Raw genomic sequence first — 107,234 nt, forward strand, 5'->3', positions numbered from 1 at the left:
GCCGGACTACTCTTGGCCACCATGAGCGTGGTCTACGACTGCAGCAAGCGGGAGTCCCGGGCCGACGGACTGGCGGCGGCCGCGGGCGCGGTGCGGTCGAGCAGGCTGGTCGTCCTGCCGACCGACACGGTCTACGGCATCGGTGCCGACGCCTTCGACGCGGGCGCCGTGCAAGCCCTGCTGCGCGCGAAGAACCGCGGCCCGGACATGCCGGTCGGCGTGCTCGTCGGGTCCTGGTCCACTGTGGACGGCCTGGTGCTCGGCGTGCCCCCGCAGGCGCGTGCGCTCATCGAAGCCTTCTGGCCGGGCGATCTGTCCATCGTGCTCCCGCACGCGCCGAGTCTGCAGTGGAACCTCGGCGACGCCCGCGGCACCGTCATGCTGCGGATGCCGCTGCACCCGGTGGCCCTGGAACTGCTGCGCGACGTCGGCCCGATGGCCGTCTCGAGCGCGAACGTCTCCGGCCGGCCGCCGGCCAGCACCGCGCAGGAAGCGCAGGAACAGCTCGGCGACTCGGTCGCGGTGTACCTCGACGGCGGGTCGAGCGGCGAGCCCGTCGCGTCCAGCATCGTGGACCTCACCGGCACCGAACCGGTGGTGCTGCGCGAGGGGGCCGTGCGCAAGGACGCCATCGCGGAGGTGCTCGGTGTACCCGCGGAATCGTTGGCCTGAAGCCGGATCGAGCGGGAATCCGCGGCACGATAGCGTGTCGCGGGTGACCCCGACCCCGCGAGCGTGACGCACCCGTGCCGCCCACATCCGGTCTCCTCCCCATCCGGGAATACATCCTCGTCGCGCTGACCGCGACGGCCGTGACCTACCTGCTCACCGGCGTCGTGCGCCGGATCGCGATCCGCGTCGGCGCGATCGCCAACCCCCGGGCCCGCGACGTCCACGTGGCACCGATCCCGCGGATGGGCGGGATCGGCATCTTCCTCGGCGTCGCCGGCGCGATGGGCCTGGCCCACCAGCTGCCCGCGCTGTCGCACGGCTTCGACGCGTCGTTCGACTCGGTCGGCGTGCTGCTCGCCGCCGGGGTCATCTCGCTCATCGGCGCGCTCGACGACCGGTTCGAGCTGGACGCCTGGACGAAGCTGGCCGGCCAGGTCATGTGCGCCGGGATCCTGGTCATCTTCGGCGTGCAGTGGGTGTCGTTCTGGGTGCCGTGGGGCGGCCAGGGCGATTCGTTCGGCTCGGTGCTGGTGCTCGACAAGAACCAGGGCGCGCTGCTCACCGTCGTGATGGTCGTCGTGATGGTCAACGCGATGAACTTCGTCGACGGCCTCGACGGGCTGGCCGGCGGCCTCGGGTTCATCGCCGCCACGGCGACGTGCGCGTTCTCCCTCGGCCTGCTCGACAGCTCCGGCGGCGACGTCGGCACGTACCCGCCGGCGCTGATCGCGGCCACGCTCGCCGGCGCGTGCCTGGGGTTCCTCCCGTACAACTTCCAGCCCGCCAAGATATTCATGGGCGACTCCGGGTCGATGATGATCGGCCTGATGCTCGCGGCCGCGACGACCTCGGCGTCCGGGCGCGTGCCGTACCCGCAGTTCAGCGGCAAGGACGCGATCGCGCTGCTCTCGCCGCTGGTGGTCGTCGCCGCAGTGCTGTTCGTGCCGCTGCTGGACCTGATCATGGCGGTCGTCCGCCGCACGCGCCGCGGCGAAAGCCCGTTCGCGGCCGACAAGATGCACCTGCACCACCGCCTGCTGGAGATCGGCCACTCCCAGCGCCGCGCGGTGCTGCTCATCTACTTGTGGGCGGGCATCCTGGCGTTCGGCGCGGTCTCGGTGACGCTGTTCGACGACGCCGCGGCGCTCTGGATCATCGGGGCCGGGCTCGTGTTCGCGGTGGTGGTCTCGATCGTCCCGCGGCTGCGCTCGCGCAACCAGCCCGGAACCTGACCGGCCGGGTTCTCTACACTCGGTGGCTGAACCGAGCAGGGAGCCAGCCGTGAGCGAGACCGAAACCGAAGCGCAGGAGAACCCGCACGCCAAGGTGGTGCTGCAGGCCGCCCGCGCGATGACGAAGGCTTCGCTGCTCGTCACCCCGCCCGCGGTGCTGGTCTGCATCGTGCTCTTCAGCATCCTCAACGGGATGCCCGGCTTCCTCGGCTCTCTCGTCGGCGCGGTCCTCGCGATGCTCGCGTCGCTGTCGACGCTGGGCCTGATGCGCTTCAGCGCCGGCCAGGACCCGATGTTCGTCATGGTCATCGCGCTCGGCGGGTACGTCGTGAAGGTCGTCCTGCTGTTCGGCGCCCTGACGCTGCTGAAGGGCGTCACCGCGCTGCACCCGATGTCGCTCGGCATCACCATGATCGTCGCCATCCTGGTGGCCGCGGCGGCCGAGTTCGCCGCCTTCCGCAAGACCAAGATCCCGACGATCATCCCCTCTTGACGTCCGTCCGGTTCGTCCGGAACCTTCGTAACGGAGAGTGAACCGGCCTGCGGCCGCCCGAGTGTGACCGGCGCCACAAAAGTGCGCTTTCGTGCGGGCCGGAAAACCGGCCCGGGACCTGTCGCCTGCACCGTTGCGAACCCGGTCCCGCCCGGTCCCGGACCTCGGTCCCGGATCGACCCGGGACTTAGGTCCTGGGCTGATCGGTGGGTATGGAGTACGCGTGTACGGCACTGATTGACCTGCTGGTATGGTCCGCGTCAAGGGTGGCGGCCTCGACCGCGCACTCCCCAAGACGAACCGCGATCAGCAGTGTGGCGACCGTGTAGTTCCGCCTCTTCCGCCGCTGGTCCGAAGTAGACAGCAGGGCAGTGTTCACGCGAGACAACCCCGTGTGCAGAACGTGAAGGTGTGTTCTGCGGACCGTGGGGTAGCCGCCTCCGACGTCCCGATACGTATCGGGTACGTTAAGTCCAGATCGTGACGATTCCCCCGGCGGAGTGAACGCCGGCCGGGAGAACCGGAAGGAGCCCAGTGGGCGCGCTGGTTTTGGCCGAGGGTGCGGTATTCGCGCCGCCCGGCGCCGAAAGCTTCGAGTTGCCGCCGTTGTTCGGCTCGGTCACCAAGCCGATGCTGCTCGTAGTGCTTTCGGTGGTCATCATCGCGACGTACTTCCTGCTGGCGACCCGCAAGCTTCAGGTCGTCCCGAGCAAGGGGCAGTTCGTGGCGGAGTCGATCTACGACTTCAGCCGCAACAACATCGCGCGCGAGCAGATCGGCTCGAAGGACTTCAAGCCGTTCGTACCCCTCGTTTTCGCGTTGTTCACCTTCGTGCTGGTGAACAACCTCTACGGGATCATTCCCGTCCTGCAGTTCCCGACCATGGCGCGCTTCGGTTTCCCGGTCGCCCTGTCGGTCCTCGTCGTGTACCCGGTCTACCACTTCGTCGGGTTCAAGCGGCACGGTTTCGCCGGCTACTTCAAGAAGGAACTCGCCCCGCCGGGCGTTCCCAAGGCGGTGCTGCCGCTCTTCTCGCTGATCGAGTTCGCGGAGAAGTTCTTCCTCAACCCGCTGACGCTCGCCATCCGTGTTTTCGCCGCCATGTTCGCGGGTCACCTGATCCTGGCGGTGTTCACCCTCGGCGGCACCTTCCTGCTGACCGAGACGTCGAGCTGGGCCCTGAAGCCGGTCTCGCTGGTGGCGTGGATCTTCGCCATCGGGATGACGTTCCTCGAGGCCTTCATCCAGGTGCTGCAGGCCTACATCTTCGCCCTGCTGTCGGCTGGGTACATCGGCGCCGCGCTGGCGTCGGAGCACTGAGAACACAAGCCCCCGATCCACGCGAGCGCGTGGACCGAAGTGAAGGGAAATGCACGTGAGCAACATCGTTCTGGCCCAGGCCGCCGAGCAGGCCGCCAACATCAACCCCGGCCTCGCCGCGATCGGCTACGGCCTGGGCGCGATCGGCCCGGGCATCGGTGTGGGTCTGATCTTCGCCGCCGTCATCAACGGCACCGCGCGTCAGCCGGAGGCGCAGGGCAAGCTGCAGGGCATCGGCTTCTCGACCTTCGTTCTGACCGAGGTGCTCGCCCTGATCGGCATCGTCATCTACTTCATCGCCTCCGCCGCCTGAGTCCTCGGCTCATCGCTTTAAGGAGACGCCGTGCTGAACAGTGCCTTGGTCCTCGCCGCAGAGGGCGAAACGCACAACCCGATCATCCCCGACATCTCGGAGCTGATCCTCGGCATCGTCGCCTTCCTCATCCTGCTGTTCATCCTCAAGAAGTACGTCGTCCCTCGCTTCGAGGCCGCGTACGAAGAGCGTGCGCAGAAGATCGAGGGTGGCATCGAGAAGGCCGAGAAGGCCCAGGCCGAGGCCGAAGAGGCGCTGGCCAAGTACAAGGCCCAGCTGCAGGAAGCCCGCAGCGAAGCCGCGAAGATCCGTGACGACGCGCGGCTCGAAGCCGAGCAGATCAAGGCGGAGCTGCGGGCCGAGGCCGAGGCCGAGTCCCAGCGCATCGTCGCCCAGGGGCAGGCCCAGCTGCAGGCCCAGAAGGCGCAGATCATCGCCGAGCTGCGGGCCGACATGGGCCGCAACGCCGTGGAGCTGGCCAGCCGCATCGTCGGTGAGTCGCTCGAAGACGAGGCGCGCCGTCGTGGCACCGTCGACCGGTTCCTCGCGGAGCTGGAGACCGCCGGTGCCGCTGGTGGAGCGGGGAAGTAGCCAGAAATGACGCTGCATGCTGCGAGCCGTGAAGCGCTCGGCCTCGCCGAGGAACGCCTCGGCGAGGTTCTGGCCGACGCGGGAGCCGACGCCGCCACGGTCGGCGACGAGCTGCTCTCGGTCGTCGACCTGCTGGACCGGGAGATCGGCCTGCGCCGGGCGGTGAGCGACGCGTCGACGACGCCGGAGGCGCGCACCGAGCTGGTGCGCCGGCTGTTCGACGGCAAGCTGTCCGAACCGGCCCTGAAGGTGCTCGACGCCGTGGCCGGCAGCCGCTGGTCCAGCCCCCGCGAGCTGACCGACGGGCTCGAGGAGCTCGGCCGCTCGGCGCTGCTCACCGCGGCCGAGAAGACCGGGAACGTCGACACCGTCGAGTCCCAGCTGTTCCAGGTCGCGCGGATCGTGGCCGGCGCCCCGGAACTGGAGGCCGCGCTCTCCGACCTGGCCGGTCCCGCCGACGCCAAGCGCACCCTGGTGCGCGGGCTGTTCGCCGACAAGGTGGACGTGGTCACCGAGACCCTCGTCGAGCAGGTGGTGCGCCGGGCCAAGGGCCGCGGCGTCGGCATCGGGCTCGACAAGCTGGTCAAGCTGGCCGCGGAACGCCGTCAGCGCTCGGTCGCCTACGTGACCAGCGCGAACGCCCTGTCCGACGAGCAGACCGCCCAGCTGGGCGCGAAGCTCGACGCCCTCTACGGGCGGCCGATCGCGCTGCACGTCGAGGTCGACCCCCGGCTCGGCGGCGGGCTCGTCGTCCGCGTCGGCGACGAGGTCATCGACGGGAGCGCGGCGGGTCAGCTGGCGGCGCTGCGCAGGCGGCTGGCCCGGGCATAGCGCCGGGTCACACAAGACTTTGCATACTGGCAAGAACGAAGCGAGAGCGGGAAAGACATGGCCGAGCTGACGATCTCCTCGGATGAGATCCGTAGCGCGATCGAGAACTACGTCTCGAGTTACGCCCCGGACGTGAGCCGGGAAGAAGTTGGCATCGTGGTGGACGCCGGTGACGGCATCGCCCACGTCGAGGGCCTGCCCTCGGCCATGGCCAACGAGCTGCTCGAGTTCCCCGGCGGCATCCTGGGCGTCGCCCTGAACCTGGACGCGCGCTCCATCGGTGCCGCGATCCTCGGTGACTTCGAGACCATCGAAGAAGGCCAGCAGGTCAAGCGCACCGGCCAGGTCCTGTCGGTGCCGGTCGGCGACGGCTACCTCGGCCGCGTCGTCAACCCGCTGGGCCAGGCGATCGACGGCCTCGGCGACATCGAGACCACCGAGCGCCGCGCGCTGGAGCTCAAGGCCGCTTCGGTGGTCGAGCGCCAGCCGGTGTCGGAGCCGCTGCAGACCGGCATCACCGCCATCGACGCGATGACCCCGATCGGCCGCGGCCAGCGCCAGCTGATCATCGGTGACCGCAAGACGGGCAAGACCGCCGTCGCCGTGGACACGATCATCAACCAGAAGGCCAACTGGGAGACCGGCGACCCGAAGAAGCAGGTTCGCTGCATCTACGTCGCGGTCGGCCAGAAGGGCTCCACGATCGCCGCCGTGAAGAAGTCCCTCGAGGACGCCGGCGCGCTGGAGTACACCACCATCGTCGCGGCCCCCGCGTCCGACTCGGCCGGCTTCAAGTGGATCGCGCCGTACACCGGCTCGGCCATCGGCCAGCACTGGATGTACGAGGGCAAGCACGTCCTCATCGTGTTCGACGACCTGACCAAGCAGGCCGACGCCTACCGCGCGATCTCGCTGCTGCTGCGCCGCCCGCCGGGCCGTGAGGCCTTCCCTGGCGACGTCTTCTACTTGCACTCCCGCCTGCTGGAGCGTTGCGCGAAGCTGTCGGACGAGCTGGGTGCCGGCTCGCTGACCGGGCTGCCGATCATCGAGACGAAGGCCAACGACGTGTCGGCCTACATCCCGACGAACGTCATCTCGATCACCGACGGCCAGTGCTTCTTCCAGTCGGACCTGTTCAACGCCGGCCAGCGCCCGGCCATCGACGTGGGTATCTCGGTCTCCCGCGTGGGTGGTGCCGCGCAGGTCAAGGCGATGAAGGACGTCGCGGGCTCGCTCCGGATCGACCTGTCCCAGTACCGCGAGCTGGAGGCCTTCGCGGCCTTCGCCTCCGACCTCGACGACGCCTCCAAGGCGCAGCTCGAGCGCGGTGCCCGGCTGTACGAGGTGCTCAAGCAGCCGCAGTACTCGCCGATCCCGGTCGAGGAGCAGGTCCTCACGGTGTACCTGGGCACGAACGGCCACTACGACTCGGTCCCGGTCGAGGACGTCCGCCGCTTCAACCACGAGTTCATCGACTCGGCCCGCCGCAAGCACGCCGACCTCATCAAGGGCATCCGCGAGTCGGGCAAGTTCCCGCAGGAGACCCGCGAGGCCGTCGTCGAAGCGGTGAACGAGTTCAAGAAGGAGTTCACCACCTCCGAGGGCAAGCCCCTGGTCGAGGCGGACGCCGACGCGATGGACGCCGACAAGGTCGGGCACGAGACCGTCAAGGTCAACAAGCCCGCCCCGAAGAAGTGAGCTGATAGCTCATGGCCGCACAACTCCGGGAACTCCGGTCGCGCATCAAGGCGACCAAGTCGATCGGCAAGATCACCAAGGCGATGGAGCTCATCGCCACCGCGCGCATCACCAAGGCGCGGGCGAAGGTCGCCGCTTCCCGGCCGTACGCGGACGAGATCACCAAGGTGCTCTCGGCGCTGGCCGGTGCGGCGGCCAACCTCGACCACCCCATGCTGGTCGAGCGCCCGAACCCGACGCGGGCCGCCGTCCTGGTCGTGACCAGTGACAAGGGCCAGTGCGGTGGCTACAACTCCAACGTGCTGCGCGCGACCGAAGAGCTGCTCGCCCTCCTGCGTTCGGAGGGCAAGGAGCCCGAGGTCTACGTCACCGGCAACAAGGGCCTGAACTACTACCGGTTCCGCGACCGCGAGGTCGTGAACAGCTGGACGGGCTTCTCCGACCAGCCCGCCTACGCCAACGCGGTCGCCGCCGGCGAGGCGCTGGTCGAGTCGTTCATGCTCGGTGCCGACGACGCGCACGGCAATGCCGACGGCATCACGGGTGTCGACGAGATCCACATCGTCTACACCGAGTTCGTGTCGATGCTGACCCAGCGGCCGGTCGCCAAGCGCGTCGCGCCGCTCGAGGTCGAGTACACCGACGGCGAGGAGGAGCAGCAGCCGAAGCAGGGCGAGCTGCTCCCCAGCTACGAGTTCGAGCCGAGTGCCGACACGCTGCTGGACGCCCTGCTGCCGAAGTACATCAACACGCGGCTCTACGCGGCGCTGCTCGAGTCGGCGGCGTCCGAGCTGGCCGCCCGCCGGACGGCGATGAAGGCTGCGTCGGACAACGCGAACGAGCTGGTGGGCAACCTGACGCGGGAGATGAACCAGGCCCGCCAGGCGCAGATCACCCAGGAGATCTCCGAAATCGTCGGTGGCGCGAACGCGCTCACCGCAGCAGGAAGTGATGATTGATGACCAGTACTGAAGCCCCGCGCGCCAAGGGGCGCATCGTCTCGGTGACCGGGCCGGTCGTCGACGTCGAGTTCCCGCGCGGTTCCGTGCCCGACCAGTTCAACGCGCTCAAGGTCGAAATCGAGTTCGAGCAGCTGCGCAAGACCGTCACCCTCGAGGTCGCCTCCCACCTGGGTGACAACCTCGTCCGCACCATCTCGCTCCAGCCGCAGGACGGCCTGGTCCGGGGCGCCGAGGTCACCGACACCGGCAAGCCGATCACCGTGCCGGTGGGCGACAAGGTCAAGGGTCACGTCTACAACGCGCTCGGCGAGTGCCTCGACGAGCCCGGCTACGGCGACGACCTCGAGCGCTGGGGCATCCACCGCAACCCGCCGTCCTTCGACCAGCTCGAGGGCAAGACGGAGATGCTGGAGACCGGCCTGAAGGTCGTCGACCTGCTCACCCCGTACGTCCAGGGTGGCAAGATCGGCCTGTTCGGCGGCGCCGGCGTCGGCAAGACGGTGCTCATCAAGGAGATGATCACCCGCGTCGCCCGCAACTTCGGTGGTACGTCGGTGTTCGCCGGGGTCGGCGAGCGCACCCGTGAGGGCAACGACCTCTTCCTGGAGATGTCCGAGGACGGCGTCATCAACGACACCGCCCTCGTGTTCGGCCAGATGGACGAGCCGCCGGGCACGCGTATGCGCGTCGCCCTGTCCGCGCTGACCATGGCGGAGTACTTCCGCGACGTCCAGAACCAGGACGTGCTGCTGTTCATCGACAACATCTTCCGGTTCACCCAGGCCGGCTCGGAGGTGTCGACCCTGCTGGGCCGCATGCCGTCGGCCGTGGGTTACCAGCCGACGCTGGCCGACGAGATGGGTCAGCTGCAGGAGCGGATCACCTCGACCCGGGGTCGCTCGATCACCTCGATGCAGGCGATCTACGTCCCCGCGGACGACTACACCGACCCGGCCCCGGCCGCGACGTTCGCCCACCTGGACGCCACCACCGAGCTCTCCCGGTCGGTGTTCCAGAAGGGCATCTTCCCGGCGGTGGACCCGCTGGCGTCGACGTCGACGATCCTCGACCCGGCCATCGTCGGTGAGGACCACTACCGGGTGGCTTCCGAGGTCATCCGGATCCTGCAGAAGTACAAGGAGCTGCAGGACATCATCGCGATCCTCGGTATGGACGAGCTGTCGGAAGAGGACAAGCTGACCGTTCAGCGCGCGCGCCGCATCGAGCGGTTCCTGTCGCAGAACATGCTGGTCGCCGAGGCGTTCACGCAGATCCCGGGCTCGACGGTGCCGCTGTCGGAGACGATCGAGTCGTTCGACCGCATCACCAAGGGTGACTTCGACCACTACCCGGAGCAGGCGTTCCTGGGTATCGGTGGCCTCGAAGACCTCGAGAAGAAGTACAAGGAAATCACCAAGAAGTGATCTCGTGAGCTCGGCGGGGGCTGTGTCCTATGTGGACTCGGGCCCCCGCCGTTCTCATAGCAGGAGACAGACCTATTACACTCGGTGGCAACACCCCGAGTTAAGGAGTGCTACGTGGCTGAGATGTCCGTGGAGCTGGTGGCCGTCGAGCGCCGTCTCTGGTCGGGTACCGCCACTTTCGTGGTGGCGCAGACCACCGAGGGCGAGATCGGCATCATGGCCGGTCACGAGCCCGTGCTCGGGCAGCTCGTCGAGGGTGGCGTGGTCAAGGTGACGACCACCGACGGCGAGACGGTCTGCGCGGCCGTGCACGGCGGATTCCTCTCCGTGACCGGCACCGGGGTGAGCATCCTCGCCGAGAGCGCCGAGCTCTCCGACGAAATCGACGTCGACGCGGCGAAGGCGGCATTGAGCGCCGACGACGAAACCGAGCGGGCGAGGGCCTCGGCCCAGCTCCGCGCGGCAGGCAAGTCGGTCTGAGCGCGAGACGGGCAGGAGCCGGGCCGTGAAGATCACCGTGGTGGTAGTCGGGCTCCTGATCGTGCTCGCCGTGCTGGCCGCCTGGTACGGCCAGCGGTGGATCCGGATGCGCCGCGGTGGGGGCGTGAGCGTCGCGCTGCGGTGGCGTCCGGACGCCGCGCGGTCCAGCTGGCACCTGGGGCTGGGCCGCTACGAGGGCGACGAGTTCGTCTGGTACCGGGTGTGGAGCCTGCGCACCGGCCCCGACCGCGTCTTCCAGCGCGAAAGCATGCAGATCGCCGACCGGCGCGACCCGTCCGGGACCGAGGCCTACGCCGTTCCCGAGGGCTCGACCGTGCTGCGCTGCGAGTCCGAGACCCAGGAGGCGATCGAGATCGCCATGGGGCCGGGCGCGCTGACCGGGTTCCTCTCCTGGCTCGAATCCGCCCCGCCCGGGCGGCGTCTCCCGCGCGCCTCCTGACCCTGGCTGTCTCAAACTGGGACAGCCGGAACCCCGCTCCAGGCCTTAGGGTTGGGGCCATGATCTTCATCGTGGTCAAGTTCCCGGTCAAGCCCGAACACGCCGAAGAGTGGCCGGAAATCGTCGCCGACTACACCCGGAACACCCGCGCCGAAGACGGCAACCGGTTCTTCGAGTGGTCCCGCAGCCTCGAGGACAAGAACACCTACGTGCTGGTCGAAGGCTTCGACGGCCAGGACGCGGCCGTCGCGCACGTCGGGTCCGACCACTTCAAGTGGGCGGTCGCGAACCTGGGTGCCTACATCAGCGACAACCCGCAGATCATCAACGTCCAGGACGCCTCCGACTGGGGCCCGATGGCGGAGATCCAGCCCCACTAAACTGGGGTTCGTGACCCTCGTCGAGATCCCCGGTTCCAAGTCCGTCACCGCCCGCGGCCTGTTCCTGGCCGCCGCCGCGCACGGCACCACGACCCTCGGCCGCCCGCTGCACTCGGACGACACCGAGGGCTTCGCCGAGGGCCTGGTCAAGCTCGGCTACCGCGTCGACCGGCAGCCGGGCGCGTGGACCATCGAGGGCCGCCCGGCCGGCCCGGGCGTCGCCGAGGCGGACGTCTTCTGCCGCGACGGCGCCACGACGGCCCGGTTCCTGCCCGCGCTGGCCGCGGCCGGCACCGGCACGTTCCACTTCGACGCGTCCGACCAGATGCGCCGGCGTCCGCTCGGCCCGCTGACCGACGCGCTGCGCGAGCTGGGCGTCGACCTGACGTTCCACGGCGAGCCGGGGCACCACCCGGTGACGGTCCGCGCGAACGGCGTCAAGGGCGGTGACCTGACCCTCGACGCGGGGCTGTCGTCGCAGTTCCTGACGGCGTTGCTGCTGCTCGGGCCGCTGACCGCGGAGGGGCTGCGGATCACGGTGACCGACCTGGTGTCGGTGCCGTACGTCGAGATCACCCTCGAGATGATGCGCCGCTTCGGCGTCGACGTCCGTCGCGAGGGCCAGACGTTCGTCGTGCCGCCGCAGCCGTACCAGGCGTGCGAGTACCCGGTGGAGCCGGACGCGTCGACGGCCAGCTACTTCCTCGCCGCGGCGGCCGTCACGGGCCGCACGGTGACCATCCCGGGCCTCGGCTCGTCGGCCCTGCAGGGTGACGTGAAGTTCGCCGACGTGCTGCGTGAGATGGGCGCGCACGTGGACCTCGCCGAAGACTCGGTGACGGTCGCCGGCCCGTCCGACGGCCTGCGCGGCGTCACGGTGAACATGCGCGACATCTCCGACACCGTCCCGACGCTGGCGGCGATCGCGCCCTTCGCGTCCGGGCCGGTGCGCATCGAGGACGTCTACAACACGCGCATCAAGGAGTGCGACCGGCTCGACGCGTGCGAGGAGAACCTGCGCGCGCTGGGCATCGAGGTCGAGACGGGCCGCGACTGGATCGAAATCCAGCCCGGCACGCCCACGGGCGCGCTGGTCAAGTGCCGCCGCGACCACCGGATCGCGATGGCGTTCAGCATCACGGGCCTGCGCACGCCGGGCATCACGCTGGACGACCCGGAGTGCGTGAAGAAGACGTTCCCCGGCTTCCACCAGGCGCTGGGGTCGCTGCGGGAGAGCTGGGGGATCTAGGAGGGCTGCCCGCCCGGCTGCCAGAGCACGTCACCCTCGGGGTTGGCCAGCCGGGCGAGGATGAACAGCAGGTCCGACAGCCGGTTCAGGTACTTGAGCGCCACCGGGTTCGTCGTCTCCGGCTCCGCTTCGTACAGCTCCCACGCCGACCGCTCCGCGCGCCGGGACACCGTCCGCGCCTGGTGCAGGAACGCCGCGCCCGGCGTGCCGCCCGGCAGGATGAACGACGTCAGCTTCGGCAGCCGCTCGTTGAACTCGTCGCACCAGCCTTCGAGGCGTTCGACGTACTTCTCGGTGATCCGCAGCGGCGGGTACGGCGGGTCGTCGGAAATCGGCAGGCACAGGTCGGCGCCGACGTCGAAGAGATCGTTCTGCACCGTACGCAGCACGTCCGTGATTTCGCCGGGCAGCTGCCCGACCGCGATCGCCAGGCCCAGCACCGAGTTCGTCTCGTCGGTGTCCGCGTACGCGCCCAGCCGCGGGGACGTCTTCGGCACGCGGGACCCGTCGCCGAGCGCGGTCGTGCCGTTGTCGCCGACCTTCGTGTAGACGCGGTTGATGCGAACGACCATGAACCCACCATAGCGGCCCCCGCCCGGGCCGAATCCGGGCGAGAGGGCATGATTGGCGGCCATGAGCGAGCACTTCGACGTGCATGGCGGAGCCCGGCTGGTCGGCGAGGTCGACGTGGTCGGCGCCAAGAACAGCGTGCTGAAGCTGATGGCCGCCGCCCTCCTCGCGGAGGGGACCACGACCATCACGAACTGCCCGCAGATCCTGGACGTCCCGCTGATGGGCGACGTGCTGCGGAGCGTCGGCTGCGAGGTCGTCATCGAGGGCGACACCGCCACCATCACGACGCCGGCCGAGCTGTCGCACCGCGCGGACTCGGCCGCGATGGGCAAGCTGCGCGCGTCCGTCTGCGTGCTGGGGCCGCTGGTCGGGCGGCTGAAGCAGGCTGTCGTGGCGCTGCCGGGCGGCGACGCGATCGGCTCGCGCCCGCTGGACATGCACCAGAACGGCCTGCGCAAGCTGGGCGCGACGAGCACGATCGAGCACGGCTGCGTCGTCGCGAAGGCCGAGACGCTGGTCGGCGCGCAGATCTGGCTGGACTTCCCGAGCGTCGGCGCGACCGAGAACATCCTGATGGCGGCCGTGCTGGCCGAGGGCACCACGGTCATCGACAACTGCGCGCGCGAGCCCGAGATCGTCGACATCTGCACGATGCTGACCGAGATGGGCGCGAAGATCGAAGGCGCCGGGACGTCGACGCTGACCGTGCACGGCGTGGAGCAGCTGCACCCCACGACGCACAGCGTGATCGGCGACCGGATCGTCGGCGCGACCTGGGCGTTCGCCGCCTCGATGACCCGCGGCGACATCACGGTCCGCGGCGTCAACCCGCACCACCTCGACCTGGTGCTGAACAAGCTGCAGCTGGCCGGCGCCGAGGTGGAGACCTACGACGACAAGGGCTTCCGCGTGGTCCAGCCCGAGCGCCCGAAGGCGGTCGACTGGGTGACGCTGCCGTACCCCGGCTTCGCGACCGACCTGCAGCCGTTCGCGGTGGCGCTGTCGGCGGTGTCCGAAGGCACGTCGATGATCACGGAGAACGTCTACGAGGCGCGGTTCCGGTTCATCGAGGAGATGGTCAGGTTGTCGGGCGACGCGCGGACCGACGGCCACCACGCGGTGGTGCGGGGGGTCGAGACGCTGTCGAGCGCGCCGGTCTGGGCGTCCGACATCCGCGCGGGCGCCGGCCTGGTGCTGGCCGGCCTGTGCGCGGACGGCGTCACCGAGGTCTGGGACGTCTTCCACATCGACCGCGGCTACCCGCACTTCGTGGAGAACCTGAACCGCCTCGGCGCGAACATCAAGCGCGTCAGTGGCGAGCCGGACCGGGCGTGAGTCACGCGCCCTGCGCGCCCAGTGCGCGCAGGGCGAATTCGGTCAGCCGGTCCAGGTAGTCGGGTTCCGCCGGTGCCTGCCGGACCACCAGCCGCCAGTAGATCGGTGCGGCCAGGACGTCCATCGCCATTTCCAGGTCGAGGTCCGCGGGCAGCTCGCCGCGCGTGATGGCCCGGCGCAGCATCACCTCGGCGACCTCGCGCCGCGGCCCGCCGATGTTCTCGCGGGTGGCGCGGCCGCGGTCCGGGTTCCGCGCGTCCTCCGCGACCAGGTCCGGCAGGATCCGCGAAAACAGCGGGTGGGTCAGCCAGTCGAGCACCGCCTGCAGCGTCGCGCGCAGGTCGCCGCGCAGTGAGCCGGTGTCTTCGAGCACCGCGCGCGACACGCTGAACTCCGTGACCACCGCGGCGATCATCTCGTCCTTCGACTTCCAGCGCCGGTAGAGCGCGCTCTTGCCGACGCCGGCGCGTTTCGCGACGGCCTCCATCGACAGCCGCCCGTAGCCCTGCTCGGCCAGCTCGTGCAGGACCGCGTCGGTGATCGCCTGCGTGACCTCGGGCTGGAGGACCGCCGCGCCGGTGGGGGTGCGTGCCATGGGGGCAGTCTAGCGGGTGGACGAGACGGTACCGTCCCGGCTAACCTTGCGTCGGGACGGTACCGTCTCGTCCAACCGCACAAGGAGTGTTCATGCGACCAAGCGACCTCGTCGAGCAGGCGCTGGACCTGCTGCTGAAGCACGACATGGCCGGGTTCGCCGACCTCTGGGCGCCGGACGGCGTCCTGGAGTTCCCGTTCGCCGGCCCCGGTTACCCGCCGCGCGTCGACGGCCGCGACGCGATCCGCGAGTACCTGCGCGACTACCCGAACCTGCTCGACGTCCGCGCGGTCGTCGCGAAGACCGTGCACGAGACGACCGACCCGGCCGTGATCGTCGCCGAGTTCACGGTCGCCGGGGTCGTGGTGGCTACCGGGAAGCCGTACGAGCTGTCGTACATCGCCGTGCTCACCGTCGAGGACGGCGAAATCCGGCACTACCGCGACTACTGGAGCCCGCTGGCCGCGGCCGAGGTCCTCGGCGGCGCCGACGAGCTGACGGCGGCCTTCGGTGGGTGACGTCCTCGTCCTCGTCCTCGGCGGCACCGGCACCACCGGCCGCCGGGTCGTCGCGGGCCTGCGGGCCGCCGGGTTCGCCGCGCGGGCCGCCACGCGCAAGCCGGGCGAGCCCGGTCAGGTCCGGTTCGACTGGACCGACCGCTCGACCCACGCCGCCGCACTGCGCGACGTCTCCGCGGTGTACCTGCTCGCGCCGATCGGTGAAGCCGCGCCGGCCGGTCTCGTCGAGCCGTTCCTGGACGACGCACTCGCGGCCGGCGTCCGCCGGGTCGTGCTGCTCAGCTCGTCGGCCGTCACGGCGGACACGCCCGGGCTCGGCGATCTCCAGCGGCTGGTGCGCGCGTTCCCGGAGTGGGCCGTGCTGCGGCCGTCCTGGTTCATGCAGAACTTCACCGGCGAGCACCTGGTGGCTCAAGGCGTGCGGGACGGCGAGATCGTCACGGCCACCGGTGACGCGCGGGTCGCGTTCGTCGACGCCGGTGACATCGCGGCGGTCGCCGTCCGCGCCCTGACCGACCGCGAACCGCACAACACCGAACACGTCCTCACCGGTCCCGGTGCGGTGAGCTACGCCGAAGCCGCGTCGATCATCACCGCGCACACCGGACGCCCGGTGCGCCACCGCGCGGTGAGCACCACCGAATTCGCGGCGCGCGTGACCGCGTCCGGGATCCCGGCGGAGTTCGCCGCGGTGCTCGCCGCGCTCGACGAGGACATCCGCCGCGGCGCCGAAGACCGCGTCACCACGGCCGTCGAAGAGGTCACCGGCCGGCCCGCCCGCTCGTTCGAAACCTTTGTGGAGGAAGAGATCCGATGAAGCAGATCCTGTTCGAAGAAGACCCGCAGTTCTGGTTCGAGACGCTGCGCCTGTTCGGCCACACGACCTACGGCGGCTCGGACTTCGGCGAGGTGCTCGCCGCCGCGTCGACCGTGACGGCCGGCGACTACGACAGCTGGCACGACGCTTACCGCGCCCTGGCCGACCGGCTGTACGCCGAAGCGGCCGAGGCCGGCCCGGTCACCGCGCGCGACCTGCTGCTGCGCGCGTCGACGTACTACTTCTCGGCGGAGTTCTTCCTGCACGGTGACCCGGCGGACCCGCGCATCGCGTCGGCGTACGACCGCAGCGTCGAGTGCTTCCGGCGGGCGGGTGTCGCGGAGCCGGTCGAAATCCCTTACGAGGGAACGGTTCTGCAGGGGTACTTCTACCGCGCGCCGGGCGAAGGGCCCAAGCCGTTGCTGCTGATCCACAGCGGGTTCGACGGCAGCGCCGAGGAATGCCACTTCATGGGCGCGGCGGCGGGTGCTTCGCGTGGTTACCACGTCCTGACGTTCGACGGTCCGGGCCAGCCGAGCGCGATCCGGCGCGACAAGCTCGTGTTCCGCCCGGACTGGGAGCACGTCGTGACGCCGGTGGTGGACTTCGCGCTGGGGCTCGACGGGGTCGACCCGGCGCGGATCGCGTTGCTGGGCATCAGCTTGGGCGGCGTGCTGGCGCCGCGCGCGGCGGCGTTCGAGCACCGCCTGGCGGCGGTGGTCGCGGTCGACGGGGTGTACGACGCGGGTTCCGCGGTGACGCAGATGCTGCCGTGGCCGCGCGAGGAGATCGTCCGCCGGGCGCGCGCCGCGGAGGACGCGGAGTTCGACGCGATCCTCGCCGTCGGCCGCGAAGCCAGTCCGACGCTGCGCTGGGCGTGCGACCACGGCCGGTACGTGCTGGGCGCGGCGACGGACCGCGAGTTCGTCGCGAAGTACCTCGAGTACACGCTCGAAGGCGGCATCGCGGAGCAGATCGAGTGCCCGACGCTGGTGTGCGAAGCGGCGGACGACTTGTTCTTCGGCGGCGAGACGGAGACCGAGCCGCGACGGCTGTACGCGCACCTGAAGGCGCCGAAGACGCTGATGACGTTCACGGCGGAGGAGGGCGCGGACGCGCACTGCCACGTCGGCGCCCAGCGGCTCGCGGCCGGCCGGATCTACGACTGGCTGGACCGGACGCTCTAGCCTTCGAAGGCGAGGGCAGCACCGAAGCCGACGAGAGCCGCGCCCGTCGCGCCGTCCATGGCGCGGCGGACGCGGCGGCGCCGCAGCCACCCGCGTACCCGGTGCACGAACAACAGCAGCAACACCTGCCACACCACGCCGAGCGCCGCGACCGTGTACGCCAGCAGCAGCGAGTCGGTGAAGGTCGACGCCGGGGTGAGGAACTGCGGCAGCACCGACAGGTACAGCACGATCACCTTCGGGTTGGTGATGTTCGACAGGAACCCCTCACGGAACCGCCGTCCCGGCGTCGCGCGCGCTCGCCGTACGTCGTCCAGCGCTTCGTAGTTTCCGCGCCACGCGCCGCGCAGGGCCTGGATCCCGAGGAACACCAGGTAGGCCGCGCCGAGCCACTTCACCGTCTCGAACAGCGGCTGGTACCTCGTGAGCACCGCGCCCAGCCCGAGCGCGGCCGCCGTGCCCTGCAGGAAGTTCGCCACGCTGATGCCCGCGCACGCCCAGCCGCCGCCGCGAGCGCCGCCGGTCAGGGCGTTCTTCAGGACCACCATCGTGTCCGGACCCGGCATCATCGCCAGGAACGCCATCATCCCGGCGAACGCCAGGTAGGTGCTCAAGGTCATCAAGACTCCAGGGCGAGGGCGGCCCCGAACCCGAGCAGCGCGGTGCCGGTCACGCCGTCCAGCGTACGACGGACCCGGCGCCGGCCCAGCCACTCGCGCACGCGGTGCACGAACAGCAGCAGCACCAGCAGCCACAGCCCGCCGAGCACCGCGACCGTGTAGGCCAGCACGAGCGAGTCGCCGACCGTCGAGGACGGCGTCAGGAACTGCGGCAGCACGGACAGGTACAGCACCAGTACCTTCGGGTTCGTGACGTTGGAGAGGAACCCTTCGCGGAACCGCCGGAATCCGCCACCGCGGCGGCGTTGCGCCTCGCCGACGACGTCGTAGCTGCCGCGGAACGCGCCGCGCAGCGCCTGGAACCCGAGGAAGACGAGGTAGGCCGCACCGGCCCACTTGAGCGCGAGGAACACCGGCTGCGACCGCGCGATCAGCACGCCCAGCCCGAGCGCGGCGGCGCTGCCCTGGACGGCGTTGCCGGCGAAGATGCCCAGCGAGGCGAGCAGCCCGCCGCGGAACCCGCCGGACAGCGCGTTCTTCAGCATCACCATCGTGTCGGGACCGGGCGCCAGCACGATCAGGACGACGATGACCAGGTAACTCCCGTAAGCACTCCACGTCACGGCTGCCCACGCTAATCGAGGAGCATCGGCCGGGTCTCGCGGATTTCCGTCACACCGCTCGGACCCGGGGTACGGGAGGGCACAGAGGGTGCACGAACACGTGCGGCGCGCGCGGGACTCGGCGTGCGGAGCGTCCACAGAGTAGTGTTCGGCCATGTCAGCAGGGGAAATCGATCTTCTACCCGGTGAGCGCGTGCTCTGGGCGGGAGAGCCGGTCCAGCGCCCGCTCTACGTCGCCGCGGACGGGGTGATCGCCCCTGCCGGACTCATCCTCGCCGTCGCCGCCCTCTGGTTCCTGCTCGTGAAGCAGCCCAGCGGCGGCGCGATGGCCGGCGCCGTCGTCGTGCTGGTGCTCGGGCTCTACGGTGCCGTCGGCCGGCAAGCCGTCCGGTACCTCGCGCTCGGCCGCACGACCTACGCCGTGACGGACAGCCGGATCATCGCTCGCTCGGGTCTGTTCCGCCAGAAGGAACGCTCGAGCGAGCTCGCCGGCCTGTCGGCGCCGGTGCTGAAGCCCGGCCGGTCGAGCACCGGCACGATCGGCTTCGGCGAGCCCGGCTCGGTGACGCTGATGGGCGTCGGCGAGCCCAAGCGCGTCCGCGACCTGCTCACCAAGGCCATCGACGAGGCCAAGGCCCGCCAAGCCCCGCCCGAAGCGGACAATTCGGCGGCCTGAAGGCAACCGGCGCGGCCCTCCGGAGCGTCAGCCCGGCAACGAGCACTGGGGGAACGATGGACTTGCCGGGGAACGTCCTGCAGCCGGGTGAGCGGCTGCTCTGGTCCGGGCGGCCGCAGCGGTTCGCGCTCGAGGCTCCGGACTGGCTCCGCGTGGCCTTGGGGCTGCTCTGGCTCGCCCTGGCCTTCGGCGTTCCGTGGCTCGGCGGCGCGGGAATCTCGATCGTCCCGCTGGTCGTCGGCCCGCTCGGGCTCCTGGTCGCCTGGGGCGGCGTGGCCGTGCGCCTGCGTACCCGGCGCCGCTCCGCATACGCGGTGACCGACCGCCGGATCGTCGTGGCCGACCGCCGGTCGGGCGCGGTCATCGCCTCGGAGCGCCTGAGCCGGCTGCCCGCGCCGAGCGCCAAGGTGGGCCGCGACGGCCTCGGTGACGTCACCTTCGGCACGGGCGGACCGAAGGCGCCCAACCCCGCTTCGCCCCGGCTGCTCGGGGTGCCCGACGCCGAACGGGTCCGCGACCTGATCGCGGCGGCCCAGACCGCGGCCTGAGTCACCCGGACGTGTTCCATTGCACTGCCACCTTAAGTTACCGGTCGGTACACTCGACGAAACGTCCACCGCCGGAGGTGCCCTGTGCCGTACCCAACGGACCGCGAGCGAGACCGACCGTGGGTGATGCGGACCTACGCGGGCCACTCCTCCGCGGCCGCGTCGAACGAGCTCTACCGGCGGAACCTCGCGAAGGGGCAGACCGGCCTCTCGGTGGCCTTCGACCTCCCGACGCAGACCGGCTACGACCCGGACCACCAGCTCTCGCGCGGTGAGGTCGGCAAGGTCGGCGTACCGGTGTCGCACATCGGCGACATGCGCCGGCTCTTCGACGGCATCCCGCTCGCCGAGGCCAACACGTCGATGACCATCAACGCGCCGGCCATGTGGCTGCTCGCGCTGTACGTCTCCGTGGCGCGCGAGCAGGCCGAGGCCGAGGGGCGCGACGTCGACGAAGTCCTCGCGAAGCTCACCGGCACCACGCAGAACGACATCATCAAGGAGTACCTGTCCCGCGGGACCTACATCTTCCCGCCGGGGCCGAGCCTGCGGCTGATCACCGACATGATCGCGTGGACCGTGCACCACGTGCCGAAGTGGAACCCGATCAACATCTGCAGCTACCACCTGCAGGAAGCCGGCGCGACGCCGACGCAGGAGGTCGCCTACGCGCTGTGCACCGCGATCGCCGTGCTCGACGCCGTCCGCGACTCCGGGCAGGTCGACGAAGCCGACATGGCGAAGGTCGTCGCGCGGATCTCGTTCTTCGTCAACGCCGGCGTCCGGTTCGTCGAGGAGATGTCCAAGATGCGCGCGTTCACCGCGCTCTGGGACGAGCTCACGCGGGATCGTTACGGCGTAACGGATCCGAAGGCGCGCCGCCTGCGCTACGGCGTCCAGGTCAACTCGCTCGGGCTCACCGAAGCCCAGCCGGAGAACAACGTCCAGCGGATCGTGCTGGAGATGCTCGCGGTGTCGCTGTCGCGCGGCGCGCGTGCCCGCGCGATCCAGCTGCCCGCCTGGAACGAGGCCCTCGGCCTGCCGCGGCCGTGGGACCAGCAGTGGGCGCTGCGGATGCAGCAGGTGCTCGCGTTCGAGACGGACCTGCTGGAGTACGAGGACATCTTCGACGGCTCGCACGTCATCCAGGCCAAGGTCGACGAGATCATGACCGGTGCGCGCGAGGAGATCGCCCGCGTGCAGGACCTCGGTGGCGCGGTCGCCGCGGTCGAGAGCGGCTACATGAAGTCGCAGCTCGTCGCGTCGCTGGCCGAGTACCGCCGCGGGATGGAGAACGGCGAGCGGATCCTGGTCGGCGTCAACAAGTTCGAGACGACCGAGCCGTCGCCGCTGCAGGCCGAGGGCGCGAAGGCGATCGAGACGATCGACCCGGCCGTCGAAAAGGCGGCCGTCACGGCGATCGAGGAGTGGCGCACCCACCGCGACAACGACGCCGTCGAACGGTCGCTGGCCGCGCTCAAGGAACGCGCGCGGACCACGGAAAACCTCTTCGAGGCCACTGTGGACTGTGCGCGGGCCGGCGTGACGACCGGCGAGTGGTCCGGCGCGCTGCGCGAGGTGTTCGGCGAATACCGCGCGCCCACCGGGGTTTCCGCGGCCGCCGCGGGTGGTGGCGACCCGGGCGTCGAGCGGGTGCGCGAACGCGTCCGCGCCACCGAAGCGGAACTCGGCGAGCGGCTGCGCATCCTGGTCGGCAAGCCGGGGCTCGACGGCCACTCCAACGGCGCCGAGCAGGTCGCCGTGCGGGCTCGTGACGTCGGTTTCGAGGTCGTCTATCAGGGCATTCGGCTGACGCCCGAGCAGATCGTCGCGGCCGCCGTGCAGGAGGGCGTGCACGTCGTCGGGCTGTCCGTGCTGTCCGGGTCGCACCTGGAGGTCGTCCCGAACGTCGTCGACGGCCTGCGTGCCGCGGGCGCCGGTGACGTACCGGTGATCGTCGGCGGGATCATTCCGCCGGACGACGCCGCGCTCCTGACCGAACGCGGCATCGCCCGGGTGTTCACGCCCAAGGACTACGAGCTGACCGAGATCATGGACGGCATCGTCTCGCTGGTCCGGGAGCGCAACGGGCTCAGCTGAGCCCGGCCAGGATGTCCTTTGTGGACTTCACGGTGGCGAACTGGTTCGCCAGGTTCGCCGCCGTGACGCGGTACAGCTCGTCCGCGGTCACCTCCGGGAGGTCGAACGTGAACGTGGCGTCGAGGGCGAAAGTCACGTCGTAGCCGAGGTTCCCGCCCATCCGCGCGGTGGTTTCGCAGCAGAAGTTCGTCTGGATCCCCGCCAGGACGAAGCTCGTGATGCCGCGCTTGCGCAGCCACGCGTCGAGGTCGACGTCGCCGATGAAGGCCGAGTTGACCTTCTTGCCGAACACGAGGTCCGGCCGCGCGCCGTCGAGTTCGGGCTTGAAGTCGTTGCCCGGCTGGCCGGGCCGCAGCGGCGAGTCCGGCTTCACGGAGTCGTGGTGCACGAGCACGACGGGCAGCCGCCGCTCCTGCCACGCGTCGAGCAGTGCCTTCATGTTCGCCTCGGCGCCGGGGTTGTTGCGCGGTCCCCAGAAGTCCGCCTCGTCGAACCCGCGCTGGACGTCGATCAGGATGAGTGCCGTTTCGGTCATGACGTCGAGTTTCGCGGGCTTTTCGCGCTCAGGGGAGTGGCAGAAGACGCGCGATGCGGTACTTTCCTGCCATGCGCACCATCGGCGTTCTGCTGCTGCCGGGCACCCGGATGTTCGACCTCGCGGTGATCGGCGAGGTCTGGGGCCAGGACCGCACCGACAGCGGGATCGGCCCGTTCACCGTGCGGCTGTGCAGCCCGGGCCGGGCGCGCACGGCCGTGTCGCCGTTCGGGGACGTCGCGGCGACGCACGGGCTCGCCGGGCTGGCCGGCTGCGACCTCGTGCTGGCCCCGGGCCGCGACGACCCGCTCGCGCCGGTGCCGGCTTCGGCCGCCGCCGCGCTGCGCCGGGCGCACCGGGACGGCCGGACCGTCGCGGGGCTGTGCTCCGGCGCGTTCACGCTGGCCGCCGCCGGTCTGCTCGACGGCCGCCCGGCCACCACGCACTGGCGCGACCTCGACGCGTTGGCCCGCTTCGCACCGCGGGCGGACCTCCAGCGAGACGTGCTCTACACCGACGACGGCGGTGTCCTGACGTCCGCGGGGGTCGTCGGCGGCCTCGACCTGTGCCTGTACCTGGTCCGGCGCGACCACGGCGCGGAGGTCGCCGCTCGGCTCGCCCGGCGCTTGGTGATGCCGCCGGCCCGCGAGGGCGGGCAGCGGCAGTACGTCGACAGCCCGGTGCCGTCCGCCACGCAGCCGGGCCTCTCGTCCACAATGGACTGGGCGCTCGCGCGGCTCGGTTCCGGGATCGGTGTGGACGATTTGGTCGGGCACGCGCGGATGAGCGAGCGGACGTTCCACCGCGAGTTCGCGGCCGCCACCGGCGTCACGCCGGGGCGCTGGCTTCGCGTGCAACGCGTCCGGCTCGCACAACAGCTCCTGGAGACGACGTCGCTGCCGGTCGACCGCGTGGCGGAGCGGTCCGGGCTGGGTACCGCGGCGAACCTGCGCCGCCGGATGCGCGCCGAAGTCGGCGTCGGTCCGGACAGCTATCGGCGCACGTTCCGAAGAGTTACGGTCGGGGCATGACCGAGTACGAACACATCCTGGTCAAGCGCGACGGCGACACGGTCACGATCACGATGAACCGGGCGGCGCGCCGCAATTCGCTGTCGGCGGACCACTTGGCCGAGCTGCTCGCCGCGTTCCACGAAGCGGGGACCTCCGACGCGACGGGCATCGTGCTGGCCGGCGCGGGTCCGGTGTTCTCCGCCGGCCACGACTTCGGCGACGTCGCCGCGCGCGACCTGATGGGCGTGCGCGAGCTGCTCACGCTGTGCACGGACCTGATGAAGACCATGGAGTCGGTGCCGCAGGTCGTCATCGCGCGGGTGCACGGCCTGGCCACGGCGGCGGGCTGCCAGCTCGTGGCGTCGTGCGACCTCGCGATCGCCGCCGAGTCCGCGGGCTTCGCGCTGCCCGGCGGCAAGGGCGGCTGGTTCTGCCACACCCCGGCGGTGCCGGTGGCGCGCTCGATCGGCCGCAAGCGCCTGATGGAGCTGGCGCTGACCGGCGACGTCATCGACGCGCCGACCGCGCTCGAGTGGGGCCTGGTCAACCGGGTCGTGCCCGACGAGCAGCTCGACGACGCCGTCGCGGAGCTGCTGGCCCGGGCGACGCGCGGCAGCCGCGCGAGCAAGACGATGGGCAAGGTGACCCTGTACGCCCAGCTCGACCGGCCCGAGGCCGACGCCTACGCGATCGCGCTGGAGGTCATGGCCGCGGCGTCGCAGCTGCCCGGCGCCCGCGAAGGCATGGCCGCGTTCCTGGAGAAGCGCAAGCCCTCCTGGCCCGACTGAGCCCGCCCGCTTCCGGGCGGACTTTCGTCGTGGCCGCCAGCCGTACCATACGGTATGGTACGGCCATGGCGGGCAAACGGGACTGGCTGGACGCGGGGCTGGTGCTGCTGGCGGAGCACGGCGCGCCGTCGGTCACCATCGAGCGGCTGACCGAGCGGCTCGGCCTGTCGAAGGGCTCCTTCTACCACCACTTCAAGGGCATGAGCGGCTTCCGCACGGCCCTGCTGGCGCACTTCGAGGCCGAGCGCACGACGCGGTTCGTGGAGCAGGCCGACGCGGCGGGTGAAGACCGGCTGGGCGCGCTGCTGAAGCTCGTGCTCGCGCCCGGACCCGGGCCGGAGCTGGAGATCGCCGTCCGGGCGTGGGCCCTGCAGGACGCCGAAGCGAGGGCGGTCCAGGAGCGCGTCGACCGGACCCGCGTCGCCTACCTGACCGAGGTCAGCGGCGACCCGGAGCTCGCGCGGGCGCTGTACCTGATCGTCGTCGGCGCCGGGCAGGTCGTGCCGCCGCTGTCCGGCCGGCAGCTGAAGAACGCGTTGGAACTCGTACTGGGGAGACGGAAATGACCGAACCTTTCGCCGACGGCGCGGACTACGTCGAGTTCAAGGAGATCGAGAGCGAGAACAGCCTGCGCGAATTCGTCGCGGGCGTGTTCGGCTGGTCGCCGGCCTGGGTGAAGGCCCTCTTCGGCGTCCGGTACCTGCTCGCGAAGGCGCTGCGGCTGGACACGGCGGCCGTGCCGCGCTCGGGCCGCCTCCGGCCCGAAGACGTCGGGTTCGCGCCCGGCGACCGGGTCGCGTTCTTCACGGTCCGGGCCGGCGATCCGGAGCGCTACCTCGTCGCGGGTGTCGACGACAGCCACCTGACCGGGTACCTGACGGTCGAAGCGGTGCCCCGCGGCTTCCGGCTCGGCACGCTCGTGCACTTCCACAACCGCGTCGGCCCGGCCTACTTCGCGCTCATCAAGCCGTTCCATCACCTGGTGATCCGCGGGATGCTCAAGGCCGGTGCCGCTCGAAGAGCATGAGCTGCGCCCACGCGGCGATCGACTGCGCGTCGGTGATCTCGCCGGCCAGGATCATCTTCTCGAGGTCCGCCCGGGAGAACCACGCGCTGCGCATGTCCTGCTCCTCGAGCTCGCGTTCGGGCTCGCCTTCGGTGATGTCGGTGGCGAGGAACACCCAGCCGCGCTGGCTGCTCATGCCGGCGGCGACGTCGAGCTTGCCGAGCGGCGTCATCGAGCCGGCGCGCAGGCCCGTCTCCTCGCGCAGCTCACGCGCGGCGAGCTCGGCGGGCGGCACGTCGGCGAGGTCGGGCGCGGTGCCCTGCGGGAACTCCCAGCGCCGTTCGCCCAGCGGGTAGCGGAACTGCTCGACCAGCCGGAACCGGTCGCCGTCCTGCGCGATGACGAGGGCGTAGTCCGGCTTGTCGATCACGCCGTAGATGCCGGCCGAGCCGTCGGGGCGGCGGATGTCGTCCTCGCGCACGGTCATCCAGTTGTTCCGGTAAACCTCGCGGGACGCGACACGCTGAATGGGGTCCACGCGCCCAGTATCACCGACCCTGTCCTACCCTCCTCGGGTGCGTCTCGTGATCGCGCGGTGCCAGGTCGACTACGCCGGCCGGCTCACCGCCCACCTGCCGATGGCCACCCGCCTGCTGCTCGTGAAGTCCGACGGCTCGGTGTCGGTCCACTCCGACGACCGTGCGTACAAGCCGTTGAACTGGATGAGCCCGCCCTGCTGGCTGATCGAGGACGGCAAGCTCTGGATCGTCGAGAACAAGCAGGGCGAAAAGCTGGTGATCTCGATCGAAGAGGTCTTCCACGACTATTCGCAGGCGCTGGGAGCGGAGCCGGGCCTGCAGAAGGACGGCGTGGAGGCCCACCTGCAGGAGCTGCTGGCCGAGCACATCAAGACCCTGGGCGACGGCTACACGCTGGTCCGCCGCGAGTTCCCGACGGCGATCGGCCCGGTCGACATCATGGCCCGCGACGCGGACGGCAAGTCGGTGGCGGTGGAGATCAAGCGCCGAGGCGAGATCGACGGCGTCGAGCAGCTGACGCGGTACCTGGAGCTGCTGAACCGCGACCCGCTGCTGGCGCCGGTCCAGGGGGTGTTCGCGGCCCAGATCATCAAGCCGCAGGCCCGGACGCTGGCGGAGGACCGCGGGATCCGGTGTCTGACGCTGGATTACGACGAGCTGCGCGGCATCGAGTCCGACGAGTTCCGGCTGTTCTGAGGTGGAGCCGGGCCGGTACGTCCACTACAAGGGCGGCCAGTACGAGGTCATCGGGGTGGCGCGCCACAGCGAGACCGAGGAGCGGTTGGTGGTGTACCGGGCGCTTTACGGTTCGCGGGGGTTGTGGGTGCGTCCGGAGGCGATGTTCGCGGAGGCCGTCGAGACGGCTTCGGGGCCGGTGCCGCGGTTCCGTCGGGTGGCGGACTGAGGGCCGCCTGAAACACCGATACCGAATCGATGCCTGATTCCGGTATCTCGATTCCCACGTGATTACTCCGCAAGGAAATCGTTGACCCGATAGGCCGCCGAGGAGTTACCCGTCCCTTTCTGACCTGGCTTTATGCGCTGTTCGGGTGAGTTCGGGATCCTTTTCCGCGTCCGGGTGGCACACTATATTCCGAGGGGTTCCGCCGGTGCGTCCGGCGTGGCCGGAGGGTGGTGCGCTCGGCCGTCTTTCTTTGTCGTGCCTATGGTTCAGTCCGCCTTCGAGCTCGGTGTGCGCCACTTCTTCCGGCCGGTGTGCGCGCTTTTTCGCCCGCACGGAGGAGGAAGTCATGCGTTATCGCCCACTCGGTTCCGATCCGGCCGACCCGCGGCTGGGCCGGTTCATTCCGGACGACTGGCGGCACGTCGAACGGTATCCGCTCACCGCGCTCTCCGAGGACGACCGGCCCAGTCAGGCGCCCGTCGTCATCGGGGTCAACTGGTACTCCGCCTTCGACACCCCGGTGCAGGACGAGACCTCCGGTGAGTTCTTCATCGCCAAGGCCGGCGTCAAGAAGCTCGGCCGGATCCGCGGTGGGCACTGCGTCTGCCTCGAACCGGGCGGCACGCCGGACACCGATGCCTGGTACGCGTTCTACGACCAGGGCAAGGAAGGCGCCTGCGTCGGGTTCGGCTGGTCGCGGTGCATGTCGCTCTTCAACGGCAGCGAGTACGCCGCCCGCTGGCTCTGGGACTCGGCCAAGAAGCGCGACGAATGGCCCGAAACCAACCCCGGCGACGACAACGGCACGTCGGTGCGGGCCGCCGCCGAGGTGCTCAAGGAAGCCGGGCACGTCCTCTGGGACGACTCCTACCGCAGCGACGACTGGGAGGCGCGCGAGAAGTACGCGCCCGAGGTCAAGCAGGGCATCAAGGCCTTCCGCTGGGCCAAGTCGGTCGACGACGTGCACTCCGTGCTCGCCAACCCGCGGGCCGACGAGCTCGGCGCCGTGCCGCTGCTCAACTCGTGGGGGCCGGGCTACCCGCACCGCACCTACCTGCCCGACGAAGTGCTCGCCAAGCTGATCGACGAAGAGGGCGAGATCGGGGTCCCGACCGACCGGTGATCCACCACCGCTCCCGCGGCACCCGAAAGAGGGCGCGTTTCCCCAGGTCGCAGCCGGGGCGACGCGCCCTCTGACCATTTTGGACACGTCAGCGTGCCGACCCTGAATCCATGCAGTACTGTCCGGATCCGACAGGACAGTGGTGATTCCTGTGGGTTGTTGTCCAGTTGGGAAATGAGGTGGGTCGGGTGCTCGTCCTAGCCGATGCGAACCTGCGACTCGACGCGAGCGCGATCGACTACATCGAGTTGGCGTTCTACTTCGCCCTCGTGCTCGGCATCGGGTACCTGGCGCGCCGGCAGGTGTCGAGCAGTCTCGACTTCTTCCTGTCCGGCCGGTCGCTGCCCGCCTGGGTCACCGGCCTGGCGTTCATCTCGGCGAACCTCGGCGCGGTCGAGGTCATGGGCATGTCGGCCAACGGCGCCCAGTACGGCCTGCCGACCGTCCACTACTTCTGGATCGGCGCGATCCCGGCGATGCTGTTCCTCGGCATCGTGATGATGCCGTTCTACTACGGCTCGAAGGTCCGCAGCGTCCCCGAGTTCATGCGCCGCCGCTTCGGCAAGCCGGCGCACCTGCTCAACGGCATCAGCTTCGCCGCGGCCCAGATCCTGATCGCGGGCGCGAACCTGTTCCTGCTGGCCAGCGTGGTGAACCTGCTGCTCGGCTGGCCGCTGTGGGTGTCGATCATCGTCGCTGCCGCGATCGTGCTCTCCTACACCGCGCTCGGCGGCCTCTCCGCGGCGATCTACAACGAGGTGCTGCAGTTCTTCGTGATCGTCATCGCGCTGGTGCCGCTGACGATCATCGGCCTGGTCAAGGTCGGCGGCTGGCAGGGCCTGGTCGACAAGGTGACCAACAGCCCGGGCGGCACCGCGCAGCTGCACTCGTGGCCCGGTGACAACCTGACCGGCTTCGGCAACAACATCCTCTCGATCCTCGGCATCGTGTTCGGTCTGGGCTTCGTGCTGTCCTTCGGCTACTGGACGACGAACTTCGTCGAGGTCCAGCGCGCGATGGCGTCGAAGAGCATGTCGGCGGCGCGCCGGACGCCGATCATCGGCGCCTTCCCGAAGATGCTGGTGCCGTTCATCGTGATCATCCCCGGCATGATCGCCGCGGTCAGCGTGTCCGAGTACGTCAAGGACAAGCAGGTGCTGCTCGACGGCGGCAAGGCCGAGAGCGGCGTCACGTTCAACAACGCGCTCCTGCTGCTGATGCGCGACCTGTTGCCGAACGGCATGCTCGGCATCGCGATCGCCGGCCTGCTGGCCTCGTTCATGGCCGGCATGGCGGCCAACCTGAGCTCGTTCAACACGGTCTTCACGTACGACATCTGGCAGACCTACATCAAGAAGGACCGGCCGGACGGCTACTACCTGCGCCTCGGCCGCGTGGTGACGTCGGTCGGCACGATCCTCGCCATCGGCACCGCGTTCATCGCGTCGAACTCCGGGAACATCCTCAACTACCTGCAGGACCTGTTCTCGTTCTTCAACGCGCCGCTGTTCGCGACCTTCATCCTCGGCATGTTCTGGAAGCGGATGACCCCGCACGCCGGCTGGAGCGGCCTGCTCCTCGGCACCGCGTCGGCGATCACCGTCTGGGGCCTCGCGCAGAGCGGGGTGATCGGCCTCGAAGGCCAGGGCACCAGCTTCGTGGCCGCCGGGACCGCGTTCGTCGTCGACATCGTGGTCAGCGTCGTCGTGTCGCTGGCGACCAAACCGAAGCCGGACGAGGAACTGGTCGGGCTGGTCTACTCGCTCACCCCGCGCGACTCGCTCAAGCACGACGACACCGGCGAGAATGCGGGCTGGTACCGCAAGCCGGGCCTGCTCGCGGGCATCGTGCTCGTCGTGACCATCGCCCTCAACGTGATCTTCTGAGGAGGCCGCAATGGCTACCGAATCCGGAGCGCGGCCGCACAAGGCCGGCGCCTTCGACATCCGGCTGATCATCGCCCTGCTGATCGGCGTGTACGGGATCATCCTGACGGTCATGGGCATCGGCTTCACCTCCGACGAGGAGATCGCCAAGGCCGCCGGCGTCAACATCAACCTCTGGGCCGGCATCGGCATGCTGGTCGTGGCCGCGCTGTTCGTCATCTGGGCCAAGGTCCGGCCGCTGGTCGTGCCGGCCGAGCCCGAGAGCGACGACACACCCGCGGCCAAGGCCGAATAGCCGGGTTGTCCGGACAGGGGCGCGAGGTTCCCGCTACCGTGCACCGCGTGCTCCTTGACGCTCGACGCCGCCGTCTCCCGAAGCTGTTCCTGCTGGTCACCGCCCTCGCGCTGCCGCTGACCGCGTGCGGGCAGGACCTCGGCAAGTCCAACTTCGCGCGGACGACGGTGCCCGCGGCGGGCGGGACCGGCCAGTCCTCCGACGGCCCGATCACCGACGCCGCCGTGGCGGCGAACGCGCTGCGCACGATCAAGCCGTGCCAGTTCCTGACCAAGGAGGCCCTCGGCTCGCTGGGGCTCGGCACGGTCGACGAGGACCCGTCGCCGTCGTCGATCGCCTTCGACCGGTGCAGCAACAAGGTGAAGGACCCGGGCGGCAAGGAGATCCGGCTCGAGTTCGAGATCGGCAACACCCTGCTGCCGCGCGCGGACAAGACGACCGGCCAGGTGGGCGGGCTGCCCCTGCGCGTGAACAAGACCGACGAGACCAGCTGCACGGTCGCGGCGATGACGGCGCTCAACCCGGACCAGGCCCTGACGCTGTCGGTCACCTACGCCGGCGACCCGTGCCGTCCCGGCCAGACGGTGCTGGAAGCCGCGGTCCAGAAGGTGCACAGCGGGCCGGAGAAGTATTCGACGCCGACCGGCACCCTGCTGACGGCCGACCCCTGCACGGCGGCCGACACCGCGGCGGTGACCCCCGTCGTGCCGTCGCCGAAGGCCGCGCCCACGGGCCTGCACTCCTGCGAATGGAAGAGCAACGGCACCGACCCGACCATCGCCGTCGAGTTCCTGCCCGGCCTCCCGCCGCTCGAAGGCGACGGGTACGCCAAGGTGGACCTCGGCGGCGGGGTCACCGGCTACCAGAAGAAGGGGTCGACGAGCTCGTCGCAGTGCCAGGTCGAGTGGCAGCACCGGCCGTGGCAGGGCGACGACGTCGAACTGGCCCAAGTGGACTACCGGAGCTACGCCGCCCAACCGGACGCCGACGATCCGTGCGGCAAAGCGGTCACCGTCGCGAAGAACGTCGTCACAAAGCTGCCGAAACCCTGATCTGGCGGTCGGCCGCGCGGCGAGGTAGGAAGGGGACACCCCACCCGCCGATGCGCCGGAGGCTGCCGTGAAGAAGATCATCAACGATCCGGCGAACGTCGTCGCGGAGTCGCTGCGGGGCCTCGCCGCCGCGCACGCCGACATCCTCCGCGTCCAGTACGACCCCGATGTCGTGGTGCGCGCCGACGCGCCCGTCGCGGGCAAGGTCGCCGTGATCTCCGGCGGCGGGTCCGGGCACGAGCCGCTGCACGGCGGGTTCGTCGGGGAGGGCATGCTCGCCGCCGCCGTGCCCGGCGCGGTGTTCACCTCGCCGACGCCGGACGCCGTGCAGGCCGCCGTCACCGCGACCACCGGCGACGCGGGCGCCCTGCTCATCGTGAAGAACTACACCGGCGACGTGCTGAACTTCGAGACGGCCGCCGAGCTGGCCGCCGCCGAGGGGATCGAGGTGCGCAGCGTCGTGATCGACGACGACGTCGCGGTCAAGGACTCGACGTACACCGCGGGCCGCCGCGGGGTCGGCGGCACGGTGCTGCTGGAAAAGATCACCGGCGCGGCCGCCGAGCGAGGCGACTCGCTCGACGCCGTGACGGCGCTGGCGCAGAAGGTGATCGGCCAGGTGCGTTCGATCGGCGTCGCGCTGACCGCGCCGACCGTGCCGCACGCCGGCACCCCCAGCTTCGACCTCGGCGACGGCGAGATCGAGTTCGGCATCGGCATCCACGGTGAGCCCGGCCGCGAGCGGATCCCGCTCGAACCGGCCGACGCGCTGGTGGCGCGGCTGGTCGAGGCGGTCGTGTCCGATCTACCGTTCGAGTCCGGCGACCGCGTGCTGCTGTTCACCAACTCGATGGGCGCCACCCCGCTGGTCGAGCTGTACCTGGCCCACGGCATCGCCGAGCGCTTGCTCGCCGAGCGTGGGATCGTGGTCGAACGCCGGCTGGTCGGGCCCTACATCACCAGCCTCGAGATGCAGGGGATGAGTCTGACGTTGCTCAAACTGGACGACGAGCTGACCGAGCTCTGGGACGCCCCGGTCAACACCGCGGCCCTGCGGTGGGGGCGCTGATGACCTGCAAGGCCGACGGGGTCGCGGCCGCCGTGCGCGCCGCCGCGGCCGTGGTCGCCGAGCACCGCGCCGAGCTGATCGACCTCGACCGCGCGATCGGCGACGGCGACCACGGCGAGAACATGAACCGCGGGTTCACGGCCGTCGTCGCGGCCCTCGACGCGGGTGCTCCCGAGACGCCGGGCGCGGTGCTGAAGCTCGTCGCGACGACGTTGATCTCCAAGGTCGGCGGGGCCGCGGGACCGTTGTACGGCACGGCTTTCCTGCGGGCGTCGACCAAGCTCGGGACCGCTGAGGACCTCGACGTCGCGGGCCTGCTCGACGCGCTGCGTGCCGCGCTCGAAGGCGTCCAGGCCCGGGGCAAGGCCGTGGGCGGCGACGCGACCATGGTCGACGCCCTGATCCCGGCGGTGTCGGCCGCGGAGAAGGCGGCCGAGGACGGCGGGGACGTCGCCGCGGTGCTGACCGCGGCGGCCGACGCGGCCGACCGCGGCGCGGAGTCCACAGTGGACCTGGTGCCGCGCAAGGGGCGCGCGTCCTACCTGGGCGAGCGGGCGGTCGGGCACCTGGACCCCGGCGCCCGGTCGTCGGCGCTGCTGCTGCGGGCGTTCGCGGAGGCCGCCCGGTGAGCGTCGGCATCGTGCTCGTTTCGCACAGCTCGAAGCTCGCGGAAGGCCTGGCCGAGCTGGCCGCCCAGATGGCCCCGGACGTCACCATCCTGCCCGCCGGCGGCCTCTCCGACGGCTCGATCGGCACGGACTACGACGAGGTCGTCGCGGCCACCCAGCGCGCCGACTCCGGGGACGGCGTCGTGCTGCTCTACGACCTCGGCAGCGCGCAGATGACCGCCGAGCTCGCCGTCGAATCACTGGCCGACCCGTCGACCGCCCTCGTCGCGGACGGCCCGCTGGTCGAAGGCGCGATCGCGGCGGCGGTCGCGGCGCAGTCGGGCAAGGACCGCAAGGCGGTGGCGGAGGCCGCCGCCGCGGCCGGGCTGCCCGAGGACCTCGAGCCCGCCGAACCCGCCGCCGGTGGTGGCGACGAGGTCGAGCTGGTGCTGCGCAACGAGGTCGGGCTGCACGCGCGCCCGGCCGCGGTGCTGGTGCGCGCGCTGAGCGCGTTCGACGCCGAGGTCGCCGTCTCACTCGGCGACCAGGAGGCCGACGGGCACAGCGTGCTGGCGCTGATGTCGCTCGGCGCCCGCCAGGGTGACCGGATCCGCGTGCGGGCGCGCGGCCCGCAGGCCGCCGCCGCGCTGGACAAGGCGAAAGAGCTGGTGGACGGCAATTTCGGCGAGTGATCCCGGGTCGCCGACCGGGTGACTTGCGCGGTACTGACTCGATTCCGTCTGGGCTTCGGGTGGTGCCGTGTGGCAGAGTCAGGGGCCAATTACCAGCGAGTAACATCTCTGGAGGCCTCGATGGCGCGGGACATCTCGACGGTCGGAGTGGTCGGCCTGGGCACGATGGGGGCCGGGATCGCCGAAGTGCTCGCGCGCAGCGGGCTCGACGTCGTCACGGTCGAGCTCGACGAGGCCGGCGTCGCCCGCGGCCGCGGGCACCTGGAGCACTCGACCGAGCGCGCCCTCTCCGGCGGGAAGCTCGACGCGGCCGGCCGTGAGGCGCTGCTGGGCCGGATCCGGTACGGCACCTCGCTCTCCGATCTGTCCGAAGTGGACTTGGTGATCGAGGCGATCCCGGAAAGCCTGGGGCTGAAGGCCGACGTCTTCGCCGAACTGGACAAGATCACCCGGCCCGAGGTCGTCTTCGCGTCCAACACCTCGTCGCTGTCGATCACCGAGATCGGCGTGCACACCGCGCGTCCCGGCAAGGTCGTCGGGATGCACTTCTTCAACCCGGCGCCGGTGCAGAAGCTCGTCGAGATCGTCAAGACGGTGGTGACCGAGCCGGAGGTGGTCACCGAGGCGGTCGCGTTCGCCGAACGGCTCGGCAAGGTGCCGGTGGTGATCGGCGACCGGGCCGGGTTCATCGCGAACGCGCTGCTGTTCGGCTACCTCAACCACGCGGTGCGGATGTACGAGCAGCGGTACGCGACGCGCGAGGACCTCGACGCGGCGATGCGCTTCGGCTGCGGCTACCCGATGGGGCCGCTGGCGCTGCTCGACCTGATCGGGCTGGACACCGCGTACGAAATCCTCGACACGATGTACCACCAGTCCCGCAACCGGCTGCACGCGCCGGCGCCGCTGCTCAAGCAGATGATCACGGCGAACCTGCTCGGCCGCAAGACCGGCCGCGGCTTCTACACCTACGACGCACCGGATTCGCCCAACGTGGTCGCATCCGAAGTGGTGTCCACTGTGGACTCGATGCCGCCGCGGCCGGTGTCACGGGTCGGGGTCGTCGGCACCGGGACGATGGCCACCGGCATCGCGGAGGTCTTCGCCAAGCGCGGCCTCGACGTCGTACTGCGCGCCCGGAGCCTGGAGAAGGCCCAGGCGTCCGTGGCTCGTGTCAAGAAGTCGCTCGACAAGGCCGTGGTCCGCGGCAAGCTGTCCGAAGAGGACGCTGCTTCGGCCTTGGCGCGGATCACCCCGGTGACGGACTTCGAGGCGCTGGCCGACGTCGACCTGGTCGTCGAGGCGGTGGCCGAAGAGCTTTCGGTGAAACAGGCGGTGTTCGCGGCGCTCGACGAGGTCGTCCGCCCGGGCGCGGTCCTGGCGACGACGACGTCCTCGCTCCCGGTGATCGAGTGCGCGGCGGCGACGTCCCGGCCCGCCGACGTGCTCGGCCTCCACTTCTTCAACCCGGCCCCGGTGATGAAGCTGGTCGAGGTGGTCTCGACGATCGCGACGGCCCCAGACGTCGTCGCGACGGCGAGCGCGGTGTGCACGGCGGTGGGCAAGCACGCGGTCCACTGTGGAGACCGCGCGGGCTTCATCGTCAACGCGCTGCTGTTCCCGTACCTGAACGACGCGGTGAAGATGCTGGAGGCCCACTACGCGGGCGCGGACGACATCGACACGGCGATGAAGGTGGGCTGCGGCCTGCCGATGGGCCCGTTCGAGCTGCTCGACGTCGTCGGGCTGGACGTGTCGCTGGCGATCCAGCGGACGCTGTACAACGAGTTCCGCGAGGAGGGCTTCGCACCGGCGCCACTGCTGGAGCACCTTGTGACCGCCGGGCGGCTGGGGCGGAAGACCGGGAAGGGCTTCAAGGACTACTGATCAGCGCTCGGCGACCTCGCCCAAAACCGGCTTCACGTCCAGGACCGGCGTGCCGTCGATCGCTTCCAGGCCCGTCACCGTCAGCACGCCGTTCTCCGCTGCCGTCACCGTCACCGTGTGGAGGCCGATCGGGTTCGGGCGGTCCGGGGAGCGCGTCGAGAACACCCCCTCGCGGGGGCGATCCGGGTCGCCGCGGGGGTGCACCGCCTGGACCTCGCGGTCGGCCTCGTGCAGCCACGTCAGCAGGACCAGGCGGTCGCCCGGGCGGAGGTCGGCCGCCGCCGGGTGGTACTCCTCGGCGAACACCACCCGGGCCGGTGGGGCGCCCTCGTCGGCCTGTCTCGGGGCCGCCGCGCGGTCCGTCAACGGCGACTCGACGCGCGCCACCGGGCGCACCTCGTAGCTCGTCACTTGTAGTAGCCCTCGACCGGTACGCGAGCTTCGTCGAACAGCGCCGGGCCTTCCGTCTTGTAACCCCACTTCACCGGCGGGCGCAGTGTGAGGAACTGCTCCGACGACAGCGCGTAGACGACCCGGCCGAGCCCGGACCGCTCGATCGCGCCCGTGCACATCCCGCACGGCTGCGTGCTCGTGAACATCGTGGTCGCCGCCGCGGTTTCCGGGTCCAGGTTCTGCGCCGCCCAGCGGGCGAGCTTCAGCTCCGGGTGCGCCGTGATGTCGTTGTCGGTCAACGACGTGTTGCGGTCCTCGGCGAGGACGTTGCCGTCGGCGTCGGCCAGCAGCGAGCCGAACGGCGGGTTGCCGTGTTCCTCGCGCGCCTCGCGGGCGAGCTCGATCGCGCGGCGCAACAGGGCTTCTTCGGTGTCCTTCACCGGTTCTCCTTCCAGGACGCGGCGAGCGCCGCGAGGTCTCGCCAAGCGACCTCCGGGTGGAGGGTCTCGGCGGGGTCCGCATCGAACGGGTCGAGCACGACGGTGTCCGCGCCCAGCGCCCGCAGCTGCGCCAGGTCGTCGACGACCTGGTCGAGCGTTCCTTCCCCGGCGCGCCGGTCCGGCCCGGTCACCGGGAACTCGGTCACCCGCAGCAGGATCCGCGGCGCGAAGGCCGGTACCGGCCGCTCGCCGGCCAGGGTTTCCAAACGTGCCAAGCCTTCCCGGAAGCCGGCCATCGTCATCCGCAGCGGGTGCCACGCGTCGCCCAGCTCGAGCGCGCGGCGCAGCCCGGCGTCGCTGTGGCCGCCCAGCCACAGCGGGATCGGGCCGGCGCGGTAGTCGTCGTGGTCGGCCCAGGCCGCGCGGATCGCCCGCAGGTACTCGCTGGTGAGCTTCCCGCGCTGCTCGAACGGCACGCCGAGCGCGGCGAACTCCTGCTTCGCCCAGCCGATGCCGGCGCCGAGCACCAGCCGGCCGCCGCTGAGCGCGTCGAGGTTCGCCGCCATCCGGGCCACCAGCAGGGGATGCCGGTACGGCACGACCAGCACGGTGGTGCCGAGCCGCACCCGCTCGGTGACGCCCGCGAGCCACGACAGCGTCGTGAACGGCTCGTAGAACGGCGCCGGGTACTGGCCGGCGACGTCGGGCGTGATCGCGACGTGGTCGGACACCATCAGCAGGTCGAAGCCGAGGCCCTCCACCGTCCGCGCCCACGCGCGCAGCACGCCGGGGTCCGTGCCGGGGCCGAAGTTGGGGACGTTCACGCCGATCTTCACCGGGAAAGGCTATCGAGGCCGAAGCCGTGATCGGAAGGGAATGATCACGGTGTTCGACGGCTTCGGCCGTGGATCTCGCGGTACATTCGGCCGATGACCGAGAGTCTCGACCAGACGGACTGGGCCATCCTGGTCGAGCTGCAGCGCGACGCCCGGCTGCCGCTCACCGAGCTGGGCCGCCGGGTGAACCTCAGCGCGTCGGCCACCACCGAACGGCTCCGGCGGCTCGAAGCGACGGGCGTGATCACCGGCTACCGCGCCGACATCGACCTCGGCAAGGTCGGCTACCCGGTGCTCGCCGTCGTCCGCCTCAAGTACCCCGGCAGCCGGCACGAGGCCCTGCACAAACTGCTCGGTGAGCGCTTCGAGATCCTCGAATGCCTGCGCACCACCGGGGACGACTGCTACACGCTCAAGGTCGCCGCGGCCTCGATGGCCCACCTCGAGCACACGATGGACGAGCTGGCCCAGTTCGGCGGCACGACCACGAACGTCGTCTACAGCCAGACCCTGCCCTACCGCGGACCGCGGGAGCCCGCCCGTGACCTCGACGCCTGAGCGCATCGTCGTCTACGGCGTGACCGGCTCGGGCAAGTCGACGCTCGCGGCCCGGATCGCCGAGCGCGCCGGCCTGCCCTACGTCTCGGCCGACGACCTCACCTGGGAGCCGGGCTGGGTCGCGGTCCCGGACGACGAGCAGCGCCGCCGCATCGCCGAGGTGTGCGCGGGGGAGCGCTGGGTGCTCGACGCCGCGTACGGCAAGTGGAAGGACGTCGTGCTGCCTCGCACCCAGCTGCTCGTCGGCCTCGACTACCCGCGCTGGCTTTCGCTGGGCCGCCTGGTGCGCCGGACCGCCGTGCGCTCGGTGACCCGGGAGCGGATCTGCAACGGCAACGTGGAGTCGTTCCGCCAGATGTTCTCGGCGGACTCGATCATCCGCTGGCACTTCCGGTCGTTCGCGCGGAAGCGGGCGACCATCCGGGAATGGGCGTCGTCATCGCCGGGCCCCGCGGTCGTCCGGCTGACGTCGCCGCGCGAGACCCGCCGCTGGCTCTCGACGTTCTGAGCTCAGGCCGGCGGGAGCAGCGGGCCGCCGCTCCAGTGCTGGAAGACGAGGTTCGTGTGCACGCGGGCGACCTCGTCGCGGGCGGTCAGCTCGTCGAGGACCAGGCGCTGCAGCTCGCCGGCGGAGCTGGTCGCGACGTGCGCGAGGAAGTCGTCCGGCCCGGTCAGGTGGTAGACCGCGCGCACCTCGGGCAGCGACAGCAGGTGCTCGACGAACGGGTCCACCAGCGGCCGCCGGTGCGGGCGGACCTGGACGAAGAGGAACGCCTCCAGCGGGCGGCCCAGCTTCGCCGCGTCGACCGACGCGTGCTGCCCGGTGATGACGCCGGTGTCCCGCAGCCGGGCCACGCGGTCCAGGCACGTCGACGGCGCGATCCCGACCGCGGCCGCCAGGTCCTTGTTGGTGATCCGGGCATCGTTCTGGAGCAGGCGCAGGATCTCCAGATCGACCGGACTCAGTTCGACAGAATCTGACATCGCCGAATGATATCCGAGACTGTTGCCCTCGATCCGGCGAAAGCTCGACCATGCTGGCATGACTTCCTCGCTGCGCACCCGCGCCGTCCACGCCGGCCGTGACGACCTCACGGACCTCGGCGTGCACGCGGCGCCGCTGGACCTGTCCACGACGTACCCGTCCCGCGACAGTGCCGCCGAAGCCGCCCGGATCGACGCCTTCGCCGCCGGCGGCGAGCTCGACGGACCGCCGATCTACGGCCGGGTGGGCAACCCGACCGTGGAGCGGTTCGAGCGGGCCCTCGCCGAGCTCGAAGGCTTCGAGCACGGCGTCGCGTTCGCCAGTGGCATGGCCGCCGTCTCGGCGTGCCTGCTTTCCGCGGTGGCGCAGGGAAAGCGGCACGTCGTGGCGGTGCGTCCGCTGTACGGCTGCAGCGACCACCTGCTCGAGTCCGGGCTGCTCGGCACCGAGGTCACCTGGGCCGCGCCGGACGGGGTCGCCGCCGCGCTGCGGCCCGACACCGGGCTGGTGTTCGTCGAGACGCCGGCGAACCCGACCCTCGCCGAGGCCGACATCGCCGCGCTGACCGTTGCTTGCGGCGACGTGCCTTTGCTGGTGGACAACACTTTCGCCACGCCGGTGCTCCAGCGCCCGGGCCGCCACGGGGCGCGGATCGTGCTGCACAGCGCGACGAAGTTCCTCGGCGGCCACGGCGACGTGATGGGCGGGATCGTCGCGTGTGACGCCGCGGAAGCCGCGCGGCTGCGGCAGATCCGCTTCGCCACCGGCGGCGTGCTGCACCCGCTCGCCGGATACCTGTTGCTGCGCGGGCTTTCCACGCTGCCGCTGCGCGTCAACGCGGCGTCGGCCACCGCGGCGACACTGGCCGCCCGGCTCGGCGACCACCCGGCCGTGACGGCGGTGCACTACCCGCGGATCGGCGGGCCGCTGGTGGCGTTCGAGGTCGCCGGCGACCCGCACGCCCTGATCGGCGCGGTCCGGCTGATCACGCCGGCCGTGAGCCTCGGCAGCGTCGACACGCTGATCCAGCACCCGGGATCGATCAGCCACCGGATCGTCGACGAGGGCGACCGGCACGACGCCGGTGTGTCCGATCAGCTGATCCGGCTCTCCGCGGGGTTGGAGGACGTCGAGGATCTCTGGGCTGATCTGGAGCAGGCTCTGAAGGCGGTTTAGCCGCAGCAGCCGCCGCCACAGCAGCCACCGCCGCCGGCCGGGGCCGCGGGGCCGCTCGCGGCCCCGGTGAGGGCGACGGTGGTGAGCAGCTTGACGGTGTCGGCGTGGCCTTCCGGACAGGCCGCCGGCGCGCCGGATTCGCTCATCGGGCGCAGGAGCTCGAAGGTCTCGGTGCACTCGCGGCAGCGGTAGGCGTAGGTCGGCATGCCGCGATTATCGCCGGAAACGGGTTGGTGGGACAGCCCGGGTCTCCGCGGCGGACTGGGGTTGCGTCGCGTGGGCTTGCGGGGTTGTGGCTCCCGTGGCAGGGATAGGTCGCTTTGGGCTGCGGGATCGCCGGGCTGCGGCCTACGGGACCTTTGCGCGGTCGGGGATGGGCGGGGGTGTCGGGCGGTGGTGGCCTGCGCCGGGCGGGTGATTGGCGGAGGTGGCGAGCGGTGGTGGCCCGCGCCGGGCAGGGATGGGCGGAGGTGCCGAGCGGTCGCGCCTCACGCCGGGCGGGTGATTGGCGGAGGTGGCGAGCGGTGGTGGCCCGCGCCGGGCAGGGATGGGCGGAGGTGCCGAGCGGTCGCGCCTCACGCCGGGCGGGTGATTGGCGGAGGTGCCGAGCGGTGGTGGCCCGCGCCGGGCAGGGATGGGCGGAGATGCCGAGCGGTCGCGCCTCACGCCGGGCGGGTGATTGGCGGAGGTGCCGAGCGGTGGTGGCCCGCGCCGGGCAGGGATGGGCGGAGATGCCGAGCGGTCGTGGCCTGCGCCGGGCGGGGGATTGGCGAAGAGCCGAGCGATGGCGTTCCGCGCTGGGCGAGGGGCGGGGTGGGCCGAGCGGTGGCATCCGGACCTCGGCGCCTGGGGCGGGAACGGCGGAAGTACCGAGTGGTGGCTGCGCGCTAGGGCGGGAATCGGCGGTGTGCCGAGCGGTGGCATCCGGGACTTCAGCCGCTGGGAGGACTTCTCGAACCGCTGGGCGGTGGCCCGGCGCTGCCGCTCGGCCGTCGGGACTCGCCGGTGGGAAGCTGGGCGCGTGCAGCCGCCTTTGCTTGCCGATGTTCCTCATCTCGGCCAGGTCGTCCCTTCCCTGCTCGCCGCCCTGGGGGTGCCCGGCTGCGGGAACACCCTCGCCCTGCCGGAGGCGCGCAGTGCCGGCGTGCTGCTCGTCGATGGGCTCGGCCGGGAGCTGCTCGCCGAGCACGCCGCGGATGCTCCCGTCCTCACCGAGCTCGTCCAGGAGTCGTTGCGCGTCGGGTTCCCGTCCACGACCGCCGCCGGGGTGGCCGCGATCGGGACCGGGCTCGCGTCCGGTGAACACGGCATGGTCGGCTACACCTTCGAGATGCCGGGCACCGGCGTGCTCAACGCGTTGCGCTGGTGCAGCCACGAGGACGGCAGTGATCTCCGTGGCGCCCTCCCGCCGCGGGAAGTGCAGCCGCTGCCGACGACGTTCGAGCGGGCCGCTTCGGCGGGCATCGACGCGGCCGTCGTTTCCTCCGCCAAGTTCCGCGACACCGCCTTGACCCTGGCCACCCAGGGCGGAGCGCAGTACGCCGGGGTGCACGCCCTCGGCGACCTCGCCGCGCGGACGTTGTCCGTGCTCGACGGGCGCGCCTTCTGCTACGCCTACCACAGCGAACTCGACCTGCTCGGCCACGTGTACGGCCCCGGCTCGGCCGCGTGGCGGATGCAGCTGCGGCAGATCGACCGGCTCGTCGAGTCTCTTGTGGACGGTCTGCCGCCCGGCGCCCTGCTGGCCGTCGTGGCCGACCACGGGATGGTGACCGTCGACGACAAGCTCGACCTCGAAGACGCCCCGGAGCTCCTGGACGGCGTCCGGACGTTCGGGGGCGAGGTGCGCGCCCGGCACGTCTACACCGAACCGGGCGCGGCCGCGGACGTCCTCGCGGCCTGGCGGGAGGTGCTGGGCGAGCGGGCCTGGGTGCGCTCGCGGGAGGAGGCCGTCGCCGAGGGGTGGTTCGGGCACACCGTCAGCGACCGGGTGCTGCCGCGCATCGGCGACGTCGTCGCGGCGGCCCGCGACCGGTTCGGGATGGTGCGGGGGCTCGCCGAGGCCGTCGAGACGTCGCTGATCGGGCAGCACGGGTCGCTCACCACCGCCGAACAGCTGGTTCCGCTCGCCCTGGCCCAGGGCTGACCGGGTCCGGTTTCCGGGAACGTGCGCCCGCGGGAACTTTCCCGGGCGGTGCCCCGACCTGTCCACTGCGTACCCGAGTGACGGGAGTGGGCGGAATGGGCGGGCTGGACGGGATCGGGGTCGTCGGGGCCGGGGGCGAGGGACGGGCCGTCGCGGCGTACCTCGCCTCGCGGGGACTGGCGGTGCACCTCTGCACGCGCGACCTCGAGGCGGTGGCGGAGATCGCGCGCCGGCGGGAGATCGTCGCGAGCGGGGTGCTCGGCGGGCGGTTCCCGCTGCGGGAGGTGACCGACGACCCCGCCGCGCTGGCCGGGCGGGCCGTGGTCCTGGTCGCCACCGTGACCACCGCCTACCCGGAGGTCGCCCTCCGGCTCGCGCCACACCTGCGCGCCGGGCAGCTCGTGGTGCTGTTTTCGAGCAAGCTCTGCGGGAGCGTCGAATTCGCGCACGCGCTCGCCGCCGCCGGGGCCCCGGACGTCGACGTCGTGGAGACCGACGCGCTGTTCGCCGCCCGGCCGTCCGGCACCGATGGCGTGACGGTGCTGGGCGCCAAGGGCTGGAACCTGATCTCGGGCAGCACGCCGGCCGCCGTCGCGCGGCACGCCGGGTTGCTGCGCGAGTGGTTCCCGATGCTGGAGGTCGCGCGCAACCCCGTCGAACGCGGGCTGCACGACTTCGGCGCGGTCGCGCACGTGCCGATCGCGCTCGCCAACCTCGGCACCATCGACCGCGCGGAGGAGCTGCTCTTCTACGTCGACGGCGTTTCGGCGCGGACGGTCGCGTTGCTGGAGCGGACCGAGGCGGAGTTCGCGCTCGTCGCGCGGGCCTACGGCGCGCGGCTGATGCCGATGACCGAGGTGCTCGACCGGTACTACGGGTGCCCGGCCACGACGCTGCTGGACGCGTTGCGGACGGTGGAGCCGTACCGGACGATCGCCGCGCCGACCAGCCTCGACCACCGGTTCCTGACCGAGGACATCCGCTCGACGCTGGTGCCGCTGCAGGCGCTCGCGCGGTGCGCCGGGGTGGCGACGCCGATGGTGGACGCCGCGATCACGATCATGTCCGTGCTCGGCGGGGAGGACTTCCGGCGGACCGGGCGGACGCTGGCCCGGCTCGGGTGGGACGGGCTGGGACACGAGGGGATCGTGCGCCGGTTGGGGGCCGGGCGGGCGGTGACGGACCGCGCGGCTTGACGTTGCGCGTGGTGACGAGCGGCGGTGCCGGGTCGAGGATGCGGGCGGCGCCGGGGCCGGGCGCGGAAATGCGGCTGCGACGGGATCCGGCACGGTTGCGGGCCGGCCGGAGCCGCGCGCCGGGCCGAGCGGCCGACCTGGCATGGGCTCGCACCGCGCGGGCCTGGCCGGTCCGCTTCAGCTCTCGCCGTTTACCGTTGGCCGCGTGCCTCGACGGAACCGTCCCGGCCGCCGCTCGGACGGCGGGCCGCCCGAACGCGAGCTCGGTGCCGCCACCGGGTGGGCGCGTGCCGAATCCGGCTCCGATGGGGACTGGCTCGTGCGGACCGTGCCCGGCTCGCAGGCCGGCAAGACCTACCGGTGCCCCGGCTGCGACCACGAGATCCGGCCCGGCACGCCGCACCTCGTCGTCTGGCCCGCCGACGACACCGGCTCCGTCGCCGACCGGCGGCACTGGCACCGGGCCTGCTGGGACGCCCGGGCCCGGCGCCGGCCGAACCGCCGCCGCTGAACGCTCTGGAGTTGTCAAACACCGCCCGGCTCAGCGCCGGTAGTGGCGCGAGAACGCGCCGTCGTACATCTCCTCCGTGTACTCGGTGAAGCCGAGCCGCTCCGCCACCCGCAGCGACGGCTTGTTCTCGACGCTGACGCTCGCCAGCACCGGCACCGACGGCAGGTCGCGGGCGCACCACTCCAGGACCGCCAGCCCGGCCTCCACCGCGTACCCCTTGCCCCACGCCGACGGCCGGAACCGGTAGCCGAGGTTCAGCACCTTCTCGCCGTGGAACTCCCGCAGCCGGACCCCGCACATGCCGAGCACCTCGGTGCCCCCGCGTTCGAGCACCGCGGGGTAGCCGAAGCCGTGCTCGGCCCAGTGCGCGAGCCAGTCCGAGAACATCGCCGACGCGCGCGGGACGTCGGGCGGGTCGGGGTTGAAGCGGTTGGTGCGCGGGTCGGTGTGGATGTCGACCATCGCCTGCCGGTCCGCCTCGTGGAGCGGACGCAGCAGCAGCCGGTCGGTTTCGATGTCGGTGAACACATCGGCGAAGCTAGCGCGGGGGTCCGACAAAATGGCCCGCATGACCGAACTGCCGCTGGTCCTCCTCCACGCCTTTCCCCTGGACGCCCGCATGTGGAACGCGGTGCGCGAGCCCCTCGCTTCACACCTTCGGGTGATCACCCCGGACCAGCGCGGGCTCGGCCGCTCGCCGCTGCCGGAGTCCGATCGCGAACCGAGTCTCGAGGACGCCGCGCGGGACGTCGTCGCCCTGCTGGACCGCCTGGAACTGGACCGCGTGGTGCTCGGCGGCTGCTCGATGGGCGGCTACCTCGCGATGGCCGTGCTGCGGCTGGCGCCCGAGCGGGTCGGCGGGCTCGTGCTCATCGACACCAAGGCCACGCCCGACACGCCCGAGGCCGCGCAAAGCCGGCTGGACGTCGCGAAGCGCGTCGACGACGAAGGCATCGAGGGCTGGCTCGCCGAGGCCAACCTGCCGAACCTGCTGGCCGAATCCACCCGCACCACCCGGCCCGACGTCGTGGAGACCGTCCGGGGGATCATCGAATCGCAGCCGCCGGCCGGGATCTCGTGGACGGCGCTCGCGCTGCGGACGCGGCCGGATTCGGTCGAGCTGCTGCGCGAGTCGGGCGTTCCCGCGCTGGTCATCGTCGGCGAAGAGGACCCGATCACCCCCGTGGCGGCGGCGAGCGCCATGGCCGAGGTGCTGGACGGCGCGACGCTCGTGGTGCTGCCGGGCGCCGGGCACCTGACCCCGCTGGAGGACCCGGCGGGCGTGGTCGAGGCGATCCTCTCCTGGTACCCGGCGACTCACGAGAAGTAGGCGGAAAGCGCGGAGCGGGCTTCGGGCAGCCGGTGGGGGAACCGCTGAGCGATCATGAAGCGCCACACCACGGCGTAAAGCTCTCGCAGCCGCGTGAAGAAGCGAAGGGTGTCTTCGTCGACGGAAGCCGGGTACGCGGCGAGGTACTCCGGGCCGCCCTGGCGGGCGAGGATCCCGAGGTCCCAGGCCAGCGGACCGCGCCAGGTGTCTTCGAAGTCCAGCCAGCACGGTCCGGCCGGGGTGGCGATCAGGTTGCCGGGGTGCGCGTCGCCGTGCAGCGGCTGCGCGGGGACGTCCGGCAGCGCCGCGGCGAGCCGGGCCGCCTCGGCGGCCAGCCGGGGGTCCAGGTCGTGCCGCCCGAAGATGCGTTCGAGGTCGTCCAGCGGGCCGCGCCGGGGCAGCTCGCCGGGGTACTCGCGCAGCGCCGCGTGCACCTCGGCGAGCGAGCGCGCGACGACGTCCGGTGCGTACCGGTGGTCCGGATCGTGCGGCGTCCAGTTCCAGAGCGTGACCGGCAGCCCCTCCGCGAAATGGGGTCCGGCCGGGGGATCCGTGACCGGTGAGACGACGCGCACACCACGTTCGGTGAGGAACCCCGACACCGCCAGGTCCCGTTCCTGCCAGGCCGGACCGGGCCGCGCCAGCCGGGTCGTCCCCGGCACCCGCGCGACCAGCGGACCCAGCCTCACCAGCACGTTCGAGCGTTCGTGGAGCACCTCGGGCTCGTGCGCGCGCAGGCCGAGCCGGGAGGTCACGGTCAGTGCCGCGCGAACCGCCGCCCGCGTGTATTCGTCGGCCACGGCCCGATCTTGCCAGCCGGTGCGCGCGACTGTCGGTAGCGAGGGCTACGATCCCCATGACCGCCGGAACTGGGCCCCGCCCGCGCCCGGCGGCCGGACGATGACCACCACAAGGTTTCAGTGTTGGAGGCAGGAGTGACGGCCGTAGCCCCCAAGCCGATCGCGACGCGCCCGTATCCCGCGCGCGAGTCGGTCAAGGGTTCGTACCTGCTGCGGTTGTTCCGCACGACGGACCACAAGCAGATCGGGATCATGTACCTGGTCACGTCGTTCGCCTTCTTCATGGCGGGCGGCGCGATGGCCATGCTCATCCGCACCGAGCTGGCGCGGCCGGGGCAGCAGTTCCTGTCCCAGGAGCAGTACAACCAGCTGTTCACCATGCACGGCACGGTGATGCTGCTGCTGTACGCGACCCCGATCCTCTTCGGCTTCGCGAACTTCGTGCTCCCGCTGCAGATCGGCTCGCCGGACGTCGCGTTCCCGCGGCTGAACGCGTTCTCGTACTGGCTGTACCTCTTCGGCGGCCTGATCGTGCTGTCCGGTTTCCTGACGCCGGGTGGCGCCGCCGACTTCGGCTGGTTCGCCTACACCCCGCTGTCGGACGCGATCCACTCGCCGGGCGTCGGCGCGGACCTGTGGATCTCCGGCCTGGTGGTCTCCGGTCTCGGCACCATCCTCGGCGCGGTCAACATGGTCACCACCGTGGTCTGCCTGCGCGCGCCCGGCATGACGATGTACCGGATGCCGATCTTCACCTGGAACATCCTGGTGACGTCGATCCTGATCCTGCTCGCCTTCCCGATCCTGACCGCGGCCCTGATGGGCCTGCTGGCGGACCGGCACCTCGGGGCGCACGTGTTCGACCCCGAAAACGGCGGTGTGATCCTCTGGCAGCACCTGTTCTGGTTCTTCGGCCATCCCGAGGTCTACATCGTCGCGCTACCGTTCTTCGGCATCGTCTCGGAGATCTTCCCGGTCTTCAGCCGCAAGCCGCTGTTCGGCTACAAGAGCCTGGTCTGGGCGACGCTGGCGATCGCGGCCCTGTCGGTCGCGGTGTGGGCGCACCACATGTACGCCACCGGCGCCGTGCTGCTGCCGTTCTTCTCCTTCATGACGTTCCTGATCGCCGTCCCGACCGGCATCAAGTTCTTCAACTGGATCGGCACGATGTGGAAGGGCCAGCTGTCCTTCGAGACGCCGATGATCTTCTCGATGGGCTTCATCGTCACGTTCCTCTTCGGCGGCCTGACCGGCATCATGCTGGCCGCGCCGGCGATCGACTTCCACGTGTCGGACAGCTACTTCGTCGTCGCGCACTTCCACTACGTGCTCTACGGCACGATCGTGTTCGCCACCTTCGCCGGCATCTACTTCTGGTTCCCGAAGATCACCGGCCGGATGATGGACGAGAAGCTCGGCAAGTGGCACTTCTGGACCACGTTCATCGGCTTCCACGGCACGTTCCTCGTCCAGCACTGGCTGGGTGCCGAGGGCATGCCGCGCCGGTACGCGGACTACCTGACCAGTGACGGCTTCACCACGCTGAACACGATCTCGACGATCGGCGCGTACATCCTCGGTGCCTCGACGCTGCCGTTCCTCTGGAACGTCTTCAAGAGCTACCGGTACGGCGAGATCGTCACGGTGGACGACCCGTGGGGCTACGGCAACTCGCTCGAGTGGGCGACCTCCTGCCCGCCGCCGCGGCACAACTTCACCGAGCTGCCCCGGATCCGCTCCGAGCGGCCCGCGTTCGAGCTGCACTACCCGCACATGATCGAGCGCATCCACAACGAGGGCGAGATCGGCTTCTTCGGGAAGCAGAAGGTCAACAGCCACGCGGCGCCGTCGCAGCTGCTCACCGAAGCGGTGATCCCGGGAGACCACTCCAAGGACAACGCCAGCGAGCAAGGCGACGACAAGTAACACCCTGAACGAGTGAGCGCGTGCCCGGCTGATGTGAAGCCGGGCACGCGCTCTACTTATGTCCGAGCCCGGACCGGCAGACTGACCGTGCAGCGTTGCCGAACGAGGGATGACCAGTGACCCAGACCCCCGTCCTGATCACGACGACCGGCCCCGACAAGCCGGGTGTCTCGTCCGTGCTGTTCGCCGTGCTGACCCGCCACGACGTCGACGTGCTCGACGTCGAGCAGGTCGTCATCCGCGGGCAGCTCGTGCTCGGCGTGCTCGCCGGCGTGTATCGCGACCCCGAGGGCCTGCAGGAGTCCGTCGAGCAGGCCATGGCGTCCGTCGGGATGCAGGTCGAGGTCAAGATCGGCTCGGCGATCGGGGAAGACCCGTTCGCGCTCGGCCGCAGCGACTCCTCCCACGTGCTGGTCGTGCTCGGCCGCCCGGTCACCGCCCGGGGCTTCTCGGAGGTCGCGCGGCGGCTGGCGGCGCTCGGCGCCAACATCGACGCCATCCGCAGCGTCGCCGACTACCCGGTGACCGGCCTGGAGCTGTACGTCTCGGTCGACCGGGACACGCCCGAGGCCGACGCCGTCCTGCGGTCGGAGCTCGCCGACGCGGCGGTCGAGGTGGGCGTCGACATCGCCGTCGAGCGGGCCGGGATCACGCGCCGGGCGAAGCGGATGGTCGTCTTCGACGTCGACTCGACGCTCATCCAGGGCGAGGTCATCGAGATGCTGGGCGCGCACGCCGGCGTCGAACCGGAGATCCGCGAGATCACCGAAGCCGCCATGCGCGGCGAGCTCAACTTCACCGAGTCGCTGGAACGCCGGGTCGCGCTGCTGGAGGGCCTGCCCGCCACGGCGATCGACGAGGTCGCCGCATCGATCGAGCTGACCCCGGGTGCGCGCACGACGATCCGCACGCTCAAGCGGATGGGGTTCAAGACCGGCGTCGTGTCCGGCGGGTTCACGCAGGTCATCGGCGGCCTGGTGGAAGAGCTGGGCCTGGACTTCGCGGCGGCGAACGAACTCGAGATCGTGGACGGCAAGCTGACCGGCAAGGTCGTCGGCGACGTCGTCGACCGCGCGGGCAAGGCGAAGGTGCTTCGCCGCTTCGCCGGCGAGTACGACATCCCGCTCGAGCAGTGCGTCGCGGTCGGGGACGGCGCCAACGACATCGACATGCTGTCGGCGGCGGGCATGGGTGTCGCGTTCAACGCCAAGCCCGCGCTGCGCGAGGTGGCCGACACCGCGCTGTCGCACCCGTACCTCGACGCCGTGCTGTTCGTGCTCGGCCTCACCCGCGGCGAGGTCGAGGCGGCCGACGCCGCCGACGGGCTCGAGCTGATGCGGCCGTGAGCAGCGTTCTCGACCCCCTGGGCGCCCGCTACGCCTACTGGCTGGGGCTCCCGGCCGAAGACACTTCGGACACCTCGGACGAGCTTCCGGAGGAAGTCCGGGCGATGCCGGTCATCCTGTGCATCGAACGCGCCGAGCCGCCCGGCCGCACGCCGCTGCTGGAGGCCGCCGCGGCCGCTGCGCTGGCGGTCTGCCTCGACGAGCGTTCGGCGCCCGGTGGCGAGTGGGCCGAGCCGATGCACGCGTGGCTCGACAACCGGATCCGCAAGGTCGCGCGGCGGGCGCGGGGCGCGCACTGGGCGGCTGTGCAGGATCTGCCGGGCATCACCGTCGAGATCGACGGCGCCGAGGCGCGGGCGTTGGTGCCGGGCCTGGTCGCCGAGGCGCCCAAAGAGGTCTCGCGGCTGCAGATCTCGGGTAGCGAACTGCCGCCGGACGAGCCGGGCCCGATCCCCGACGGCGTTCCGTTGCTCCTGCTCAACCCGCACGCGCCGATGACGGTCGGCAAGGCCGCCGCGCAGGTCGGGCACGCCACGATGATCCTCGCCGCGCTGCTGGACGACGAGCAGCGCGCGGCCTGGGCCGCGCGGGGCTACCGGACCGCGGTGCGGGCGGCGAGCGTCGCGCGGTGGAAGGAACTGCACCCCGGTGACGACCCCGAGGGCGCGTGGCGGCGCGACCGCGTCGTCGCCGTACGGGACGCAGGGTTCACCGAGGTCGACCCGGGCACCATCACGGTTCTCGCGCAGTGGGAGCCGGAACAAGGCGCTTCCTGAGCCGGTTGGAGCGGGCATGGGACTCGAAGTACAGCGCGACGGGCAGCACTCCTTCGTCGGCCGCAACGACCGCGGCGCCGAGGTGCGGCTGGGCCGCACCGGCGCCGAAGGGGCGTTCTCGCCCGCGGAACTGCTGCAGATCGCGGCCGCGGGCTGCAGCGCCGTGACGGCCGAAGAGCTGATCACGCGGCGGGTCGGGGAAGACGCGAAGTTCCGCGTCACCGTCAGTGCCGATCGCCGTGAAGGGGCTTCGGAGCTGGACGCCGTGCACGTCGCGTTCGATGTCGACGTGTCGACTTTGGCCGCGGATCAGCGGGAAGCGCTGGCCGGCGCCGTGGACCGCGCGATCGAGCGGCTGTGCACGGTGAGCCGGACGCTCAAGAAGGGGATCCCGGTGACGGAGGAGTTCCCGACCGCCTAGTTCTCGCTGGATTCCCAGACGACGTAGGCCTGGTCGGCGTCGGTCGTCATGGCCTCGATGAACTTCTCGTTGTCGAACCCCGGCAGAGCCTGGAGGCGTTCGATCAGCGCGTCGGCCGCCGGGTCGCCGCTCGGGACCGCCGTGCCCTTGCCGTCGGTGCCCACCAGCATGAAGAAGACGTCTTCGTTCCAGGGGCCGTCGGGGATGACGCGGACCATCACCGACGACAGACCGGCCCACGTGACGGCCTCTTCGCTGCCGTCCGCGAGCCGTCGCCGCACGCCGGTGTCGTCGACACTGACGGTCCGGGACTGTGCGCTGGACGAATCCTGGGTCAACCGGTGCTCCCTTGCTGCGTCGGTGGGTTCACCGTACCGGGCGCGGCCGTGGACCGCGTCACGCGGGCGCGGCTGCGTCAAGCCGGCGCAACGCGTCCCGCGCCACCTTCGGGTCCATCGTCGGCCAGAACGGGGGCAGCGAAGCACGGAGGAATCCGCCGTAGCGGGCGTTCGCCAGCCGCGAATCCAGCACCGCGACCACCCCGCGGTCGGTGACCGAACGGTGCAGCCGCCCGGTGCCCTGCGCGAGCAGCAGCGCCGCGTGCGTGGCCGCGACCGTGAGGAACCCGTTGCCGCCGCGGGCTTCCACCGCGCGTTGCCGCGCCGAGGACACCGGGTCGTCCGGGCGCGGGAACGGGATCCGGTCGACGACCACTAGCTGCAGCGACGGCCCGGGCACGTCCACCCCCTGCCACAGGCTCAACGTGCCGAACAGGCACGTGCGGACGTCCTCGGAGAACTTCTGGACCAGCAGCGAAGTCGCGTCTTCGCCCTGGCAGAGGATGGGGAAGTCGAGCCGCTCGCGCATCTCCTCGGCCGCCTGCTTGGCCGCGCGCATCGAGGAGAACAGCCCGAGCGTGCGCCCGCCCGCGGCCTCGATCAGCTCGGCCAGTTCGTCCATTGTGGACGAGGCGAGGCCGTCGCGGCCCGGCGGCGGCAGGTGCTTGGCCAGGTAGAGGATGCCGTTGCGCTTGTGGTCGAACGGCGAGCCGACGTCCAGGCCGGTCCACTTCGGCCCGGAGGTGTCCGACGGCGCTTCCTTCTCGGTGGCCGCGCCGGGCGCCTGCTCGACGCGGGCCGCGCCCGGCGGGAGGCCCCACTGGCGCGCCATGGTGTCGAACGTGCCGCCCAGGGTCAGCGTCGCCGACGTCAGGATCGTCGTGTGCAGGTTGAAGACGCGCTCGCGCAGCAGGCCGGCGACGCCGAGCGGCGCCACCTTCAGCGCCGGCGGCCGCGGGTTCGACGCGTACTTGTCGCCCGACAGCCAGACGACGTCGCGCTGGTGCGCCTGGTCGTCGTCGAACGCTTCCAGGAGCCGGACCGCGGTGTCGTGCACCTCGTCGAGCAGCGAACGCGCCAGCTTGCGCGCGGTCGCCCCTTCGACGTCCTCCTTGCGGTCGGAGCCCAGCGCCGTGATGCACGCGTGCGCGGCGTCGCGGACCGCCGGAATCGCGCCTTTCAGCGGCCGGGGCAGCTCGTCCATCCGGCCCGCGGGCAGGTCGTCGACGATCAGCGCCAGCCCGTCACCCGCCTCCAGGAGGCCGTCGGCGACGTCGGCGTCGATCAGCTTGCCGCAGCGGCGAGCGGCCGACGCGCACATCGCGCTGGTCAGCTCGCCGGTGGCCACCGAGGTGACGCGGTCGACGAGGTCGTGCGCCTCGTCGATGATCACCACGTCGTGGTCCGGCAGGACCTGGTAGCCCTGCAGGGCGTCGATCGCCAGCAGCGCGTGGTTGGTGACGATGATGTCGGCGCGGCCGGCCTCGGCGCGGGCCTTCTCGGCGAAGCAGTCCGTGCCGATCGGACAGCGCGAAGCGCCGAGACATTCCTTCGCCGTCACCGACACCTGGCGCCACGCCTGGTCGGTGACGCCGGGGACGAGCTCGTCGCGGTCGCCGGTTTCGGTGTCCGACGCCCACTCCCGCAGCCGCGTGACCTCCTTGCCCAGCCGCGACACCGCGAACGGGTCGAAGAGCTGGGCGTCCTCCGGCTCGTCCGGCGCGCCGGAGTCCAGGCGGTGCAGGCACATGTAGTTGCGGCGGCCCTTGAGGATCGCGAAGGTCGGTTCGCGCCCGAGGGGCTTCTTCAGCGCCTTCGCCAGGCGCGGGAGGTCGCGGTCGACGAGCTGGCGCTGCAGCGCGATCGTCGCCGTCGAAACGACGACGGTGGCCTCTTTCTCGACGGCGTGGCGGATCGCGGGGACGAGGTAGGCCAAGGACTTGCCGGTGCCGGTGCCCGCCTGCACGGCGAGGTGCTCGCCGGTGCGGATGGCGCGGCCGACGGCCTGGGCCATCTCGACCTGCCCTGGGCGTTCGGCACCGCCCACGGACTCCACCGCGTGGGTCAGGAGTTCGAGGACGCCGGGGAAATCGGTTCGGGCGGGCACAGCGACACACATTAGCCGCCGGGGCCGCCAGGATCGGTGATCCGTCGCGAACGGGCCACTCGCGCCGTGTGCTTCGGACGTGAGAAGGGCCCCGCGGGGCCCTTCTCACGCGCGTGTCAGTCTTCGGTGCGGCCCTTGACGAGCTTCCAGGTCAGCGGCAGCAGGCCGGCGGCCACGACGATCTTGATCGCGTCCCCGATCAGGAACGGCGTCACGCCCTTGGCGAACGCCGTGGACAGGTCGAACCCGGTCGACGCCATCAGCCACGGCACGCCGAACGCGTAGATCACGAGGTTGCCGAGCACCATGGTGCCCGCGGTGCGCACCGGCGTCCGGTCGCCGCCGCGGCCGGCGAGCGCGCCCACGAGCGCGCCGGCGAAGACGAACCCGACGATGTAGCCGGCGCTCGCGCCGGACAGGCCCGAAGTCCCGTGCTGGAACCACGGCACACCGACCGCCCCGACGAGCAGGTACACCAGCATCGACGCGGCACCGCGCGACATGCCGAGCGAGGCGCCGACGAGCAGCGCGGCGAACGTCTGGCCGGTCATCGGCACCGGGCTGCCCGGCACCGGGATCGTCAGCTGCGCGGCGGCGCCGGTGAGCACGGCACCGCCGGCGACGAGCGCGATGTCCCGGACGAGGGAACCGGGCACGAGGTCGGCCAGCACGGGCCGCTTGGCGGCGAAGGACAGCGAAGACACGAAACCTCCCAGGGTGGGACACAGGCGACGATCGAGGTTAACGCTCGTTACCCCCGCCGCAGCCCCTTAAGTTGCGTTCCTCACCGGCCACTCGTCCGGGTGGACCCGATCAGGTGCGGTGGCCGGCCTGCCGATGACGAAATGGGTAACTACGAACTGTCACGACGCCGAGGAGGCTGGTGCATGCGAATCGCCAGGAAGAGGACATTCCGGTTGCTGGCGGTGACGACGCTGGCCACTCCGCTCCTGGTCGCGGCGGCGCCGGTCACGTCCACCGGATGGGCGTCTTCCGGCTCACTGGACGTGACGGTCGACAACGAGCACGTCGTCACCGGTGAGCTGGCGAAGTGCACCGTCGACGGCCCCTACAGCGCGCGGACGACAGGGGGTGCGACCGGCGACGTCGCGGTGTTCGGCATCGGCGAGAGCGGCTGCGGCCGCTCGGGCGCGGTGTCGGTCGCGCAGGCGTCGGGGCACCGGTTCGAGGCCACGCTGCTCCGGCGCTACGGCGGCCCGGTGCTCGCGGTGCGCACCTTTTCGGCGAAGTGCGCCACGAGCGAGACCGGCAGCGGCGGCGAGGTCTCGATCGGCGCGGTCGAGGGGATCACCGTGCCCGCGCAGATCCCGCCGAACCACCGGATCGTCATCCCGGGCGGCCCGGCGGGCACGGCGCTGGCGACGGTGATCCTCAACGAGACCGTGACGCCCCAGCCGCCCGACGGCAGCCTGGTGACGCACGCGGTGCACATCGAGCTGTTCCCGCAGGGCGGCCCGGCGAGCGGCGACATCTACCTGGGGACGGCCGCCTGCGACCCGTTCGGGAAGAAGTAGCTAGGCGGTCTTGAAGCGGGCCGCCGCCGCGACGAACTCGCCGGCCCGGGCCGCCAGGTCCGGGAGGCTTCCGCTCGGCGACAGCGCGTCGCCCAGCAACGGCGTCGCCGCGGCCACCGCGATCGCGCCCGCGCGCAGGTAGCCCTCGACGTCGGACAGGTGGACGCCGCCCGTCGGGACCAGCGGGACGTCCGGCAGCGGGGCGCGGACCGCGCGCAGGTAGGCGATCCCGCCCACTGCCGCCACCGGGAACACCTTCACCGCGGCCGCGCCGAGGCGCCACGCCTGGTCGATCTCGGTCGGCGTCAGCGCGCCGCAGACCACCGGGGTGTCCAGCTCGGCCGCGCGCTCGAGGACCGCCGGGTTGACCGTCGGCGTGATCAGGTACGCCGCGCCCGCGTCGACCGCGATGTCCACATCGGACGGTTCGCGGACGCTGCCCGCGCCGATCAGCGCGTCGTCGCCGAGCGCCAGGCGCAGCGCGGTGATGGCCGCGGGCGCGCCCGGCGTCGTCAGCGTCGCTTCGAGCAGGCGGACGCCCGCCGCGTGCAGCACCATCGCCGCGTCGGCGAACCGCGACGCGTCGGTCGCCCGCAGGATCGCGACGAGCCGGTGTTCGGCCAGCGGTGCCCGCAGGTCCTTCACCCGGCCGACCCGACGAACGCCGTGCCGGTGTGGGTGACCCCCGCCTCGTCGAAGTCCGCGATCGTCGCGTCCACCGTCGGCTGCGAGCCGCCGACCGTCAGGTCCAGCAGCACCCGCACCCCGAAGCCGGCCCGGGCCGCGTCCAGCGCCGTCGCGCGGACGCAGAAGTCCGTGGCGATGCCGACGACGTCGACGTCGGTGACGTCGTGCTCGCGCAGCCACGTCTCCAGGGACTTCCCGTCGCGGGCCGCGCCTTCGAACCCGGAGTAGGCCGCGCTGTACTCGCCCTTCGAGAACACCTCGCCGATCGGGACGACGTCGAGCGCGGGGTGGAACGACGCGCCCGGCGTGCCGGCGACGCAGTGCACCGGCCAGCTGTCCTTGAAGTCGGGCGTCTCGCTGAAGTGGTCGCCCGGGTCGATGTGGTTGTCCCGGGTGGCCACGACGTGGCTGTACCCGCCTTCGGCGGCTTGCTTCGAGATGGCGGCGGCCGCGGCGGCCCCGCCCGGCAGGCCGAGCGAACCCCCTTCGCAGAAGTCGTTCTGCACGTCCACCACGATCAGCGCGGTTCCCATGTCGAACTCCGTTCAGAGAAACAGCGTCGGGATTGCGGGCTCGCCGTGCGAAAGCTTGAGGCCCTCCCACGGCAGGCTGACCAGGCCGCGGCGCAGCCGCTGCCTCGCGTCGTCGAGCGTAGGCAGGTCCGCCTCCGCGCGGCCGCCGCGGATCAGGGGAATCTGCAGCGGCCGGTCGTTCTCCTGCGCCTCGGGCGCGGCGCCGGCGGTCGTCCAGACGACCTCTTCGACCGCGGTGCCGGTGCCGCGGTGGCGCCGCAGCGCGGACTTGCGCCCGCCGCGGGACTCCTTGTGCGCACTGCGCTTGGCGACCGGCTTGCCGTCCACCTCGACCAGCTTGTAGACCATCCCGGCGGTCGGCGCGCCGGACCCGGTGACCACCGACGTCCCGACGCCGTACGCGTCCACGGGCTCCGCGCGCAGCGCCGCGATGGCGTGCTCGTCGAGGTCGCCCGACACGACGATCCGGGTGTCCTTCGCCCCGAGCGAGTCCAGCTGCTCGCGGGCGCGGCGGGCGAGCGGGCCGACGTCACCCGAGTCGATCCGGATCGCGCCGAGCTCCGGCCCGGCGACGCGGACCGCGGTCTCGATGCCGGCGGTGATGTCGTAGGTGTCGACCAGCAGCGTCGTGTCCGCGCCCATCTTCTCGACCTGCGCGCGGAACGCGGCCTCTTCGCTGTCGTGCAGCAGCATGAAGGCGTGCGCGACGGTGCCGCGGGTCGGGATGCCGTAGCGGCGGCCGGCTTCGAGGTTCGAAGTGGTCGCGAAGCCGGCCAGGTAGGCGGCGCGCGCGGCCGCGACGGCGGCGTACTCGTGCGTGCGGCGGCCGCCCATCTCGATGATCGGGCGGCCGTGCGCGGCGCCGGACATCCGGGCCGCGGCGGACGCGATCGCGCTGTCGTGGTTGAGGATCGACAGGACCAGCGTCTCCAGCAGCACGCACTCGGCGAACGAGCCGCTGACGGTCAGCAGCGGGGAGCCCGGGAAGTACAGCTCGCCCTCGGCGTAGCCGTCGACGTCACCCGAGAACTCGTAGTCCGCGAGCCAGGACAGCGTCGCGTCGTCGACCACCGCGGTGGCCTCCAGCTGCGCCAGCTCGGCGTCGGTGAAGCGGAAGTCCGCGATCGCGTCGAGGACGCGGGCGGTCCCCGCGACCACGCCGTAGCGGCGCCCGTCCGGGAGCCGCCGGGCGAACACCTCGAACACGCAGGGCCGCGCGTGCGTCCCGTCGGCGAGCGCGCTGCCCAGCATGGTCAGCTCGTAGTGGTCGGTGAGCAGCGCAGTGCTGGCCGTCGCCGGCTCCGGTGAACCCATGGGGTAAGCCTATTCACCCACATGGCCGGACCTGGCGCGGCGTACCCCGTGCGCCCCGTGACACCATGGGGTGCATGTCCACGCCTGTCGCATCCGAACAGACGCAGGTCGAACCGGCCGGTGCGGAAGTCGCCGAGTCGGACACCCCCTGGCGGACCGTGGTCTGGAACGACCCGGTGAACCTCATGTCGTACGTGACGTACGTCTTCCAGAAGCTGTTCGGCTACAGCCGCGACCACGCCACCAAGCTGATGCTGGACGTGCACCACAAGGGCAAGGCGATCGTGTCGTCCGGCAGCAAGGAAAAGGTGGAGACGGACGTGGCGAAGCTCCACGCGGCGGGCCTGTGGGCGACCATGGAGCAGCCCTCGTGAACGGGTGGCGGCGCAAGGGCGCGGTGATCCACGCGGGCTTCGAGCAGCAGGAGGCGGCGGTGCTGCGCGGGCTGGTCAGCCAGCTCGAGGACATGCTGACCGCGCGCGCCGAGGAGGCGCCGCAGGACGAGCTCGCCGAGCTGACCGGCATCCGGACCGGCCCCACCGAGTCCCCGGACGACCCGGTGCTGTCGCGGCTGCTCCCGGACTTCCACAAGCTCGACCCGGACAACCCGTCGCGCGAGGACATCGACTCGGCCGCGGCGATGCGCTCGCTGCACGAGCCGGAACTGCTGGACGTCAAGGTCGGCGTCGCGAAGATCGTGCTCGACACGCTGCCGCGCGACGGCGGCCACGTCCGGCTGACCGAGGAGCAGGCCGACGCGTGGCTGGGCGCGCTCAACGACGTCCGGCTGGCGCTCGGCACCGCGCTCGACGTCACCGAGGACATGCCCGACGAGCTGCCCGAGGACGACCCGCGGGCGCCGCACCTGGGCGTCTACCACTGGCTGACCTGGGTGCAGGAGACGCTGATCCAGGCGCTGACCGGATGATCACCGACGTGCCGGGGGTCCTCGTCGGGCACCACGAGCGGGTCGGCGACGGCTGGGCGACCGGGACGACGGTGGTCCTGGTCCCGGACGGCGCGGTCGGCGCCGTCGACCAGCGCGGCGGCGCGCCGGGCACGCGGGAGACCAACCTGCTGGAGCCGGAGAACCTGGTCCAGCGGGTCAACGCGGTGTGCCTGTCGGGCGGTTCCGCCTACGGCCTCGCGGCGGCGGACGGCGTGATGAAGTGGCTCGCGGAGCGCAACCTGGGCTTCCCGGTCGGCGCGAAGCCGCACGAGGTCGTGCCGATCGTGCCCGCGGCCGTGCTGTTCGACCTGCCGCGCAGCGAGTGGGGCAACCGGCCCGACGCGTCCTTCGGGTACGCGGCCTGCGACGCGGCCTCTTCGGGCCCGGTCGCGCAGGGGACGGTCGGCGCGGGCGCGGGCGCGGCCGTGGGGTCGCTGAAGGGCGGGATCGGTTCCGCGAGCGAGGTCGTGGGCGAGTTCACGGTCGGGGCGATCGCGGCGCTCAACGCGGCCGGGCAGGCCGTCGACCCCGCGACCGGCCGGGCGTACGCGGCCGACCACGGCGACTTCGGCGTGACCTGGCCTTCGCGGGCGGTGGACCTGCCCTCGATGAAGTCGGACCTCAACACGACGATCGGCGTCGTCGCGGTGGACGCGGCGTTGTCCAAGGCCGAGGCGCGGCGGCTGGCGGTCGCGGCGCAGGACGGGCTCGCCCGCGCGGTGCGCCCGGCGCACACGATGTTCGACGGCGACACGGTGTTCGCGCTGGCCACGGGCGCGCGCGAGCTGCCGGAACCTCGCCCGCCTGCCCTCGACGCGCTGTGTTCGGCGGCGGCGCGGGTGTTCGCGCGGGCGATGGTCCACGGGCTGCTCGCGGCGACTACGGCCGGCGGGGTGCCCGCGTACCGGGACGTCTGGCCGGAGGCGTTCGCGTAACGCCCGCCCGCCGCGCTCGGATCATCTCCGAGTGCGGAGCGAGGAAAAGTGGGTCGTCCGGATCCACGACGACGACGTGAACTCCTTCCCCGGCGTGACCCTGGCGCTCGAAGAGCTCCTCGGCTGGCCGGTCGACGCCTGCTGGGCGACCGCCGCGCGGATCCACACGACCGGCTCCGCCGAGCTCGAACCCCCGGTGACGGCCCCGGAGGCGGAAAACACCGTCGCGGCACTGCAGATCCGCGGCCTGCGCGCGACGCTGAGGCGCGTCGGATGACCGACTTCGCGCACGTCACCGGGCTCGCCGGCCGGGTCCGGCTGGTGCTCGCGCCGAACACGGCCACGGTGCTGCACCACACGCTGACCGGCGTCGCCGCGCGGCTGGCTGGCTCGGGCCGGCGGGCCGGGGTGCCCGACGGCAGGCTGTTCCCCGACGCCTACGGCTCCCGCGCGCTCAGCGCGGGCTTCCGGGACCGGCACGGCGCCGCGATGCGCGCGGAGGTGGCCGCGGTGTTCACCCGGGTGCTCGCGGCGTGGGACGGCGGGACCGAGCTCGACCTCGACCTCGCGGGCGCCCGCGACCTGCGGCTCGCGCTGGCCCACGCCCAGACGGTCAGCCTGCGGCTGCCGCGGTGGAAGACGACGGGCACCGGGCCGTTCTCCGCGCGGTGGGGCGAAGAGCGGACAGTCGTCTGGCTGCAGGACCTGGAAAGCCACGTCGCGACGGCCGCGCTGGCCCGGGACGACGTGCCGGTCTTCCTGGAGCTGTGACCGGTTCAGAGATCCGGGAGCGGGTCCGGCGGCAGGTCGTGGGCGCCTTCGAGGTTCGCCGCGCGGACGGCGCTCACGTACTCCTCGTCGATCTCGAGGTGCAGCCGGGCGAAGGACAGCACCGGGCCCAGCGACGGGTGGACCTCGACCGGCCCGATCTCGGTGCGCCGGGAGACCCGGTCGTAGACCGCCTTCGGCGTGTAGCGGCGGAACCGGCCGCCGTAGAGCACGGTGATGGCGCGGTCGGTGACCACGATGAAGAACGCGGCCCGGGTGCGGACGCCGTCGACGTAGAGTGAGGTGCCGGGGATGAGGTACTGGATCACTTCGCCGTCTTCGAGGAACTCGCGGCAGCGTTCGCGGGCGTGCGCGGGCATCGGCATGCCTTGATTGTCCTGGTGAGCGCAATATCTCATCATCTGGACAGCTTGTGTCCACCACCTAAGATGGCGGTGTGCTCCGGATCCGCCGTGAACTCGTCGACGAGATCGTCGCCCATGCCCGTCGTGACCACCCCGACGAGGCCTGCGGCGTGATCGCCGGGCCCGAAGGGTCCGACTCGCCCGAGCGGTTCATCCCCATGCTGAACGCCGCCCGGTCGCCGACGTTCTACGAGTTCGACTCCGGCGACCTGCTGAAGCTCTACCGCGAGATGGCCGCCAACGACGAGGTGCCCGTGGTGATCTACCACTCGCACACCGCGACCGAGGCCTACCCGTCGCGGACCGACGCGAACATCGCGGCCGAGCCGGACGCGCACTACGTGCTCGTCTCCACCCGCGACCCCGAAGTGCACGAGTTCCGGTCGTACCGGATCGTGGACGCCGAGATCACCGAGGAGCCGGTCGAGATCGTCGACTGAGTCCCGTCGGAACAAACCGCGCGCCGAAGGCGTCTGCGTCTAGGAAACCACCGGAGGTAAGAACCCATGGCCGTGACCGTCTCCATCCCGACGATCCTGCGCACCCACACCGGCGGCGAGAAGTCCGTCGAGGCGAAGGGCTCGACCGTCCTCGAGGTCATCGACGACGTCGAATCCCGGCACGCCGGCATCAAGGGCCGCCTGGTGAAGGAGGAGAAGCTGCACCGCTTCATCAACGTCTACGTCAACGACGAGGACGTGCGCTTCGCCGGCGGGCTCGAGGCCGAGGTCAAGGACGGCGACACCCTGACCATCCTCCCCGCCGTGGCCGGTGGCTGATCGATGGCTCGCTTCGAGTCGCTGCTCGACGCGCTCGGCGGCACCCCGCTGGTCGGGCTGCCCCGGCTGTCCCCGACGCACGACGTGCGCCTGTGGGCGAAGCTGGAGGACCGCAACCCGACCGGCTCGATCAAGGACCGCCCCGCGCTGGCCATGATCGAAGCCGCCGAGCGCGAAGGCAAGCTCCGGCGCGGCTCCACGATTCTGGAGCCGACGTCGGGCAACACCGGCATCTCGCTGGCCATGGCCGCCAAGCTCAAGGGCTACGGGCTGGTCTGCGTGATGCCGGAGAACACCTCGACCGAGCGCAAGCAGCTGCTGCAGGCCTACGGCGCGCGGATCGTGTTCTCGCCGGCCGCGGGCGGCTCGAACGAGGCCGTCCGGCGGGCGAAGGAGCTGGCGGAGGCGAACCCCGAGTGGGTGATGCTCTACCAGTACGGCAACCCGGCCAACGCCGACGCGCACTACCGCGGCACCGGGCCTGAGCTGCTGAAGGACCTCCCGACGTTGACGCACTTCGTCGGCGGCCTCGGCACGACCGGCACGCTGGTCGGCGTCGGGCGCTACCTGCACGAGGCGAAGCCGGACGTCCAGGTCATCGCGGCCGAGCCCCGCTACGGCGAGCTGGTGTACGGCCTGCGCAACCTCGACGAGGGGTTCGTCCCGGAGCTGTACGACGCTTCGGTGCTCAACGGCCGGTACTCCGTGGGCGCGTACGACGCTTTGCGGCGCACTCGCGAGCTGCTGGAGCACGAAGGCATCTTCGCGGGCATCTCGACGGGCGCGGTGCTGCACGCGGCGCTGGCGGTGGCCGAGAAGGCCGCGGCCCGCGGTGAGGCGGCGGACGTGGCCTTCGTCGTCGCGGACGCGGGGTGGAAGTACCTCTCGACCGGGGCTTACGCGGGGTCGCTCGACGAGGCCGCCGAACGGCTCGACGGGCAGCTCTGGGCCTGAGTCACTCGGCCTTCCACAGCTCGGGCAGGGCGAGGTCGACGCCGTCGGCCTCGGCCAGCCGCTCGAAGGTCGCCATCGTCGCCCCCAGGTCGTCGAACAGCTTCGGCAGCAGCTTCAGCGGCTTGGACAGCGGGCGCCAGAAGGCGTCCCAGTGGATCGGGCGGACCTTGCGCGGTCCGAGCGCGCCGACCGTCTCGCGCCAGTACTGCTCCCGCCACCCCTCAGGCTGCTTCCCCGCCGCGCCGATGCCCAGGTAGACGACGTCCGCGGAGTAGCCGGCGAGCGCACCGGGCACGAAGTTCGCCGACGCGTGGACCTGGACGCTGCCCGCCGCGTGCGCGACGTGGAACGAGTAGCAGCGGCCGGTCTTGAACGCTTTCGCCTTGGCCGGCACCCGGACCGGCTCGGTGATCTCGCCGGGCACCCGGTCACCGTGGCTGTGCACGGCGTCGACCGGCGTCACGGTGAAGGCGCCGAACTCGACGGGCTTGCCCGGCACCAGCTCTTCGAAGGGCTCGGCGGCCAGGCCGTAGCCCTCCTGCACCTTCCGGGTCGAGGGCGAGCCGGCCAGCGTGGCGCCGGTCAGCTCGGCCACGACCGGCGCGTCGAGGACGTGGTCGACGTGGGAGTGCGCGACCAGGACGGCGTCCAGCTGCGTAACCCCGAGGCGCCGGAGGGCGTCGTCGATGCGGCCGCGGTCGGGCGCCACCCGCGTCGCCATCTTCACCAGTGACGGCCGCGAGAAGAAGCCGTCGACCAGGACGGCCGACGTGCCGTCGGTGACCAGGACGTTCGACACCCCGGCGAAGGCCGTGCGCAGTTCGGGCATGCTGACCATCATGAAGGTCATCGGGCTGCTGGGCGGGATGAGCTGGGAATCGTCGATCGAGTACTACCGGCTCGTCAACGAACGGGTGAAGACCGCGCTCGGCGGCTTCCACTCCGCGCACACCGTGCTCTACTCCGTCGACTTCGCCGCCATCGAGCGGATGCAGGCGGAGGGACGCTGGGACGACGCCGGTGCCGAGCTGAACCGGGCCGCTCGCGCGCTGGAGGCCGCCGGGGCGGACTTCGTCGTCCTCTGCACCAACACCATGCACCTGGTCGCCGACCGGCTCACCGACGGCCTCGGCATCCCGCTGCTGCACCTCGGCGACGCCACCGCCGCGGCCATCCGGGCCGCCGGGATCCGGCGCGTCGGGCTGCTCGGCACCGGGTTCACCATGGGGCAGCCCTTCTACCGCGACCGGCTCGCCGCGCACGGCCTCGACGTCCTCGTGCCCGCCGAGGACGACCGCGACCTCGTCCACCGCGTCATCTACGACGAACTCGTGCTCGGCGTGGTGAAGCCGGAGTCGCGCGAGGCCTACCGCGGCGTGATCGCGCGGCTCGTCGAGGCGGGTGCCGAGGGCGTGATCTACGGCTGCACCGAGATCGAGTTGCTCGTCGGCCCGGCCGACTCGCCCGTGCCGACGTTCCCGACCACCCACCTGCACGCCGACGCCGCCGTCGGCTTCGCGCTGGGCCGGACGCCGCTGCCGCCGTCCCCGGTCACACGCTGACCACCGGCCCTCCCGTGTGGGCTTCGTGCTGCGCCACGACTTGCCGCCAGAGCCGCTCGCGCTCCGCGTCGGTGAACAGGTCCGGGGTGACGCCGAAGACGTCCGCCGCGGCCGCCCACCAGTCCTCGGGGGACTCGACGAGCTCCTTGGCGCCGTGGCGGTTCAGGGTCCGCGCCCGCAGGGTGTCGACGCCCGCCGCGTCCCGGCGCTGCAGCACGCAGACCCGGACGAACCCGGACTCCGGCGCGGTCGAGAGCCACGCGTGCTTTTCCGCGAAGTCGGCCATCTCCGCCGCGCCCGGCGCGAAGTCGAAGCCGGCGAAGCTGCCCGACGGGTCGTGGTCGAACCGCCAGCCGCCCGGCGCCGCCTCCGAAGGCCGCAGCCGGTAGGTGTGCGGGCCTTGGGTGTACGTGCCTTCCCGTAGGGGGAGCGGCTCGTGGATGCCGTCACCCAGCCCCGCGTCCACCAGCCACGTCGTGCCCGGGTCGTCCGGCAGGCCGGAGACGGTCAGCGCCAGGTGGTTGCGGTCGACGTTCGGCGCGTCGCCCGGGCCGCCCTGCACCCCGCCGAGGTGGCGCGTGACCTGGTAACCGAGCTCGCGCAGCAACGCCGAGAAAGCGCCGTTCAGGTGGTAGCAGTACCCGCCGCGACCACGCAGGATCCGTGCCAGCGACGCCGACGGCTCCAGCGGCGTCGGCCGCCCGAGCTGGATCTCCAGTGCCTCGTAAGGCACGCGCTCGACCTGCGCCGCGTGCAGCCGCCGCAGCGCGCCCACACTCGGCGGCTCCGCCTCCAGGCCGAGCCGGTCCAGGTACCCGTTCACGTCGAAGTTCCCCATGCCGCAGACGCTAACGGTAGGGACCGACAAAAAGCTCGGATCAGGGATTTCACCCGAGGTGGACCCGCTCGGACCGACGTACCGTCGATCACGTGAGCACTTTGAACCCCGCCCCGGAAACCGACGCCGCCAAGCGCGTGCTGCCGCCGAAGCCCAAGGCGGCCGCGCTCGTCGCGCTCTCGTTCACCCTGCTCCTCTACCTGGTCGAGCTGGCCGATGTGATCATCCCCGGCGACCTGGACCAAGGCGGCATCCACTCGCGGGCGCTGTCCGGCCTCGACGGCGTGCTCTTCGCGCCGCTGCTGCACGCCGGCTGGTCGCACCTGTTCGCGAACACCGTGCCGGTGCTCCTGTTCTCCTTCCTCGCCATGGCCGCCGGGATCGGCCGGTTCGCCCTGGTCACAGCCATCATCTGGGTGGTGTCCGGGCTCGGCGTGTGGCTGATCGGGCCGGCGAACGCGGTCACCGTCGGCGCGTCCGGGCTGGCCTTCGGCTGGCTCGCCTACCTGCTGGTGCGCGGCATCTTCAACCGCGCGGCCGGGCAGATCCTGGTCGCCGTCGTCCTGCTCGGCGTGTGGAGCGGCATGCTCGCCGGCCTGCTGCCGGGCAACCCCGGCGTTTCCTGGCAGGGGCACGTCTTCGGCGCGCTGGCCGGCGTCCTCGCGGCGTGGCTGACGAGCCGCCGGTCGCGCAAGGACGTCCCGGCGGCGGCGGGTAACCTCGAAGGGTGACCTCTTCGCCCGCTGATGCCCCGATCGGCGTGTTCGATTCCGGTGTCGGCGGGCTGACGGTGGCGAGGGCGCTCCTCGAGCAGCTACCCGCCGAGCAGCTCCGGTACGTCGGTGACACGGCGCGCAACCCGTACGGGCCGCTCCCCATCGCCACCGCGCGCAGCTACGCGCTCGAGGCGCTCGACGAGATCGTCGAGAGCGGCGTGAAGGCGCTGGTCATCGCGTGCAACACGGCGTCGGCGGCCTGCCTGCGCGACGCTCGCGAGCGCTACGACGTGCCGGTGATCGAGGTGGTCCTCCCGGCCGCGCGCCGCGCCGTCGTGGCGACGCACACCGGCCGGGTCGGCGTGATCGGCACCGAAGGCACGGTGCGGTCGCGCGCCTACGAGGACGCGTTCGCCGCCGCTCCGGACGTCACGCTCACCAGCGTCGCCTGCCCGCGCTTCGTCGACTTCGTCGAGCGCGGCATCACCTCCGGCCGCCAGGTGCTCGGGCTCGCGCAGGGCTACCTCCAGCCGCTGCTCGACGCCCAGGTCGACACGCTCGTGCTCGGCTGCACGCACTACCCGCTCCTGCAGGGCGTGCTGCAGATCGTGATGGGCCAGGAGGTCACCCTCGTGTCGAGCGCGGACGAGACGGCCAAGGACGTCGTCCGCGTGCTCACCGAGCGGGACCTGCTGACGACCCGGGAGACCCCGCCGCGGCACGAGTTCCTGGCCACCGGCTCGGCGGAGCCGTTCACCCGGCTCGCCGCGCGGTTCATGGGGTTCGCCCCGGGTGTCCTCGCTCCCACCACCGCATGATCAGGCCTGAAGGCGCTTAGGGTGTCGACGTGCGACTGACCATCCTCGGGTGCTCCGGCAGCATCCCCGGGCCGAACACCGCGGCGTCCGGCTATCTGGTCGAGGCCGAGGGCTTCCTGCTCGGCCTCGAACTCGGCAACGGCACGCTCGCGCAGCTGCAGGCCGTGGCCGACCCGTTCGACCTCGACGCCCTGGTGCTCACGCACCTGCACCCCGACCACTGCGCCGACGTCAGCGCACTCACCGTCCTGCGGCGCTACCACCCGGCGCCGCCGTACCCGGCGCGCCCGCGCCTGCTGCCGCTGTACGCGCCGCCAGACGCGCCGGTCCGGCTGGCGAACGCGTACGCGCCCAACGAGACCGAGCGGGCGGTCACGGACCTCTCCGACGTCTACGCCTTCCACCCGCTGCGGCCGGAGCCGTTCCGGATCGGGCCGTTCGAGGTCGTCGCGGTCGAGGTCGACCACCCGACCCCGGCCTACGGCCTGCGGATCTCCTACGGCGGCCGGATCCTGGCGTTCACCGGCGACACCGGGCCGTGCCGGGCGCTGAACGAGCTCGCCGACGGCGTCGACCTGCTGCTCGCCGAAGCGTCCTGGACGGATTCGGCGGAGCGGCCCGCCGGGGTGCACCTGTCGGGCAAGCAGGCCGGCGAGCTGGCGCGCGACGCCGCGGTCGGGCGGCTGCTGCTGACGCACATCGCGCCGTGGACGGACGCCGGCGCGGTCCTGGCCGAGGCCTCGGCGGAGTTCCCCGGCGCCGAGGTCGTCAAGCAGGGTGCCGTATACGACGTCTGAGCGGCCGGTCCTAGAGTGCTCTCCGTGGCTCGCAAAGATGGCAGGAACGACGACCAGCTCCGGGACATCAAGATCACCCGGGGGTTCCAGCAGTGGCCGGCGGGGTCGGTCCTGATCGAATTCGGCAACACGCGCGTGCTGTGCGCGGCGAGCGTCACCGAAGGCGTGCCGCGCTGGCGGGCCGGCTCCGGCCTCGGCTGGGTGACGGCGGAGTACGCGATGCTGCCGTCGGCGACCAACACGCGCGGCGACCGCGAGTCGGTCAAGGGCCGCATCGGCGGGCGCACGCACGAGATCTCGCGGCTGATCGGCCGGTCGCTGCGGGCCTGCATCGACCTGGCGGCGCTGGGCGAGAACACGATCGTCATCGACTGCGACGTCATCCAGGCGGACGGCGGCACCCGCACGGCCGCGGTGACCGGCGGCTACGTGGCGCTGGCGGACGCGATCACGTGGCTGGGCGCGGCGAACCGGCTCAACGACCCGCAGCCGCTGTCGTCCTCGGTGGCGGCGGTGAGCGTCGGCGTGGTCGACGGCCGGGTCCGGCTCGACCTGCCGTACGAAGAGGACTCGCGCGCCGAGGTCGACATGAACGTGGTGGCGACGGACGCGGGCACGCTGATCGAGGTCCAGGGCACCGGCGAGGGCGCGACGTTCGCGCGGTCCACTTTGGACACGATGCTGGACGTGGCGCTCGCGGGTTGCGCTGAGCTGACCCGGCTGCAGAACGAGGCGCTGGCGCTGCCCTACCCGGGTGAGCTGCCGGAGCCGCGTCCGGACAAGAAGAGGGGCTCGAAGTGACGAAGCTGCTCCTGGCGACGCGCAACGAGAAGAAGCTCGGCGAGCTGCGGCGGATCCTTGCCGCGGAAGGGATCTCCGGTCTGGAGGTCATCGGGCTCGCGGACGTCCCGCCGTTCCCCGAGGCACCCGAGACGGCACCGGATTTCGAGGGCAACGCGGTGGCGAAGGCCCGCGACGCGGTGGCGGCGTGTGGGTTGCCGGCGATCGCCGACGACTCGGGCATCGCGGTCGACGCGTTGAACGGCATGCCGGGCGTGTTGTCGGCACGGTGGTCGGGTGGGCACGGCGACGACGACGCGAATTTGGACCTGGTGCTGGGGCAGCTGCGGGACGTACCGGACGAGCGTCGTGGGGCGCAGTTCGTGTGCGCGGCGGCTTTGGTGCTGGTGTCGGGTGAGGAGACGGTGGTCCGCGGCGAGTGGCGCGGGTCGCTGGTTCGTGCGCGGCGGGGTGTGAACGGGTTCGGGTACGACCCGATTTTCGTGCCTGATGGGGAGTCGCGGACGTCGGCGGAGATGGAGCCGGCTGAGAAGGACGCGGTTTCCCACCGGGGCAGGGCGTTGCGGGCCCTGCTCCCGGCGTTGCGGGAACTCGCGGAGGGCTGACCGCGGTCAGGAAGCCAGGCCGAGGTCCCGGATCAGCTTCGCCACGTGGCCGGTCGCGCGGACGTTGTAGAACGCGTTCGCGATCTTGCCCTCAGGATCGACGACGAACGTCGAACGGATCACGCCCAGATACGTCTTGCCGTAGTTCTTCTTCTCGCCGTACGCGCCCCAGGCTTCGATCACCGATTTCTCCGGGTCGCCCAGGAGCGGGAACGTCAGGCTCTCGTTCGCCGCGAACTTCGCCAGCTTCGCCTGTGTGTCCGGGGAAATGCCGATGACCTGGTAGCCCGCGTCGTTCAGGTCGGCGAGGTTGTCGCGGAAGTCGCACGCCTGCTTGGTGCAGCCCGGGGTGCTCGCCGCCGGGTAGAAGTACACCACCACGGACTTGCCGCGGAAGTCGCGCAGCGAAACGCTCTTGCCCTCGCTGTCGGGCAGGGTGAAGTCCGGGGCTTCGTCGCCGGGGGAAAGTCGCTCGGTCATGCGCCGAGCGTAGCGTCAGGCCGGGCCGCAGTAGGTGACTGCGGCGGGCTCCGTCGCGCTCGGGCGGATCTGCAGGCGCAGCTGGGCCGGCTCCTGCGGGACCGCGAACGCCAGGGTGACGTGCACCGAACGGCCCGGCAGCACGTCCTTGCCCGCGTCCGCGATGCCGGTGAACCCCTGCGTCGTGTCCACGACCTGCTTGACCGGGCTGCCCGACGACGTCGCGGTGACCGTGAGGCCCGAGAGCTTGTACGTCGTCGCGCCGTCGTTCGTCAGCTCGACGTCGAACGCCGCGCCGCGGGGGCTGCGCGGGTACGCCGAGACGCTGGGCTGGAACGACTTGGGCGAGCCGACCGAGATGGTGAGGCCGCTGGCGAACCGGTGGTCGGCGCCGAACTTGAGGTCGTTGCCCGCCTGCGATGCCGACGCTCCCGCACCCGCCGGCGAGCCCGCGCCGAGGGCCGCGGTGCCGTCCTGCGCCGAAGGGACCCCGCACGCCACCGCCAGGGAAAGCAGTCCTGTGGTGAACATGATCTTGCACGTGCGCGCGAGCGCCATCGCGGGTACTCCAGTCGGCGGGTCGGGGGTGCCGTTCGGCAACGGGGCGTGCCGGGCGAACCCGCTCCACTCTGGCCGTGATCGCGCGGGGTTACGAGGAAACACAGGGGGTTGTCGCGCACCTGGTGCCGCCCCGTGGCCAATCCGTGACCGGAACGGCACGGGTGGTGACAATCACCACCGACATGCCACTTAAACCGCGAGCGCGAACAGCAGGATGAAGATCGCCACGCCGGCCACCCACGCGGCCATCAGCCAGCCGAAATCGCGGACCGGGTCCACCGCGCGGCTCTCCTCGCCGGGCACGTAGACGCCGCGTTCCTCGAACCAGTCGGCCCAGCGGGCGAACCAGCTCAACGGGTTGCGCGACGTCATGCTTCACCTCCGAGGCAGCTGCGTCCCGTCACAGTACGGGTTCAGCCGGGCACACCATAAGGGACGTGACCGGTCACCGCCGGTAACTTCGATGTGCCACGGCCGAGTGAAGCTCGACACCGCTCGTGTAGAAGCTCAGACGGCTCCGTTGCGCTGCAGGATCGACACCGCCCGGACAGTCGCATAACCGCGCCATTCGAGCTCGGCGGCGGGCGAATAACTGGCGAAGTCGACGCGCCAGCCGCCGTCGTCCTGCTGCTGCTCGGCGAGCCGCCGCAGCTCCGCTTCGACGACGGAGTCCGCGAACAACGCGCGGGCCGGGCGGTCCGGCAGCGGCGCGAAGTCCAGCGCGCGCAGGGTTTCCCCCTCCGAACCGCCGGCCACCGGGACCAAGCCGTCGGGCGAGACGTACGCGGCCAGCCGGTCCAGCAGCGGGGCGGCCTCGGCGTGGAAGTCGTGCGCCGCGTCCACCACGCCCACCGCGAACGACAGCGCGATCGCGTGCGGTGCTTCGGAAAGCGCGCGGATCTCGCGGAAGCAGTATTCGGTCGCCGCGGCGAGCCACGGGTGGTCGCGCACCGCGCGGTCGTGGCGGGCGACGCGCAGGGCGACACCGGCGGCGAACGCCGTGCTCTGCAGCGTCGCCTCCTTCGGGTCGGCCTGGACCCAGAAGGGCGCGCAGCCCGCCGGGTCCGCCACGGGCAGGGCGAAGGGCAGGCCGCCGTCCGGGGTCGACACCGAGGCCAGCCAGTCGCACAGCCGCGCGGCGTGCGGGGTGGTGTCCGGGCCGAGCTCTTCGAAGACCTCGAAGGCGTGCAGCGCGCCGCCGGGCTGGCTTTCCGGCGCTCGCAGGTCGGGCTCGAGGCCCCAGCCGTAGCCCCCGTCGGGGTTGCGGTAGCCGTCGACGGCGGCCAGCACGGCGTCGGCGTGGGTTTCGCCGCGGAGCAGTTCGAAGCGGCGTCGGTCGAGGAGCCGGGCGTGCGTCGCCATGAACGACGCCGCCGCGGAAAGGTTCACAGCCATGCGCTCAGCGTGGCACCGGCGCGGACGCGGGTCTTGAACGGATCGGACGTCACGGCAGCTGCGGCCCCGGGGCGGCCGCCGCGCGCAGCCGGGCGGCGTCCTGGCCGGGCGGGGCGCCGAAGAGGCGGCGGTACTCGCGGTTGAACTGCGACGGGCTGTCGTAGCCGACGAGGTGCCCGACGCCGGCGACGTCACCCGCGTCGGCCAGCAGCAGCGAGCGAGCCTCCTGCAGGCGGATGCGCTTCTGGAACTGCAGCGGGCTCATCGCCGTGACCGCGCGGAAGTGCCGGTGGAACGCCGACGGGCTCAGCCCGCTCAGCCGCGCGAGCTCGTCGATCCGCATCGGCTCGGCGAAGTTCTCGCGGATCCACCGGATCGCGCGGCCGACGTGGGCGAGCCCGCTGTCGGCCAGGCCGATCTGCCGGACCAGGCCGCCGTGCGGGCCGGTCAGCAGCCGCCAGAGGATCTCGCGCTCGATCAGCGGGGCGAGCACGGGCGCGTCGGCGGGGTGGCCGACGAGCCGCACCAGCCGGACGACGGCGTCGAGCAGCTCGGGGCTCGCGTCCCCGGTCGCGATCGGCGACGGCGGCGGCGTGCGCGGGAACCGGCCCGGTGGGGCTTCGAGCAGCAGCGGGGCGATGGCCGCGGGCCGCAGTGCCAGGCCGACGCCCAGCGCCGGCGTCTGCGGCGTCGCGCCGAGGAAGTGGCCGGTCACCGGCAGGTCGGTGCTGACCAGCAGGTACTGCCCGGCGCGGTAGGTGTGCACCTGCTCGCCGAGCAGCAGGCGCTTGCCGCCCTGGGCCAGCACCACCAGGAGCGGCTCGGCCAGCGAGTGGTGCGGCTCGCTGGTGTCCACTTCGGACAGCAGCAGCCCCGGGATCGGCGTGCGCAGGTCGGCGCGCGCGTGGGCGGCGACGAGGTCGCGGAGCTCGGTCAGCACTCCTCCAGGGAAGCACGCCCGCTTGCCGACGACAATCCAGGTTGCGCGGATCGTGCAAGAGCCCGCGTCGAACGATCTACCGCTGAACTGGGTGTTCGCGGTTTCCTGGTGGTGCCAATCCGACACCGGAGGAGAGTTCCATGCCACTCGACCACTACGTCACCCTCGGCCGGTCCGGGCTGCGCGTCAGCCCGTTCGCGCTCGGCGCGATGACCTTCGGCGAGGACCCCGGCGGCGCCGGCTGCAGCGTCGAGGAGTCCGAGAAGATCCTCGCGACCTACCTCGACCTCGGCGGGAACTTCGTCGACACGGCCAACTTCTACACGAACGGCCACTCGGAGAAGATCCTCGGCGACTTCTTCGCGGCTCGCCCCGGCCTGCGCTCGCGGGTGGTGCTGGCGTCGAAGTTCTTCGGCAACATGTTCCCGGGCGACCCCAACGGCGGCGGCGCGGGGCGCGCGTCGATCATCGCCCAGCTCGACGAGTCGCTGCGCCGGCTGCGGACCGATCACCTCGACCTGTACTGGCTGCACAACTGGGACCGGCACACGCCGATCGAGGAGACGCTGCGGACCCTCGACGACCTCGTGCGCGCGGGCAAGATCCGTTACGTCGGCTTCTCGAACACCCCGGCGTGGGTCACGGCGCAGGCCCAGACGACGGCGTTGCTGCGGGGCTGGACGCCGCTGGTCGCGCTGCAGGTCGAGTACTCGCTGCTGGCGCGGACGGTGGAGGGGGAGCTGGCGCCGTTCGCGCTGGACCAGGGCATCGCGCTGACGCCGTGGAGCCCGCTGAAGAACGGCTTCCTGTCGGGCAAGTACCGGCGCGGCTCGTCGGCACCGGATTCCGCCCGCGCGGCGTTCGTGGGCGGCCCGTCGGAAGCGGAGTACGCGGTGATCGATCTCGTCGCGGAGATCGCTTCGGAGCTGGAGACGACGTCGGCGGCGGTTTCCCTGGCGTGGCTGCGGGCGCGGCCGGGCACGGTGGTCCCGATCGTCGGCGCGCGGCGGCTGGAGCACCTGACGGGCAACCTGGCAGGTCTGGACGTCACGTTGTCGGCGTCGCACCTGGCCCGGCTGGACGAGGTTTCGAAGCCGACGCTGGACTACCCGGCCCCGATGCACGGCGCCCAGCGGGCGATGCTGCAGTTCGCGGGCGCGACGGTCGACGGCGAACCGTCCACTGTGTACCCGCCGCTGTTGCAGAGCGACGTGCGCTACTGACCGCGGAAGGTGCGCCGGTAGGTGTCCGGGGGCACGCCCACCGTCCGGTTGAAGTGCCGGCGCAACGTCGTCGCCGTGCCCATCCCGACCGCGGCCGCGATCGTCTCCACCGGTGAATCCGTGTTCTCCAGCAGCTCCTGCGCCCGCCGGATTCGCTGGGTCAGCAGCCACTGCAACGGTGTCGTGCCCGTTGCCGCGTGGAAGTGGCGCGTCAGGTGGCGGGTGCTCACCTTCGCCTGGCGGGCCAGGTCCTCCACCGTCAACGGCCGGTCGAGGCGCGCGGTGATCCACGGGAGGAGCGCCGCCAGGGGGTGGTCGTCGCGGGGCGGGACCGGTGTGGCCACGTACTGGGCCTGGCCGCCCGCTCGGTGCGGGGGCACCACCAGGCGGCGAGCGACCGCGTTGGCCGCCGCCGGGCCGTGGTCGGCGCGGAGCAGGTGCAGGCACAGGTCCATCGCCGCCGCCTTGCCCGCCGAGGTCAGCACGCTGCCGTTGTCGACGTACAGCACGTCCGGGTCCACCGTCACCCGCGGGAAGCGGGCGGCGAGGACGTCGGTGTGCGCCCAGTGCGTCGTCGCGCGGAGGCCGTCGAGCAGGCCGGCCGCGGCGAGCACGAACGCGCCCGTGCAGAGGGACGCCACCCGCGCGCCCGCCGCGTGGGCCGCCCGCACGGCCTCGACCAGGTCGGTGGGCGGGTCGGCGTCGACGTCCGCCCAGCCGGGCACGAGCACCGTGCCCGCGCGCGCCAGCCGGTCGAGGCCGGCGTCGGGCTCCAGGAGGAACCGGCCGACGCGGACCGGCGCCGAGCCGCAGACGGCGAAGTCGTACCGGGGGTCGTCGCCGAACACCTCGGTCGCGATCGTCAGCTCGAACGACAGCATCCCGTCGGTGGCGGCGAGCGCGACAGCGTGCATGTCCGAAAGTGTACGCAGCGCGGCGTTCCGGACACTGTCGCAAGCGGAAAACGACCGCGAGGATTGCCGCATGACTTCGGTACTGGTTTACGGCGCTTACGGACACACCGGCCGATTCGTGGTGGCCGAGCTGCGCAAACGCGGCTTCACCCCGGTCCTTTCCGGCCGTGACGCGGCGAAGCTCCCGGGCGGACGGCCGGCGCCGGTCGACGACCCGGCGTCGCTCGTCCGCGCGCTGGAGGGTGTCGCCGCGGTGCTCAACTGCGCCGGCCCGTTCGCCGCGACGGCGCGCCCGCTGATCGAGGCGGCGGCGCGCGCCGGCGTGCCGTACGTGGATGTCGCGGCCGAGATCGAGGCCAACCTCGACACGTTCGCGCTGGCCGTCGACACAGTGGTGGTGCCCGCGATGGCGTTCTTCGGCGGCTTGGCCGACCTGCTGGCGACGGCGGCGATGGGCGGCTGGCCGGCGGCCGACGAGGTCCACGTGGCGTACGGGCTGAGCGGCTGGCACCCGACGCCCGGCACGCTCAAAGCGGGCCGGGTGTCCCGGGAACGTCGTGGCGGCAAGCGCATCCGTTTCGCGGGTGGCCGCCTGGAGCACCGCGAGGACGCACTGCCGTCGCTGGAGTGGACGTTCCCGGAGCCGCTGGGCACCAAGCAGGTGCTCGGCGAGTTCTCGATGGCGGACATCGTGACGATCCCGAGCCACCTGAAGGTCACCGACGTCACCAGCTACCTGACGACCGACGCGGCAAACGGCCTGGCGGCAGCGAACGAGCGCGACACGGCGGAGACGTTCGTGGTGGAGGTGCTGGTCCGCGCGGGAGGCGAGGAGCGCCGGGCGATCGCCCGAGGCGAGGACATCTACGCGGTCAGCGCGCCGCTGGCGGTGGAAGCGGTGGAGCGGATCCTGAGTGGACGGACAACGGCGACGGGAGTCGCGTCGGCAGGAGAGATCTTCGACGCGCCCGACTTCCTCAAGGCCCTCCACCCGCACATCGCGGTCGAGCTCAGCTGAGCTCGGCACTGCGGTAGCCACCGGGCGTGGTGGCGTACTCGCGCCGAAAGGCTTTGGAGAAGGCGAAAGCCGACCCATACCCGACGGCCGCGGCAACTTGCGCAACCGGCCGATCGGACTCGCGGAGCAGCTGCGCGGCGGTGGTCATCCGCCACCGGGTGAGATAGGTGAGCGGCGGCTCGCCGACCAGCGAGGTGAACCGCCGGGCGAAGGCGGCCCGCGAGAGCCCGGCGGCAGCACCGAGCTGCTCGACGGTCCAGGCGCGAGCGGGATCGCCGTGAATGGCGGCCAGCGCCCGCGCGGTGACGGGATCGGCGAGCGCACCCGACCACCCGGCCGCACCGGCGGTCTCGTGCAGCCAGGCCCGCAACATGTAGACGAGCAGGGCATCGACGAGCGAGGGAGCAACAACGGCGGCACCGGGAGGACGCGCGGCAAGCTCGTCACCGAGAAGCTGGACCATCGCCCGCAACCCGGGGTGCCGACCGGGCACAGCAGGCAGGTGCACGACCTCGGGCAGGTCCCGCAGAAGAGGGTGCGGCCGGTGCCGACGCAGCCGATAGGCACCACAGACGACGGTGGCGCGAGCACCAGGACCAGGTAGCGAAACACGCCCGAAGGGCGTGGCGGCAGAGGGCCGAGCAGGCCGAAAGTCGATCAGGGGAGTACCGGGCGCCGAGGCCATGGCGTGCGGAACACCACGCCCGAGCAGAACAACATCACCGGGACCGAGTTCAACGGGCTCGAAGTCGGCACAACCGGGCAGCGGCGTGAGCCAAGAGGTGCCCTGCAGAACAACGTGGAAGGAAGCACCGGTGGTGTGATCGAAGCGAAGCCCCCAGGGAGCATGCGCCTCGGTATGAGCGGCAACAGGAGTACCGGCCCGCAGGGCACCAAGCACATCGGCAAGCACATCCATGGCTCCAAGGTAGCAAGACGATCAGACAACGCAACGCGCGTTTGAGCCATTCACCGTCTCGCCAACGGTCTTTAGTTTGAAGTAATGACAGTGTGGATCGAAGGCGCAACAGGCAAGGCCGGAAGACGAGTGGTGGAGGCCTTGACGGCGGCAGGAGTACCGGTCCGAGCGGCAAGCCGCCACCCCGGCAAAGCAAAGGGCTCGGTAATCCCGGTCCGCTTCGACTGGTACGACGAAGCAACGTGGGCGCCGGCGGTCGGAGACGCGGAGTCGGTGTTCCTGAAGGGACTGGACAGCAACGACGAGGCGGCGGCAGTCATCGAGAAGTTCCTTGCGAAGGCGAGGTCGGTGAGCCGGGTGGTGCTGATGTCGGCGGTGGGCGTCGACAAGACCCCAGAGGAGGCACCGCGCCGAGCGGTCGAGCTGGCGGCGGAGCGTTCGGGCAGGAGCTGGACGATCTTGCGCCCGAGCTGGTTCTTGCAGAACTTCGACGAGGACGAGTGGGTGTTCGCAAGGGCGTTGCGGGAGAGGAACGAGCTGTACGCGGGAAGCGGCTCGAGCAGGGTGGGCTTCACGGACACAAGGGACCTGGCAGAAGCGGCGGTCACGGTCTTGACGGAGGAGGGCCACGAGGGGCGGGGCTACACGATCACGGGCCCGGACCAGCTGACGTTCGGAGAGATGGCGGAGCTGCTGGCGAAGACATCGGACCGCCCGATCCACCACGTGGACGCAACACCGGAGCAGCACCGGGAGCACTTCGCAAAATCAGGACGCCCGGAGGCCTGGATAAACCACATGCTGCACCTGTTCAAGCTGGTAAGGGCAGGAGTCTTCACCCCGACAACGAAGGACTTCGAGCACCTGACGGGAAGAAGGCCCCGCACAGCGAAGGCGTACGCCGAAGAGAACTGGCAGCCAGGAACACAAAGCTGACCCCGCAAGCGAAGCGGGGGCCAGGGGCGAAGCCCCGGAGAAGGGGTCCGGGGCGAAGCCCCGGGGAGGGGGTCCGGGGGCGAAGCCCGCCGGGCGGGGTCTGGGGGTTGCACCCCCAGAGGACACGACGAAATGAAGCCCGGCGCAGGCAGCGAAGCGCCGAGCAAGGAAGCGGAATGCGTGGGCCCGGAGAGACTCGAACTCTCACTGGCATGGACCTAAACCATGTGCCTCTGCCAATTGGGCTACGGGCCCGTTGCAGTTGGCAGCGTAGCGTGCGGCGTGGCCGGTGTGGTGGTTGCGGGGCGGTCGTCTAAGTTGGGTGGGGTAGTTGTTGTGGCGAGGAGGACATGTGGCTCGCGATCCGGAGACGATCGAGCGTGAGATCGAGCAGGCCAGGACCGCTTTGGCGGCGACGCTTGATCAGCTGACCGTCAAGGCGGACCCGAAGAAGCTCGCGGATGCGGCGCAGCGTGGGGTGCGCGCGAAGCTGGACAACCCGAAGGTGAAGTACCCGTTGATCGGTGGCGGGATCCTCGTGTTGGTCTTGCTGGTGCGCAAGCTGCTGAAGTAGCGCGGGTCAGGCGCGGGCCTGCTCCGCTGTCTTCTCGGCGGTGGTGGCGGGCTCGGCTGCCGGCTTGCTTTCCTCGACTGCTTTGGGGAGTTGTTTGCTCGGGGGCAGCGCCGGCTTGTTGTCGGTCGCGGCCTTCTCGGTGGTCTGCTGCTTGGGGACGCTGCCGGGTGGCGGGACCTCGAGCGGGGGCAGTTTGGGGAGGGTCAGCCGGGCTGTCATGTAGGCCTGGGTGAACTCGAAGGCGCTGCCGTTGAGGAGGTGGACGACGGTGGTCTTGCCGTCGCCGCCGAGTTCCTCGACGAGTTGGTCGGCTCGGTCGCGCGCGGCGATGATGCCGGGTGCTCGTGCGGTGAGCTCTTTGCCCAGGCCGCTGACCGTGATTGCCCAGTCGGCGTCGTCTTGGACGTACGTCGCCGTGATCGCTTCCACCATCTGCCTCACGCCCCTCTTCTCCGCCACCATGCTTTACACAACCGTGACGCCGCCACCGCATTCCCATGACGCGGTATCGGCGCCCCCTCTCGGCTGTGAAAAGTCCAGCACACTTTCTACCGTGTCCTCGACACCGTAGAGCAACTCTGTGTCACACGACACGACAGCGCTGAGTAACGACCGAATGGCCTAATGCACTTGCATCCTACCGTGCACGGTGCTGGAGGCCGCTCCACAGCACGTCCATGGCGTATTCGGTGGCCGTTTCGGGGCTCACTTCGTCGTGTCGTTCGCACCAGATCGCGAGCCGTTCGCAGGCTCCGACCACGAATTCCGCGGCTGCTTCGGCTCGCAGGTCGTCGCCGCTGTCGAAGTGGCCGCTCATCAGGGCGGCGATGAGGTCGGTCTGCTGGCGGCGGGTCTCTTCGACCTCGTCGGCGGCCGGCGTGCCGATCAGGGCCATCTCGTGCCGCAGGAGCGACCACGCCTGGCGTCGCTCGCGGATGAAGACGAAGAAGGCCAGCAGGCCGCGGCGCAGGGCGTCCTCGGCGGTGGCCGCGCCGACGGTCGCTTGCTCGGTGACCTCGCGCAGGACCGAGCGCGACTCGCGGATGCAGGCCAGGAGGAGGCCTTCCTTCGAGTTGAAGTACTCGTAGAGCATCGGCTTGGAGACGCCGACCAGTTCGGCGATCTCGTCCATGGACGCCGCCGCGTAGCCGCGTGCCGAAAAGACCTCTTCGGCGACTTCGACCATCTGCCGCATCCGCTCGGCCCGGGGCATGCGCTTGCGCTTCGCGGTGGTCACGGGTGAGACTCTACCGGTAGTAACCTACTCTGAGTAAGCTGGACGACGAGTAACAGGAAACAGGGCAACCGGGAGGCGCGATGGGCAACCGCACGGAGACCGGGGTCGTCATCGTCGGGACCGGGTTCTCCGGTCTCGGCATGGCGATCCAGCTGCGCAAGGAGGGGCGCGACGACTTCGTCATCCTCGAAAAGGCGCACGACGTCGGCGGCACGTGGCGGGACAACAGCTACCCCGGGTGCGCCTGCGACATCCCGTCGCACATGTACTCGTTCTCCTTCGAGCAGAACCCGGGCTGGTCGCGGGCGTACTCGCCGCAGCCGGAGATCTGGCGGTACATGCGCGAGGTGGCCGACAAGCACGACCTGCGCCGGTTCGTCCGCTTCGGCCAGGAGATGACCGGGGCCCGCTGGGACGCCGACGAGAACCGCTGGCACGTCGCCACGAGGGGCGGCGACGAGTTCGTGGGGGACGCCCTGGTCGCCGGGGTCGGCGCCCTGCACCTGCCGATGATCCCGGAGCTGCCCGGCATCGAGAAGTTCGAGGGCCCGGCCTACCACTCCGCGCGGTGGCGCCACGACGTCGACCTGAAGGGCAAGAAGGTCGCCGTGATCGGCACCGGCGCCAGCGCGGTGCAGTTCGTGCCGAAGATCGCGCCGGAGGTCGAGGAGCTGACGCTGTTCCAGCGCACCCCGCCGTGGATCATGCCGAAGGCCGACCGCGAGATGTCCGGGCGCACCCGCGCGCTGTTCAAGGCGTTCCCGCCGGCCCAGCGCGCCTACCGGAACCTGCTCTACTGGCTGCTCGAAGCGCGCGCGATCGGCTTCAACGGCCAGTCGTGGGTGATGAAGCTCGGGCAGCGCCTGGCCAAGCGCAACATCGACCGCGCGATCGCCGACCCGGCGCTGCGGCGCAAGGTCACCCCGGACTACACCATGGGCTGCAAGCGCGTGCTCATCTCCAACGACTACTACCCGGCGCTGGCCCGGGACAACGTCGACGTCGTGACGGACGGCGTGCGCGAGGTCCGCGAGCACAGCGTCGTGGACGCGGCCGGGGTCGAGCACGAGGCCGACGTCATCGTCTACGGCACCGGCTTCCACGTCACCGACGCCTTCGACGACCTGGAGATCGTCGGCCGCGACGGGCGGAACCTCGGCAAGGAGTGGGCGACCGAGGGGATGCGGACGCACCTCGGGATCACCGTCGCCGGCTTCCCGAACCTGTTCTTCCTCCTCGGCCCGAACACCGGCCTCGGGCACAACTCCGTCGTGTTCATGATCGAGGCCCAGATCTCCTACGTCGCCGAGGCGCTGCGGCTGGCCCGCGGCAAGGCGATCGAGCCCAAGCCCGAGGCGCAGGAGCGGTTCAACGCCGCGATCCAGCGCAAGCTCGCGAAGGGCATCTGGACGCGCGGCGGCTGCAAGAGCTGGTACCTGGACGCGAAGGGCGTCAACCGGACGATCTGGCCGGGCTTCACCTGGCGGTACTGGCTGGACACGCGCAAGGTGCGGCGCGAGGACTTCCTGGTCGGCTGACCCGGACGCGGTCCCCCACCGGCGGAGGAGGCCGGTGGGGGACCGCGGGATCAGCGGGAGGCGTAGCGGCGCAGGCGCGCGATCAGGTCCACGGTCGGCAGCCCGCACAGCTCGGCCATGCGCTCCAGGGCCGGCAGGTCGAGCGCGATCTCGCCGGCGCCGTGCTCGCCGGCCTGGTGCAGCCGGTCATCGGCCCAGCGGCGCAGCGGCAGCAGGTCGTCGGAGGCGTCGGCGACGACCTTGCGCAGGTCGACGCGGACCCGGCCGGGCTCGTCGACGAACACCCGGCGGTGCACCTTGGCCAGCAGGTCCTGGGGCAGCTCGTCCATCGCGACGCACAGCTCGACCAGGCGCACCACGGAGCACTGTCTGGTGCCCAGTTCGTAGGTGGCCAGCGTCTGCAGCGAAATCTCGCTCTGCAGGTGCTGGTTCAGCTCCTTGCGCGTCCAGCCTCGGCTGCGCCTGAGCTTGCGGAGCTCGTCTCCGAGAATCCGCTGATACTCCTCAGCGTCGATCAGCACATCAATGTCCCCTGCCGTGCTCTCCCGCGGCACCCGCACGGTGGTGACAAGTTTCCCGTGCAGGTGCACCCTCACGTGTATGTAAGTGCGCAGGAGCCCGGCCCTTACGCGATTCCGGGCATGTCTTTGATACCGATTGCGCGAGTTAGGCCGAACGGGTTAACAGCAGGTAGCTCAGAACGCAAATTGCAGTTTGCAGACTACGGAAAAGCCTGTGAAGAGGCGGTTTCCGGCCGTCTTTCAGTTGACGCAGGGGACGCCTTCGGCGGTGATCGGCTTGTCCTCGTCGGCGACCGGCGGGGGCGCCGGGGCCTGCGACGTCGCGCCCGCGGCGGCACCGGACCCGGCGCTCGCATTGGAGTTCGTACCCTCGTAGTCGGCGCCGAGGAACACCATCACGTGTCCCGTTTGGACGCTCTTGTCCTCTTGGATCGTCGGCGAGCCGCCGAGGGCGTCGGCGACGGCCTGGCCCTTGTCCTTGCCGCCCTTCGGCACCCAGATCACCGTGGTCTTGCGGGCGGTCGCGTTCGCCGTGTCGCCGGAGGTGAAGCCCTTCGTCTCCAAGGTCTTGGCGACGCTCGCGGCCAGGCCGGTCTTGCCGGAGGCGTTGCGCACGTCGACCGTGGTCGCCTTGTTCGCGGGGTCGGCCTGCTCCGCCGGCGGCGTCGTCGCGCCCGGCTGCGGCCCGGCGAGACCCTGCACGAACTGCTTCACCTCGGCCGGGTCGACCTGGATGGCGACGCCGTCCTCGGGCGTCTTGTACTCGACGTTCTTCACCGGGATCGTGCGGAACTCGAGCTGGCCGCCGGTCAGGCCCTTCATCTGCTGGGCGAACCCGAAGATGTCCCAGTTCTGGTTGAGCACGACCGACTTCTTGATGGCGTCGATCAGGTCGGACAGCTTCGAGGGGTTGGTCAGCGTGCCCGCCGAGAGCACCTTGCGGGCCATGCCCGCCATGAACACCTGCTGGCGGACGACCCGGTCGAGGTCGCCGTTGGGCAGGCCGTGGCGCTGCCGGACGAACTCCAGCGCCTGCACGCCGGAGATCGTGTGCTGGCCCTTGGTGAAGTCCGCGCCGGAGTACTGGTCCTTGACGTTGTTGTTGAGGCAGACGTCGACGCCGCCGATGGCCTTGGTGATGTCGCTGAAGCCCAGCAGGTTGACCGCGGCGTAGTTGTCGATGGTCGACCCGGTGAGCTTCTCGACGGTCTCGATGAGCTCCTTCGCCCCGGCCTGGTTGGCCTTGACGTCGAGTTCCTTCGGGTCGGTGACGCCCTGCTTCTGCAGGTCCTTGCGGGCCGACAGCATCGCGCGGGCGTAGGCGGAGTTGATCTTGTGCTTGCCGAAGCCGCCGGGGATGTCGACGTAGGTGTCGCGGGGCAGCGAGATCGCGACGGCCTTGCTGCCGTCGTTCGGGATGTGCACGAAGATCAGCGAGTCGGTGTTGAGCTCGCCGTCGGAGTCGCCGGCCCGCAGCTCGTCGAGCACCTCGCGCGAGAGCGGGTTGCCCTGGGCGTCGGTGCGGCTGTCCAGGCCGACCAGCAGGATGTCGCGGGCGCCGTCGGCGGGCTTGTCGCCGCCACCGCCGTCGCTGATCACGTTCGCGTAGTTCAGCCCGTTCACCAGGCCCTGCATGGCGGCCCACGCGTACCCGGTCAGGCCCATCACCAGCAGTGACACGACGGCCAGCGCGATCTTCGCGCCGCGGAAGGAGTTGCGGCGGGCGCGCGGGGCGGGTTTCGGCTGGGGCCGGCGGGCCGGCGGAGCGCCGCGGCGCGCGTCCACCGGTTCACGGCGGGGTGCGGGGCGGCGGGGCGGCGGGGTGCCGCGCCGGCCTGGCTCGTCCTGCCAGGGCCGGGCGGGGCGGCGGTCGCCTTGCCCGTTCCGAGGCGGGTGATCCACGCGGGCGACTCCTCACTGCTTCGATCGGTGGTCCTGGGGTTGGGACGCATGGTGCCCTCACCTGGTTGCCGTAGCGTTACACATCCCCCTGTGAATGTGGCACGCACCACCCAGTTTCCCGCATCCGTACGGGTTACGCCTGGTCAGGACGGCACATTCGCCGCCCGCCGGGCCGGCAGCAAGGTGCCCGCGGCCGCGAGCAGGGCGAACCCGGCGGTCCCCGCGTGGAGCGTGACGCCGAGGAGTTCGGACGTGCCGCTGCCGTCGGCGAACAGCAGCGAGGGCGCGCAGGCGAGCGCGGTGGTGAGCCAGGTCCCGGTCGCCGCGCCCGCCCCGAGCCGGATCGTGTGCAGCAGGAACACCCCGAGCAGCAGGTGCACGAGGCTCTGGATCGGGTCCAGCCGCAGGCCCAGCAGGTCGGCGTCGGCGGCCACCCCGCCGAAGCGGGTCAGCGCGAAGCCGAACACGCCGAGCGTCGCGTAACCGATGCCGAACGCCGCCGCGGCCCGGGTCAGGACGACCGTCCGGCGGCCGGGGAGCTCGGCCGCGCGGGGCCGCCGGACGCCGTGGGCGTGCCGCTCGAACCACCAGAACACCAGGGTCGCGGGCACCGCGAGCAGCCCGACCGCGACCAGCGTGCGCGGCCGGACCAGCCAGCTCAGCCCGTCGGCGATCCGGCCGGGCAGGTAGACGACCGCGACCAGCAGCAGCATCCCGGCGAGGAACGCCAGGTAGAGGCTCATCGGCGCGCGCAGGACGAACCGGCACGCGGCGGCGACGCGGGGCCGGTCGCCGAGCCGGGTCAGCGGGCCGGCCACGAGCCCGAGCACGCCGAGCTGGACCAGGCCGAGCAGCAGCACGCCCCACGGCGGGGCCGACAACGCGGCCGGGGCGCCCGGGCTGCCGAGCAGGACGGGTGGCCCGGCCCGCAGGACACTCGCCACGGCGAGGCCCGCGACCCCGGTGGCGGCGGCCGCGGCGAGCAGGCGTCGCGACGGGCGTACGCCGTCGGCGTGCGCGAAGGCGAGTTGCTGGGCGAGGAGCGCGAGGGCGAACGTCGCCGCGAAGCGGGGCAGGGGCGAGCCGATCCAGTTCGCGGTCGCTTCCCCGGCGACGACGACCGCGAGCAGCCCGGCCGCCGCGCTCACCGGGGCCCGGCGGTGCAGGGCCAGCAGCGGCGGCGCGCAGACGATCGTCAGCAGGTAGACGCCGAGCAGCCACAGCGGGTGCAGTGCGATCCGCATGACCGTCGCCGTCGTGCCGGCCGGGATGCCGAGCAGTTCGAGCGCGAGCGGCGTCAGGAGGGCGACGACGGCGAAGATCAGCGCCGGCCGCAGCAGCGGGCTCGCGCGTTCGGCCAGGAAGTGGCGGTAGCCGCCGCCGTGGTCCTGTTCGGCGCGCCAGCCGGCCGCGTTGGCGTGGCCGCCGGCGAAGAAGATCAGCGGGGCGAGCTGGGCGAGCCAGGTCAGCGGCCACAGCGACGCCTCGGGCGCGCCGGCCCAGTGCGCGAGCGCCGTCACCGACTCGCCGACGAGCAGCAGGACGACCCCGCCCGCGCCGAGCAGCGCCCACCGGCTGACTTCGGCGGGGACGGCGGCGGGCGCCGGGACCCGCGGCTCGCGCCGGGCCCGCAGCCAGCCGCGCAGCCGGAACACCAGCAGGCAGGCGATCACGAGCACGCCGGCGACCATCGGGCCGATCGGGTCGCCGACCGGCGGGCCCCAGCGCTGGTGCCACGAGTTGACGACCAGGCCCGCCGAGTAGAGCGTCGCGACGACCCGGCAGGTGCCCGCCGAGTTCATCGGGTTCAGGTCGCAGGCGTGGTGCATGTCGTGGGAGAGCTGGTTGTCGAGCGCTTCGCGGACTTCGGGGCCGAGCGGGTGGCCCTTGCGGTCGGCGTAGCGCAGCAGGTCGTAGCCGAGGTCGTGCGCCTTGCACGGCACGGCGTAGTCCCACTTCGTGTTGTCGTCGCCCCACGGCGTCGAGCAGCCGCCGTCGGTGTGCACGGCGCGGACGGTGCCGTCGCGGGCCGGCAGCGCGCCGGGGGTGACGCCGCTGAGCGCGGTGAAGTCCTTCGGCAGCCGCGCGAGCGCGTCGGGGTGCGGGCCGGGGTGGACGAGCGCCTCGATGGCGTTCTGCGCGGCCAGGACGTCGCCGGTGGGCGGGCCCTGGTCCGGCGGAGCCGGCGGGCGCGAGGCGATCAGGCCGAAGGCGAAGACGACCAGCAGGACCAGCAGCAGCCAGCCGGACGTCGACCAGGGTCGGCGGACACGCGGCGGCTGGGTCGGGGCTGGCATGGTCCCAGGGTGCCAGCCCCGCGTGAGCGGCGACACGGGGATAACCCCCGGGACCGGCGTTGCCCGATCGGGTGGCGCTCGGGGCTGCCCCTTCTTACGTTCCGTCTTCGCTTCGGGCCGGGGAGAATGACGGACGGGGGTGCGGCGACCAGGAGGGCGTGCGGTGGGCTCGCTTGTGGTGCCCGTGGAGAACACGGTGGGCGCGTTGCGCCGGCTCGCTCCCGGTGCGGCGTTGCGCTCGCCGCCCGCCCCGGAGCTGCGGGTGCTGGCGCGGGCGTTGCGGTCTTGTCCGCCGGCGGAGCTGGCCGCGGCGCAGCCGGGTGCGGTGGCGCGGGCGGTGCTGGCCGCGCAGGCGCGGGCGCTCGACCGGGCGATGACGGGCCTGTTCGGCTCGGACGCCCCGGAGGCGGCGCGGCTGGTGCGGGCGGCCCGCTTCAGCGGGCGTGGTGCGGGGTTTTCGCGGGTCCGGGCGGAACCGGGCCTGCGGGCGGCGGCGCTGGGCTGGGCCTCGGCGACGGGCGCCCGGTTGCTGGCCGGCTCGCTGCGGGGCGAGCCGCTGGTGCCGGACGCGGCCGACGGCCGGTTCGCGGCGGAGCTGACGGTGGCGGCGCTGCTGCCGCGGGCGGAGACGGCCGGCGAGGCCGTGGCGTTCGACGGCCGCGGGTCGGGGTTCCTCGAGGCCCGGTCGCTGCGGGTGGGCGACGGCGGCTTCCGGGTCGACGTCCGGGCGGACCCACCGGTGGAGCTGCTGGGCGACGGCGAGGCCCTCACCCTGCGGGCGCTGTGGTGGAACGGCCTCGGCCGGGTGACCGACGACCTGGGCCACGAGTACCTGATCCTGCGGAAGGACCCGGAAGGCACCGGGGTGGTGCGCCACTGGTGCCACCCACGCCCGGCACCGGGGACGAAGGTCCTGAGGCTGGAGTCGGCGGGGTACCGGGGCGAGAGCCTGCGGCTGGGGTCGGCGGCGGCGCACGGGACGTCGGCCGAGGTGCTGGTGAAGCGGGAGTTGACGGTCCGGCTGGGGGCCTAGCGGCGCCGGTCGGCGGCCGGCCGGCTTCCCGTTCCGGCCTCGTGAGAGGTCTTGAATGACTCATTCAGGACCTCCGAAGACCTGAATGAGTCATTCAAGACGTCGGCGACCGGCGGCGGGGCGGCGGGGCGACTGGCGGTGGAGCGGCGTGGCCGCGGGGCTGCGGAGCGACTGGCGGTGGAGCGGTGTGGCCGCGGAGCGACCGGCGGCGTGGCCGCGGAGCGACGGGCAGCAGAGCGGCGGGGCCGCGGGGCCACTGGCGGTGGAGCGGCGTGGCCGCGTGGCCGCGGGCCGCGGGGCGGCGGGGCCACTGGCGGTGGAGCGGCGTGGCCGCGAGGCCGCGGGCCGCGGGGCGGCGGGGCCACTGGCGGTGGAGCGGCGTAGCCGCGGGCCACTGGCGGTGGAGCGGCGTGGCCGCGTGGCCGCGTGGCCGCGGGGCGGCGGGGCCACTGGCGGCGGAGCGGCTTGGCCGCGCGAGTTCGCCAGGCCCGCGGACGCCTAGCGCGGCGTGTTCTCGTCGCTGCCCGGGAGCCCGCCGCCGGGGGTGTCCGGGGCGAAACACACCTGGTCGCGGCCGTTCTCCTTCGCCAGGTACACCGCCGCGTCCGCGGACTGCAGCAGCCGCTCCAGCGTGTCTCCGTGGCGGGGGTGGCGGGCCACGCCGATCGAGGTCGTCCGGTCGGCGATCGTGGCCGGATCGCCGCGCTTGTCCGTTGTCACTATATGCAACTTGGCAATCGCAACACGTATCCGCTCGGCCGCGTCCCACGTCGACTCTTCGTCGATGTCCGGGAGCAGAATGAGGAATTCCTCACCCCCGAAACGGCCGACCAAGTCGCTCGGTCTCGTCACTTCGTCGAGGGTTTGCGCAACCGTGCGGAGCACGTCGTCACCCGCCGGATGTCCATAGGTGTCGTTAATCCACTTGAAGTGGTCGAGATCGACCATCAGCAGTGCCAGTTGATCACCCGATCGAGCGGTGCGTTCGAGTGCCCGCTCGGCCGACTCGGACCAGCCGCGCATGTTGAGAATCCCGGTTTTCGGGTCGGTCCGGACGTCGTTCTGGAGCTGGTCGAGTTCCGCGAGCCGATTGAAGACCACGGTCGCCACCGCCATCACGACGACCAACGGCGGCACGACGGCGAGCAGGATCGCGGTCACCGCGCCCAGGCCGATGGTGACCGCTTCGAGAAGGTTGTCGGCCGGGCTGCCCAGGACGTTACGCAGGGTCGGTTCGGACGAAAGCCCGAGCGCCAGTGCGCCGCCGACGTAGAGGATCTGGATGGCTTCGTACACGAAACCGGTGACGACGACGGTCCCCGCTTCCTGCCAGAAGCCGGCCCAGCCGGACTGCCCGAGCAGGTGTGGTCCGAGCGCCACGTAGGTGAGGTGCGCGACCGCGCCGGCGAGGCCGTGCGTGATCGACGAGAAAATGAAGTTGTGGGCGGGTCGCCGGGCGATGAACCAGTGCTGCGTGCGAATGAGGGAAACGACGAGCAGGGTCAGGGGAACGGGCAGGATCAGCGCCGCGGAAAACGTCCACACGGCGGTCAGGTCGATCAGGACCTTTTTGGTCCGGTTCCGCCGCCGTTCCTCTTGCCGCTGCGTCAGTTGAATGTGGACGGTGGCGCCGACGGCGAGAATTCCGAAATTGATCCAATCGCGGGAGCCGGGGACCGGGGAATGGGCGAAGGAAACCGCGAGTACGGCGACCGCGACGGCTTCCATGCCGAGCATGAACGCGATCAGCACCGGCGGGCGGCGCCAGAGCGCCCAGTTGCGGGGGTGGTACGGGTGGACGCGCCCGGCCGTCCCGGCTGGATCGACGGGCCGGTCTGCGTGCTCGTTCACCGGCGGGCGCCCGGCGGTGTCCCGTGCGGACCCGCCGTCGTCGGCGGACGGGTCGTCGTCTGGTCCGGCATGCAATTGGTCACCTCCTTTCCAGCCTAGCCCCGCACTTGAGTAATCTCATCGGTACCTGCCAGAGTGTTGACGCATTCCGTGCCCGGGTATCATCCTTCAACAACGCCGGGTCGCCGGAACGCGGCTCAATAGGTTGTCGAAGCTTCCCAAGATGGAGGTGGACCAGTGCGTAACCGTGACGCCTGAGTCGACCGCGAATTGCTCGCCGTCCCCCAGCTGAATGTCATTCATGATCTTGCCTGTACGGAGAGGTGGCGACCGATGGCCAACCGTGACGGCTGAAACCCGTGGGATATCCGTTCATGACGACCGCGGCTCCGGTTCCGCTTCGCCGACCCGGCGCCAGGCGACCGCGACCGGGACGGCCAGCAGCAGTCCCACCGCCCCCGCCAGGGCGATGGTCGTGTGCGCGGAACCGAGCCACTGGGCCACGAGCCCGCCGATGCCGACGCCCACACCCTGGGCCACCCGGAGCCCGGTCCGGTAGAGCCCGCCACCGCTGCCGCGGATCTCGTTGGGGATCCACGTGATGAACGTGGCGGTCACCGTGATGACGTACGCGCCGGTCGCGCCGGCCAGCGCGAGCAGGACCAGCGCGACCGCGAGGTTCGGCCGCAGGGCGAACGCCGCGAGCGCGGCCAGCGGCAGCGCGGCCAGCACCCCCAGCAGCCGGCGCCGGTGTTCCGTCGAGACGAACCGCGACAGCAGGAACGTCCCGACGACGAAGCCGAGCGGATCGGCCGCCAGCAGCCAGCCCACCGCCTGGTCGCCCGCGCCCAGCTGCGCGGCGAGCGGTGCGGCGAGGCCCTCCGGGATCACCGCGAGGCCGACGAGCCACGACAGGTAGAGCAGCACCCGGAGCCGTTCGTCGCCGAAAACCTGCCGGACGGCGCCGAACCACGGGGCGCCGCCGTCCCCCGCGGCCGGTCGGCGCAGCACCGCCAGGCGCACCACGACGGCGGCGACGAGGAACGTCAGCGCGTCGATCGCCAGCGCCCACGACGTGCCGACGCCGGTCACCAGCAGGCCGCCGGCGGCGAGGCCGGCCAGCATCGCGGTGTTGTTCGTGATCCCGCGCAGGTCCTGGCTCTGCAGGTAGACGTCGTCGTCGCCGAAGATCTCGCGGCCGAGCGCGTTCTGCGCCGCGTTGCCCGGCGCGTTCGCCAGCCGGGCGAAGACGAAGAGGACGAACAGCCAGCCCATCGGCATCCCGGGCAGGGCCATCAGCCCGATCAGCACGGCCTGCGCGAGCGAGCCGGCCACCAGCACCGCACGGCGCGGGAACCGGTCCGCGAGCTGGGACAACCCGAGCCCGCCGGCGAGCGCGGGCAGGAACGTCAGCGCGTAGACGACGGCCGAGAGCAGCGGCGACCCGGTCCGGTCGAAGATCAGGATGGCCAGCGCGACGATGGTCAGCTGGTCGCCGAGCATCGACTGCGTCTCGGCGAACCACAGCGCGCGGAACTCGCGGTTGGCCAGGACGGCCCGGAGCCGGGGAGTCGCGCGCGTCGTCACCTCGTAACCACCGTCCCCCGATCGAGTGAATGGGTCGTCCGCATTGTGCCTCGTGTGTGACGACCCCGTCCGGGGGAGTCACACCCCTCCGCCCGGAAGCACTGACAGTATGCCGCCGACTACGCGCCGGTGTCTCCGGAACGTCCGGCTCCGTGCCCTTCGGAGCCGATCGGGTTACGCCCTTCGCGGGGGCCCCTGATTGGCCGTGACCGGCTCGCGGGTACCTCCGGGCTGATCGAACCGGATTCGCTCGGCGCAGGGCGGCGGCCGCTCGTCGTGGCGACGATGTCCCACTGGACCGAATGGGCCAAGACTGGACAGCAGAGCCGGCCGGGGTGGACGGACCGCGCCAATGGCGGCGCACCGCAGAGCGGGGAGACGACGATGGACGGGTTGATGCAGGGCAAGGCGGTCGTGGTGACCGGCGCCGGCCGTGGCCTGGGCGAGGCGTTCGCGGTGCACGTCGCGCGGGCGGGCGGGTCGGTGGTCGTCAACGACATCGACGTCGAGCTGGCCGAGCGCACGGCGGAGAACATCCGCGCCCACGGCGGCCGCGCCGTGGCCAGCGGGCACAGCGTGGCCGAGGCCGGGGAGGCGCAGGAGATCGTCGACCTCTGCGTCAAGGAGTTCGGCGGGATCGACGGGCTGGTGAACAACGCCGGCCTGAACTACGAGGCGCTGCCCTGGGAGGACGACGCCGAGCAGGCGCGCGAGCTCGTCCAGGTCAACGTCATGGGCGTGGTGAACACCGGCCTGGCCGCGATCAAGGCGATGGTCGACGCCGGCACCGGCGGCTCGATCGTCAACATCTCTTCGGGCGCGTCGCTCGGGCAGCGCAAGCTCGGCGTGTACGCGGCGAGCAAGGGCGCGGTGGCGTCGTTGACCTACTCGTGGGCGCTCGACCTCGAAGAGCAGGGCATCCGCGTCAACGCCGTCTGCCCGCTCGCGCACACGCGGATGGTGTGGAAGTCCGAACGCTCGCTGCGCGCGTGCCCGCCGGACCGCACGCCGGCCCGGATCGCGCCGGTCGTGCTGTTCCTGCTCGGCGAGGGTTCGCACGGCATCACCGGCCAGATGATCCGGTGCAACGGCCCGCAGCTGCACGTCATGGGCCAGCCGTTCCTCAAGCAGCCGATCCTCGAGCGCCCGGTGTGGGACACCGAGACGGTGCAGAAGGCGTTCGACGAGGTCTTCTCCGCCCACCTGGAGAACTACGGCCTGGAAAAGCGCGTGCCGCCGCGGCTGCGCAAGTGGACGGAGACGACCTCGCCTCGGACTGCCTAGCTGCCCGCGGCCGGTTCGGGGTCGCGGGTCGCCGCGTACAGCGCCTCGATGTCGGCCGAGTAGCGGTCGTTGATGACCCGGCGCTTGAGCTTGAGCGTCGGGGTCAGCTCGCCGGACTCGGGCGTCCACGCCTTCGGGAGCACGTGGTAGCGCTTGATCTGCTCGATCCGGGCCAGCCTGCTGTTCGCCGACTCGACCGCGCGTTCCAGCTCGGCCCGCACGGCCGGGTGGTCGGCGAGCTCCTCCGGCGCCGCCTCGACGCCGTTCGCCGCGGCCCAGCCGGGGGCGATCTCGTCGTCGAGCACGATCAGCGCCGTCACGTACGGCCGGTCGTCGCCGATCGCGACCGCCTGGCCGATCAGCGGGTGCTCCTTGAGCAGGCCCTCGACCCGGGTCGGCGCGATGTTCTTGCCGCTCGAAGTGATGATCAGTTCCTTCTTGCGGTCGGTGATCGTCACGAAGCCGTCTTCGTCGACCGTGCCGATGTCGCCGGTGGCGTACCAGCCGTCGGCGTCGGTGGCGTCCTGGATCGTCCCGTCCTCCTGGAGGTAGCCGAGGAAGACGATCGGGCCGCGCACCAGCAGCTCGCCGTCTTCGGCGACCTTCACCTCGACGTCGGCGAGGGGCTTGCCGACGGTCCCGGCCCGGAAGTCCGAGCCGGAGTTCGACGTCGCCGCGCCGGTCGTCTCGGACAGGCCCCAGACCTCGCAGATCTCGACGCCGAGGCCGGCCAGGAAGTAGATGATCTCCACCGGGAGGGCGGCCGCGCCGCTGGAGGCGACCAGCACCTTGTCCAGCCCGAGCAGAGCGCGGATCGGGGCGAGCGCGGTCTCGTCGGTCTGCCGGATCTTCTCGGCCAGCTCCTCGGGCACCGGCTGCCCGGCGCTGCGCAGCTTGTAGCCCTGCTGCAGCAGCTCGTTCGCCTGCAGGAGCGCGGTCCGCCGGTCCTCGGGCACCCCGCCGAGCATGTTCTTCAGCCCGGCGACCATCTTCTCCCACACGCGCGGGACGCCGAAGAAGCTCTCCGGGTGCACCTGGCCGAGCGCGCCGACGACGCCGGCCGGGTCGGCGAGCGTGTGCACGTGCCCGGCCCAGACGATCGGCAGGTAGATCGACAGCTCCCGCTCGGCGATGTGCGCGAGCGGGAGGTACGCGATGTTCGACGCGTGCATCGGCGGGTGGTGCAGCTCGGTCACCGCGTACGCCTGGTGGATCGCGTTGCGGTGCGACAGCACGACGCCCTTGGGGTCGCCGGTCGTGCCGGAGGTGTAGATCATCGACAGCGGGTCGTCCGGCTTGATCTCCTGCCAGGACCGCTCGAACGCGTCGGGGTCCGCGGCAAGCGCTTCCCGGCCCTGTTCGCGCACGGAGGCGAAGGAGTGGAAGCGCTCGTCGCCGTCCGGGATCGCCGACTCGTCCATGACGACGATGTGGCGCAGGGCCGGGAGGTCGTCGAGCACCTGCCGCCAGCGCGCCAGCTCGTTCTCCCCGCCGAGCACGACGACCGGCGCGGCGCTGTGCCGCGCGACGTACCGGATCTGGTCCGGGCTGAGCGTGGCGTAGGCGGTGCACGGGATCGCGGACAGGTGCGTCGCGGCGAGGTCGGCGATGATGTGGTCCGGGCAGCCGGGCGCCATGATCAGCATCCGGTCGCCGGCGGCGAGCCCCAGCCCGGCGAGGCCGCGCGAGACCTCCGCGATCGCGGTGCGGAACTCCAGCCAGCTGAGCGTCGGCTTGCCTTCGATGTCGAGCGAGGTGATCGCCGGCAGGTCCGGGTAGTCGACCGCGTTGCGGTGCAGCAGCCGCGGGATGGTCAGGCCTTCGGTCTGCTCGGCGACGGACGGGGTGGTCAACGCTGGCCTCCTCGGTGCTGAAGATGGCCCACACTGTATTGGCTCCCCGCCGAGGTGGATAGAGAATCGCGGCCACGTCAAACGCCCCCTTTACCCGGCCCGTCCCGGTCAGGTCCCCACGACCGTCCACAGTGCACACGGGCGGTGGCGCGCGAACTCCGGTTCAATGGAGGAGGACTTCTAGGGGGAAGCGATGACGCGGTCGGCCCGCAAACTGCTCGAAGAGATCCAGTCGGAGCTCGCGCCGCGCGACGGCGACAACCGGCTCGTCCCGCTGATCACCGCCGGCCGCGCGCCGCGCACGGTGTTCGCGGCACTCGCCGCGGAGGAGAAGCGGATCACGCTGTCGGACTGGCGCAGCTTCCACGCGCTCGCCGCCCGCGCCGACGAACCGAACGCCCGCACGTTCTTCGGCGGCCTCGCGCCGGGGGAGCAGCAGGCGAACGCGATGCTCGACGCGTTGATCGCGGCGGCTGGTCCGGACCACGGGAAGGAACGGCCGCGCGCGGGCTGCCAGGCCTACCCGGCGTACGTCGCGTGGCTCGCGCTGAACGGTGAGTCGGCCGCGACCGCGGCGGGGATCTTCGCGAACTTCGCTGCCTTCGGCCGCTACTGCGCGGATGTCGCCGCGGGCATGCGCCGCCACTACGGCTTCCGCGACGACGCTTGCGCGTTCTTCGACTTCTTCGCTGCGGACGTTCCGGAAATCGAAGAACAAGCGCTCGCCGCGATCCAGGCCGGGATCGACGCGCACCGGCTCGACGAACGCGAAGCGCACCTCTGCGCCCGGCTCTTCCAGAGCTACGAACTGCAGTTCTGGAACACCCTCGCGGACGAGTTCCCGGGCTGACGGCCACGGAACCGGTTCCGGGCTCTTCGCGGGCGCCACGCGCAGTGGCCGAACCATTGCGCGTGCGGAATGGCGGGAATTTCGGGTCGCCGTCCGGGGAATCCGCGGCGATGGTGTCGGATGCCGCGCAATTCCGCTTTGCGGAGACCGTGAACCCCGGACGAAGGGGCCGGCTCCGGTCTTCGTGGCGTGCCCGTGACCTTTCTCACCGAACCGTCCGGCCGTTCCGTACGTAGCGGAACCCGCCGGGACCGTTGGGTCGATCGCACCACCGAAGAGCCTGCACCCAAGGGGCGGAACGGAAGTCGGCCTGGGACGAACGTCACGACTTTAGGTGGTGGACTTTCCAAGCGCAGGCAGCAAGTGTGGACGGGTCACCGTTCCAAGATCACGTTCTCGCCACGGACTTGACGCGCCCTGAGCGGCTGCATACCGTCGTCGCGGGCGAAGCAGACCACGGTGATGTTGATCCGGCTGGTCGGAATCCGGGTGTTGACCGCCTCGGGCGACCCGAAACCATGTACTGCCGGAAGGAAAACGGACCCAGGTGAAGCAGATTTCTCTTCGACGCAACCGGGGATCCTCGATTCGGAAGCGCGTGCTCACGATCGCGCTGATCCCCAGTGTGGCCCTGCTGCTCGTCGGCGTGGCCCTCGCTGGCTACCTCATCTACGACGCGGTCAGCGCGCGCGACTACACGACCAAGATCCGGAACTCGGAAGCCCCGGCGATCCCGTTCTTCGCCGCGCTCCAGCAGGAGCGCCAGGCGACGCTGAGCCTCCTGGCCGGCCAGGGCAACCAGCGCGCCGTGCTCGCGGCCATCCGCCCGAAGGTCGACGCGACCGCCGCGAAGGAGATCGAGAACCTCCGCGACAACTTCGCCGACTACGACGGCACGCCGCCGAGCGTCCAGAAGAACATCGCCACGTTCTTCGGGCTGTTCCAGCAGCTGCCGCAGACCCGCCAGGCGGTCGACGGCGGCCAGATCCAGATGCTGCAGGCGTTCACCTACTACAACAAGATCATCGACCAGTTCACCGACGGTGTCGCCGGGCTGGCGCAGAACGCCCGCGGGGCGCAGAACGCGTTCGACCGGCTGACCGCCATCCCGCTGTTCACCGCGGCGGACCAGATGCAGCGCAGTGACGCGCTCGCCGCGGCCGGGCTGGCCGCCGGCGGCCTCGGCAACGACGAGTTCCGCACCTACGTCGGCCAGGTCGGTGCCTACCACGCGCAGCTCGACGCGTCGGCGCCGAAGATGATCCCCGAGGTCAAGGCGAAGTACGACCAGCTGCTGGCCAGCCAGCCGTGGCAGACGGTCACCCAGGTCGAAACCGCTTTCCTGCGCGGTGACCTGTCGAAGCTGCCGGTCGCGCAGGACCAGTGGCGCACTGCCGCCCGCCAGGTCGGCGACGCCCTGATGGGCATCTTCGTGGCGCAGAGCTCGAACGCGAGCGCGGCCGCCATCGACGACGCCGACTCGACGTTCACCGAGTCGCTGATCGCCGGTGTGATCGCGGTCCTGTTCGCGGTCTTCGTGGTGTTCGTCGCCGTCCGGCTGTCGAACCGGCTCATCGGCCGGCTGCACCGGCTGCGCGAGGACACCCTCGACGCGGCCGAGGTCCGGCTGCCCGAGCTGGTCGCCCGGGTCCAGGCGGGCGAGCCCGTCGACCTCGAAGAGGGCGGGCACTTCCTCGACCACGGCACCGACGAGATCGGCCAGGTCGCCGACGCGTTCAACAAGGCGCAGCAGACCGCCATCGCGGCCGCCATCGACGAGGCGAAGATCAAGGAGGGCACCAAGACGGTGTTCCTCAACATCGCCCACCGCAGCCAGGTCATCGTGCACCGCCAGCTCAAGGTGCTCGACCAGGCCGAGCGCAAGCAGGAGGACCCGGAGCAGCTGGATACCCTGTTCCAGCTCGACCACCTCTCCACCCGCGCCCGCCGCAACGCCGAAAACCTGATCATCCTCGGCGGCGGGCAGCCGGGCCGGCAGTGGCGCAACCCGGTCGGGCTGGCCGAGCTGGTCCGCGGCGCGTCCGCCGAGACCGAGGACTTCGCCCGGGTGAAGACGGCCGCGCTGCCGCAGATCGCCATCCGCGGCCCGGTCGTCGGCGACCTCGTGCACCTGCTCGCCGAGCTGATCGACAACGCGACGTCGTTCTCGCCGCCGCAGTCGCGCGTCGAGGTGCGCGGCAACGTGGTCGGCAAGGGCGTCGTGATCGAGGTCGAGGACCAGGGCCTCGGGCTCGAGCCGGACCAGACCGAAGAGATCAACTCGATGCTGGCCAACCCGCCGGACTTCGGGATCATGGCGCTGTCCGACGAGCCGCGCCTGGGCCTGTTCGTGGTCGCGCGGCTGGCCGCCCGCCACGGCATCCAGGTGCACCTGCGCGAGTCGGCCTACGGCGGCACCCGGGCCATCGTGCTGGTGCGCACCGACCTGCTGGCCCCGCTGGCGGAGTCCGAGCCGGAGCAGCCGATCACCCCGCCGAAGCCGGAGCTCGTGCCGAACCCGGTCGAGCCGGAGCAGGCGAACGACGAGGTCGCGCCGCTGCGCCGGCCGGTCCGCCGCCCGGCCCGCCACCGTACCGAGCTGCCGGTGCCGCCGGCCCCGGTGACCCAGCCCGAGCCGGTCGCGCCCGTCGCGCCGCCGGCCCCGGCGCAGCCGCCGTCGGCGCCGACGCCGGTCCCGGTCGGGTCCGTGCCGGCGTCCGAGCCGGTCAGCCAGCCGACGCAGGCACAGCCGGCGGTCGCCCCGGTGCGCCCGGCCGCGCCGCCCGCCCGGACGTCGCGCCCGGCCCGCCCGGCCGCGCAGCAGCCGGTGTGGCCGCCGTCGGAGCCGCGGCCCGCGGTGCCCGAAGGCCGGCCCTCGCAGCCGCGCCGCCCGGAGGCCCCCGGCCGCCCGCCGCTGCCGCAACGGCGACGCCAGCAGAGCCTCGTGCCCCAGTTGCGGGAAGATAGGCCCGCACAGGAACGCGAAGAGGTCAGGCTGGACTCGCCGGAAGCCGCCCGCAGCAGGCTGTCCGCCTTCCAGCAGGGCACCCGCCGGGCCCGTGACGAAGAACCGGCTGAGAACGACGACAGGTACGGAGAGCGCGACTAATGGCCAACGTCAGTGAGCTCGACTGGCTGCTGGACGACCTCGTCAAGCGGGTCGCCGGGGCGGACCGCGCGGTGGTCCTGTCCTCGGACGGCCTGCTCATCGGGCGGTCGGGCAACCTGTCCGAGGAGGACGCCGAGCACCTTTCGGCGGTCGCCTCGGCGTTCCAGAGCCTCGCCCGCGGAACCGGCCGGCACTTCGGCGGCGGCAACGTCCGGCAGACGATGGTCGAGATGGACCACGCGTTCCTGTTCGTGACGGCGGCCGGCCGGGGCGCTTGCCTCGCGCTCCTGGCTCGCGAAGACGCGGACATGGGCCTCGTCGCGTACGAGATGAACCTGATGGTGAAGCGGGTCGGCCAGGTGCTCACTTCGGCTCCGCGGACCGGTGCCGGCGTCCTGCCCACGTCGCCATGAGCGGACGGCACGAAGCCTGGTTCGACGACGAGGCCGGCCCGCTGGTCCGGTCCTACGCGGTCACGGGCGGCCGCACGCGGTCGGACACGCTCGGGCTCGACCTCATCACGCTCGTCGTCGCGCTGCGGACGGCGCACGAAGCGGGCATGCTCGAACCGGAGTACGCGCGGATCATCGCCCTGTGCCAGCGGCCGGTCTCGGTGGCGGAGGTCGCCGCTCGCGTCGACCTGCCGCTGCCGGTGGTCAAGGTGATGCTCAGCGACCTCATCGAGCAGAACCTGGTGCTGTTCCGTACCGCGGCACCGGTCCAGGAAACCCCCAACCGACACGTATTGCAGGCGGTCCTTGATGGCATCCGGAAACTCTGACCCCCGGCGGAACCTGACCGCGACCGCGGTCAAGGTACTCATCGCCGGCGGGTTCGGGGTCGGCAAGACCACGATGGTCGGCTCGGTGAGCGAAGTGCCGCCGCTGCGCACCGAAGAGGTCATCACGACCGCGTCCGAGGGGGTCGACGACCTCTCGGGGATCGAGCAGAAGACCACCACGACGGTCGCGCTCGACTTCGGCCGCATCACGATCAACCCGGACCTGATCCTGTACCTCTTCGGCACGCCGGGGCAGGACCGGTTCTGGTTCATGTGGGACGAGCTGGCGGAGGGCGCGCTCGGCGCCGTCGTGCTGGCCGACACCCGCCGGCTGGACAGCTGCTTCGCGGCGGTCGACTTCTTCGAGCGCCGCAACCTGCCGTTCGTCGTCGGCGTGAACTGCTTCGACGGCGCGTACCGCTACGGCACCGAGGAGGTCCGGCAGGCGCTCGACGTCGGCATGGACGTCCCGCTGCTGCTGTGCGACGCGCGTGAGCGGGAGTCGACGAAGCAGGTCCTGACCAGCCTGATGGAACACGTGATGGCGCGGTCCGATCTCGCGGCCGCCCAGGGCGGCTACTGATCGGACCGCGCCGGGTGCCTCAGCGCTTGCGCAGGTTGTCGAGCGCGAGGCGGCCCGGGCCGATCGCGGCGAACAGCAGGAAGATCCACGAGTAGACCGCGGCGGGCTCGCCCATGTTCTGCAGCGGCAGCAGGCCCATCGGGGCGTGCACGGTGAAGTAGGCGTAGGCCATGACGCCCGACAGCAGGATCGCGGCGGGCCTGCTGGCGAGCCCGACGAGCAGCAGGACCGCGCCCACGAGCTCGAGCAGGCTGCCCCACCAGCCGGGGAACGAGCCGAACGGGACGCCGCCGCCCTGGCCGTCGATGCCGCCGAAGAAGCCGAATCCCTGCAGGCCGTGGAAGCCGAAGAGGAACGAGATCACGATCCGGCTCGCGCCGACGACGATGCCGGTGACCGGGGTGGTCTTGGTGGCGGCGGTGCGGGACTGGGTCTCGCGGGCGGTGGTGGTGGTCATTGCGGGTTCCTTCCCTGGGTTCTTCCTTGCCTTCTGCCTACGCGTCGAGTGGCTTCTCCCCGGATCGACAACCCCGCGGAAAAATCTTGAACGAGTTTCCGGGGCCCGGCCGGGGTACTCGTCAGGGTGATCCGGTTGGCCCTGCTCTATCCCACGCGGGACGCCGCCGAGGACGACTTCATCGACCTCGCCGCGCGCTGTGACCCGCCGGCCGAGGTGGTCCCCGTCCACTTCCCCTGGCCGGAAGGCGTCGGGGACCTGTCCGCGCTCGACACCGAGCAGACCTACGCGGCGGTCCGGGAGCTGGGCTCGGACGCCCACCTCGAACGAGTCATCCCCGCGCTCGACGGCTTCGACGCGGCGATCTTCGCCGTCACCAGCGCCAGTTTCCTGCACGGCGAGCACGGCGTCGGCCACCAGCTCCGCACCCTGCGGCGGCTGACCGGGCTGCCGGTCGTCAGCACGACTTCGGCGTTCCAGGACGCCGTCAAGCGGCTCGGGCTGACCAGGGTGGCACTGGCCTCGGTCTACCACCCCTCGGCCAGTGAGCACTTCGCCCGGCGCCTCGCCGAGGCCGGCGCGACCACCGTCGCCCGCGTCGACGCCGACGCGCCCTCCGACCGCGAGCTCGCCGGGTGGACCGGTGACCGGATCGAAGCGCTGGTCCGGTCCTGCCGGCACGACGCGGCCCAGGCCGTGGTCCTGCCCGAGACCGCCCTGCACACCGCCACGATCGCCGACCGGCTCGACGCCGCCGCCGGCTGCCCGGTCCTCACCGCGACCCAGGTCAGCGTCCGGGCCGCCTACGACGTCCTGGCTCATCGGCCCCGCGCGACGAATGCCGGTGTCCTGTTCGGCCCGGCGACCGGATGAGGTTCACTGTGGCGATGGCGGGCAAACGCAGTGCCGGGCTCCTGCTCCACCGCGGGCGGGGCGAAGACGTCGAAGTGCTGCTCGGGCACATGGGCGGGCCGTTCTGGGCGAAGAAGGACGCGGCGGCCTGGTCGCTGCCCAAGGGCGAGCTGGACCCGGACGAGCCGCCGGAGAAGGCGGCGCGGCGCGAGTTCGAGGAGGAGCTGGGCCTGCCGGCGCCCGCGGGTGAGTACGTCCCGCTGGGCGAGGTCAAGCAGTCGGGCGGCAAGGTCGTCACGGCGTGGGCGGTCGAGGCCGACCTCGACCCGGCGTCGGTGGTGCCCGGGACGTTCACCATGGAGTGGCCGCCGCGCTCGGGCCGTCAGCAGGAGTTCCCCGAGGTGGACCGGGTGGCGTGGTTCTCGCTCGAGGCCGCGCGCGAGAAGCTGGTCAAGGGCCAGCTGCCGTTCCTGGACCGGCTGCTCGAGCTAGTGGGTCAGTAGGGCCTCGAGCGGCTTGGCGGTGAACGACGGCAGCACGACGTCCGCCTGCCCGAAATCGAGGCTTTCGGTGATGGCGTTCGGCACGGCGACGCAGGTCAGCCCGGCGGCCTTGGCGGAGGTGACGCCGTGGGGCGTGTCCTCGAAGGCGATGGTCTCGTGCGGTGCCGCTCGAAGGGCGTCCAGCGCGGCCAGGTAGAGGTCCGGGTCGGGCTTGGCTTTGTGGCGGTCCCCGGTGAGGACGGCGTCGAAGTAGGGCGCGATCCCGAGCCGCTCGAGGTGCGGGTTCACCCAGGCCCCGGACGAGCTGGAGGCGACGGCCAGCTTGAGGCCTCGCTGCTTCGCGGTCTCCAGGTAGGTCAGGACGCCTTCGCGCGGGCCGAGCTCGTCGAGGAGTTCGAAGACGCGCGCTTTCGACTTCGGGCGCAGCGCCTCGGGATCGATGCCGGGGACGTGCTCGGCGAGCAGGGCGAACATGGCGGGCGTGGTGTGCTGGGTGCCGATGACCGCGTACCAGGCATCCATGGGCAGCTCGACGCCGTGGTCGAGGAAGAGCTCCCGCCACGACTGCAGCACGGCGGACTCGGTGTCGGCGAGGGTCCCGTCGAAGTCGAAGACCAGAGCGCGGGTGGGCACGCCTGCACCCTGCCCGCCCGGTGATCGTTCGGGCAAGGGAGTTGTGACGAGGGCGGCTAGCCCAGGTAGAACTCCTTCAGCACCGGGGCCAGGGCCGCGGCTTTCACGATGTGCGTCTGGCCCGGCAGCGTCCGGTACTCCGCCGACGGCAGCACCCTCGCCAGCGATGCCACGCCGTGGCGCATCCACTCCGGGCTCTTGCCGCCGTCCGTCACCAGGGTCGGGACCTTCACCTCCGGCCACGCCGCCGGCAACGGCTCGCCGGCCTGGTGGTCCACGACCAGCGCCGTGTCGTACGGGAGCGTGTGGGCCACGCGCTTGAGCTTCGCCCAGAACGGCATGATCCGCATCAGCGCCACCGTCACCCGGCCCAAGCCCACGCCCTCGGTCATGAACATCGTGACCGCCTTGCCGGGCTTGCCCTCGGCGAGCGCGGCGTCGAGGCGGGCCGGGTAGCCGGCCGGGACGCGGGGGCGCGTGTCGTCCACGACGAACGGGGGTTCGTACAACGCCAGCTTCGTCACCGGGAGGCTTCGGGCCGCTTCGAGTGCCAGCGCCACGCCCGACGAGATGCCGAACAGGAACACCTCGCCGCCCGCTTCCTTGACCAGCGCGGCGATGTCCTCGACCTCACGCTCGACCGCGTACGGCCCCGTGTCGCCGCTCTCGCCGCGGCCGCGCCGGTCGTAGGTGAACACCGTGAAGTGCGCGGCCAGCTCCTTCGCCAGCGCGTCGTTCGGGGACGAGCCGCGGTAGCACATCGCGCCGTCGACCAGGACGAGCGCGGGGCCGGACCCGGCGCGGGTGTAGGCGATCTTCGTGCCGTCGGCGGAAACCGTAGTGCTCATCGGGATTCTCCTCGCGACAGCAGGTGGGCGGACGTGGTGGCGAGCCAGGCGAAAGCGATCGCGACGGCCGCCCAGAAGCCGAGGGTGACGACCGGGCTCGTCGATCCGGACGCTACGCCCGCGAAGCCCGCGAGGAACAGCAACCCGCTGAGCCGGGAGTACCACGCCCGGGTGGGCGTGAGGTGCGAGCCGATCGCGAAGCAGGCCGCGACCAGGGCGAGGAAGCCGACGCCGCCGGCGGCGAAGTGCAGGATGCCGTGCCAGCTGACCGTCGACGGCGGTCCGGCGGGCGTGCCGGCCGGGAAGCCGTCCTGCGGGTCGGCGCCGAACACGCCGGCGCACAGCAGGCTGACGCCGTAGACGGTCAGCAGTCTCGGCCCCCATCTGCCCGGCAGGACGCGCCGGATCCCGGCCGCCGCCGCGATCGTGAGCAGGCCGGTGACCAGGAAGTTCATGATCTGGACGAAGCCGAGCGACCCGTTGGACAGGACGCTCGCGGGGTGTCGCGTGAAGTCGAAGCCGGCGCGGGTCAGGCCCTGGAGGACGCCGGTGGCGATGAAGACGGGTCCGGCGAGGATGCCGCCGGTCAGCAGCGTGCGGGTGGTCGGGAAGGTGCTGGTGGGAAGCGTCGTGGTGGTCATGGCGGACAGCGTGCCATCCGACTGTTGAAACTGTCAAGACAAAAAAATTTGTCGGTCGCGAAGTTGTCAGTCACCGAGGGGCCCTCGAGAGGAAGTCAGGCGGAGCGCAGCGTGAGGAGCGTGATCTCGCTGGGCGCGAAGATCCGGAACGGCGGCCCCCAGAACCCGGTGCCCCGGCTGTTGTACAGCTGGGTCGGCCCGTGCCGGGTCAGCCCGGACAGCGTCGGCTGGTCGAGCCGCACCAGGAGGTGGAACGGCCAGATCTGGCCGCCGTGCGTGTGCCCCGAGATCTGCAGCGCGACGCCGGCTTCGCGCGCCTGCTTGACCTGCTTCGGCTGGTGCGCCAGCAGGACCACCGGGACGTCGGCCGGGGCGTCCGCCAGGGCCGCGGCCAGGTCGGGACCGTGGCCGGGCAGGCCGGACGCCGAACCGGTCGGGTCGTCGATGCCGGCGAACACGATGCGGTCGCCGTCGCGCTCCAGGAGCGTCGAGCGGTTGTGCAGGGTGTCCCAGCCGAGCCCTTCCATGTGGTCGATCCAGGCCTGGGCCTCGCCGAAGTACTCGTGGTTGCCGGTGATGTAGAACCGGCCGAGCGCGGCCTGGACGCCGCCGAGCGGGTCGACCTGCTTGCGCCGTTCGGAGACCGCGCCGTCGGCCAGGTCGCCCGCGTGGCAGACGACGTCCGCGTCCAGCGCGTTGACCGCCGCGACGACCTGCTCCGACCACTTCGTCCGGTCGATCGGCCCGTAGTGGGTGTCGGTCAGCACGGCGACGCGCAGGCCGTCGAGGCCGGGGCCGAGCCGCGGGATGACGACGTCGGTCGCCTTCACCGGCGGCACCCGCATCGCGACGCGGTTGCCGTGCACGAGCAGGCCGGCCGCCACCACGAACGTCGCGCCCGCGACGATCCGCGAGCGCAGCGGATCGTCGACGCCGAGCAGCCCGGCGCGCAGCACCAGGCTCAGGACCGACCAGCTGAACAGCACCCAGATCACGGCCAGCAGCGAGTCGCCGAGGCGCGCGGCGCCGTCCTGGTGCCGCGCGTGCCCGCGGAACATCGCGACCGGCATCGTCACCAGGCCCAGCGCGAACACCGCGGTGCCGGCGACCGTGGCCGCCGTGCCCCAGTCCGGCGCGAGGACGAGCGTCCACCAGGGCACGGTGAACAGCAGGATCAGCGCCAGGATCGGCACGACGACGAATTGGCCTCTCATCGATTCAGGTTACAGCCCATCGGGCTGTTAGCCCGGACCGCCGGGGTCGCGATTCCGCTACCCTGGGGTTTCGGACGATAGGGGGTGACGACGCCGTGAACACACTGCTGGAGCTGGCGTTCCCCGTCCTCGCGAGCCCGACGGCGCTGGTCGCCTTCGCCTCCATCGCCGCCGCGAGCCTCCTGGTCGTGCTGCTGGTCGGCAGCACCCACCGCGGCGAGCTCGCCCTCTGGTCGGCGCCGGTGCGCAGCCGCGCGACCGCCCTGCGCCGCCGCGCCCGGCGCGCCGAGTCGATCCGCCTGCGCGACCCCGGCGCCCCGGGACGCAGCAGGCCACGAGCACCCGGTTCCCGCAGCACGGCTGCGTAGGAACCTCTTCGACGCAGCCATTCCGCACACCCTCATCCCTTCCACTCATGCGGAGTGCTGCCCATGTTCGGCTTTCTCGACGTGCCCGTCGCCGGCGCGTACCACCTGATCCACGCGCTGACCGGCCCGTTCTCGACCGCGTTGGCCATCGTCCTGTTCACCCTCGGCGTGCGGCTCCTGCTGCACCCGCTGGCCCGGTCGGCCGCGCGCGGCGAGCGCGCCCGGGCCGCCCTGCTGCCGGAAATCAAGACGCTGCAGGCGAAGCACGGGGGTGACCGCGACCGGCTCGCCGCCGAGGTGACGAAGCTGCAGCAGGAGTCCGGGACCTCGCTGTTCACCGGCTGCCTGCCGATGCTGCTGCAGCTGCCGTTCTTCACGGTCATGTACCGGCTCTTCACGACACCGGTCATCGGCGGCGAACCCAACTCGCTGCTCGGCGCGACGCTCCTGGGGACGCCGCTGGGCGCGCACGGGCTCGCCGGCAGCCCGCTGGTGTTCGTCATCGCGGCCGGGCTGGCGGTCGTCGCGTGGTTTTCGGTCCGGCAGAACCGGCAGGCCGCCGACGGCGTCCCGGGCGGCAAGCTGATCCGGCTGCTGCCGTACGGCACCGTGCTCGCGACGCTCGTCCTGCCGCAGGCCGCCGGGATCTACCTGCTCACGACGACGGCGTGGACCGCCGCGGAACGGGCGCTGCTACGACGCGGCTCGTGAGCGCCGCCAGTCCGCGACGGCCTCCTCGACGTCCACCAGCGCCACCGTGAGCGGCGGGCCCGTGTGGTGGTTGAGGTAGGCCTGGCGGATCCGTTCGTTGAGGTCGCCGACGACCTCCCGCACCCCCTGCTCGGTCCGCTCGGCGGTGAGCCGGCCCGGCAGGTCCTGGACTTCGCGCTTGAGCGAGAGCGCGGGCGGCAGCAACGCCTTGGTGTCGTGGCCGCCGGCGCGGACCTGCCGCAGCACCCAGTCGGTCGCCGCGTCGTTGCCGGTGGGCTTCGGCAGCGGCTTCCCGGTGCCGGGCAGGTCGTCGAACTCGCCGCGCTCGCGGGCCTGGTCGATCTGCCGGTCGACCCACCAGCGGAAGGAGACCTTGGGCGGTTTGCGTCGGGTCATGTCTCCAGAATGCCAGGTCGGGCGGGCGGCCCGGGTAGGATCACCGGCGGGGAGCGAGGGGAGCGCATGACCGCCGAACGCACTGGTGCCGACGACGTGGACCGGACGCTCGCGCTGCTCTGGCGCGCCCGCGGCGGCGCGGCCGAGCCGACCCGGGGCCGCCGCCCGACGCTGACGATCGAGCGGATCGTCGCCGCGGCGATCGCGGTCGCGGACGCCGACGGGCTGGTGGCCGCGTCGATGCACCGCGTCGCCAAGGAGCTCGGCGCCGGCACGATGACGCTCTACACCTACGTCCCCGGCAAGGCCGAGCTGGTGGACCTGATGGTCGACGACGTGCTCGTCGAGCGCCGGCTGCCCGGCCCGGGCGAGCCGCGGCCGGCGGACTGGCGCGCGCAGGTGGCGCTGTACGCGGAGCGGACGCGCGCGGCGTACCGCAAACATCCGTGGCTGTGCGAGGTTTCGCGGGTCCGGCCGCCACTCGGGCCCGGCCAGCTGGCGGGCCAGGAGTACCTGCTGTCCATCATGGACGGTCTCGGGCTGTCGCCGCGCCAGGCCGTCGCGGCAGCCAACGGGATCGGCACGTACGTCGACGCGAACGCGGCCCTCGGCGCGGAGAACACCCGCCTCGAGCGCAGCACCGGGCAGTCGACCGAGGCCTGGTGGCACCAGCGCTCGTCGTTCTGGGAGAACTACTTCGTCGTCGACGCGCACCCGGCGATGAACCGGATCTGGCTCGGCGGCGGCTTCGACGAGAGCGCGAAGGACCAGGGTGACGCGGCCTACGAGTTCGGGCTCGACCGCATGCTCGACGGCATCCAGGCGCTGGTCGGCTAGCGCCGGGTCCGCCACCTCGACCGGCGCCGTTCCTGCCGCGGCACCGACGGCTCGGGCGCGTCGCGCAGGACGTCCCGGCATAGCGGGTCGAACCGGCCGGGTGCCTCGATCATCGGCGCCGCCAGCACCACGTGCCCGCACACCGCGCGGAACCGCCCGTCGTGCCGGCCCGCCGCGAACTCGTCTTCGGTGACGGCGTGGGTGTAGCCGTCGGTGTCGCAGCGGATGTGCACCAGGAACGGCTCCACCGGGCTCACCCAGTCGGGCTGGTCGTGGTGGACTCCGTGGAGGTTTCCACCGAGTCCGCCGCGGTGCTGGTCGGTGCCGCCGAGCTCGTCGTCGGCGTCGTGGACGTCGTCTCCGGCGGCGGCGTGGTGGACGACGACGGCAGCGGGGTCGTCGTCTCGCTCGTCGGCGTGCTCGGCTTGGTGGTCGAGGTGGGCGACGACGGCGTGGTGGCCGGCGGCGTCGTCGTGACCGGGAGCGAGCCCGGCGGCTGGGCGACCACCGGCGGCGCCGGCGGGGCGGGCGCGCCGACCGGGCCACCCGCGGCGGCCGCGTCCGGGGCGTTCGGCGTGCCGATCGGGACCTCGCTGTCGGGCAGCTGGGCCACGCCACCGCGGTAGGCCGCGGCCCACGCCAGCACGGTGTCCACATAGGACTGCGAGTTGTTGTAGCGGCGGACGGCCAGGCGCTGGCCCGCGTCCGTCGACAGGTCCAGCCCGCCCGAGCACAGGTAGCGCGCGGTGGCCAGGGCCTCGTCGTAGATGTTGTTCGGGTTCGACACCCCGTCGCCGTTGCCGTCGGAGGCGTAGCCGCGCCACGTCGACGGGATGAACTGCGTCGGGCCGACCGCGCGGTCCCAGACCGCGTCGCCGTCGTACTTGCCGCCGTCGGTGTCCGGGATCGCGGCGAACGCGCCGGCGCCGTTGAGCACCGGGCCGAGGATCGGCTCGAGGGTGTCGCCGTTGGCGTTGACGTACCCGCCGCGCGCGTGGTTCGACTCGATCCGGCCGATGCTCGCGATCAGCGCCCAGTCCAGGTGGCAGTTCGGCTGCTCCTTGGCGAGGATCGCGGCGGCGTTCTGGTAGGCCTTGAGCATGCTCGCCGGGATGCCGAGCGGCCCGGAGATGCCCGCGGAGCCCGCGCGCCCGCCGGGCACGACCAGCGGGGTGGGCAGCGGCGGCTGCGGGAGGCTGCCGTCGACGGCGACCGGCGGCATGACGATGTTCGGCTGCTGCAGCGGGGCGGCCTGGTCCGGCAGGGCGTCCCCGGCGTTGGCGACCACGACCGGCGCGGGCAGGCCGGTGGTCAGCGTCGGCAGCACGACGAGCGCCCCGCCCGCGAGCGCGGCCGCGGCGCGGCGGACCGCCCGCGAGCTCTTGCGACGTGGCCGGTGCTTCGCCATGGTGCGTCCCCGCTTCCCTCGATCTTCGCTGATCGCCTCACCCGATCGGCCTCACCCACCGGTACTGACCGGTAGGAGCAAGCTATCCGATGGAACCAAACTTTGGCGAATAGCACAGCGAAATCGGGGCGTCGAAGCGAAGTTCGTCCTGATGGCACAAAACCTTCGTAGGAAATCTGTCACATTCACCAGGACTTAACGAGGTGCTGAGGAGAGTTTGCCCTGCAGAGCGCCCGGAAGGGCGATCCCGCGGTGCCTTGCGTCCGCGGAAAACCGCCGGACGAGTGGATCCGACGGCGTCGCAGTGAACGTGACGACGTCCCGGTGCAGGGCGGGCTTCAGCCGCCGCAGCGCGCCGGCGAACGTGCGGGTCAGCGCGGTCGCCGGGACCAGCGCCACGCCCAGCCCGGCCGCGGCGAGCTGCGCCGCGGTCGCCGCCTGCTTCGTCCGCATCACCGCGCTCAGCACGGTTCCGCGCCGCGCCGCCTCCTCGTCGAGCCAGCCGCCGAGGCCGTTGTCCGGGTGGTAGTGCACCACGGGCAGGCCGGCCAGGTCGGCCATCGGTACCGCCGCCCGGGTGGCGAGCGGGTGGTCGGCGGCCAAGGCGACGACCACCTCCTCGCGTCCCACCAGTTCCGTGTGCCCGGTCCAGCGGGTCGGCCGCGGGCCGACCGCGACGTCCGCCTCGCCGGTTTCCAGCGCGGTGACCAGCGCGTCCGCGCTCGTCGTCTCGGTCAGCGTGATCAGCACGCCGGGGCGGTGCCGGTGCCAGGCCCGCAGCACGGGCGCGAGCAGCCCGGCGGTCATGCTCTCCGCGCACGCGATCCGCAGCGTGCCCTCGTCGCCGCCGGCCACCGCGCGGCCGGTCCGGACCACGCGGTCCGCGGCGGCCAGCGCCGCCCGCGCGTCGGCCAGGATCGCGCGGCCGGTCGCGGTCGGCCGGATCCCGCGCGGCAGCCGTTCGAGCACCGGCGTGCCCAGTTCCCGTTCGAGTGCGCCGATCTGGTGGGACAGCGCGGGTTGCGACAGGTGTAGCCGCGCGGCCGCCTCGGTGATCGACCCGGCGTCCAGCACCGCGACCAGGCACTCGAGCGCGCGCAGCGTAGGCATTCGCCGATCCTATCGCAGCCATCGAAAAGATTCGGATCGCGACGGGATGGTTCCGGCGGCGTGCCGCGCTGACTCCGGTGTGCGAAACGGAAGGAGCACGGAAATGTCGTTCGAAGGAAAGCGGCTGGTCGTCGTCGGCGGCGGTTCGGGGATCGCGCGGCGCATCGCGGAGGACGCGTATGCGGCGGGCGCGGAAGTCGTCTTGGCCGGACGGGACCCGGCGCGGATCGACGTTCCCGGTATTCGCGCCGCATTCGCGGATCTCGGGGACGAATCGTCGCTGAAAGCGCTTGCCGAAGCGGTCGGCGAACTCGATTACCTCGTCACGCTCGCGGCGGCGCCGGCGAACGGGCCCGTCTCGGCGCTTTCGCGGGACGCGGTCGTCCAGGCTTTCGACGCCAAGGTGATCGGGCCCTTGCTGCTGGCCCGGCAGTTCGCGCCGAGGTTCCGGGACGGCGGCGCGATCGCGTTGTTC

General features: G+C 71.5%; 125 protein-coding genes and 1 tRNA gene (1 of these 126 running past the window's edge). 79 read left to right on the top strand and 47 right to left on the bottom strand.

All coding sequences use genetic code 11. The features are described 5' to 3' along the window. Positions 1-21: 21 nt before the first annotated feature. The 14 genes from ACERZO_RS09245 to aroA all read left to right on the top strand — a co-directional run bounded on the left by ACERZO_RS09245 (position 22) and on the right by aroA (position 12,105). Positions 22-672, top strand: coding sequence for an L-threonylcarbamoyladenylate synthase (locus ACERZO_RS09245; protein WP_372664115.1), 651 nt, complete (start codon positions 22-24; stop codon positions 670-672). A 74-nt stretch (positions 673-746) separates the two neighbouring features. After that, complete coding sequence (locus ACERZO_RS09250) at positions 747-1,904, top strand: glycosyltransferase family 4 protein (RefSeq protein ID WP_372664116.1); 1,158 nt, start codon at positions 747-749, stop codon at positions 1,902-1,904. A gap of 49 nt (positions 1,905-1,953) precedes the next feature. Beyond that, positions 1,954-2,397 carry a hypothetical protein gene (locus ACERZO_RS09255; RefSeq protein ID WP_372664117.1) on the top strand — a complete coding sequence of 148 codons (444 nt, stop codon included), beginning with the start codon at positions 1,954-1,956 and terminating at the stop codon, positions 2,395-2,397. A gap of 534 nt (positions 2,398-2,931) precedes the next feature. Beyond that, the gene (gene atpB / locus ACERZO_RS09260; RefSeq protein ID WP_372664118.1) at positions 2,932-3,717 is read left to right on the top strand and encodes a F0F1 ATP synthase subunit A; all 786 of its coding nucleotides are present in this window, start codon (positions 2,932-2,934) and stop codon (positions 3,715-3,717) included. 55 nt (positions 3,718-3,772) lie between these two features. Further along, complete coding sequence (locus ACERZO_RS09265; protein ID WP_033261340.1) at positions 3,773-4,030, top strand: ATP F0F1 synthase subunit C; 258 nt, start codon at positions 3,773-3,775, stop codon at positions 4,028-4,030. 30 nt (positions 4,031-4,060) lie between these two features. After that, positions 4,061-4,621 (top strand): F0F1 ATP synthase subunit B, encoded by a 561-nt coding sequence (locus ACERZO_RS09270; protein ID WP_372664119.1) that lies wholly within the window; start codon positions 4,061-4,063, stop codon positions 4,619-4,621. Positions 4,622-4,627: 6 nt separating this feature from the next. Continuing rightward, entirely contained in the window at positions 4,628-5,452 is an 825-nt protein-coding gene (locus ACERZO_RS09275; protein WP_372664120.1) for a F0F1 ATP synthase subunit delta, read from the top strand. Between the two features lie 57 nt (positions 5,453-5,509). Further along, positions 5,510-7,150, top strand: a complete 1,641-nt coding sequence (atpA, locus tag ACERZO_RS09280; RefSeq protein WP_372664121.1) for a F0F1 ATP synthase subunit alpha — start codon at positions 5,510-5,512, stop codon at positions 7,148-7,150. An 11-nt stretch (positions 7,151-7,161) separates the two neighbouring features. Next, complete coding sequence (locus ACERZO_RS09285; RefSeq protein ID WP_372664122.1) at positions 7,162-8,109, top strand: F0F1 ATP synthase subunit gamma; 948 nt, start codon at positions 7,162-7,164, stop codon at positions 8,107-8,109. Beyond that, on the top strand, positions 8,109-9,536 hold the full coding sequence (atpD, locus tag ACERZO_RS09290; RefSeq protein ID WP_364452811.1) for a F0F1 ATP synthase subunit beta: 1,428 nt from the start codon (positions 8,109-8,111) through the stop codon (positions 9,534-9,536). The genes ACERZO_RS09285 and atpD overlap by 1 nt, the downstream gene beginning before the upstream one ends. 114 nt (positions 9,537-9,650) lie before the next feature. After that, complete coding sequence (locus ACERZO_RS09295) at positions 9,651-10,016, top strand: F0F1 ATP synthase subunit epsilon (protein WP_372664123.1); 366 nt, start codon at positions 9,651-9,653, stop codon at positions 10,014-10,016. A gap of 25 nt (positions 10,017-10,041) precedes the next feature. Continuing rightward, on the top strand, positions 10,042-10,476 hold the full coding sequence (locus tag ACERZO_RS09300; RefSeq protein WP_086672635.1) for a DUF2550 domain-containing protein: 435 nt from the start codon (positions 10,042-10,044) through the stop codon (positions 10,474-10,476). Between the two features lie 59 nt (positions 10,477-10,535). Next, positions 10,536-10,856 carry a putative quinol monooxygenase gene (locus ACERZO_RS09305; RefSeq protein WP_372664124.1) on the top strand — a complete coding sequence of 107 codons (321 nt, stop codon included), beginning with the start codon at positions 10,536-10,538 and terminating at the stop codon, positions 10,854-10,856. 10 nt (positions 10,857-10,866) lie between these two features. Further along, on the top strand, positions 10,867-12,105 hold the full coding sequence (gene aroA / locus ACERZO_RS09310) for a 3-phosphoshikimate 1-carboxyvinyltransferase (RefSeq protein ID WP_372664125.1): 1,239 nt from the start codon (positions 10,867-10,869) through the stop codon (positions 12,103-12,105). On the opposite strand, the gene ACERZO_RS09315 is transcribed toward aroA, so the two are convergent. Continuing rightward, complete coding sequence (locus ACERZO_RS09315; protein ID WP_372664126.1) at positions 12,102-12,677, bottom strand: cob(I)yrinic acid a,c-diamide adenosyltransferase; 576 nt, start codon at positions 12,675-12,677, stop codon at positions 12,102-12,104. The genes aroA and ACERZO_RS09315 overlap by 4 nt on opposite strands. Positions 12,678-12,738: 61 nt before the next feature. Between ACERZO_RS09315 and murA the strand changes: the two genes are divergently transcribed. Beyond that, a complete protein-coding gene (murA, locus tag ACERZO_RS09320; RefSeq protein WP_372664127.1) occupies positions 12,739-14,013 on the top strand; it encodes a UDP-N-acetylglucosamine 1-carboxyvinyltransferase in 1,275 nt (424 codons plus the stop codon). 1 nt (position 14,014) lies between these two features. Here the strand turns inward: murA and ACERZO_RS09325 are convergent, their stop codons facing one another. Further along, on the bottom strand, positions 14,015-14,608 hold the full coding sequence (locus ACERZO_RS09325; protein WP_372664128.1) for a TetR/AcrR family transcriptional regulator: 594 nt from the start codon (positions 14,606-14,608) through the stop codon (positions 14,015-14,017). Between the two features lie 92 nt (positions 14,609-14,700). On the opposite strand from ACERZO_RS09325, the gene ACERZO_RS09330 reads away from it, so the two are divergent. Genes ACERZO_RS09330 through ACERZO_RS09340 form a run of 3 tightly spaced genes read left to right on the top strand, consistent with a single transcriptional unit; the run spans position 14,701 to position 17,130 of the window. Beyond that, positions 14,701-15,126: a nuclear transport factor 2 family protein gene (locus tag ACERZO_RS09330; RefSeq protein ID WP_372664129.1), complete on the top strand. Its 426-nt coding sequence runs from the start codon at positions 14,701-14,703 to the stop codon at positions 15,124-15,126. Then, a complete protein-coding gene (locus ACERZO_RS09335) occupies positions 15,119-15,943 on the top strand; it encodes an NmrA family NAD(P)-binding protein (RefSeq protein WP_372664130.1) in 825 nt (274 codons plus the stop codon). The genes ACERZO_RS09330 and ACERZO_RS09335 overlap by 8 nt, the downstream gene beginning before the upstream one ends. Further along, positions 15,940-17,130, top strand: coding sequence for an alpha/beta hydrolase family protein (locus tag ACERZO_RS09340; RefSeq protein ID WP_372664131.1), 1,191 nt, complete (start codon positions 15,940-15,942; stop codon positions 17,128-17,130). The genes ACERZO_RS09335 and ACERZO_RS09340 overlap by 4 nt, the downstream gene beginning before the upstream one ends. On the opposite strand, the gene ACERZO_RS09345 is transcribed toward ACERZO_RS09340, so the two are convergent. Both ACERZO_RS09345 and ACERZO_RS09350 read right to left on the bottom strand, forming a co-directional pair. Then, on the bottom strand, positions 17,127-17,750 hold the full coding sequence (locus ACERZO_RS09345) for a LysE family translocator (protein ID WP_372664132.1): 624 nt from the start codon (positions 17,748-17,750) through the stop codon (positions 17,127-17,129). The two genes, ACERZO_RS09340 and ACERZO_RS09345, sit on opposite strands and share 4 nt — an antisense overlap. After that, complete coding sequence (locus ACERZO_RS09350) at positions 17,750-18,373, bottom strand: LysE family translocator (protein ID WP_372664133.1); 624 nt, start codon at positions 18,371-18,373, stop codon at positions 17,750-17,752. The genes ACERZO_RS09345 and ACERZO_RS09350 overlap by 1 nt, the downstream gene beginning before the upstream one ends. 154 nt (positions 18,374-18,527) lie before the next feature. On the opposite strand from ACERZO_RS09350, the gene ACERZO_RS09355 reads away from it, so the two are divergent. The 3 genes from ACERZO_RS09355 to ACERZO_RS09365 all read left to right on the top strand — a co-directional run bounded on the left by ACERZO_RS09355 (position 18,528) and on the right by ACERZO_RS09365 (position 21,697). Then, positions 18,528-19,049, top strand: a complete 522-nt coding sequence (locus ACERZO_RS09355; protein ID WP_372664134.1) for a PH domain-containing protein — start codon at positions 18,528-18,530, stop codon at positions 19,047-19,049. A gap of 56 nt (positions 19,050-19,105) precedes the next feature. Continuing rightward, positions 19,106-19,597, top strand: coding sequence for a PH domain-containing protein (locus ACERZO_RS09360; RefSeq protein ID WP_372664135.1), 492 nt, complete (start codon positions 19,106-19,108; stop codon positions 19,595-19,597). 84 nt (positions 19,598-19,681) lie between these two features. Continuing rightward, positions 19,682-21,697 carry a protein meaA gene (locus tag ACERZO_RS09365; protein ID WP_372664136.1) on the top strand — a complete coding sequence of 672 codons (2,016 nt, stop codon included), beginning with the start codon at positions 19,682-19,684 and terminating at the stop codon, positions 21,695-21,697. Here the strand turns inward: ACERZO_RS09365 and ACERZO_RS09370 are convergent. Beyond that, a complete protein-coding gene (locus tag ACERZO_RS09370) occupies positions 21,690-22,232 on the bottom strand; it encodes a cysteine hydrolase family protein (RefSeq protein WP_372664137.1) in 543 nt (180 codons plus the stop codon). The two genes, ACERZO_RS09365 and ACERZO_RS09370, sit on opposite strands and share 8 nt — an antisense overlap. Before the next feature lie 71 nt (positions 22,233-22,303). Between ACERZO_RS09370 and ACERZO_RS09375 the strand changes: the two genes are divergently transcribed. The 4 genes from ACERZO_RS09375 (at position 22,304) to ACERZO_RS09390 (ending at position 25,060) form a co-directional block, all read left to right on the top strand. After that, positions 22,304-23,263: a GlxA family transcriptional regulator gene (locus ACERZO_RS09375; RefSeq protein ID WP_372664138.1), complete on the top strand. Its 960-nt coding sequence runs from the start codon at positions 22,304-22,306 to the stop codon at positions 23,261-23,263. Next, positions 23,260-24,033, top strand: coding sequence for an enoyl-CoA hydratase-related protein (locus tag ACERZO_RS09380; protein WP_372664139.1), 774 nt, complete (start codon positions 23,260-23,262; stop codon positions 24,031-24,033). Before ACERZO_RS09375 ends, ACERZO_RS09380 begins: the two co-directional genes overlap by 4 nt. Positions 24,034-24,098: 65 nt before the next feature. Further along, positions 24,099-24,599, top strand: a complete 501-nt coding sequence (locus tag ACERZO_RS09385; protein WP_372664140.1) for a TetR/AcrR family transcriptional regulator — start codon at positions 24,099-24,101, stop codon at positions 24,597-24,599. Further along, entirely contained in the window at positions 24,596-25,060 is a 465-nt protein-coding gene (locus tag ACERZO_RS09390; protein WP_372664141.1) for a DUF2867 domain-containing protein, read from the top strand. Before ACERZO_RS09385 ends, ACERZO_RS09390 begins: the two co-directional genes overlap by 4 nt. Here ACERZO_RS09390 and ACERZO_RS09395 read toward each other — a convergent pair. Further along, positions 25,032-25,577 (bottom strand): NUDIX domain-containing protein, encoded by a 546-nt coding sequence (locus ACERZO_RS09395; RefSeq protein WP_372664142.1) that lies wholly within the window; start codon positions 25,575-25,577, stop codon positions 25,032-25,034. The genes ACERZO_RS09390 and ACERZO_RS09395 overlap by 29 nt on opposite strands. 37 nt (positions 25,578-25,614) lie before the next feature. On the opposite strand from ACERZO_RS09395, the gene nucS reads away from it, so the two are divergent. The 10 genes from nucS to ACERZO_RS09445 all read left to right on the top strand — a co-directional run bounded on the left by nucS (position 25,615) and on the right by ACERZO_RS09445 (position 35,094). Next, entirely contained in the window at positions 25,615-26,274 is a 660-nt protein-coding gene (nucS, locus tag ACERZO_RS09400) for an endonuclease NucS (RefSeq protein ID WP_014467679.1), read from the top strand. Position 26,275: 1 nt separating this feature from the next. Beyond that, positions 26,276-26,482 carry a DUF1653 domain-containing protein gene (locus tag ACERZO_RS09405; protein ID WP_372664143.1) on the top strand — a complete coding sequence of 69 codons (207 nt, stop codon included), beginning with the start codon at positions 26,276-26,278 and terminating at the stop codon, positions 26,480-26,482. Between the two features lie 346 nt (positions 26,483-26,828). Beyond that, on the top strand, positions 26,829-27,605 hold the full coding sequence (locus ACERZO_RS09410) for a hypothetical protein (protein WP_372664144.1): 777 nt from the start codon (positions 26,829-26,831) through the stop codon (positions 27,603-27,605). Between the two features lie 188 nt (positions 27,606-27,793). Further along, complete coding sequence (locus tag ACERZO_RS09415) at positions 27,794-29,491, top strand: sodium:solute symporter family protein (RefSeq protein WP_372664145.1); 1,698 nt, start codon at positions 27,794-27,796, stop codon at positions 29,489-29,491. Between the two features lie 10 nt (positions 29,492-29,501). Next, on the top strand, positions 29,502-29,786 hold the full coding sequence (locus ACERZO_RS09420) for a hypothetical protein (protein ID WP_372664146.1): 285 nt from the start codon (positions 29,502-29,504) through the stop codon (positions 29,784-29,786). 47 nt (positions 29,787-29,833) lie between these two features. Further along, positions 29,834-30,838 (top strand): DUF3558 domain-containing protein, encoded by a 1,005-nt coding sequence (locus tag ACERZO_RS09425; protein ID WP_372664147.1) that lies wholly within the window; start codon positions 29,834-29,836, stop codon positions 30,836-30,838. 67 nt (positions 30,839-30,905) lie between these two features. After that, complete coding sequence (dhaK, locus tag ACERZO_RS09430; protein ID WP_372664148.1) at positions 30,906-31,907, top strand: dihydroxyacetone kinase subunit DhaK; 1,002 nt, start codon at positions 30,906-30,908, stop codon at positions 31,905-31,907. Further along, the gene (gene dhaL / locus ACERZO_RS09435; RefSeq protein ID WP_372664149.1) at positions 31,907-32,536 is read left to right on the top strand and encodes a dihydroxyacetone kinase subunit DhaL; all 630 of its coding nucleotides are present in this window, start codon (positions 31,907-31,909) and stop codon (positions 32,534-32,536) included. The genes dhaK and dhaL overlap by 1 nt, the downstream gene beginning before the upstream one ends. After that, positions 32,533-33,207, top strand: a complete 675-nt coding sequence (gene dhaM / locus ACERZO_RS09440; protein WP_372664150.1) for a dihydroxyacetone kinase phosphoryl donor subunit DhaM — start codon at positions 32,533-32,535, stop codon at positions 33,205-33,207. The genes dhaL and dhaM overlap by 4 nt, the downstream gene beginning before the upstream one ends. A gap of 120 nt (positions 33,208-33,327) precedes the next feature. Beyond that, on the top strand, positions 33,328-35,094 hold the full coding sequence (locus tag ACERZO_RS09445; RefSeq protein WP_372664151.1) for a 3-hydroxyacyl-CoA dehydrogenase family protein: 1,767 nt from the start codon (positions 33,328-33,330) through the stop codon (positions 35,092-35,094). Here the strand turns inward: ACERZO_RS09445 and tsaA are convergent, their stop codons facing one another. From tsaA to ACERZO_RS09460, 3 genes are read right to left on the bottom strand one after another with little or no spacing between them, the layout of a single operon-like run. Beyond that, complete coding sequence (gene tsaA, locus ACERZO_RS09450; protein WP_372664152.1) at positions 35,095-35,505, bottom strand: tRNA (N6-threonylcarbamoyladenosine(37)-N6)-methyltransferase TrmO; 411 nt, start codon at positions 35,503-35,505, stop codon at positions 35,095-35,097. Beyond that, positions 35,502-35,927: a nucleoside deaminase gene (locus ACERZO_RS09455; protein ID WP_372664153.1), complete on the bottom strand. Its 426-nt coding sequence runs from the start codon at positions 35,925-35,927 to the stop codon at positions 35,502-35,504. Before ACERZO_RS09455 ends, tsaA begins: the two co-directional genes overlap by 4 nt. Then, the gene (locus ACERZO_RS09460; RefSeq protein ID WP_372664154.1) at positions 35,924-36,763 is read right to left on the bottom strand and encodes an LLM class flavin-dependent oxidoreductase; all 840 of its coding nucleotides are present in this window, start codon (positions 36,761-36,763) and stop codon (positions 35,924-35,926) included. Before ACERZO_RS09460 ends, ACERZO_RS09455 begins: the two co-directional genes overlap by 4 nt. 93 nt (positions 36,764-36,856) lie before the next feature. On the opposite strand from ACERZO_RS09460, the gene ACERZO_RS09465 reads away from it, so the two are divergent. Both ACERZO_RS09465 and ACERZO_RS09470 read left to right on the top strand, forming a co-directional pair. Beyond that, positions 36,857-37,321 (top strand): Lrp/AsnC family transcriptional regulator, encoded by a 465-nt coding sequence (locus ACERZO_RS09465; RefSeq protein ID WP_372664155.1) that lies wholly within the window; start codon positions 36,857-36,859, stop codon positions 37,319-37,321. Then, on the top strand, positions 37,305-37,829 hold the full coding sequence (locus ACERZO_RS09470; RefSeq protein ID WP_372664156.1) for an adenylate kinase: 525 nt from the start codon (positions 37,305-37,307) through the stop codon (positions 37,827-37,829). The genes ACERZO_RS09465 and ACERZO_RS09470 overlap by 17 nt, the downstream gene beginning before the upstream one ends. Positions 37,830-37,831: 2 nt before the next feature. Here the strand turns inward: ACERZO_RS09470 and ACERZO_RS09475 are convergent, their stop codons facing one another. Then, the gene (locus tag ACERZO_RS09475; RefSeq protein WP_372664157.1) at positions 37,832-38,305 is read right to left on the bottom strand and encodes an Lrp/AsnC family transcriptional regulator; all 474 of its coding nucleotides are present in this window, start codon (positions 38,303-38,305) and stop codon (positions 37,832-37,834) included. 58 nt (positions 38,306-38,363) lie between these two features. Here ACERZO_RS09475 and ACERZO_RS09480 point away from each other — a divergent pair, with 58 nt between their 5' ends. Continuing rightward, the gene (locus ACERZO_RS09480) at positions 38,364-39,482 is read left to right on the top strand and encodes a trans-sulfuration enzyme family protein (RefSeq protein WP_372664158.1); all 1,119 of its coding nucleotides are present in this window, start codon (positions 38,364-38,366) and stop codon (positions 39,480-39,482) included. On the opposite strand, the gene ACERZO_RS09485 is transcribed toward ACERZO_RS09480, so the two are convergent. Continuing rightward, positions 39,479-39,688 (bottom strand): FmdB family zinc ribbon protein, encoded by a 210-nt coding sequence (locus ACERZO_RS09485; protein WP_372664159.1) that lies wholly within the window; start codon positions 39,686-39,688, stop codon positions 39,479-39,481. The two genes, ACERZO_RS09480 and ACERZO_RS09485, sit on opposite strands and share 4 nt — an antisense overlap. A gap of 815 nt (positions 39,689-40,503) precedes the next feature. On the opposite strand from ACERZO_RS09485, the gene ACERZO_RS09490 reads away from it, so the two are divergent. The 3 genes from ACERZO_RS09490 (at position 40,504) to ACERZO_RS09500 (ending at position 43,335) form a co-directional block, all read left to right on the top strand. Beyond that, on the top strand, positions 40,504-41,628 hold the full coding sequence (locus ACERZO_RS09490; protein ID WP_372664160.1) for an alkaline phosphatase family protein: 1,125 nt from the start codon (positions 40,504-40,506) through the stop codon (positions 41,626-41,628). Between the two features lie 95 nt (positions 41,629-41,723). Further along, positions 41,724-42,824, top strand: a complete 1,101-nt coding sequence (locus ACERZO_RS09495) for an NAD/NADP-dependent octopine/nopaline dehydrogenase family protein (protein WP_372664161.1) — start codon at positions 41,724-41,726, stop codon at positions 42,822-42,824. A 205-nt stretch (positions 42,825-43,029) separates the two neighbouring features. Next, positions 43,030-43,335 carry a hypothetical protein gene (locus ACERZO_RS09500; RefSeq protein WP_372664162.1) on the top strand — a complete coding sequence of 102 codons (306 nt, stop codon included), beginning with the start codon at positions 43,030-43,032 and terminating at the stop codon, positions 43,333-43,335. 30 nt (positions 43,336-43,365) lie between these two features. Here the strand turns inward: ACERZO_RS09500 and ACERZO_RS09505 are convergent, their stop codons facing one another. After that, complete coding sequence (locus ACERZO_RS09505; RefSeq protein WP_372664163.1) at positions 43,366-43,905, bottom strand: GNAT family N-acetyltransferase; 540 nt, start codon at positions 43,903-43,905, stop codon at positions 43,366-43,368. Here ACERZO_RS09505 and ACERZO_RS09510 point away from each other — a divergent pair. Next, the gene (locus ACERZO_RS09510; protein ID WP_372664164.1) at positions 43,904-44,665 is read left to right on the top strand and encodes an alpha/beta fold hydrolase; all 762 of its coding nucleotides are present in this window, start codon (positions 43,904-43,906) and stop codon (positions 44,663-44,665) included. The two genes, ACERZO_RS09505 and ACERZO_RS09510, sit on opposite strands and share 2 nt — an antisense overlap. Here ACERZO_RS09510 and ACERZO_RS09515 read toward each other — a convergent pair. Beyond that, positions 44,653-45,465 (bottom strand): phosphotransferase, encoded by an 813-nt coding sequence (locus ACERZO_RS09515; protein WP_372664165.1) that lies wholly within the window; start codon positions 45,463-45,465, stop codon positions 44,653-44,655. The genes ACERZO_RS09510 and ACERZO_RS09515 overlap by 13 nt on opposite strands. Before the next feature lie 135 nt (positions 45,466-45,600). On the opposite strand from ACERZO_RS09515, the gene ctaD reads away from it, so the two are divergent. The 4 genes from ctaD to ACERZO_RS09535 all read left to right on the top strand — a co-directional run bounded on the left by ctaD (position 45,601) and on the right by ACERZO_RS09535 (position 49,934). Continuing rightward, positions 45,601-47,391: an aa3-type cytochrome oxidase subunit I gene (ctaD, locus tag ACERZO_RS09520; protein WP_372664166.1), complete on the top strand. Its 1,791-nt coding sequence runs from the start codon at positions 45,601-45,603 to the stop codon at positions 47,389-47,391. A gap of 116 nt (positions 47,392-47,507) precedes the next feature. Then, positions 47,508-48,737 carry a phosphoserine phosphatase SerB gene (gene serB / locus ACERZO_RS09525; protein WP_372664167.1) on the top strand — a complete coding sequence of 410 codons (1,230 nt, stop codon included), beginning with the start codon at positions 47,508-47,510 and terminating at the stop codon, positions 48,735-48,737. Further along, positions 48,734-49,513, top strand: a complete 780-nt coding sequence (locus ACERZO_RS09530) for a peptidyl-tRNA hydrolase (RefSeq protein WP_372664168.1) — start codon at positions 48,734-48,736, stop codon at positions 49,511-49,513. The genes serB and ACERZO_RS09530 overlap by 4 nt, the downstream gene beginning before the upstream one ends. Before the next feature lie 16 nt (positions 49,514-49,529). Continuing rightward, positions 49,530-49,934 carry an OsmC family protein gene (locus tag ACERZO_RS09535; RefSeq protein WP_372664169.1) on the top strand — a complete coding sequence of 135 codons (405 nt, stop codon included), beginning with the start codon at positions 49,530-49,532 and terminating at the stop codon, positions 49,932-49,934. On the opposite strand, the gene ACERZO_RS09540 is transcribed toward ACERZO_RS09535, so the two are convergent. From ACERZO_RS09540 to ACERZO_RS09550, 3 genes are all read right to left on the bottom strand, one after another. Continuing rightward, entirely contained in the window at positions 49,931-50,272 is a 342-nt protein-coding gene (locus ACERZO_RS09540; RefSeq protein WP_086672538.1) for a hypothetical protein, read from the bottom strand. The two genes, ACERZO_RS09535 and ACERZO_RS09540, sit on opposite strands and share 4 nt — an antisense overlap. A 58-nt stretch (positions 50,273-50,330) precedes the next feature. Continuing rightward, on the bottom strand, positions 50,331-52,379 hold the full coding sequence (locus ACERZO_RS09545) for an ATP-dependent DNA helicase (protein ID WP_372664170.1): 2,049 nt from the start codon (positions 52,377-52,379) through the stop codon (positions 50,331-50,333). 116 nt (positions 52,380-52,495) lie between these two features. Continuing rightward, positions 52,496-53,083 carry a biotin transporter BioY gene (locus tag ACERZO_RS09550; protein WP_372664171.1) on the bottom strand — a complete coding sequence of 196 codons (588 nt, stop codon included), beginning with the start codon at positions 53,081-53,083 and terminating at the stop codon, positions 52,496-52,498. 213 nt (positions 53,084-53,296) lie between these two features. Here ACERZO_RS09550 and ACERZO_RS09555 point away from each other — a divergent pair, with 213 nt between their 5' ends. After that, positions 53,297-53,914, top strand: coding sequence for a choice-of-anchor P family protein (locus tag ACERZO_RS09555; RefSeq protein ID WP_372664598.1), 618 nt, complete (start codon positions 53,297-53,299; stop codon positions 53,912-53,914). Here the strand turns inward: ACERZO_RS09555 and ACERZO_RS09560 are convergent, their stop codons facing one another. Genes ACERZO_RS09560 through ACERZO_RS09570 form a run of 3 tightly spaced genes read right to left on the bottom strand, consistent with a single transcriptional unit; the run spans position 53,915 to position 56,448 of the window. Further along, complete coding sequence (locus ACERZO_RS09560; RefSeq protein ID WP_372664172.1) at positions 53,915-54,559, bottom strand: bifunctional 4-hydroxy-2-oxoglutarate aldolase/2-dehydro-3-deoxy-phosphogluconate aldolase; 645 nt, start codon at positions 54,557-54,559, stop codon at positions 53,915-53,917. Beyond that, complete coding sequence (locus tag ACERZO_RS09565; RefSeq protein WP_372664173.1) at positions 54,556-55,134, bottom strand: isochorismatase family protein; 579 nt, start codon at positions 55,132-55,134, stop codon at positions 54,556-54,558. Before ACERZO_RS09565 ends, ACERZO_RS09560 begins: the two co-directional genes overlap by 4 nt. A 12-nt stretch (positions 55,135-55,146) precedes the next feature. Then, on the bottom strand, positions 55,147-56,448 hold the full coding sequence (locus ACERZO_RS09570) for a nicotinate phosphoribosyltransferase (RefSeq protein ID WP_372664174.1): 1,302 nt from the start codon (positions 56,446-56,448) through the stop codon (positions 55,147-55,149). Between the two features lie 74 nt (positions 56,449-56,522). Here ACERZO_RS09570 and clpS point away from each other — a divergent pair, with 74 nt between their 5' ends. The 5 genes from clpS to ACERZO_RS09595 are packed head-to-tail and all read left to right on the top strand — an operon-like array spanning position 56,523 to position 59,103. Beyond that, positions 56,523-56,822 (top strand): ATP-dependent Clp protease adapter ClpS, encoded by a 300-nt coding sequence (gene clpS, locus ACERZO_RS09575; protein WP_004560461.1) that lies wholly within the window; start codon positions 56,523-56,525, stop codon positions 56,820-56,822. Continuing rightward, entirely contained in the window at positions 56,819-57,376 is a 558-nt protein-coding gene (locus ACERZO_RS09580) for a DUF2017 domain-containing protein (RefSeq protein ID WP_372664175.1), read from the top strand. Before clpS ends, ACERZO_RS09580 begins: the two co-directional genes overlap by 4 nt. After that, positions 57,373-58,332, top strand: a complete 960-nt coding sequence (locus tag ACERZO_RS09585) for a P1 family peptidase (RefSeq protein ID WP_372664176.1) — start codon at positions 57,373-57,375, stop codon at positions 58,330-58,332. The genes ACERZO_RS09580 and ACERZO_RS09585 overlap by 4 nt, the downstream gene beginning before the upstream one ends. Before the next feature lie 31 nt (positions 58,333-58,363). After that, positions 58,364-58,609 carry an ATP-dependent Clp protease adaptor ClpS gene (locus ACERZO_RS09590; protein WP_372664177.1) on the top strand — a complete coding sequence of 82 codons (246 nt, stop codon included), beginning with the start codon at positions 58,364-58,366 and terminating at the stop codon, positions 58,607-58,609. Next, on the top strand, positions 58,606-59,103 hold the full coding sequence (locus ACERZO_RS09595) for a DUF2017 family protein (protein WP_372664178.1): 498 nt from the start codon (positions 58,606-58,608) through the stop codon (positions 59,101-59,103). The genes ACERZO_RS09590 and ACERZO_RS09595 overlap by 4 nt, the downstream gene beginning before the upstream one ends. A gap of 5 nt (positions 59,104-59,108) precedes the next feature. On the opposite strand, the gene ACERZO_RS09600 is transcribed toward ACERZO_RS09595, so the two are convergent. Continuing rightward, the gene (locus ACERZO_RS09600) at positions 59,109-59,486 is read right to left on the bottom strand and encodes a hypothetical protein (RefSeq protein ID WP_372664179.1); all 378 of its coding nucleotides are present in this window, start codon (positions 59,484-59,486) and stop codon (positions 59,109-59,111) included. 71 nt (positions 59,487-59,557) lie between these two features. On the opposite strand from ACERZO_RS09600, the gene ACERZO_RS09605 reads away from it, so the two are divergent. From ACERZO_RS09605 to ACERZO_RS09615, 3 genes are all read left to right on the top strand, one after another. After that, positions 59,558-59,965 (top strand): Mov34/MPN/PAD-1 family protein, encoded by a 408-nt coding sequence (locus ACERZO_RS09605; RefSeq protein ID WP_043776741.1) that lies wholly within the window; start codon positions 59,558-59,560, stop codon positions 59,963-59,965. Positions 59,966-60,031: 66 nt separating this feature from the next. Then, positions 60,032-60,304 carry a MoaD/ThiS family protein gene (locus ACERZO_RS09610; protein WP_372664180.1) on the top strand — a complete coding sequence of 91 codons (273 nt, stop codon included), beginning with the start codon at positions 60,032-60,034 and terminating at the stop codon, positions 60,302-60,304. 3 nt (positions 60,305-60,307) lie between these two features. Then, entirely contained in the window at positions 60,308-61,258 is a 951-nt protein-coding gene (locus ACERZO_RS09615; protein ID WP_086679770.1) for a PLP-dependent cysteine synthase family protein, read from the top strand. Between the two features lies 1 nt (position 61,259). Here the strand turns inward: ACERZO_RS09615 and ACERZO_RS09620 are convergent, their stop codons facing one another. Then, positions 61,260-62,087: an MBL fold metallo-hydrolase gene (locus ACERZO_RS09620; RefSeq protein ID WP_372664181.1), complete on the bottom strand. Its 828-nt coding sequence runs from the start codon at positions 62,085-62,087 to the stop codon at positions 61,260-61,262. A gap of 10 nt (positions 62,088-62,097) precedes the next feature. On the opposite strand from ACERZO_RS09620, the gene ACERZO_RS09625 reads away from it, so the two are divergent. Continuing rightward, positions 62,098-62,820, top strand: a complete 723-nt coding sequence (locus ACERZO_RS09625) for an aspartate/glutamate racemase family protein (protein WP_372664599.1) — start codon at positions 62,098-62,100, stop codon at positions 62,818-62,820. Here ACERZO_RS09625 and ACERZO_RS09630 read toward each other — a convergent pair. Beyond that, complete coding sequence (locus tag ACERZO_RS09630; protein WP_372664182.1) at positions 62,810-63,658, bottom strand: arylamine N-acetyltransferase family protein; 849 nt, start codon at positions 63,656-63,658, stop codon at positions 62,810-62,812. The two genes, ACERZO_RS09625 and ACERZO_RS09630, sit on opposite strands and share 11 nt — an antisense overlap. 92 nt (positions 63,659-63,750) lie before the next feature. On the opposite strand from ACERZO_RS09630, the gene ACERZO_RS09635 reads away from it, so the two are divergent. From ACERZO_RS09635 to rdgB, 5 genes are read left to right on the top strand one after another with little or no spacing between them, the layout of a single operon-like run. Continuing rightward, a complete protein-coding gene (locus ACERZO_RS09635) occupies positions 63,751-64,389 on the top strand; it encodes a rhomboid family intramembrane serine protease (RefSeq protein ID WP_372664183.1) in 639 nt (212 codons plus the stop codon). Next, entirely contained in the window at positions 64,386-65,192 is an 807-nt protein-coding gene (murI, locus tag ACERZO_RS09640; protein WP_372664184.1) for a glutamate racemase, read from the top strand. Before ACERZO_RS09635 ends, murI begins: the two co-directional genes overlap by 4 nt. A gap of 29 nt (positions 65,193-65,221) precedes the next feature. Then, positions 65,222-65,989: an MBL fold metallo-hydrolase gene (locus ACERZO_RS09645; RefSeq protein WP_372664185.1), complete on the top strand. Its 768-nt coding sequence runs from the start codon at positions 65,222-65,224 to the stop codon at positions 65,987-65,989. A 24-nt stretch (positions 65,990-66,013) separates the two neighbouring features. Continuing rightward, on the top strand, positions 66,014-66,790 hold the full coding sequence (gene rph, locus ACERZO_RS09650) for a ribonuclease PH (protein WP_372664186.1): 777 nt from the start codon (positions 66,014-66,016) through the stop codon (positions 66,788-66,790). Next, positions 66,787-67,395: an RdgB/HAM1 family non-canonical purine NTP pyrophosphatase gene (gene rdgB, locus ACERZO_RS09655; RefSeq protein ID WP_372664187.1), complete on the top strand. Its 609-nt coding sequence runs from the start codon at positions 66,787-66,789 to the stop codon at positions 67,393-67,395. The genes rph and rdgB overlap by 4 nt, the downstream gene beginning before the upstream one ends. 6 nt (positions 67,396-67,401) lie before the next feature. Here the strand turns inward: rdgB and bcp are convergent, their stop codons facing one another. From bcp to ACERZO_RS09680, 5 genes are all read right to left on the bottom strand, one after another. Then, positions 67,402-67,875 carry a thioredoxin-dependent thiol peroxidase gene (gene bcp, locus ACERZO_RS09660; protein ID WP_372664188.1) on the bottom strand — a complete coding sequence of 158 codons (474 nt, stop codon included), beginning with the start codon at positions 67,873-67,875 and terminating at the stop codon, positions 67,402-67,404. A gap of 15 nt (positions 67,876-67,890) precedes the next feature. Continuing rightward, positions 67,891-68,433: a hypothetical protein gene (locus tag ACERZO_RS09665; RefSeq protein ID WP_372664189.1), complete on the bottom strand. Its 543-nt coding sequence runs from the start codon at positions 68,431-68,433 to the stop codon at positions 67,891-67,893. A gap of 192 nt (positions 68,434-68,625) precedes the next feature. Continuing rightward, positions 68,626-68,808, bottom strand: coding sequence for a hypothetical protein (locus ACERZO_RS09670; RefSeq protein ID WP_372664190.1), 183 nt, complete (start codon positions 68,806-68,808; stop codon positions 68,626-68,628). 135 nt (positions 68,809-68,943) lie between these two features. Next, the gene (locus ACERZO_RS09675; protein ID WP_372664191.1) at positions 68,944-69,831 is read right to left on the bottom strand and encodes a hypothetical protein; all 888 of its coding nucleotides are present in this window, start codon (positions 69,829-69,831) and stop codon (positions 68,944-68,946) included. Between the two features lie 49 nt (positions 69,832-69,880). Beyond that, positions 69,881-70,771, bottom strand: a complete 891-nt coding sequence (locus tag ACERZO_RS09680; protein ID WP_372664192.1) for an AraC family transcriptional regulator — start codon at positions 70,769-70,771, stop codon at positions 69,881-69,883. Positions 70,772-70,911: 140 nt separating this feature from the next. On the opposite strand from ACERZO_RS09680, the gene ACERZO_RS09685 reads away from it, so the two are divergent. After that, positions 70,912-71,994 carry an aldo/keto reductase gene (locus tag ACERZO_RS09685; protein ID WP_372664193.1) on the top strand — a complete coding sequence of 361 codons (1,083 nt, stop codon included), beginning with the start codon at positions 70,912-70,914 and terminating at the stop codon, positions 71,992-71,994. On the opposite strand, the gene ACERZO_RS09690 is transcribed toward ACERZO_RS09685, so the two are convergent. Next, entirely contained in the window at positions 71,988-72,908 is a 921-nt protein-coding gene (locus ACERZO_RS09690; protein ID WP_372664194.1) for a helix-turn-helix domain-containing protein, read from the bottom strand. The two genes, ACERZO_RS09685 and ACERZO_RS09690, sit on opposite strands and share 7 nt — an antisense overlap. A gap of 70 nt (positions 72,909-72,978) precedes the next feature. Here ACERZO_RS09690 and ACERZO_RS09695 point away from each other — a divergent pair, with 70 nt between their 5' ends. Then, positions 72,979-73,926: a saccharopine dehydrogenase NADP-binding domain-containing protein gene (locus ACERZO_RS09695; RefSeq protein WP_372664195.1), complete on the top strand. Its 948-nt coding sequence runs from the start codon at positions 72,979-72,981 to the stop codon at positions 73,924-73,926. Here the strand turns inward: ACERZO_RS09695 and ACERZO_RS09700 are convergent. Next, positions 73,919-74,845, bottom strand: a complete 927-nt coding sequence (locus tag ACERZO_RS09700) for an AraC family transcriptional regulator (RefSeq protein ID WP_372664196.1) — start codon at positions 74,843-74,845, stop codon at positions 73,919-73,921. The two genes, ACERZO_RS09695 and ACERZO_RS09700, sit on opposite strands and share 8 nt — an antisense overlap. An 84-nt stretch (positions 74,846-74,929) precedes the next feature. On the opposite strand from ACERZO_RS09700, the gene ACERZO_RS09705 reads away from it, so the two are divergent. Further along, the gene (locus ACERZO_RS09705) at positions 74,930-75,781 is read left to right on the top strand and encodes an NAD(P)H-binding protein (RefSeq protein WP_372664197.1); all 852 of its coding nucleotides are present in this window, start codon (positions 74,930-74,932) and stop codon (positions 75,779-75,781) included. Between the two features lie 181 nt (positions 75,782-75,962). On the opposite strand, the gene ACERZO_RS09710 is transcribed toward ACERZO_RS09705, so the two are convergent. Then, positions 75,963-76,036: transfer RNA gene (locus ACERZO_RS09710), tRNA-Leu, on the bottom strand. Between the two features lie 97 nt (positions 76,037-76,133). Between ACERZO_RS09710 and ACERZO_RS09715 the strand changes: the two genes are divergently transcribed. After that, positions 76,134-76,355, top strand: a complete 222-nt coding sequence (locus ACERZO_RS09715) for a DUF3618 domain-containing protein (protein ID WP_364452623.1) — start codon at positions 76,134-76,136, stop codon at positions 76,353-76,355. A 6-nt stretch (positions 76,356-76,361) separates the two neighbouring features. Here the strand turns inward: ACERZO_RS09715 and ACERZO_RS09720 are convergent, their stop codons facing one another. Next, complete coding sequence (locus ACERZO_RS09720) at positions 76,362-76,787, bottom strand: hypothetical protein (protein ID WP_372664198.1); 426 nt, start codon at positions 76,785-76,787, stop codon at positions 76,362-76,364. A 205-nt stretch (positions 76,788-76,992) separates the two neighbouring features. Continuing rightward, positions 76,993-77,550 carry a TetR/AcrR family transcriptional regulator gene (locus ACERZO_RS09725; protein WP_372664600.1) on the bottom strand — a complete coding sequence of 186 codons (558 nt, stop codon included), beginning with the start codon at positions 77,548-77,550 and terminating at the stop codon, positions 76,993-76,995. A gap of 122 nt (positions 77,551-77,672) precedes the next feature. Between ACERZO_RS09725 and ACERZO_RS09730 the strand changes: the two genes are divergently transcribed. Beyond that, positions 77,673-79,130: a flavin-containing monooxygenase gene (locus tag ACERZO_RS09730; protein ID WP_372664199.1), complete on the top strand. Its 1,458-nt coding sequence runs from the start codon at positions 77,673-77,675 to the stop codon at positions 79,128-79,130. A gap of 50 nt (positions 79,131-79,180) precedes the next feature. On the opposite strand, the gene ACERZO_RS09735 is transcribed toward ACERZO_RS09730, so the two are convergent. The 3 genes from ACERZO_RS09735 to ACERZO_RS09745 form a co-directional block, all read right to left on the bottom strand. Then, complete coding sequence (locus ACERZO_RS09735; RefSeq protein WP_372664200.1) at positions 79,181-79,651, bottom strand: helix-turn-helix domain-containing protein; 471 nt, start codon at positions 79,649-79,651, stop codon at positions 79,181-79,183. Between the two features lie 240 nt (positions 79,652-79,891). Then, positions 79,892-81,553 (bottom strand): LCP family protein, encoded by a 1,662-nt coding sequence (locus ACERZO_RS09740; RefSeq protein ID WP_444843217.1) that lies wholly within the window; start codon positions 81,551-81,553, stop codon positions 79,892-79,894. Positions 81,554-81,696: 143 nt separating this feature from the next. Then, positions 81,697-83,850: a phospholipase A2 gene (locus ACERZO_RS09745; RefSeq protein ID WP_372664201.1), complete on the bottom strand. Its 2,154-nt coding sequence runs from the start codon at positions 83,848-83,850 to the stop codon at positions 81,697-81,699. 163 nt (positions 83,851-84,013) lie between these two features. On the opposite strand from ACERZO_RS09745, the gene ACERZO_RS09750 reads away from it, so the two are divergent. Next, positions 84,014-84,883, top strand: a complete 870-nt coding sequence (locus ACERZO_RS09750; RefSeq protein ID WP_372664202.1) for a hypothetical protein — start codon at positions 84,014-84,016, stop codon at positions 84,881-84,883. 498 nt (positions 84,884-85,381) lie between these two features. Here ACERZO_RS09750 and ACERZO_RS09755 read toward each other — a convergent pair whose 3' ends face one another. Further along, a complete protein-coding gene (locus ACERZO_RS09755; protein ID WP_372664602.1) occupies positions 85,382-86,620 on the bottom strand; it encodes a GGDEF domain-containing protein in 1,239 nt (412 codons plus the stop codon). A 486-nt stretch (positions 86,621-87,106) separates the two neighbouring features. Beyond that, on the bottom strand, positions 87,107-88,321 hold the full coding sequence (locus tag ACERZO_RS09760; RefSeq protein WP_372664203.1) for an MFS transporter: 1,215 nt from the start codon (positions 88,319-88,321) through the stop codon (positions 87,107-87,109). 384 nt (positions 88,322-88,705) lie between these two features. Between ACERZO_RS09760 and ACERZO_RS09765 the strand changes: the two genes are divergently transcribed. Beyond that, positions 88,706-89,605, top strand: a complete 900-nt coding sequence (locus ACERZO_RS09765; RefSeq protein WP_372664204.1) for an SDR family NAD(P)-dependent oxidoreductase — start codon at positions 88,706-88,708, stop codon at positions 89,603-89,605. Here the strand turns inward: ACERZO_RS09765 and ACERZO_RS09770 are convergent. Further along, positions 89,602-91,458, bottom strand: coding sequence for an AMP-dependent synthetase/ligase (locus ACERZO_RS09770; protein WP_372664205.1), 1,857 nt, complete (start codon positions 91,456-91,458; stop codon positions 89,602-89,604). The genes ACERZO_RS09765 and ACERZO_RS09770 overlap by 4 nt on opposite strands. 193 nt (positions 91,459-91,651) lie before the next feature. Here ACERZO_RS09770 and ACERZO_RS09775 point away from each other — a divergent pair, with 193 nt between their 5' ends. The 5 genes from ACERZO_RS09775 to ACERZO_RS09795 all read left to right on the top strand — a co-directional run bounded on the left by ACERZO_RS09775 (position 91,652) and on the right by ACERZO_RS09795 (position 96,781). Further along, a complete protein-coding gene (locus ACERZO_RS09775; RefSeq protein ID WP_372664206.1) occupies positions 91,652-92,308 on the top strand; it encodes a transcriptional regulator in 657 nt (218 codons plus the stop codon). A 598-nt stretch (positions 92,309-92,906) separates the two neighbouring features. Then, entirely contained in the window at positions 92,907-95,417 is a 2,511-nt protein-coding gene (locus ACERZO_RS09780) for a sensor histidine kinase (RefSeq protein WP_372664207.1), read from the top strand. Then, the gene (locus ACERZO_RS09785) at positions 95,417-95,830 is read left to right on the top strand and encodes a roadblock/LC7 domain-containing protein (protein ID WP_372664208.1); all 414 of its coding nucleotides are present in this window, start codon (positions 95,417-95,419) and stop codon (positions 95,828-95,830) included. The genes ACERZO_RS09780 and ACERZO_RS09785 overlap by 1 nt, the downstream gene beginning before the upstream one ends. Continuing rightward, positions 95,827-96,198: a DUF742 domain-containing protein gene (locus ACERZO_RS09790; protein ID WP_072476759.1), complete on the top strand. Its 372-nt coding sequence runs from the start codon at positions 95,827-95,829 to the stop codon at positions 96,196-96,198. Before ACERZO_RS09785 ends, ACERZO_RS09790 begins: the two co-directional genes overlap by 4 nt. Continuing rightward, a complete protein-coding gene (locus ACERZO_RS09795; protein ID WP_086674902.1) occupies positions 96,179-96,781 on the top strand; it encodes a GTP-binding protein in 603 nt (200 codons plus the stop codon). The genes ACERZO_RS09790 and ACERZO_RS09795 overlap by 20 nt, the downstream gene beginning before the upstream one ends. A gap of 19 nt (positions 96,782-96,800) precedes the next feature. On the opposite strand, the gene ACERZO_RS09800 is transcribed toward ACERZO_RS09795, so the two are convergent. Continuing rightward, positions 96,801-97,238, bottom strand: a complete 438-nt coding sequence (locus ACERZO_RS09800; RefSeq protein ID WP_372664209.1) for a DoxX family protein — start codon at positions 97,236-97,238, stop codon at positions 96,801-96,803. A 135-nt stretch (positions 97,239-97,373) separates the two neighbouring features. Here ACERZO_RS09800 and ACERZO_RS09805 point away from each other — a divergent pair, with 135 nt between their 5' ends. Together ACERZO_RS09805 and ACERZO_RS09810 are read left to right on the top strand one after the other, a co-directional pair. Continuing rightward, a complete protein-coding gene (locus tag ACERZO_RS09805; protein WP_372664210.1) occupies positions 97,374-98,111 on the top strand; it encodes an aspartate racemase/maleate isomerase family protein in 738 nt (245 codons plus the stop codon). Positions 98,112-98,125: 14 nt separating this feature from the next. Continuing rightward, complete coding sequence (locus ACERZO_RS09810; protein ID WP_372664211.1) at positions 98,126-98,593, top strand: NUDIX domain-containing protein; 468 nt, start codon at positions 98,126-98,128, stop codon at positions 98,591-98,593. On the opposite strand, the gene ACERZO_RS09815 is transcribed toward ACERZO_RS09810, so the two are convergent. From ACERZO_RS09815 to ACERZO_RS09830, 4 genes are all read right to left on the bottom strand, one after another. Then, the gene (locus tag ACERZO_RS09815) at positions 98,579-99,226 is read right to left on the bottom strand and encodes an HAD family hydrolase (RefSeq protein ID WP_372664212.1); all 648 of its coding nucleotides are present in this window, start codon (positions 99,224-99,226) and stop codon (positions 98,579-98,581) included. The genes ACERZO_RS09810 and ACERZO_RS09815 overlap by 15 nt on opposite strands. Before the next feature lie 56 nt (positions 99,227-99,282). Continuing rightward, positions 99,283-100,074 carry an alpha/beta fold hydrolase gene (locus ACERZO_RS09820; protein WP_372664213.1) on the bottom strand — a complete coding sequence of 264 codons (792 nt, stop codon included), beginning with the start codon at positions 100,072-100,074 and terminating at the stop codon, positions 99,283-99,285. Beyond that, positions 100,071-100,715, bottom strand: coding sequence for a DUF998 domain-containing protein (locus ACERZO_RS09825; protein WP_372664214.1), 645 nt, complete (start codon positions 100,713-100,715; stop codon positions 100,071-100,073). The genes ACERZO_RS09820 and ACERZO_RS09825 overlap by 4 nt, the downstream gene beginning before the upstream one ends. A 95-nt stretch (positions 100,716-100,810) precedes the next feature. Further along, positions 100,811-101,929 (bottom strand): metallophosphoesterase, encoded by a 1,119-nt coding sequence (locus ACERZO_RS09830; protein ID WP_372664215.1) that lies wholly within the window; start codon positions 101,927-101,929, stop codon positions 100,811-100,813. 95 nt (positions 101,930-102,024) lie between these two features. On the opposite strand from ACERZO_RS09830, the gene ACERZO_RS09835 reads away from it, so the two are divergent. Together ACERZO_RS09835 and ACERZO_RS09840 are read left to right on the top strand one after the other, a co-directional pair. Then, positions 102,025-102,297 (top strand): DUF6412 domain-containing protein, encoded by a 273-nt coding sequence (locus tag ACERZO_RS09835; RefSeq protein ID WP_372664216.1) that lies wholly within the window; start codon positions 102,025-102,027, stop codon positions 102,295-102,297. 63 nt (positions 102,298-102,360) lie between these two features. Continuing rightward, complete coding sequence (locus ACERZO_RS09840; RefSeq protein WP_372664217.1) at positions 102,361-103,008, top strand: YidC/Oxa1 family membrane protein insertase; 648 nt, start codon at positions 102,361-102,363, stop codon at positions 103,006-103,008. Here the strand turns inward: ACERZO_RS09840 and ACERZO_RS09845 are convergent. Next, complete coding sequence (locus ACERZO_RS09845; protein ID WP_372664218.1) at positions 102,991-103,404, bottom strand: DnaJ family domain-containing protein; 414 nt, start codon at positions 103,402-103,404, stop codon at positions 102,991-102,993. The two genes, ACERZO_RS09840 and ACERZO_RS09845, sit on opposite strands and share 18 nt — an antisense overlap. A gap of 66 nt (positions 103,405-103,470) precedes the next feature. On the opposite strand from ACERZO_RS09845, the gene ACERZO_RS09850 reads away from it, so the two are divergent. Then, positions 103,471-104,241 (top strand): TetR/AcrR family transcriptional regulator, encoded by a 771-nt coding sequence (locus ACERZO_RS09850; RefSeq protein ID WP_372664219.1) that lies wholly within the window; start codon positions 103,471-103,473, stop codon positions 104,239-104,241. Here the strand turns inward: ACERZO_RS09850 and ACERZO_RS09855 are convergent. The 3 genes from ACERZO_RS09855 to ACERZO_RS09865 form a co-directional block, all read right to left on the bottom strand. Next, positions 104,238-104,489 carry a hypothetical protein gene (locus tag ACERZO_RS09855; protein WP_372664220.1) on the bottom strand — a complete coding sequence of 84 codons (252 nt, stop codon included), beginning with the start codon at positions 104,487-104,489 and terminating at the stop codon, positions 104,238-104,240. The two genes, ACERZO_RS09850 and ACERZO_RS09855, sit on opposite strands and share 4 nt — an antisense overlap. 5 nt (positions 104,490-104,494) lie before the next feature. Beyond that, positions 104,495-105,649, bottom strand: coding sequence for a lytic transglycosylase domain-containing protein (locus tag ACERZO_RS09860; protein WP_372664221.1), 1,155 nt, complete (start codon positions 105,647-105,649; stop codon positions 104,495-104,497). A 195-nt stretch (positions 105,650-105,844) separates the two neighbouring features. Next, a complete protein-coding gene (locus tag ACERZO_RS09865) occupies positions 105,845-106,759 on the bottom strand; it encodes a LysR family transcriptional regulator (protein WP_372664222.1) in 915 nt (304 codons plus the stop codon). A gap of 103 nt (positions 106,760-106,862) precedes the next feature. Between ACERZO_RS09865 and ACERZO_RS09870 the strand changes: the two genes are divergently transcribed. After that, a protein-coding gene (locus ACERZO_RS09870) for an SDR family oxidoreductase (protein ID WP_372664223.1) crosses the window boundary here: on the top strand, positions 106,863-107,234 show its 5' portion. The gene runs 324 nt beyond the window's last position; only the first 372 of its 696 coding nucleotides appear in the window; the start codon lies at positions 106,863-106,865; the stop codon falls past the right edge of the window.

The organism is Amycolatopsis kentuckyensis (genome assembly GCF_041679295.1).
Lineage (GTDB): Bacteria > Actinomycetota > Actinomycetes > Mycobacteriales > Pseudonocardiaceae > Amycolatopsis > Amycolatopsis kentuckyensis_A.

What these genes read in the sequence shown, in the direction of transcription:
- ACERZO_RS09375 (WP_372664138.1), top strand. Translation starts at nt 22,304, where the DNA reads ATGCGCACCATCGGCGTTCTGCTGCTGCCGGGCACCCGGATGTTCGAC.
- ACERZO_RS09420 (WP_372664146.1), top strand. Translation starts at nt 29,502, where the DNA reads ATGGCTACCGAATCCGGAGCGCGGCCGCACAAGGCCGGCGCCTTCGAC.
- ACERZO_RS09325 (WP_372664128.1), bottom strand. Translation starts at nt 14,608, where the DNA reads ATGGCACGCACCCCCACCGGCGCGGCGGTCCTCCAGCCCGAGGTCACG.
- ACERZO_RS09785 (WP_372664208.1), top strand. Translation starts at nt 95,417, where the DNA reads ATGGCCAACGTCAGTGAGCTCGACTGGCTGCTGGACGACCTCGTCAAG.
- ACERZO_RS09505 (WP_372664163.1), bottom strand. Translation starts at nt 43,905, where the DNA reads ATGCGGGCCATTTTGTCGGACCCCCGCGCTAGCTTCGCCGATGTGTTC.
- ACERZO_RS09695 (WP_372664195.1), top strand. Translation starts at nt 72,979, where the DNA reads ATGACTTCGGTACTGGTTTACGGCGCTTACGGACACACCGGCCGATTC.
- ACERZO_RS09570 (WP_372664174.1), bottom strand. Translation starts at nt 56,448, where the DNA reads ATGGGTTCACCGGAGCCGGCGACGGCCAGCACTGCGCTGCTCACCGAC.
- ACERZO_RS09665 (WP_372664189.1), bottom strand. Translation starts at nt 68,433, where the DNA reads ATGGCGCTCGCGCGCACGTGCAAGATCATGTTCACCACAGGACTGCTT.
- ACERZO_RS09850 (WP_372664219.1), top strand. Translation starts at nt 103,471, where the DNA reads ATGACCGCCGAACGCACTGGTGCCGACGACGTGGACCGGACGCTCGCG.
- ACERZO_RS09600 (WP_372664179.1), bottom strand. Translation starts at nt 59,486, where the DNA reads ATGCCGATGCCCGCGCACGCCCGCGAACGCTGCCGCGAGTTCCTCGAA.
- ACERZO_RS09615 (WP_086679770.1), top strand. Translation starts at nt 60,308, where the DNA reads ATGGCTCGCTTCGAGTCGCTGCTCGACGCGCTCGGCGGCACCCCGCTG.
- atpA (WP_372664121.1), top strand. Translation starts at nt 5,510, where the DNA reads ATGGCCGAGCTGACGATCTCCTCGGATGAGATCCGTAGCGCGATCGAG.
- ACERZO_RS09275 (WP_372664120.1), top strand. Translation starts at nt 4,628, where the DNA reads ATGACGCTGCATGCTGCGAGCCGTGAAGCGCTCGGCCTCGCCGAGGAA.
- ACERZO_RS09475 (WP_372664157.1), bottom strand. Translation starts at nt 38,305, where the DNA reads ATGTCAGATTCTGTCGAACTGAGTCCGGTCGATCTGGAGATCCTGCGC.
- ACERZO_RS09495 (WP_372664161.1), top strand. Translation starts at nt 41,724, where the DNA reads ATGGGCGGGCTGGACGGGATCGGGGTCGTCGGGGCCGGGGGCGAGGGA.
- ACERZO_RS09755 (WP_372664602.1), bottom strand. Translation starts at nt 86,620, where the DNA reads ATGCTCGGCATGGAAGCCGTCGCGGTCGCCGTACTCGCGGTTTCCTTC.
- ACERZO_RS09535 (WP_372664169.1), top strand. Translation starts at nt 49,530, where the DNA reads ATGGGACTCGAAGTACAGCGCGACGGGCAGCACTCCTTCGTCGGCCGC.
- ACERZO_RS09285 (WP_372664122.1), top strand. Translation starts at nt 7,162, where the DNA reads ATGGCCGCACAACTCCGGGAACTCCGGTCGCGCATCAAGGCGACCAAG.
- ACERZO_RS09340 (WP_372664131.1), top strand. Translation starts at nt 15,940, where the DNA reads ATGAAGCAGATCCTGTTCGAAGAAGACCCGCAGTTCTGGTTCGAGACG.
- ACERZO_RS09385 (WP_372664140.1), top strand. Translation starts at nt 24,099, where the DNA reads ATGGCGGGCAAACGGGACTGGCTGGACGCGGGGCTGGTGCTGCTGGCG.
- ACERZO_RS09795 (WP_086674902.1), top strand. Translation starts at nt 96,179, where the DNA reads ATGGCATCCGGAAACTCTGACCCCCGGCGGAACCTGACCGCGACCGCG.
- ACERZO_RS09445 (WP_372664151.1), top strand. Translation starts at nt 33,328, where the DNA reads ATGGCGCGGGACATCTCGACGGTCGGAGTGGTCGGCCTGGGCACGATG.
- ACERZO_RS09720 (WP_372664198.1), bottom strand. Translation starts at nt 76,787, where the DNA reads ATGGTGGAAGCGATCACGGCGACGTACGTCCAAGACGACGCCGACTGG.
- dhaL (WP_372664149.1), top strand. Translation starts at nt 31,907, where the DNA reads ATGACCTGCAAGGCCGACGGGGTCGCGGCCGCCGTGCGCGCCGCCGCG.
- ACERZO_RS09390 (WP_372664141.1), top strand. Translation starts at nt 24,596, where the DNA reads ATGACCGAACCTTTCGCCGACGGCGCGGACTACGTCGAGTTCAAGGAG.
- ACERZO_RS09730 (WP_372664199.1), top strand. Translation starts at nt 77,673, where the DNA reads ATGGGCAACCGCACGGAGACCGGGGTCGTCATCGTCGGGACCGGGTTC.
- ACERZO_RS09775 (WP_372664206.1), top strand. Translation starts at nt 91,652, where the DNA reads ATGACGCGGTCGGCCCGCAAACTGCTCGAAGAGATCCAGTCGGAGCTC.
- ACERZO_RS09705 (WP_372664197.1), top strand. Translation starts at nt 74,930, where the DNA reads ATGACAGTGTGGATCGAAGGCGCAACAGGCAAGGCCGGAAGACGAGTG.
- ACERZO_RS09305 (WP_372664124.1), top strand. Translation starts at nt 10,536, where the DNA reads ATGATCTTCATCGTGGTCAAGTTCCCGGTCAAGCCCGAACACGCCGAA.
- ACERZO_RS09830 (WP_372664215.1), bottom strand. Translation starts at nt 101,929, where the DNA reads ATGAGAGGCCAATTCGTCGTCGTGCCGATCCTGGCGCTGATCCTGCTG.
- ACERZO_RS09840 (WP_372664217.1), top strand. Translation starts at nt 102,361, where the DNA reads ATGTTCGGCTTTCTCGACGTGCCCGTCGCCGGCGCGTACCACCTGATC.
- ACERZO_RS09745 (WP_372664201.1), bottom strand. Translation starts at nt 83,850, where the DNA reads ATGCCAGCCCCGACCCAGCCGCCGCGTGTCCGCCGACCCTGGTCGACG.
- ACERZO_RS09700 (WP_372664196.1), bottom strand. Translation starts at nt 74,845, where the DNA reads ATGGATGTGCTTGCCGATGTGCTTGGTGCCCTGCGGGCCGGTACTCCT.
- ACERZO_RS09315 (WP_372664126.1), bottom strand. Translation starts at nt 12,677, where the DNA reads ATGGTCGTTCGCATCAACCGCGTCTACACGAAGGTCGGCGACAACGGC.
- ACERZO_RS09845 (WP_372664218.1), bottom strand. Translation starts at nt 103,404, where the DNA reads ATGACCCGACGCAAACCGCCCAAGGTCTCCTTCCGCTGGTGGGTCGAC.
- atpD (WP_364452811.1), top strand. Translation starts at nt 8,109, where the DNA reads ATGACCAGTACTGAAGCCCCGCGCGCCAAGGGGCGCATCGTCTCGGTG.
- ACERZO_RS09565 (WP_372664173.1), bottom strand. Translation starts at nt 55,134, where the DNA reads ATGGGAACCGCGCTGATCGTGGTGGACGTGCAGAACGACTTCTGCGAA.
- ACERZO_RS09245 (WP_372664115.1), top strand. Translation starts at nt 22, where the DNA reads ATGAGCGTGGTCTACGACTGCAGCAAGCGGGAGTCCCGGGCCGACGGA.
- ACERZO_RS09685 (WP_372664193.1), top strand. Translation starts at nt 70,912, where the DNA reads ATGCCACTCGACCACTACGTCACCCTCGGCCGGTCCGGGCTGCGCGTC.
- ACERZO_RS09510 (WP_372664164.1), top strand. Translation starts at nt 43,904, where the DNA reads ATGACCGAACTGCCGCTGGTCCTCCTCCACGCCTTTCCCCTGGACGCC.
- ACERZO_RS09370 (WP_372664137.1), bottom strand. Translation starts at nt 22,232, where the DNA reads ATGACCGAAACGGCACTCATCCTGATCGACGTCCAGCGCGGGTTCGAC.
- ACERZO_RS09860 (WP_372664221.1), bottom strand. Translation starts at nt 105,649, where the DNA reads ATGGCGAAGCACCGGCCACGTCGCAAGAGCTCGCGGGCGGTCCGCCGC.
- ACERZO_RS09725 (WP_372664600.1), bottom strand. Translation starts at nt 77,550, where the DNA reads ATGCGGCAGATGGTCGAAGTCGCCGAAGAGGTCTTTTCGGCACGCGGC.
- ACERZO_RS09610 (WP_372664180.1), top strand. Translation starts at nt 60,032, where the DNA reads ATGGCCGTGACCGTCTCCATCCCGACGATCCTGCGCACCCACACCGGC.
- murA (WP_372664127.1), top strand. Translation starts at nt 12,739, where the DNA reads ATGAGCGAGCACTTCGACGTGCATGGCGGAGCCCGGCTGGTCGGCGAG.
- ACERZO_RS09675 (WP_372664191.1), bottom strand. Translation starts at nt 69,831, where the DNA reads ATGGCTGTGAACCTTTCCGCGGCGGCGTCGTTCATGGCGACGCACGCC.
- ACERZO_RS09595 (WP_372664178.1), top strand. Translation starts at nt 58,606, where the DNA reads ATGACCGACTTCGCGCACGTCACCGGGCTCGCCGGCCGGGTCCGGCTG.
- ACERZO_RS09380 (WP_372664139.1), top strand. Translation starts at nt 23,260, where the DNA reads ATGACCGAGTACGAACACATCCTGGTCAAGCGCGACGGCGACACGGTC.
- ACERZO_RS09330 (WP_372664129.1), top strand. Translation starts at nt 14,701, where the DNA reads ATGCGACCAAGCGACCTCGTCGAGCAGGCGCTGGACCTGCTGCTGAAG.
- ACERZO_RS09765 (WP_372664204.1), top strand. Translation starts at nt 88,706, where the DNA reads ATGGACGGGTTGATGCAGGGCAAGGCGGTCGTGGTGACCGGCGCCGGC.
- ACERZO_RS09825 (WP_372664214.1), bottom strand. Translation starts at nt 100,715, where the DNA reads ATGACCACCACGACGCTTCCCACCAGCACCTTCCCGACCACCCGCACG.
- ACERZO_RS09790 (WP_072476759.1), top strand. Translation starts at nt 95,827, where the DNA reads ATGAGCGGACGGCACGAAGCCTGGTTCGACGACGAGGCCGGCCCGCTG.
- ACERZO_RS09355 (WP_372664134.1), top strand. Translation starts at nt 18,528, where the DNA reads ATGTCAGCAGGGGAAATCGATCTTCTACCCGGTGAGCGCGTGCTCTGG.
- ACERZO_RS09670 (WP_372664190.1), bottom strand. Translation starts at nt 68,808, where the DNA reads ATGACGTCGCGCAACCCGTTGAGCTGGTTCGCCCGCTGGGCCGACTGG.
- bcp (WP_372664188.1), bottom strand. Translation starts at nt 67,875, where the DNA reads ATGACCGAGCGACTTTCCCCCGGCGACGAAGCCCCGGACTTCACCCTG.
- ACERZO_RS09465 (WP_372664155.1), top strand. Translation starts at nt 36,857, where the DNA reads ATGACCGAGAGTCTCGACCAGACGGACTGGGCCATCCTGGTCGAGCTG.
- ACERZO_RS09810 (WP_372664211.1), top strand. Translation starts at nt 98,126, where the DNA reads ATGGCGGGCAAACGCAGTGCCGGGCTCCTGCTCCACCGCGGGCGGGGC.
- ACERZO_RS09690 (WP_372664194.1), bottom strand. Translation starts at nt 72,908, where the DNA reads ATGCACGCTGTCGCGCTCGCCGCCACCGACGGGATGCTGTCGTTCGAG.
- ACERZO_RS09480 (WP_372664158.1), top strand. Translation starts at nt 38,364, where the DNA reads ATGACTTCCTCGCTGCGCACCCGCGCCGTCCACGCCGGCCGTGACGAC.
- ACERZO_RS09410 (WP_372664144.1), top strand. Translation starts at nt 26,829, where the DNA reads ATGCGTTATCGCCCACTCGGTTCCGATCCGGCCGACCCGCGGCTGGGC.
- ACERZO_RS09820 (WP_372664213.1), bottom strand. Translation starts at nt 100,074, where the DNA reads ATGAGCACTACGGTTTCCGCCGACGGCACGAAGATCGCCTACACCCGC.
- ACERZO_RS09585 (WP_372664176.1), top strand. Translation starts at nt 57,373, where the DNA reads ATGATCACCGACGTGCCGGGGGTCCTCGTCGGGCACCACGAGCGGGTC.
- ACERZO_RS09865 (WP_372664222.1), bottom strand. Translation starts at nt 106,759, where the DNA reads ATGCCTACGCTGCGCGCGCTCGAGTGCCTGGTCGCGGTGCTGGACGCC.
- ACERZO_RS09630 (WP_372664182.1), bottom strand. Translation starts at nt 63,658, where the DNA reads ATGGGGAACTTCGACGTGAACGGGTACCTGGACCGGCTCGGCCTGGAG.
- clpS (WP_004560461.1), top strand. Translation starts at nt 56,523, where the DNA reads ATGTCCACGCCTGTCGCATCCGAACAGACGCAGGTCGAACCGGCCGGT.
- ACERZO_RS09485 (WP_372664159.1), bottom strand. Translation starts at nt 39,688, where the DNA reads ATGCCGACCTACGCCTACCGCTGCCGCGAGTGCACCGAGACCTTCGAG.
- ACERZO_RS09800 (WP_372664209.1), bottom strand. Translation starts at nt 97,238, where the DNA reads ATGACCACCACCACCGCCCGCGAGACCCAGTCCCGCACCGCCGCCACC.
- ACERZO_RS09625 (WP_372664599.1), top strand. Translation starts at nt 62,098, where the DNA reads ATGAAGGTCATCGGGCTGCTGGGCGGGATGAGCTGGGAATCGTCGATC.
- ACERZO_RS09345 (WP_372664132.1), bottom strand. Translation starts at nt 17,750, where the DNA reads ATGACCTTGAGCACCTACCTGGCGTTCGCCGGGATGATGGCGTTCCTG.
- ACERZO_RS09620 (WP_372664181.1), bottom strand. Translation starts at nt 62,087, where the DNA reads ATGCCCGAACTGCGCACGGCCTTCGCCGGGGTGTCGAACGTCCTGGTC.
- ACERZO_RS09360 (WP_372664135.1), top strand. Translation starts at nt 19,106, where the DNA reads ATGGACTTGCCGGGGAACGTCCTGCAGCCGGGTGAGCGGCTGCTCTGG.